Origin of the sequence: Corynebacterium sp. ACRPE (genome assembly GCF_022347435.1) — a bacterium.
Lineage (GTDB): Bacteria > Actinomycetota > Actinomycetes > Mycobacteriales > Mycobacteriaceae > Corynebacterium > Corynebacterium tuberculostearicum_D.
Map to the genome: position 1 here is coordinate 1 of NZ_JAKRNA010000007.1, position 113210 is coordinate 113210.

106 protein-coding genes are annotated in these 113210 nt (G+C 59.2%); 59 read left to right on the top strand and 47 right to left on the bottom strand.

The features are described 5' to 3' along the window. Positions 1-248 precede the first annotated feature (248 nt). The 4 genes from MHY13_RS04995 to MHY13_RS05010 form a co-directional block, all read right to left on the bottom strand. Complete coding sequence (locus MHY13_RS04995; RefSeq protein WP_239228366.1) at positions 249-647, bottom strand: hypothetical protein; 399 nt, start codon at positions 645-647, stop codon at positions 249-251. Between the two features lie 48 nt (positions 648-695). Then, positions 696-1082 (bottom strand): hypothetical protein, encoded by a 387-nt coding sequence (locus MHY13_RS05000; protein ID WP_204608559.1) that lies wholly within the window; start codon positions 1080-1082, stop codon positions 696-698. Positions 1083-1404: 322 nt separating this feature from the next. Then, entirely contained in the window at positions 1405-2802 is a 1398-nt protein-coding gene (gene mtr / locus MHY13_RS05005) for a mycothione reductase (RefSeq protein WP_239228365.1), read from the bottom strand. Between the two features lie 27 nt (positions 2803-2829). Continuing rightward, on the bottom strand, positions 2830-3858 hold the full coding sequence (locus MHY13_RS05010; RefSeq protein ID WP_239281695.1) for an alpha/beta hydrolase: 1029 nt from the start codon (positions 3856-3858) through the stop codon (positions 2830-2832). A gap of 264 nt (positions 3859-4122) precedes the next feature. Here MHY13_RS05010 and mqo point away from each other — a divergent pair, with 264 nt between their 5' ends. Next, positions 4123-5619 (top strand): malate dehydrogenase (quinone), encoded by a 1497-nt coding sequence (mqo, locus tag MHY13_RS05015; protein WP_005325195.1) that lies wholly within the window; start codon positions 4123-4125, stop codon positions 5617-5619. A gap of 83 nt (positions 5620-5702) precedes the next feature. Here the strand turns inward: mqo and MHY13_RS05020 are convergent, their stop codons facing one another. Then, positions 5703-7058, bottom strand: a complete 1356-nt coding sequence (locus MHY13_RS05020) for a YdiU family protein (RefSeq protein WP_239281698.1) — start codon at positions 7056-7058, stop codon at positions 5703-5705. Next, positions 7059-7880, bottom strand: coding sequence for a PhzF family phenazine biosynthesis protein (locus MHY13_RS05025; RefSeq protein WP_239194478.1), 822 nt, complete (start codon positions 7878-7880; stop codon positions 7059-7061). A 445-nt stretch (positions 7881-8325) separates the two neighbouring features. On the opposite strand from MHY13_RS05025, the gene MHY13_RS05030 reads away from it, so the two are divergent. The 5 genes from MHY13_RS05030 (at position 8326) to MHY13_RS05050 (ending at position 12959) form a co-directional block, all read left to right on the top strand. After that, complete coding sequence (locus tag MHY13_RS05030; RefSeq protein WP_239281701.1) at positions 8326-9132, top strand: histidine kinase; 807 nt, start codon at positions 8326-8328, stop codon at positions 9130-9132. After that, positions 9125-9868: a response regulator transcription factor gene (locus tag MHY13_RS05035; RefSeq protein WP_239281704.1), complete on the top strand. Its 744-nt coding sequence runs from the start codon at positions 9125-9127 to the stop codon at positions 9866-9868. Before MHY13_RS05030 ends, MHY13_RS05035 begins: the two co-directional genes overlap by 8 nt. Before the next feature lie 66 nt (positions 9869-9934). Next, entirely contained in the window at positions 9935-10834 is a 900-nt protein-coding gene (locus MHY13_RS05040) for an ABC transporter ATP-binding protein (protein WP_239281722.1), read from the top strand. Between the two features lie 31 nt (positions 10835-10865). Beyond that, a complete protein-coding gene (locus tag MHY13_RS05045) occupies positions 10866-11618 on the top strand; it encodes an ABC transporter permease (protein WP_239228360.1) in 753 nt (250 codons plus the stop codon). A 27-nt stretch (positions 11619-11645) separates the two neighbouring features. Beyond that, positions 11646-12959 (top strand): DUF4921 family protein, encoded by a 1314-nt coding sequence (locus MHY13_RS05050; protein WP_239228359.1) that lies wholly within the window; start codon positions 11646-11648, stop codon positions 12957-12959. Positions 12960-12989: 30 nt separating this feature from the next. On the opposite strand, the gene yaaA is transcribed toward MHY13_RS05050, so the two are convergent. Next, positions 12990-13712 (bottom strand): peroxide stress protein YaaA, encoded by a 723-nt coding sequence (gene yaaA, locus MHY13_RS05055; protein WP_239281735.1) that lies wholly within the window; start codon positions 13710-13712, stop codon positions 12990-12992. A gap of 31 nt (positions 13713-13743) precedes the next feature. On the opposite strand from yaaA, the gene MHY13_RS05060 reads away from it, so the two are divergent. Both MHY13_RS05060 and MHY13_RS05065 read left to right on the top strand, forming a co-directional pair. Further along, a complete protein-coding gene (locus MHY13_RS05060) occupies positions 13744-15513 on the top strand; it encodes a proline--tRNA ligase (protein WP_239234651.1) in 1770 nt (589 codons plus the stop codon). Between the two features lie 39 nt (positions 15514-15552). After that, positions 15553-15915, top strand: coding sequence for a hypothetical protein (locus tag MHY13_RS05065; RefSeq protein ID WP_204608594.1), 363 nt, complete (start codon positions 15553-15555; stop codon positions 15913-15915). 121 nt (positions 15916-16036) lie between these two features. Here MHY13_RS05065 and MHY13_RS05070 read toward each other — a convergent pair whose 3' ends face one another. Together MHY13_RS05070 and MHY13_RS05075 are read right to left on the bottom strand one after the other, a co-directional pair. After that, positions 16037-16366, bottom strand: a complete 330-nt coding sequence (locus MHY13_RS05070) for a transglycosylase family protein (protein WP_049377454.1) — start codon at positions 16364-16366, stop codon at positions 16037-16039. 182 nt (positions 16367-16548) lie between these two features. Continuing rightward, positions 16549-17400 (bottom strand): DUF4439 domain-containing protein, encoded by an 852-nt coding sequence (locus tag MHY13_RS05075; RefSeq protein ID WP_239234647.1) that lies wholly within the window; start codon positions 17398-17400, stop codon positions 16549-16551. 38 nt (positions 17401-17438) lie between these two features. Here MHY13_RS05075 and rimP point away from each other — a divergent pair, with 38 nt between their 5' ends. The 4 genes from rimP to infB all read left to right on the top strand — a co-directional run bounded on the left by rimP (position 17439) and on the right by infB (position 22391). Beyond that, positions 17439-17978, top strand: coding sequence for a ribosome maturation factor RimP (rimP, locus tag MHY13_RS05080; protein ID WP_005325182.1), 540 nt, complete (start codon positions 17439-17441; stop codon positions 17976-17978). A gap of 23 nt (positions 17979-18001) precedes the next feature. Beyond that, positions 18002-19018: a transcription termination factor NusA gene (gene nusA / locus MHY13_RS05085; RefSeq protein WP_239281745.1), complete on the top strand. Its 1017-nt coding sequence runs from the start codon at positions 18002-18004 to the stop codon at positions 19016-19018. 84 nt (positions 19019-19102) lie between these two features. Beyond that, a complete protein-coding gene (locus tag MHY13_RS05090; protein ID WP_204608600.1) occupies positions 19103-19450 on the top strand; it encodes a YlxR family protein in 348 nt (115 codons plus the stop codon). A 106-nt stretch (positions 19451-19556) separates the two neighbouring features. Beyond that, entirely contained in the window at positions 19557-22391 is a 2835-nt protein-coding gene (gene infB / locus MHY13_RS05095; protein ID WP_239281756.1) for a translation initiation factor IF-2, read from the top strand. A gap of 129 nt (positions 22392-22520) precedes the next feature. On the opposite strand, the gene MHY13_RS05100 is transcribed toward infB, so the two are convergent. Continuing rightward, positions 22521-22961 carry a hypothetical protein gene (locus MHY13_RS05100; protein ID WP_005325175.1) on the bottom strand — a complete coding sequence of 147 codons (441 nt, stop codon included), beginning with the start codon at positions 22959-22961 and terminating at the stop codon, positions 22521-22523. 925 nt (positions 22962-23886) lie between these two features. Here MHY13_RS05100 and rbfA point away from each other — a divergent pair. From rbfA to MHY13_RS05125, 5 genes are all read left to right on the top strand, one after another. Then, positions 23887-24330, top strand: a complete 444-nt coding sequence (gene rbfA, locus MHY13_RS05105) for a 30S ribosome-binding factor RbfA (RefSeq protein WP_150851478.1) — start codon at positions 23887-23889, stop codon at positions 24328-24330. Next, a complete protein-coding gene (locus MHY13_RS05110) occupies positions 24331-25293 on the top strand; it encodes a bifunctional oligoribonuclease/PAP phosphatase NrnA (RefSeq protein ID WP_239281758.1) in 963 nt (320 codons plus the stop codon). It begins immediately after the preceding gene. A gap of 20 nt (positions 25294-25313) precedes the next feature. Next, complete coding sequence (locus MHY13_RS05115) at positions 25314-26630, top strand: MATE family efflux transporter (protein WP_239281760.1); 1317 nt, start codon at positions 25314-25316, stop codon at positions 26628-26630. Between the two features lie 86 nt (positions 26631-26716). Beyond that, positions 26717-27529 (top strand): metallophosphoesterase, encoded by an 813-nt coding sequence (locus MHY13_RS05120; RefSeq protein ID WP_239281762.1) that lies wholly within the window; start codon positions 26717-26719, stop codon positions 27527-27529. Next, entirely contained in the window at positions 27526-28200 is a 675-nt protein-coding gene (locus MHY13_RS05125) for a 4'-phosphopantetheinyl transferase (protein WP_239281773.1), read from the top strand. The genes MHY13_RS05120 and MHY13_RS05125 overlap by 4 nt, the downstream gene beginning before the upstream one ends. Here MHY13_RS05125 and truB read toward each other — a convergent pair. Continuing rightward, on the bottom strand, positions 28197-29090 hold the full coding sequence (gene truB, locus MHY13_RS05130) for a tRNA pseudouridine(55) synthase TruB (protein ID WP_239228349.1): 894 nt from the start codon (positions 29088-29090) through the stop codon (positions 28197-28199). The genes MHY13_RS05125 and truB overlap by 4 nt on opposite strands. A 23-nt stretch (positions 29091-29113) precedes the next feature. On the opposite strand from truB, the gene MHY13_RS05135 reads away from it, so the two are divergent. The 4 genes from MHY13_RS05135 to MHY13_RS05150 all read left to right on the top strand — a co-directional run bounded on the left by MHY13_RS05135 (position 29114) and on the right by MHY13_RS05150 (position 33897). Further along, positions 29114-30136, top strand: coding sequence for a bifunctional riboflavin kinase/FAD synthetase (locus tag MHY13_RS05135; RefSeq protein ID WP_239228348.1), 1023 nt, complete (start codon positions 29114-29116; stop codon positions 30134-30136). Then, entirely contained in the window at positions 30137-31069 is a 933-nt protein-coding gene (locus MHY13_RS05140) for a nucleoside hydrolase (RefSeq protein WP_200435518.1), read from the top strand. It abuts the gene before it with no gap. 168 nt (positions 31070-31237) lie between these two features. After that, a complete protein-coding gene (gene rpsO, locus MHY13_RS05145; protein WP_005278802.1) occupies positions 31238-31507 on the top strand; it encodes a 30S ribosomal protein S15 in 270 nt (89 codons plus the stop codon). Between the two features lie 143 nt (positions 31508-31650). After that, positions 31651-33897, top strand: coding sequence for a polyribonucleotide nucleotidyltransferase (locus tag MHY13_RS05150; protein ID WP_239228346.1), 2247 nt, complete (start codon positions 31651-31653; stop codon positions 33895-33897). A 97-nt stretch (positions 33898-33994) separates the two neighbouring features. Here MHY13_RS05150 and MHY13_RS05155 read toward each other — a convergent pair whose 3' ends face one another. Continuing rightward, positions 33995-34699 (bottom strand): AMIN domain-containing protein, encoded by a 705-nt coding sequence (locus MHY13_RS05155; RefSeq protein WP_239282103.1) that lies wholly within the window; start codon positions 34697-34699, stop codon positions 33995-33997. Between the two features lie 107 nt (positions 34700-34806). After that, positions 34807-35196, bottom strand: coding sequence for a VOC family protein (locus tag MHY13_RS05160; RefSeq protein WP_239194439.1), 390 nt, complete (start codon positions 35194-35196; stop codon positions 34807-34809). Positions 35197-35340: 144 nt separating this feature from the next. Here MHY13_RS05160 and dapB point away from each other — a divergent pair, with 144 nt between their 5' ends. From dapB to MHY13_RS05195, 7 genes are all read left to right on the top strand, one after another. After that, positions 35341-36087 carry a 4-hydroxy-tetrahydrodipicolinate reductase gene (gene dapB, locus MHY13_RS05165; RefSeq protein WP_200435522.1) on the top strand — a complete coding sequence of 249 codons (747 nt, stop codon included), beginning with the start codon at positions 35341-35343 and terminating at the stop codon, positions 36085-36087. Between the two features lie 3 nt (positions 36088-36090). After that, positions 36091-36837, top strand: a complete 747-nt coding sequence (gene thyX / locus MHY13_RS05170; RefSeq protein ID WP_150851383.1) for an FAD-dependent thymidylate synthase — start codon at positions 36091-36093, stop codon at positions 36835-36837. 56 nt (positions 36838-36893) lie between these two features. Then, entirely contained in the window at positions 36894-37802 is a 909-nt protein-coding gene (gene dapA / locus MHY13_RS05175) for a 4-hydroxy-tetrahydrodipicolinate synthase (RefSeq protein ID WP_239281775.1), read from the top strand. A 2-nt stretch (positions 37803-37804) separates the two neighbouring features. Beyond that, positions 37805-39955 (top strand): ribonuclease J, encoded by a 2151-nt coding sequence (locus tag MHY13_RS05180; protein WP_239281777.1) that lies wholly within the window; start codon positions 37805-37807, stop codon positions 39953-39955. Between the two features lie 58 nt (positions 39956-40013). Next, complete coding sequence (locus MHY13_RS05185; protein WP_239281779.1) at positions 40014-40649, top strand: TIGR03085 family metal-binding protein; 636 nt, start codon at positions 40014-40016, stop codon at positions 40647-40649. A gap of 130 nt (positions 40650-40779) precedes the next feature. Next, entirely contained in the window at positions 40780-44193 is a 3414-nt protein-coding gene (locus MHY13_RS05190; RefSeq protein ID WP_239281788.1) for a DNA translocase FtsK, read from the top strand. A gap of 169 nt (positions 44194-44362) precedes the next feature. After that, positions 44363-45484 carry a TerC family protein gene (locus tag MHY13_RS05195; protein WP_204608649.1) on the top strand — a complete coding sequence of 374 codons (1122 nt, stop codon included), beginning with the start codon at positions 44363-44365 and terminating at the stop codon, positions 45482-45484. On the opposite strand, the gene MHY13_RS05200 is transcribed toward MHY13_RS05195, so the two are convergent. Further along, positions 45481-45768 carry a YciI family protein gene (locus MHY13_RS05200; RefSeq protein WP_204608652.1) on the bottom strand — a complete coding sequence of 96 codons (288 nt, stop codon included), beginning with the start codon at positions 45766-45768 and terminating at the stop codon, positions 45481-45483. The two genes, MHY13_RS05195 and MHY13_RS05200, sit on opposite strands and share 4 nt — an antisense overlap. A 59-nt stretch (positions 45769-45827) precedes the next feature. On the opposite strand from MHY13_RS05200, the gene pgsA reads away from it, so the two are divergent. The 4 genes from pgsA (at position 45828) to MHY13_RS05220 (ending at position 48351) form a co-directional block, all read left to right on the top strand. Next, a complete protein-coding gene (gene pgsA / locus MHY13_RS05205) occupies positions 45828-46412 on the top strand; it encodes a CDP-diacylglycerol--glycerol-3-phosphate 3-phosphatidyltransferase (RefSeq protein WP_239281790.1) in 585 nt (194 codons plus the stop codon). Positions 46413-46419: 7 nt separating this feature from the next. Further along, on the top strand, positions 46420-46917 hold the full coding sequence (locus MHY13_RS05210) for a CinA family protein (protein WP_204608661.1): 498 nt from the start codon (positions 46420-46422) through the stop codon (positions 46915-46917). Between the two features lie 26 nt (positions 46918-46943). Then, positions 46944-47306 carry a helix-turn-helix domain-containing protein gene (locus MHY13_RS05215; protein ID WP_204611423.1) on the top strand — a complete coding sequence of 121 codons (363 nt, stop codon included), beginning with the start codon at positions 46944-46946 and terminating at the stop codon, positions 47304-47306. 184 nt (positions 47307-47490) lie between these two features. Continuing rightward, positions 47491-48351, top strand: coding sequence for a PspA/IM30 family protein (locus tag MHY13_RS05220; protein WP_239281792.1), 861 nt, complete (start codon positions 47491-47493; stop codon positions 48349-48351). 79 nt (positions 48352-48430) lie between these two features. On the opposite strand, the gene MHY13_RS05225 is transcribed toward MHY13_RS05220, so the two are convergent. Genes MHY13_RS05225 through MHY13_RS05235 form a run of 3 tightly spaced genes read right to left on the bottom strand, consistent with a single transcriptional unit; the run spans position 48431 to position 50318 of the window. Then, the gene (locus tag MHY13_RS05225) at positions 48431-49051 is read right to left on the bottom strand and encodes an energy-coupling factor transporter transmembrane protein EcfT (RefSeq protein WP_239281794.1); all 621 of its coding nucleotides are present in this window, start codon (positions 49049-49051) and stop codon (positions 48431-48433) included. 11 nt (positions 49052-49062) lie between these two features. After that, positions 49063-49755 carry an ABC transporter ATP-binding protein gene (locus tag MHY13_RS05230; protein WP_239281804.1) on the bottom strand — a complete coding sequence of 231 codons (693 nt, stop codon included), beginning with the start codon at positions 49753-49755 and terminating at the stop codon, positions 49063-49065. Next, on the bottom strand, positions 49755-50318 hold the full coding sequence (locus MHY13_RS05235) for a biotin transporter BioY (protein WP_239281806.1): 564 nt from the start codon (positions 50316-50318) through the stop codon (positions 49755-49757). The genes MHY13_RS05230 and MHY13_RS05235 overlap by 1 nt, the downstream gene beginning before the upstream one ends. Positions 50319-50481: 163 nt before the next feature. Here MHY13_RS05235 and MHY13_RS05240 point away from each other — a divergent pair, with 163 nt between their 5' ends. The 5 genes from MHY13_RS05240 to MHY13_RS05260 all read left to right on the top strand — a co-directional run bounded on the left by MHY13_RS05240 (position 50482) and on the right by MHY13_RS05260 (position 54926). Then, entirely contained in the window at positions 50482-50697 is a 216-nt protein-coding gene (locus MHY13_RS05240) for a DUF3046 domain-containing protein (protein WP_005325117.1), read from the top strand. A 182-nt stretch (positions 50698-50879) separates the two neighbouring features. After that, a complete protein-coding gene (recA, locus tag MHY13_RS05245; RefSeq protein ID WP_005328639.1) occupies positions 50880-52016 on the top strand; it encodes a recombinase RecA in 1137 nt (378 codons plus the stop codon). Positions 52017-52066: 50 nt separating this feature from the next. Further along, on the top strand, positions 52067-52669 hold the full coding sequence (gene recX / locus MHY13_RS05250) for a recombination regulator RecX (protein ID WP_239281815.1): 603 nt from the start codon (positions 52067-52069) through the stop codon (positions 52667-52669). 45 nt (positions 52670-52714) lie between these two features. Next, complete coding sequence (gene miaB, locus MHY13_RS05255) at positions 52715-54277, top strand: tRNA (N6-isopentenyl adenosine(37)-C2)-methylthiotransferase MiaB (protein WP_239281817.1); 1563 nt, start codon at positions 52715-52717, stop codon at positions 54275-54277. 22 nt (positions 54278-54299) lie between these two features. Continuing rightward, the gene (locus MHY13_RS05260; protein WP_239228334.1) at positions 54300-54926 is read left to right on the top strand and encodes a hypothetical protein; all 627 of its coding nucleotides are present in this window, start codon (positions 54300-54302) and stop codon (positions 54924-54926) included. A gap of 14 nt (positions 54927-54940) precedes the next feature. Here the strand turns inward: MHY13_RS05260 and MHY13_RS05265 are convergent, their stop codons facing one another. After that, entirely contained in the window at positions 54941-56071 is a 1131-nt protein-coding gene (locus MHY13_RS05265; RefSeq protein ID WP_239281819.1) for a GNAT family acetyltransferase, read from the bottom strand. Further along, positions 56071-57375 (bottom strand): DUF349 domain-containing protein, encoded by a 1305-nt coding sequence (locus MHY13_RS05270; protein WP_239281830.1) that lies wholly within the window; start codon positions 57373-57375, stop codon positions 56071-56073. The genes MHY13_RS05265 and MHY13_RS05270 overlap by 1 nt, the downstream gene beginning before the upstream one ends. A gap of 136 nt (positions 57376-57511) precedes the next feature. Here MHY13_RS05270 and MHY13_RS05275 point away from each other — a divergent pair, with 136 nt between their 5' ends. From MHY13_RS05275 to dapF, 3 genes are read left to right on the top strand one after another with little or no spacing between them, the layout of a single operon-like run. Next, positions 57512-58111: a hypothetical protein gene (locus tag MHY13_RS05275; RefSeq protein WP_239228331.1), complete on the top strand. Its 600-nt coding sequence runs from the start codon at positions 57512-57514 to the stop codon at positions 58109-58111. Continuing rightward, on the top strand, positions 58099-59007 hold the full coding sequence (miaA, locus tag MHY13_RS05280) for a tRNA (adenosine(37)-N6)-dimethylallyltransferase MiaA (protein ID WP_239281832.1): 909 nt from the start codon (positions 58099-58101) through the stop codon (positions 59005-59007). The genes MHY13_RS05275 and miaA overlap by 13 nt, the downstream gene beginning before the upstream one ends. A gap of 5 nt (positions 59008-59012) precedes the next feature. After that, on the top strand, positions 59013-59873 hold the full coding sequence (gene dapF, locus MHY13_RS05285) for a diaminopimelate epimerase (RefSeq protein WP_239281866.1): 861 nt from the start codon (positions 59013-59015) through the stop codon (positions 59871-59873). 39 nt (positions 59874-59912) lie between these two features. Here the strand turns inward: dapF and MHY13_RS05290 are convergent, their stop codons facing one another. Then, on the bottom strand, positions 59913-60449 hold the full coding sequence (locus tag MHY13_RS05290) for a hypothetical protein (protein WP_239228328.1): 537 nt from the start codon (positions 60447-60449) through the stop codon (positions 59913-59915). Between the two features lie 111 nt (positions 60450-60560). Next, positions 60561-61358: a hypothetical protein gene (locus tag MHY13_RS05295; RefSeq protein WP_239281868.1), complete on the bottom strand. Its 798-nt coding sequence runs from the start codon at positions 61356-61358 to the stop codon at positions 60561-60563. Positions 61359-61433: 75 nt separating this feature from the next. Here MHY13_RS05295 and hflX point away from each other — a divergent pair, with 75 nt between their 5' ends. The 3 genes from hflX (at position 61434) to MHY13_RS05310 (ending at position 65360) form a co-directional block, all read left to right on the top strand. Further along, entirely contained in the window at positions 61434-62927 is a 1494-nt protein-coding gene (gene hflX, locus MHY13_RS05300; protein WP_239281896.1) for a GTPase HflX, read from the top strand. Between the two features lie 31 nt (positions 62928-62958). Then, a complete protein-coding gene (locus MHY13_RS05305; RefSeq protein ID WP_040425259.1) occupies positions 62959-64239 on the top strand; it encodes a uracil-xanthine permease family protein in 1281 nt (426 codons plus the stop codon). Between the two features lie 131 nt (positions 64240-64370). Continuing rightward, a complete protein-coding gene (locus MHY13_RS05310) occupies positions 64371-65360 on the top strand; it encodes an HNH endonuclease signature motif containing protein (RefSeq protein ID WP_239281898.1) in 990 nt (329 codons plus the stop codon). A 68-nt stretch (positions 65361-65428) separates the two neighbouring features. On the opposite strand, the gene MHY13_RS05315 is transcribed toward MHY13_RS05310, so the two are convergent. From MHY13_RS05315 to MHY13_RS05325, 3 genes are read right to left on the bottom strand one after another with little or no spacing between them, the layout of a single operon-like run. Beyond that, entirely contained in the window at positions 65429-65698 is a 270-nt protein-coding gene (locus MHY13_RS05315) for an HPr family phosphocarrier protein (protein ID WP_005325102.1), read from the bottom strand. A gap of 53 nt (positions 65699-65751) precedes the next feature. Beyond that, positions 65752-67878: a fructose-specific PTS transporter subunit EIIC gene (locus MHY13_RS05320; protein ID WP_239281916.1), complete on the bottom strand. Its 2127-nt coding sequence runs from the start codon at positions 67876-67878 to the stop codon at positions 65752-65754. Positions 67879-67891: 13 nt separating this feature from the next. Further along, on the bottom strand, positions 67892-68857 hold the full coding sequence (locus tag MHY13_RS05325; protein WP_239281918.1) for a 1-phosphofructokinase family hexose kinase: 966 nt from the start codon (positions 68855-68857) through the stop codon (positions 67892-67894). A 197-nt stretch (positions 68858-69054) separates the two neighbouring features. Between MHY13_RS05325 and ptsP the strand changes: the two genes are divergently transcribed. Beyond that, positions 69055-70743 carry a phosphoenolpyruvate--protein phosphotransferase gene (ptsP, locus tag MHY13_RS05330; protein WP_239281920.1) on the top strand — a complete coding sequence of 563 codons (1689 nt, stop codon included), beginning with the start codon at positions 69055-69057 and terminating at the stop codon, positions 70741-70743. Positions 70744-70764: 21 nt separating this feature from the next. Here the strand turns inward: ptsP and MHY13_RS05335 are convergent, their stop codons facing one another. Next, positions 70765-71547 carry a DeoR/GlpR family DNA-binding transcription regulator gene (locus MHY13_RS05335; protein WP_239281947.1) on the bottom strand — a complete coding sequence of 261 codons (783 nt, stop codon included), beginning with the start codon at positions 71545-71547 and terminating at the stop codon, positions 70765-70767. 360 nt (positions 71548-71907) lie between these two features. Further along, positions 71908-72612 carry a transcriptional repressor LexA gene (gene lexA / locus MHY13_RS05340; protein ID WP_239281949.1) on the bottom strand — a complete coding sequence of 235 codons (705 nt, stop codon included), beginning with the start codon at positions 72610-72612 and terminating at the stop codon, positions 71908-71910. Between the two features lie 726 nt (positions 72613-73338). Here lexA and nrdR point away from each other — a divergent pair. Beyond that, positions 73339-73797 (top strand): transcriptional regulator NrdR, encoded by a 459-nt coding sequence (gene nrdR / locus MHY13_RS05345; RefSeq protein WP_005328590.1) that lies wholly within the window; start codon positions 73339-73341, stop codon positions 73795-73797. On the opposite strand, the gene hrpA is transcribed toward nrdR, so the two are convergent. Continuing rightward, positions 73794-77681 (bottom strand): ATP-dependent RNA helicase HrpA, encoded by a 3888-nt coding sequence (gene hrpA / locus MHY13_RS05350; RefSeq protein ID WP_239281957.1) that lies wholly within the window; start codon positions 77679-77681, stop codon positions 73794-73796. The genes nrdR and hrpA overlap by 4 nt on opposite strands. A 106-nt stretch (positions 77682-77787) precedes the next feature. Between hrpA and MHY13_RS05355 the strand changes: the two genes are divergently transcribed. Then, positions 77788-78696 (top strand): hypothetical protein, encoded by a 909-nt coding sequence (locus MHY13_RS05355; RefSeq protein WP_204608705.1) that lies wholly within the window; start codon positions 77788-77790, stop codon positions 78694-78696. A gap of 89 nt (positions 78697-78785) precedes the next feature. Here the strand turns inward: MHY13_RS05355 and MHY13_RS05360 are convergent, their stop codons facing one another. Beyond that, on the bottom strand, positions 78786-79730 hold the full coding sequence (locus MHY13_RS05360) for a hydrogen peroxide-inducible genes activator (RefSeq protein WP_005328587.1): 945 nt from the start codon (positions 79728-79730) through the stop codon (positions 78786-78788). A 160-nt stretch (positions 79731-79890) separates the two neighbouring features. On the opposite strand from MHY13_RS05360, the gene MHY13_RS05365 reads away from it, so the two are divergent. Further along, positions 79891-80484: a peroxiredoxin gene (locus MHY13_RS05365; protein ID WP_005328586.1), complete on the top strand. Its 594-nt coding sequence runs from the start codon at positions 79891-79893 to the stop codon at positions 80482-80484. Positions 80485-80581: 97 nt separating this feature from the next. Beyond that, a complete protein-coding gene (locus MHY13_RS05370; RefSeq protein ID WP_204608707.1) occupies positions 80582-81106 on the top strand; it encodes a carboxymuconolactone decarboxylase family protein in 525 nt (174 codons plus the stop codon). An 89-nt stretch (positions 81107-81195) separates the two neighbouring features. On the opposite strand, the gene MHY13_RS05375 is transcribed toward MHY13_RS05370, so the two are convergent. Both MHY13_RS05375 and MHY13_RS05380 read right to left on the bottom strand, forming a co-directional pair. Then, positions 81196-83739 carry an RNA helicase gene (locus MHY13_RS05375; protein ID WP_239236656.1) on the bottom strand — a complete coding sequence of 848 codons (2544 nt, stop codon included), beginning with the start codon at positions 83737-83739 and terminating at the stop codon, positions 81196-81198. A 34-nt stretch (positions 83740-83773) separates the two neighbouring features. After that, positions 83774-84838: a PAC2 family protein gene (locus MHY13_RS05380; protein ID WP_239228315.1), complete on the bottom strand. Its 1065-nt coding sequence runs from the start codon at positions 84836-84838 to the stop codon at positions 83774-83776. Positions 84839-85080: 242 nt separating this feature from the next. Here MHY13_RS05380 and MHY13_RS05385 point away from each other — a divergent pair, with 242 nt between their 5' ends. Beyond that, positions 85081-86166, top strand: coding sequence for a DUF4192 domain-containing protein (locus MHY13_RS05385; RefSeq protein ID WP_239281959.1), 1086 nt, complete (start codon positions 85081-85083; stop codon positions 86164-86166). A gap of 12 nt (positions 86167-86178) precedes the next feature. Here MHY13_RS05385 and galE read toward each other — a convergent pair whose 3' ends face one another. The 9 genes from galE to MHY13_RS05430 all read right to left on the bottom strand — a co-directional run bounded on the left by galE (position 86179) and on the right by MHY13_RS05430 (position 95843). Then, positions 86179-87165 (bottom strand): UDP-glucose 4-epimerase GalE, encoded by a 987-nt coding sequence (galE, locus tag MHY13_RS05390; protein WP_239281961.1) that lies wholly within the window; start codon positions 87163-87165, stop codon positions 86179-86181. Then, positions 87162-87845: a metal-dependent transcriptional regulator gene (locus MHY13_RS05395; protein ID WP_150850347.1), complete on the bottom strand. Its 684-nt coding sequence runs from the start codon at positions 87843-87845 to the stop codon at positions 87162-87164. Before MHY13_RS05395 ends, galE begins: the two co-directional genes overlap by 4 nt. A gap of 222 nt (positions 87846-88067) precedes the next feature. Beyond that, positions 88068-89081 (bottom strand): sigma-70 family RNA polymerase sigma factor, encoded by a 1014-nt coding sequence (locus tag MHY13_RS05400; protein WP_005325073.1) that lies wholly within the window; start codon positions 89079-89081, stop codon positions 88068-88070. Between the two features lie 182 nt (positions 89082-89263). Next, on the bottom strand, positions 89264-90043 hold the full coding sequence (locus MHY13_RS05405) for a transcriptional regulator (RefSeq protein ID WP_239194030.1): 780 nt from the start codon (positions 90041-90043) through the stop codon (positions 89264-89266). 158 nt (positions 90044-90201) lie between these two features. After that, the gene (locus tag MHY13_RS05410; protein WP_204608726.1) at positions 90202-91575 is read right to left on the bottom strand and encodes an L-serine ammonia-lyase; all 1374 of its coding nucleotides are present in this window, start codon (positions 91573-91575) and stop codon (positions 90202-90204) included. 46 nt (positions 91576-91621) lie between these two features. Beyond that, positions 91622-93037 carry an HAAAP family serine/threonine permease gene (locus MHY13_RS05415; protein WP_239281970.1) on the bottom strand — a complete coding sequence of 472 codons (1416 nt, stop codon included), beginning with the start codon at positions 93035-93037 and terminating at the stop codon, positions 91622-91624. Positions 93038-93395: 358 nt separating this feature from the next. Continuing rightward, entirely contained in the window at positions 93396-93839 is a 444-nt protein-coding gene (gene dtd / locus MHY13_RS05420; protein WP_204608733.1) for a D-aminoacyl-tRNA deacylase, read from the bottom strand. A 42-nt stretch (positions 93840-93881) separates the two neighbouring features. Then, positions 93882-95453: a class I SAM-dependent methyltransferase gene (locus tag MHY13_RS05425; protein ID WP_239281980.1), complete on the bottom strand. Its 1572-nt coding sequence runs from the start codon at positions 95451-95453 to the stop codon at positions 93882-93884. Between the two features lie 15 nt (positions 95454-95468). Continuing rightward, the gene (locus MHY13_RS05430; RefSeq protein WP_239281982.1) at positions 95469-95843 is read right to left on the bottom strand and encodes a DUF3099 domain-containing protein; all 375 of its coding nucleotides are present in this window, start codon (positions 95841-95843) and stop codon (positions 95469-95471) included. A gap of 137 nt (positions 95844-95980) precedes the next feature. Here MHY13_RS05430 and MHY13_RS05435 point away from each other — a divergent pair, with 137 nt between their 5' ends. Both MHY13_RS05435 and MHY13_RS05440 read left to right on the top strand, forming a co-directional pair. Next, complete coding sequence (locus MHY13_RS05435; RefSeq protein WP_005325062.1) at positions 95981-96232, top strand: DUF3039 domain-containing protein; 252 nt, start codon at positions 95981-95983, stop codon at positions 96230-96232. Next, on the top strand, positions 96229-97995 hold the full coding sequence (locus MHY13_RS05440; protein ID WP_239228313.1) for a DEAD/DEAH box helicase: 1767 nt from the start codon (positions 96229-96231) through the stop codon (positions 97993-97995). Before MHY13_RS05435 ends, MHY13_RS05440 begins: the two co-directional genes overlap by 4 nt. A gap of 85 nt (positions 97996-98080) precedes the next feature. Here the strand turns inward: MHY13_RS05440 and MHY13_RS05445 are convergent, their stop codons facing one another. Further along, a complete protein-coding gene (locus MHY13_RS05445) occupies positions 98081-99553 on the bottom strand; it encodes an RNA polymerase sigma factor (protein ID WP_239281988.1) in 1473 nt (490 codons plus the stop codon). A 200-nt stretch (positions 99554-99753) separates the two neighbouring features. Continuing rightward, positions 99754-100512 carry a polyphosphate--glucose phosphotransferase gene (gene ppgK / locus MHY13_RS05450; protein ID WP_239281991.1) on the bottom strand — a complete coding sequence of 253 codons (759 nt, stop codon included), beginning with the start codon at positions 100510-100512 and terminating at the stop codon, positions 99754-99756. Here ppgK and MHY13_RS05455 point away from each other — a divergent pair. Both MHY13_RS05455 and MHY13_RS05460 read left to right on the top strand, forming a co-directional pair. Further along, on the top strand, positions 100511-101398 hold the full coding sequence (locus MHY13_RS05455) for an inositol monophosphatase family protein (protein WP_239281995.1): 888 nt from the start codon (positions 100511-100513) through the stop codon (positions 101396-101398). The two genes, ppgK and MHY13_RS05455, sit on opposite strands and share 2 nt — an antisense overlap. Positions 101399-101510: 112 nt before the next feature. Continuing rightward, positions 101511-101801: a DUF4193 domain-containing protein gene (locus MHY13_RS05460; RefSeq protein WP_005325023.1), complete on the top strand. Its 291-nt coding sequence runs from the start codon at positions 101511-101513 to the stop codon at positions 101799-101801. A gap of 111 nt (positions 101802-101912) precedes the next feature. On the opposite strand, the gene MHY13_RS05465 is transcribed toward MHY13_RS05460, so the two are convergent. Next, positions 101913-102371 (bottom strand): DUF3093 domain-containing protein, encoded by a 459-nt coding sequence (locus MHY13_RS05465; RefSeq protein WP_239235409.1) that lies wholly within the window; start codon positions 102369-102371, stop codon positions 101913-101915. Between the two features lie 142 nt (positions 102372-102513). Here MHY13_RS05465 and dut point away from each other — a divergent pair, with 142 nt between their 5' ends. The 5 genes from dut to dxs all read left to right on the top strand — a co-directional run bounded on the left by dut (position 102514) and on the right by dxs (position 108003). Next, positions 102514-102987 (top strand): dUTP diphosphatase, encoded by a 474-nt coding sequence (dut, locus tag MHY13_RS05470; protein WP_204608775.1) that lies wholly within the window; start codon positions 102514-102516, stop codon positions 102985-102987. A gap of 48 nt (positions 102988-103035) precedes the next feature. Then, a complete protein-coding gene (locus MHY13_RS05475; protein WP_204608777.1) occupies positions 103036-103983 on the top strand; it encodes a DUF3710 domain-containing protein in 948 nt (315 codons plus the stop codon). Between the two features lie 17 nt (positions 103984-104000). Beyond that, a complete protein-coding gene (locus tag MHY13_RS05480) occupies positions 104001-104723 on the top strand; it encodes a DUF3159 domain-containing protein (protein ID WP_239282002.1) in 723 nt (240 codons plus the stop codon). Then, on the top strand, positions 104716-105939 hold the full coding sequence (locus MHY13_RS05485; protein WP_239282014.1) for a class I SAM-dependent RNA methyltransferase: 1224 nt from the start codon (positions 104716-104718) through the stop codon (positions 105937-105939). Before MHY13_RS05480 ends, MHY13_RS05485 begins: the two co-directional genes overlap by 8 nt. A 138-nt stretch (positions 105940-106077) precedes the next feature. Further along, the gene (gene dxs / locus MHY13_RS05490) at positions 106078-108003 is read left to right on the top strand and encodes a 1-deoxy-D-xylulose-5-phosphate synthase (protein WP_239282023.1); all 1926 of its coding nucleotides are present in this window, start codon (positions 106078-106080) and stop codon (positions 108001-108003) included. Positions 108004-108024: 21 nt separating this feature from the next. Here the strand turns inward: dxs and MHY13_RS05495 are convergent, their stop codons facing one another. Both MHY13_RS05495 and MHY13_RS05500 read right to left on the bottom strand, forming a co-directional pair. Further along, positions 108025-109269, bottom strand: coding sequence for an HRDC domain-containing protein (locus MHY13_RS05495; protein ID WP_239282071.1), 1245 nt, complete (start codon positions 109267-109269; stop codon positions 108025-108027). Position 109270: 1 nt separating this feature from the next. Further along, complete coding sequence (locus tag MHY13_RS05500; RefSeq protein WP_239192201.1) at positions 109271-109864, bottom strand: DUF3000 domain-containing protein; 594 nt, start codon at positions 109862-109864, stop codon at positions 109271-109273. Positions 109865-110076: 212 nt separating this feature from the next. Here MHY13_RS05500 and hemQ point away from each other — a divergent pair, with 212 nt between their 5' ends. After that, a complete protein-coding gene (gene hemQ / locus MHY13_RS05505) occupies positions 110077-110778 on the top strand; it encodes a hydrogen peroxide-dependent heme synthase (RefSeq protein ID WP_204608795.1) in 702 nt (233 codons plus the stop codon). A gap of 113 nt (positions 110779-110891) precedes the next feature. Here the strand turns inward: hemQ and msrB are convergent, their stop codons facing one another. Genes msrB through MHY13_RS05520 form a run of 3 tightly spaced genes read right to left on the bottom strand, consistent with a single transcriptional unit; the run spans position 110892 to position 113180 of the window. After that, positions 110892-111314 (bottom strand): peptide-methionine (R)-S-oxide reductase MsrB, encoded by a 423-nt coding sequence (msrB, locus tag MHY13_RS05510; protein WP_005325013.1) that lies wholly within the window; start codon positions 111312-111314, stop codon positions 110892-110894. A gap of 9 nt (positions 111315-111323) precedes the next feature. After that, positions 111324-112475: a glycosyltransferase family 87 protein gene (locus tag MHY13_RS05515; protein ID WP_239282081.1), complete on the bottom strand. Its 1152-nt coding sequence runs from the start codon at positions 112473-112475 to the stop codon at positions 111324-111326. An 18-nt stretch (positions 112476-112493) separates the two neighbouring features. Further along, on the bottom strand, positions 112494-113180 hold the full coding sequence (locus tag MHY13_RS05520) for a pyrimidine reductase family protein (protein ID WP_239282091.1): 687 nt from the start codon (positions 113178-113180) through the stop codon (positions 112494-112496). Positions 113181-113210 lie beyond the last annotated feature (30 nt).

The window sequence follows — 113210 nt, forward strand, 5'->3', positions numbered from 1 at the left end:
CGACAACGCTATCCCAACCGAGTACGAACACTCGATAGGAATCAGAAAAGGCCCCATGAAGTAACTAACCGTGTACCCGCCCGCGACACGCCGAGCGGACACACATTCTGCTACTTAACCCCATACTTGCCTATGTCTCGCGGAGCAGTCGGCCGTATCGGAGCGACTATATATAGCAAAAAGGGCCTCGTTACAAGAACGAGGCCCGTGCAAGCCCTAGCTATCTAGAGCCAATCTGCTGCTGTTAATTAGCGGCGGAAGATTGGGTCCAGGATGTGCTGCGGGATGATGCCGTTGTGAACAGCGTAGTTGTAAGCGCCGATGATTGCGCCGATAACGGAGGTGATGCCCAGTGCGGTAGCACCCTTCTTCCAATCGGAAGCCCACTCCGGGATGTTTTCGGAGATTTCGGTGCCCCACATGTCCTCGCCGGTAACCTGGTTTTCAGGCTTAACGACAGGCTTGCCGTCCTCACCTTCGGACCATGCACCCTTCTTCTTGCCCAGCTGGGTGAAGGAGCTGGAGGAAGAGGAGGAGGTGGTGTTCTCGTTGGTGGAAGAGGACTCTGCAGAAGCAACGGCGGTGCCGCCGAAGGCTACGGTGACAGCGGTAGCAGCAGCAACGGCTGCGGTGCGGAAGTTACGCATTGTGAAAATTACCTTTCGGAAGTTTTGATTGAGCCGTGTGGCTGTTGCTTAGAAGGACGGGCCGTGAACGAAGAAGTTGTATACAGGGCCGATGATGCCGCCGAGCAGGGCGCCGATGCCTGCTACAACGGTTGCACCGTAGAAGACCTTTGCCCATGCCGGCTGGTCGGAGAAGTCCTTGGAAGAACCGAAGATGCCAACGCCGTTAGCTGCCTGGTCGCCCTCGAGCTTGTGGCCAAGCTCGGAGGACAGAGAGCCGCCGGACTTGCCGTTGTCATCGTCGCCGCCCTTTGCGGTGTTGGACGGGTTCTGCGGCTGTACCTCGATCTCGGTGCCGTTCTGGTTGACGGTCTCGTCAGCGGAAGCAACGGTGGTGCCGCCGAAGGCAACGGCGAGAGCGGTTGCGCCAGCGATAGCTGCATTGCGGATACGCATATCAAAATTCCTTAAAAGTCGTACTTGCAAGGCTTCCACATTGGGAAACCAAAGTGTTATTGAATGTACAGGGAACATCCAGAAACACGCGGTAGCCGTGTTCGTATCGGCTCTAGCCGGTGTCTCAACACAATTTAGTAAAACTGTTGTCCTTTTGCACGTCATGGGCCGAAATTCCGGCCATTAAATTTATTTGGGCCCCTTAAAGGAGTTGAATTCCCTGAAAATGCAAAGTAGGAATCCTTAGTCTGAAGTGGGAAGATATCTTATAGGCTGGGAAGATACTGGGCATGTGTGAGAAATATCACGTAACAATCTACTTTTACCACTCCAGTCCCAAAAGGGCATTTTCCACTACTTCTGGCAGCGCAGGGTGGATCCAATATTGGTTGCGAGTGAACTCCCGCATGTCCAATTTGTAGGCCATCGCGGTAATCAATTGCTGGATGAGGGTGGAGGCCTGCGGGCCCATGAGGTGCGAGCCGAGAAGCTGCCCTGTCGCGCGATCGGCAACTAGCTTGCAGATACCGGTGCTATCTTCCATAGCCCAGCCGTAGGCAACGTCGCCAAAGTTCTGGACCTTGACGGTGACGTCGAAGCCCTTCTGTCGTGCTTGCTTCTCAGTTAGGCCCACTGTGGCGATTTGTGGGTGGGTAAAGATGGCGGCGGGGACATTGTCGTGGGGCAGTGGGCGGAGATCTTCTGGGTGGAGCAGGTTGTGCTGCACGGCACGGGTCTCCGCATTGGCTACGTGCTTGAGCATATATGGAGAAGAGACATCGCCAAGCGCCCAAACGCCCTCGGCGGTGGTTCGGCCGAACTCGTCGGTGCTCACGCGGGCGTCGGCAAGCAGCTTAATGCCTGCCTTGTCCAGATCCATCTGATCGCCGTTTGGGGTGCGCCCGGTAGCAACGAGAATCGCTTCTGCTTCCACGGACTCACCATTGTCGAGCTCCAACCGCACTCCATTGTCGGTCTTTTCGAGCTTGGTGCCATTGGCTATGCGCACGTCGAAGCGATCACGGGCAATCTGGTTGAAGCGCCTGGAAATGTCATCATCGAGGTGGCGCAGCAAGGTCTCGGACCGGTTGACCACGGTCACCTTGGTGCCGAGGCCGTCGAAGACGTGGGCAAACTCCATCGCGATATAGCCGCCGCCCACCACGATTAAGCTCTCCGGCTGGTGGTCCATGCGCATAATGTCTTCATTGGTGTAGTACTTGATGCCGGAATCTGCATAGACCTCCGGAATGACCGGCCGGGAACCGGCGGCAATGACGATCTGATCGCCACTGATGACATGGTTGCCAGTTTGTATGGTCTTGGGGCCAACAAAGCGAGCGTGTTCGTCGTAGACGGTGATATTAGGGGTTTCCTCACCGCGGCGGTACTGCTCGCCGCCTTGGGCAATCTGGTCGATGCGGTTGTTAAAGACGCGGTCCACAATGGAGTTCCAGTCCACGCTGTTGACCTGAGCATCTAGGCCTAGCCGGCCGGCTTCGCGTGCAGCCAAGGCGATGTCGGCGGCATAGACATACATCTTGGTGGGAATGCAGCCTACGTTGAGGCAGGTGCCGCCGAAGGTGCCCTTTTCAATGATGGCGATTTTCTGGTCATCAAAATCCGGGCTAGGGATGGAGTTTCCCGAGCCAGTGCCGATGATGATGAGGTCAAAATGTTCCTCGGCAGCGGGCGTGTGGGACTGGTGTGAAGTAGTCACGTTTATTCCTTATATATAGGGGCTAAATTACTGAGTGGATTGTGGAGTATCGAGGACAGTGGGCAGCCACTCGTCGCAGGCGTCAAAAGCTTCTTGGAGTGGGTCCGGAAGCGATAGGAATACATCGTGCCTAGCGCCCTTGATGGGATGCAAGGTGTAGTGGGCACTAAGTTCCTTTGCCCAGCGCCGCGTTTGCGCAACGTCGATGATGACATCTGCGTGGTTCACGCTGTCGGAGTACGGCTGACCCAATAGGGTGCGAGTGGACTGCAGCGTTAAGATGGGTACGCCGGCATCAACGCGGCCGCTGTGGATAGCATCAAAGCCATGGAATACCGCGGCTATCCAGCCGACATATTTCTTATGGCCGGCCAGCGGTTTAAAGCGGAGGTCAAAATCCCATTCGCCGTAGAAATCCTTATGCACGGACTCGCCGTAAGCAGTGAGGTTGCCACCGGGCAGGGGAGTCATGGGGGCTATACGGCCCAATGTGTAGAGAAGCGGCTTGAGGGGAGTGAGGACCTGGCCGGGCACGCCCATCATGTCCAGCCACGGACTATTCAGGATGAGGCCCGACAGGCGCTGGTGGCGTTCTTGGTCGGTTCGGCGCAGATGATCCATCCACAGCGGGGCGATCAAGCCACCGGTGGAGTGGGCGATGACGAGGACCTCATCATTGGGGATCGCATCAAGTGCGGCGGTGAGGTCTGTAAAGTACAGCGCCAGGTCCGAAGCATAGTGCCACGACTGGCCCGAGCGGCGCGAGCGGCCGCACTTGCGCAGATCGACGGCATAAAAGTCATAACCCTCGGCGGCAAAGTGCTCGGCTACGTGGGTGTGGAAGAAATAATCGGTCATGCCGTGTAGCCACACCAGCGCCGGGCGTGACGGGGCGGCAGACTCACGTGCAGTATCGCCCGCGTGCTCCGGCGCGTAGTGCACCAGGGTGGTGACCACGTCGCCCTCGCCATCGGGATCTGTACCCAAGTCAATGGTGGCAGCTTCATAGTCAGGGCCAAGTTTGTCTGGGCCCCATTCCGGGGAGTGTGTAACCATGCCTCGATTCTAGGTGCAATGAAGAATTTATGGTGCTGCCGGTGGGGTGTAAATACTGGGGGCGGAAATTCCCACATTTTCGCCACTGGTCTGGGGGAGAAATCCCAAATTGGATGAGAAAAGCGTAGAGTAAGGCCTTAATGCGTGACGCACTGCCAGGTTGTCATAGTGCAGCGATGGTGGCGCGGGGCGCTAAGCGCTAAAAATCAAGGCGTAGACCGCGCCGATGGATATCTATTTTCAATTCGAAGAGGTAATAACACAGTGTCCTCCGCTAAGAAGACAGCACAGGTTGTAGACGAGGTAGATGTAGCACTAATCGGTGCTGGCATCATGAGCGCCACCTTGGGTGCAATGCTCCGCGAGTTGGAGCCCAGCTGGACCCAAATGGTCTTTGAGCGCCTCGATGGCCCCGCATTGGAGTCCTCCTCCCCGTGGAATAACGCCGGTACCGGCCACTCCGCACTGTGCGAGCTGAACTACACCCCGGAGAAGAATGGCCGCATTGATATCTCCAAGGCTCTGGGCATCAACGAGAAGTTCCAGAAGTCTCGCCAGTTCTGGTCCCACCAGCTCAACAACGGTATTCTCACCGACCCGAGCGAATTCATTAACCCGGTTCCGCACGTGTCCTTCGCACAGGGCGAAATCCAGGTGGATTACCTCAAGCGCCGCTATGATGTGCTGAGCGAGAAGCACATGTTCCCGGGCATGCAGTTCTCCGCAGACGATTCCGACTTTGCTGAGAAGCTGCCGCTGATGGCGAAGGGCCGTGACTTCTCCAATAAGGTGGCCATTTCCTGGACCGACGCTGGTACCGACGTCAACTTTGGCGCGCTGACCAAGCAGTTCCTGACCGCAGCAAAGGCCTCCGGCACCGAGATCCGCTACGGACATGAGGTCATCGACATCAAGCGTGATGGCTCCGCATGGAAGGTGTACTCCAAGAACAAGCACACCGGCGACATCACCGTAGTTAAGGCAAAGTTCGTCTTCGTGGGTGCCGGCGGTTACGCCTTGGACCTGCTGCGCAAGGCAAAGGTGAAGGAAGTTGCCGGTTACGCAGGCTTCCCAGTATCCGGTCTGTGGCTGCGTTCCAAGAACCCAGAGCTTATCGAGCAGCACCAGGCAAAGGTCTACGGCAAGGCTGCTGTGGGCGCCCCGCCAATGTCCGTGCCGCACCTGGATACCCGCGTTATCGACGGTGAGAAGGGCCTGCTCTTCGGACCTTACGGTGGCTGGAGCCCGAAGTTCCTGAAGAAGGGTACCTACCTGGACCTGTTCAAGTCCATCCGCCCAGACAACATCACCTCTTACCTTGGCGTTGCCGTGCAGGAGTTCGGCCTGACCAAGTACCTGGTGGATGAGGTGCGCAAGAGCTTCTCGGACCGCGTGGAAGCCCTGCGCGAGTACGTACCAGAAGCTAAGGAAAGCGACTGGGAGACCGTTATCGCTGGCCAGCGCGTCCAGGTGATTAAGCCTGCTGGTGCTCCGCAGTTCGGCTCCCTCGAGTTCGGCACCACCTTGGTGAATAACCAGGAGGGCAATATCGCCGGCCTGCTCGGCGCTTCCCCGGGTGCATCCATCGCCCCGGCCGTCATGCTGGAGCTGCTGGAGCGTTGCTTCGGCGAGCACATGATTGATTGGGCAGACAAGATCCGCGAGATGGTTCCGTCTTATGGCATCAAGCTGCGCAACGATGAGAAGCTGTACGACGAGATGTGGGAGTACACCCAGAAGACTCTGAAGCTGGACCGCTAAAGCCAGCTTCTGTCTCGTTAGCCCCTGCACCGCTGCCGTTGCGGTGCAGGGGTTTCGTGCGCTTTGGGAAAGGCGGGGAGGGATTAGGTACTGCAGTAGGTGAGGTAGCCCTCGAGACCATTAGGATCCGGTGATTCACATGGTGGGTTGGGCTCCCACGGGTGGGTGACCGCGTGGAGAAGCTCCTGATACGGGCCCAACTCCCCGCGTTCGGCAGCGCTCAATGCGGATTCTACGGCGAGGTTGCGCGGGATAACCCGCGGCATGGCGCTATCGACGCGGGAAGGATCGGGCGAGGAGGCAAGGTAGTCATCCAAGAAGTCTCCCTCGGCAAAGAGCTCGCGGGCGTGGGTGGGGTGGCCTGCGGCGGCGTCGGCAAGAGCGCGGTGAGCCAGCGTGATATCTGGGCCGTTGAGCTGCATGGCAGCCGCATAAGAGGAAGCGACTTCTAGAGAAGTATCCAAAGCCTGTGCTAAATCTGCTCTGCGCTGGTCCGCAAAGCGGTCGCTAAAGCCGTTGATGGATTCTTGGGCAAAGCTCATGGCCTTATTCATGTCCATATCAAAAAGCGGCAGGAGGGATTCCGCCAGGCGGGCCAGGTTCCATCCCAGAATGGAGGGCTGATTGCCAAAGGCATACCGGCCCTGCCTATCAATGCTGGAAAAGACCGTCGCGGGCGAATAGGCCTCCATAAAGGCACAGGGGCCATAGTCAATGGTCTCGCCAGAGATGGTGGTGTTATCCGTATTCATCACGCCGTGAATAAAGCCCAAGCGCATCCAGTGGGACACGGTGCGGATCTGTGCATCCATCACCTGGGTGAAAAATTCCTGGTAGCCCGCGCCAGGGTAGTGTCGCGCAATGGCATAGTCGGCCAACTGTCGGGTGTAATCCGTCTGCGCGGCTAGGTGAAAGGTGCCGACGCGGATGTGGCTAGCGGCCACGCGTACCACAATGCCGGCCGGTTGCACGTGCCCGCGCTGAATGGGCCGGCCGGTGGAAATAACCGCCAGCGCCCGGGTGGTGGGAACACCCAAGGCATGCATAGCCTCAGAGACTAGGTACTCGCGCAGCATGGAAGACAGCGTTCCGCGGCCATCGGACCCGAGGCGGGAAAAGGGAGTAAGCCCAGTTCCCTTGGCATGGAGATCCCATAGCCGGCCGTCCTTTTCCACCTCGCCCAAGAGCATGGCCCGGCCGTCTCCCATCTGCGGGTTAAACGCACCGAATTGGAAGCCGGAATAGGCCATGGCGTGGCCGCCCGCGCGGCCGGTAAGGAAATCCATGCCCTCGGAGGAGCGCAGCCAGTCCGGGTCAAAGCCCAACTGCCTGGCCAGTTCCTCGTTGAGGATGACCATCTCTGGGTTCGGCTGCTCCTCCCCCTCGGTGGGGCGAACCAGGTGGGGAAGCTTCTGGGCAAAATCGTGGTGTAGCTGCATCTAAACCTCCAGTGTTCCGCGCACGCGAATCTGGGCGCGACCGCCTACCCAAATATCCGTGCCGTCATCGTTGATAAATACTTCGCCCGCCCGGCCAATCTGGCTGCCTTGTGTTGCGGTATAACGCGTTGGCACCAGGTTGCGCGAGCGCATAAACTGCGCGGCGCCGCCATTGAAAGAACCGGTGACCGGGTCTTCAAATTGCGTGGTAAAGGCCCGAACCTCATAGGCCGGCTCGCCCTCCGCGGCGTTAGGCTTAAGGCCCACAACGCCGACCTTGGGGCGCTCGCCTTGGGGCTTAACCGCACGCACCGCCTCGGCATCGCGTAATTGGAGCAGGCGCCAGCCCGGGCCATTGTCCACCCAGCCATGGTCGACAATATCCGCGCTATCTAGCCCCAGCCCACCGCAGGCCTCCTTCAGATCCGCCGGGCTTAGCGGTTCTTCGCGGCGCAGCGGCGGGGTAGCAAAGGACAAGACTTCGCCCTCTTGGCGGACAGTTACCAAGCCCACGCCGCATTCTTGGACGATGGCTCCCTCTGTCTGCGGGTTATTGCCTAGCGCCCGCCACGCGGCAGCGCTGCCCAAGGTGGGGTGGCCGGCAAAATCAAACTCTTCGTACGGGGTGAAAATGCGCACGCGGTAGTCCGCGCGGGCGTCGTGAGGTTCGAGCAAGAAGGTAGTCTCAGAAAAGTTGGTCCAGTTCGCGATTGCCTGCATCTGCTCGGTACTTAGGCCATCGGCGCCCGCAATCACCGCCAAGGCATTGCCATTAAAGGCACCCGTGGCAAAAACATCAACCTCAAAGAACTCGTGGTGCATGCCAGCCAGTCTAGTCAGCCCCAGGGATGAGGACTATGGCCTAGAGCCTGCGCTAGCCTAGAAAGCCATGAAGAAGCTATGGCCCGATGCACTTCGCGCGTGGGTAGGCCCACCGTGGAGAATTATCATTCCACTGTTTTTATGGGTTTCTTCTGCTTCTTATGCTGCTGATGTATTGGACGGGGATTCCCTCTTTCACAAGGGCGTTTTAGTTCTTTATTGCGTTGTCCTCCCATTGGCGTTGTGGCTGCAACCTAAGTTGAAGGAAAAGGCGATAGGCGCAATCGCCATTGTTTTTACCCTGTGTCTTTTTACCCCTTTGGCCGCGTTGAGTAACGTCCATGCTTTTCCCTTGGCGTATTGCGTTTTTCTCATTGGGGCGCATTCCCCGAAACGCATGCGCCGTGTATGGATTGTCTGGATAGGCGTAGGCACCCTTTTCTCTGTGTGGGCACAGCACTTTGGCAACCTTATCTTTAGGCATATTGATTTTGGGCTCGAGGGGGCACAGATTGATCCCCTAGTGTCCTTAGCCTCCGTTATTCTCATCGCGTGGCCGGTCATGGGATTTTTCTTCTTGCTTGGCACCAATGACCGCAAAAAGCGCGAGGACCAGCAGCTTCTGATTGAACGTGCGGAGATGGCTGGCGCGGTGGAGCGCAACCGCATCGCCCGAGAGATGCATGACATTGTGGCGCATAATTTAGCAGGCGTTATCGCTCTTGCCGACGGCGCCCGGTTCGCCGCTGCCAAAAATTCCGCAGCGGCCACAGAAGCCCTGGAAACCATTGCCTCTACCTCTCGCGATTCCCTCAAGCAGATGCGCGGATTGCTCTCCGTGCTGCGAGATGGCGATTCCCGCGCCGATACCAAGGCGCCCGGCGCGAGCGATATTGCCGGCCTTATCTCGGAAGCCCGCCGCAGCGGCTTCGATATCACCGTGCACGGGCTGGAGGACCTGCCGACCGAAAGCGACGAGCTCTACCAATTCACCGTCTACCGCGTGGTGCAAGAAATTTTGACTAATATGCTCAAGCATTCCCGCGATAAAAGGGGAGTGCTGCGCTTCCGCTCTACTGGAAACGGCCTAGTATTGAGCGCCGATAACCCGGCCGCACGCACGCCAGACAATCACAAGCCCGGTTACGGGCTCATTGGAATGAGCGAGCGCGTTAAGGCCTATGGCGGCAGCGTTGCTACCCGCACAGAGGACGGACACTTCTTTATCACTGTGGAGGTACCCAATGACTAACCCTGAGCAGCCAATAGGTGCGCCCGCTGGCCCCATCCGTATCGGCCTAGTCGATGACCAGCCCCTCGTACGCGCCGGGTTCGCCATGCTCCTTGGCTCCCAAGAGGATTTGGACGTTGCCTGGCAGGCATCCGATGGCGATGAAGTCCTCGACCTCGCCCGCGCGCAGCCTGCCGATATCGTGCTCATGGATGTTCAGATGGCCCGCGTCAACGGCATCGCCGCCACCGAAAGGCTGCTGCCGGAATTCCCGAACACCCAGGTCATCATGCTAACTACCTTCGATGACCAGAACTTTGTCCACGGCGCCATTTCCGCCGGGGCTTCCGGATTCCTGCTCAAAGACGTCGAACCGGAGGAACTCCTCGCCGCCATTCGCACCGTACATTCCGGCGAGGCCGTCCTTTCACCGCGCATTACCGCGCAGGTGCTGCAGCAACTGCGCAGCGAGCAGTCTGCAGCACAGCCCGATTCACCTGCCACCCCTGTTGCTGCAGCAGCTACCGCCCCTCCGGCAGAAGATCTCACGCCACGCGAGCTGGACGTCCTCAAGCTGATGGCACTGGGGTATTCGAATACCGAAATCTCCGAGTGCGAGTTCGTTTCCATGGCCACGGTCAAGACCCACGTACGCCATATCTTGACGAAAACCGGCTCGCGCGACCGCGTGCATGCCGTGCTCTACGCCCTTACTCATGGCGTGGTTTCGGTGGAGGAGCTGCTGTCTCATCCCTAGGTATGACCTGCTAAATCACTCCCAAGGATGGTTACTTCGTGCCGGTCAGGCGGCACGATGGGAACCATGCTCAAAGTTTCACACCTTTCCAAGAATTTCCGTTCCTTTAAAGCAGTAGATGACCTCTCTTTTGAGGTTCCGGACGGTCAAGTCACGGGCTTCCTCGGCCCAAATGGTTCTGGCAAGTCCACCACGATGCGCATGTGCGTGGGGTTGGAGAATCCGACTTCCGGCACCGCGACTTTTGATGGCACGCCCTTCCGTGAACTGTCCAATCCCGCTACCACGGTGGGCACCTTGCTGGATGCCAATTGGTTCCACCCCGGCCGCAGCGCCCGTGCCCACTTGGGCTACATGGCCGCGTTGCAGGGCGTGTCCATGAACCACGTGGATGACACCCTGGACCGCGTCGGCCTTACCCAGGTCGCCACCAAGCGCGTGGGCGGCTATTCGCTAGGTATGAAGCAGCGCCTGGGCCTTGCTTGTGCGCTCATCGGCGAGCCGAAACATTTGCTTCTCGACGAACCCGTCAACGGTCTCGACCCCGAAGGTGTGCACTGGATGCGTGCCCGGATCCGCGAATTCGCCGAGGCCGGCTGCTCCGTGCTGGTTTCCTCCCACCTGCTTTCGGAAATGCAGCTCACCGCAGACCGCCTCGTGGTCATCGGCAAGGGCAAGCTGCTGGGCGAGGGCACCGTGGAGGAGTTCGTCAACGGCACGGGAGGCGCAAGCCTCGAAGTGATTGTGGACCAGCCCGATGAACTCCTGCGGCTGTTGCACGGCACCGATGCGGAGACCTCCTTTGACGGTGAGGTCCTGCGCGTGCGCGGTCTCGAAGGCTCCGACATCGGCCGCATCTGTCTGGATAACCGCATTCTCATCTCCAGCTTGGAACGCAAGCAGCCCTCCCTGGAAGAGGCCTACCTCGGCGCGACAGCCGACCACGTGGCCTACCGCTCCGTCTAAACGCACAACCCAACCTTAAGGACAGATTTCTATGAATACTGTGGTGTCAGAATCTCGCAAACTCTTTTCCCTGCGCTCTACCTGGGTCTACCTCGCCATCGTGGCACTCGGCATGGCCGCCGGCGGCGTGCTCATGGCCTGGGGCTATGACTTTAACGGCAGCGTGGATGGCAAATTCCAATCTAGCGATATAGCTATTGCTAGTGAACTCGCTGTTGTAGTCATGATTTTCGCATCCGCGATGATGGTCGGCGGTGACTTAGGAAAAGGAACCGTTGCATGGTCTTATCTTTCATCCAACCGCCGCGTTGGTATAGTGCTCAACCAATTTGCAGTCATCCTGGTAGCACTCTTGCTCGCAGCAACATTTGGCATGGCCGTGGGTGCCCTGCTGATTGCGGCATTCGGCGGCGATATTAACTTTGCTAGCTTCACCCAATGGCCGGATTGCAACCAGATTGTGCTGGCTTATGTGGAATGGACCGGTTTCACCTCACTTGCTATGGGGCTGGCATATTTGCTGCGCAGTGGCACCTTCGCTGCGATGATCTTAGTAGTGGAATTTTTCGTGGTAGAAACGGCACTTATAGCCTTCAATACCTCGTGGGCCCAATCCATCTTGAATGTCATGCCATTTGCCAATATGCAAACCTTGGTCCTTGGCAGCGAGTTAGGCGGCTTGGACCATTCCCGCGGTGTGTGTGCATTGATTCTCGGCGTGATGCTCGCGATCTGCGTCGGGGGTGCATGCGTGGTATCCCGCCGCCGTTCTGTCGCCAAATAGTGCCCAGAAATAACTACGCTGGTGGGCATGAGTGATGCACTTTTTGCCCGCATAGAACCCATCCAGACCATGCGGGATGGCACGGTCAAGCAGGTCAACCCGTTCTCCGGGACCGAGGTGTGGACCGTGCCGGGTCGGGGCAACCGCCCCTTGTCCACACCGGTGGCTAACCCGCAGCCCTTGCACGAAGAAGACTTCACCCACCGCTGCGCCTTTTGCTCAGGTCGCATGACTGATACTCCGCCGGAAAAGGCCCGCATCCTGCCTTCCGGCGGGATTGTGCGTGGATTGCCCTTGACTGAATACGGCCACACCGTCCCGGCCTTTCGCCGCATTCCAAATCTTTTTGAAATCGTCTCCTATGACTACTGGCGCGCTAACTACGGCTTCGATATGGACGCCGAGACCCGCCAACGTATGCACAACTACCTTGCCGATCCTGCCGGCCGAGAACATGTGCTCAAGATCGTGCGCACGAAGCGAAAGGCAGCGCACCTGCCTGAGGCCAGCGAAGAGGAACTTATAGAACAGGCGGCGGGCTTCTTCGCAGGAGGCCACGACGTCATCGTGGCCGGCCGCCATTTTGAGCGCGGTGCACAGGATGATTCGCACGTGGTATCTTCCGGCACCCTAAGCGCCGAAGAGCACCTGCTTTTTATGCAGCTGACTATCGATGCCATGCGGGACCTCTACGAGCGCAACCGCTACGCACCCTATGTGGTGGCCTTCCAAAACTGGCTGCAGCCAGCCGGCGCCTCCTTTGAGCACTTGCACAAGCAACTCGTCGCCATCGATGACCGAGGAATGGCCTCCCACCGGGAGGTACAGATGCTGCGCAGCAATATGAACATGTACAACGAGTGGGCCGTGGACTATGCCGCTAGCCGCAACCTCATCGTTGCAGAAAATGACCATGCCGTTCTCTTCGCCGGCTTTGGGCACCGCTATCCCACCTTGGAGGTCTACTCCAAGTCCGCTACCTGTGAGCCGTGGCGGCAGTCAGAAGAGGAAATCCGCGCCATGAGCGACCTTGTTCACGCCGCCCACGCCGCAGTAGGCCGCGAGGTGCCCTGCAATGAGGAGTGGCACCACAAGCCTGCCGACGTCGACGTCGCTCAGCCATGGCGCATTCTCATCAAGCTCCGCATTTCTACCCTTGCCGGATTCGAAGGCGGCACCAAGATTTACCTCAACACCATCTCGCCCTGGGATCTGCGCGATAGGGTAGTAAGCCAGCTTTATCCCCTGCGCGAGTCCGGGCATGTTGCCCGCTCGGTCCGCGTGGCTACTGAATGCTCGGTACAGCGCAATAGCCTGCTGTATAACCCACAGCTGCGCTAGGCAAGCTGTGCTGAGTAGTTCGCGGTGGGCTTAGCACTTGACGACGAGCGTAAGCTCTCTCGACCCAGGCCCCGGCTCCTCAACGGTCATACCCGCGGCGCGCGCGATGGCGGCAACGTCAGCGGCGCTATAGGCGTCAGCAGGCGAGAGCGTTAACTCGCGGGCTAAAAGGCCCTTGTAGTGCTTATTGAAGTGGCTGACCACCTTGCGCGATCCATCGTCCTGCACGCTTTCCACCCGTACCGTTACCGCATCCTTTACCCGGCCCAATTGCTGGTACGTACCCGAGCGCAGATCCACAATAAGCTCGTCTACCCCCTCGAGCGCCTGCGTAATCTGCTTGCCCCAGCGCGACTTCATGGTGCGGCCGCCAAGCTTCGAGCCACCCGAAAGCCGGTAATGCGGAATCGGGTCGCTGGCGCGGAGGACGCCAAAGAGGGCGTCGCCAATAGCAAGGCGATCCCATGTGGGTAGGGAAGAGGCATCCAAGGCATCAAAAAGCACGCCGGTATAACGCAACACGGCCGGCATGGTGGGGGTGGTAAAAAGCCCCTGGTTGGATTCTGCCTCACCACGCAGCTTTTCCGAAAGCTTGAGTACCTCCATGGCCTCGTCTACCGGAAGAGACTGCAGCTCAGCGGCAATTTCTTGCCGGGTGGCATGCAATTGCGGAAAGGACAGCTGGCTGAAGTCAAGGGGCTGTCCCGTACCGCCATGGGCCTTAGTTTCTGAAGGAGGGAGGATAATGAGCATATATACAGGGTAGCGGGGTATATTTTTGTGCATGATTACCCGCCTTTCTGAACTATTTCTCCGAACCCTTCGTGAGGACCCCGCCGATGCCGAGGTCCCTAGCCATAAGCTGCTCGTACGCGCCGGTTATGTACGCCGCGTCGCGCCGGGCGTATATACCTGGCTGCCGTTGGGTCTGCGCACCCTGCGCAAGATTGAAGATGTAGTCCGTCAGGAAATGGACGCCATCGGCGGCCAGGAGATGCTCTTTCCTGCCCTGCTGCCGCGCGAGCCTTATGAAAAGACCAACCGCTGGGTGGAATACGGCGATAACCTCTTCCGCCTCAAGGACCGCAAGAACGCAGATATGCTGCTTGGCCCTACCCACGAGGAAATGTTTGCCAGCGCGGTGAAGGATATGTACTCCTCCTATAAGGATTTCCCGGTCACGCTCTATCAGATTCAGACCAAGTACCGCGATGAGGAGCGCCCCCGCGCTGGTGTGCTTCGCGGCCGCGAATTCACGATGAAGGATTCTTACTCCTTCGACATGACCGATGAGGGCTTGGATGAGTCCTACGGCCGCCACCGCAAGGCGTATCAGAATATCTTCAACCGCCTGGAGATCGATTACGCCATCTGTAAGGCCACCTCTGGTGCCATGGGCGGCTCCGCGTCCGAGGAATTCCTCGCCGTCTCTGAGGTGGGCGAGGATACCTTTGTGCGCTCCACCGAGGGCGACTACGCAGCCAACGTCGAGGCCGTGGTGACCCCAGCACCGGCGGAAAAGGATATCGAGGGCCAGCCAGAGGCACAGGAGCATGACACCCCGGGAGCAGAGACCATTGAGAAGCTGGTCGAATGGGCCCAGGGCGCAGGCATTACTGTCGACGGCCGCGAGGCCACCGCTGCAGACACCCTCAAGTGCATGATGGTCAAGCTCTACCACCCGGCCGTGGAGAGCGAAGAGCGCGAGTCCGAGTTGGCTGCCGTTCTCATCCCTGGCGATCGCGAGTTGGATGAAAAGCGTCTCGAGGCCGCACTCGAGCCGGTGGAGTTTGAGTTGGCAGGGGATAAGGACTTTGCTGACAATGACTTCTTGGTCAAGGGCTATGTTGGCCCGCGCGCTTTGAACGCCAATGGCATCAAGATCCTGGCCGATCCGCGTGTGGTCAAGGGCACGGCGTGGATTACCGGCGCCGATGCGAGCGAGCGCCACGTGGTGGGCTGCGTGGCCGGCCGCGATTTCACCGTGGATGAGTTCATTGAGGCCGCAGAGGTTAAAGAAGGCGACCTGGCTCCTGATAACCAGGGCACCTTGACCCTGGAGCGCGGCATTGAGCTCGGCCATATCTTCCAGCTGGGCCGCAAATACACCGAGGCCTTTGACGTGCAAATCTTGGATGAAAACGGCAAGCGTGCGGTTCCTACCATGGGTTCTTATGGCATTGGTATTACCCGCATGCTGGCCGTCTTGGCCGAGCAGCGCCATGACGACAAAGGCCTCAACTGGCCGGTTGCCGTCGCTCCTTACCAGGTACACGTAGCCGTGGCCAATAAGGACGCCGCCGCCATGGAGGCCGGCGACAAGCTGGTAGAGGAGCTATCTGCCAAGGGGCTCGAGGTGCTCTTCGATGACCGCCCAAAGGTCTCCCCGGGCGTGAAGTTCAAGGATGCGGAGCTCCTTGGCATGCCATTCGTGGCCATCTTGGGCCGTGCCTTCAAGGAAGGGAAAATTGAGCTGCGCATCCGCGGGGGAGAGACCCTCGAGGTTCCGGCCGAGGACATCGTGGACAAGATCCTCGAGCTCGTGCATGGCTAGAAAAGACCCAACTCTGCGCGGCGGGGTACCGTGGAAGGTATGAACTTTCAAAAGAATGGGCTTTCCACGGTGCTTTCAGCAATGGGCGTATTGCACTTTGTGAAGCCGAAGACTTTCGAATCCATTGTTCCGCCGCAGCTGCCAGGCCCTGCGCGCTTTTATAACTTTGCTTCGGGCCTGTGGGAGATTGCCACCGGTGCTTTGCTTCGCCGCCGCGCCACCCGCGGCTTCGGCGGTGCTTCCGCACTCGCGCTCTTTGCTGCGGTGTGGCCGGCCAATATGTACCACGCCTGGATTGAGCGCAAGGCAGGGTGGGCAAAGAAGCTCTACCACATCATCCGCCAGCCGCTGCAGGTGTTGTTGATGATGTATGCCTGGAATATCGCCAAGCATGAGGCATAAAGCCGCCTTGGCTGCATGCTAGCCAGTTAGGTCAAGCACAAAACCGGCCTGCTCCCTTACTCCGCGGGGTTTCGCGGGATGGGGAGGAGGCCGGTTTCGTGTTAAATGCCGAGGCTATAAACTAGCCGGCGACGGGGCCGCCGCAGTTAGGCCAAGCGCCAGCACCCTGGGTGGCTAGGACGCTTTCGGCCACGGCAATTTGCTGCTCGCGGGTTGCCTGGTCAGCGGTCGGGGCGTACTGAGTGCCGCCATTGGCAGCCCAGGTCTGCGGGTTGAACTGCAGGCCGCCCTGGTAACCGTTTCCGGTATTGATGTGCCAGTCACCGCCGGACTCGCAAGCAGCTACCTGATCCCAGGCGCTAGCCGGTGCGGCGGTAGCAGCAGGCGCGGCCAAGCCAGCAAGGCCGAGTGCTGCGGCGGATACGGTCAACATGGTCTTCTTAGAACGCATTGAGAGGAAACTCCTTCTCTTTGTGTCTGTTTAGCTTGCGGAATCTCCTGCAAGCTCATGGTGAACCAACCTACGCACGCTAGAGGAGCCGAAGCAATGCATAGGGCCGTAGAGGTTGCTGCCATTTCGCTGGCCCGTTGTCAGGGGATGGACAGGTGGGGGCTGGCCGGGGTGGTAGTGGTCTAGCGCATGCCGTGGGACTCTGCCGCGATGCCAATGAGCCACGTAACCCATTCCTGATCCGGGGATTCTTCCTGCGCTGCACCCGTTGCGGCAGCGGACCACTTGCGGCCGTCGTGTTCGGCAAGGCCATCGATAAAGGCCAGGGCGGAAGCAGAATCGTGGGGCAGTTCTTGCTCTCCGGAGGTATAGGCCGACTCCGGCTGCGGAATGTTGCCGTAACGGGCAAGTGCGTCCTGGAGGGCGTCGATGCGGCGATGATGAACAGCGAGGCGATGATCCACCTTATCCTCGTGCTCGGGGCCAACGTAGGCGCGGGCGAAATCTAGACCGTATACCTGCTCATACTCCCAGCTCAGAAGATCGGCAGCGCTTTTTTGCTCCGGTTGGGAAAGCTCGGGAATATCGGGGGCATCGCCGGGCAGCCAGGCATTGAGCGCGATGGCCTGCTCGGTAACTAGGGTGCGCGATTCAACGGTGACCTCATCGGCGGCCTCGGTGGTAGCGGAGGCGGCATTTTCCATAATTTCACCAGAGTCTGCGGCGTGATTGGCCTCGGTAGGGCGCTCTACCTCGCAGGAGCGTGGGGGATTGCCGGCATCATCCGTGCCGCATAGCCGCGTAATTTCGGCATAAAGGGCATCCGCCTGGGAGCTGCGCAGCCCCGCGGCATGGTCATCGACGCCGCTGAGGGACAAGGCGTCGGTGGCGGCGGCGTCGGCAAGCGCCAGCAGCCTGCTCTCTGGCCGCGGGCCAAAATAGTCGACGACGGAATCAACCGCTTGGCACCCAGCCAAGGCGGGCAGGGTGGCGGTTGTGGCTACGAGGGTCAAAGCTATACGTCGGCGGTTCACGCAAAAGACTGTACCCCGTAGCACGTAGGCTAGTGGGCATGGCTTTCCCAGATGCACAACAATTGACCGATCTCCTGCAACCCAAACTAGCTGAGCGGGGATTGGACGTAGAAGACATTAAAACCACCAAAGCGGGAAAGAAATCCCAAGTCATTATCCGTATTGATGGTGATAAACGCCCTAGCTCCGATGTGCTGGAGGAAGTATCCAACGAGATTTCTGCCTTCTTTGATGACAAGGAAGCGCAAGGAGAGCTGAACTTCGGCGCCGGCTATACCTTGGAGGTCTCCACCCCCGGCGTGGACTTGCCGCTCACCGCCCCGCGCCACTGGCGCCGCAATCGGGGGCGCAAGGTCTCCTTTGACCTTGGCGATGGCAAGACTCAATCGGCGCGCATTGGCGCGCTTAACGACGCCGCCGATGCCGTAATCCTCATCACGGCAAGCAAAAAGGACGTGCAGGCGCGCGCCGAACGATTGGAAAACATTGCCCGGGCAGTGGTAGAAATTGAGTTTGCACAGCCGTCCGAACAGGAACTTGAGGCAGTGCGAAAGACGTTTGAAGAAGCCGAGAACTAACCGGCAACCGAGAGGAATGACAAGTGAATATTGATCTACAGGCACTTCGTACCATCGAGTCCGAGCGCAACGTCCCCGTAAAGGACTTGCTGGAAGCGATTGCGGGTGCCTTGTTGTATTCCTACCTGGATTACCGCGAGTCTAATGCTGGCGGCAAGGTAGAAGGCGCCAAGTCCCGCGTCGATATCGACGCCACCACCGGTGCGGTCAGCGTCATTGTCTCGGAGCGCGACCCAGAAACTGGGGAAGTAACCACTGAATACGATGACACCCCGGAAAACTTTGGACGCGTGGGCGCGCAGGCCGTGCGCGAGGCCATCCTGCGCAAGTTGCGCGAGGCTGAGGCAGAGCGCACCTATGATTCCTACTCGGAGCTTACGGGCCGCGTTGTCAGCGGCATCGTCCAGCGCGATGCGCGCGCTAATGCCCGCGGCATCGTCGTGGTCCAGCTGGGCTCTGAGCTGGAGTCCCAGGATGGCATCTTGCTGCCGGCCGAGCAGATTCCGGGTGAAAAGCTCGAGCATGGTGACCGCATTAAGGCCTATGTCGTAGGCGTTAACCGCAACGGCGCCCAGGTACAGATCAATCTCTCCCGCACCCACCCGGAGCTGGTGCGTGGCCTTTTCGAGCTCGAAGTTCCAGAAGTTGCTGATGGCACCGTAGAAATGATTGCCATCGCCCGCGAGGCAGGACACCGTTCCAAGGCGGCTGTTGTGGGTCATGCCAAGGGCCTGAACGCTAAGGGAGCGTGCATCGGCCCGCGCGGTCAGCGCGTCAATAACATCATGCGCCAGCTTGGCGGTGAAAAGATTGACATTATCGACTTCAGCGAGGATCCAACGGTCTACGTAGGCAACGCATTGGCTCCCTCGAAGGTGGTCAAGGTCACCGTTGTAGACAACGAGGCGCAAATCGCGCGCGTGGTGGTGCCGGATTACCAGCTGTCTCTGGCTATTGGTAAAGAGGGGCAGAATGCCCGTCTTGCTGCCCGTTTGACCGGTTGGAAGATCGATATTCACTCGGACGCTGACGCTAATTAAGGATCTGCGCTTTTGTAGCGTAGGCTAGTAAACGGCCCAGTTGCAGATTGGGGCATATTGGCGACGCGAAAAGTAAGGAGTTGAATGTCTGAGAGAGTAAGACTCCGGACCTGCATCGCTACTCGCCGCCGCCTGCCAGATACGGACTTGCTACGGGTGGTCATCGACCACGATGATCCGCACGGCCGCCGTCTGGTAGCAGATCCACACCGCCGGCTTCCCGGCCGTGGGGCGTGGATTAGCCCCACTCTTTCTGCACTCGAGCTAGCGGAGCGCAAACGCGCCTTCAAGCGCGCGCTTCGCACGTCCGCACCCGTGGACACAGGTCAGGTACGGCAGTACTTGGAAGCGCATAGCGGACAGGTACCTAGCGTGGAAAACGCCGCGTTGGATTCGTACGAACCAGAGTTACAAAGGAAGACCGAACACTGATGAGCGCACAACGATGAAGCATCAGCGATGAAAGTCCTACACACCTAACTAGGGGTCAGGCCAGTTTCCGCGGCCTTGACTCCTAGTCGATACCAAGAGGAGACAAGTGCCCGGAAAGCTACGTGTTCACGAGCTCGCAAAGCAGCTCGGAGTAACCAGCAAGGAACTGCTCGCCACCCTGAAAGAACAGGGTGAGTTTGTAAAGACTGCTTCTTCCACCATCGAACCGCCGGTGATTAAGAAGATGCGAGCTCATTATGAAGCACAGTCGGGCGGCGATGACGCCGCCGAGAAGAAGCAAGACAATAAGCCTGCCAAGGGTGCCGCTAAGAGCACTACAAAGGAGGGCGCTCCTAAGCCAGGTGCGAAGGCCGCTGCACCCAAGCCGGGCGCAGAGGCGCCAAAGCCAGGCGCGAAGGCCGCTGGACCGAAGCCTGGCCAGGGCGCACCGAAGCCGGGACAGGGTGCTGCTGCTAAGCCGGGCGCAAAGCCAGCTGCCCCGAAGCCTGGTGCTAAGCCTGCTGCACCGAAGCCTGGCCAGGGCGCACCGAAGCCTGGCCAGGGCGCACCGAAGCCAGGACAGGCTGGCGGCAAGAAGTCGGGCGAGCGCCCGACCCCAGGCAATTCCATGCCTCGTCCAATGCCGAAGCCAGGCGGTTCCCGTCGCGTAGCCAATAACCCGTTCTCCACGGGTGGCGGCGACAACCGTCCGGGCCCCCGCCCAGGCGGCTCCAAGGGGCAGCGTGGCGGCAATAAGCCAGGCGATAACCGCGGTAAGCGCGGTGGCCAGAACGAGGGCGGAAATAACCGCCAGGGTGGCAATAACCAGGGTGGCGGCGGTCGTCGTCCATCCCCGGCCATGATGCCGTCCCACCCGAACCCTGCGTCGATGCCGTCTAAGGCACCGAGCGGCGGTGGACGTGGTGGTCGCGGTCGAGGCGGTCGCGGCGGTCCGAGTCACGGTGGCCCAGGTGGTGGCCGTCCAGGCGGTTTCCGCGGAGGCGGACGCGGCGGACGTCGCGGCGGCACCGCGGGTGCATTCGGCCGCCCAGGTGGCGCTCCACGTAAGGGCAAGAAGTCCAAGCGTCAGAAGCGCCATGAGTACGAGGAGCAGCAAAAGCATGTCGTAGGCGGCGTGCGCTTGCCAGACGGCAAGGGCCAGACCGTCCGCCTGCGTCGTGGCGCATCCCTGTCTGACTTCGCCGAGAAGATCGGCGCGGATCCAGCAGCACTGGTGCAGGCACTGTTCAACCTCGGTGAAATGGTGACGGCAACCGCTTCCGTATCGGAAGATACGCTGCAGCTGCTTGGCTCCGAGATCAACTACAACGTCGAGGTCGTCTCCCCTGAGGACGAGGACCGCGAGCTGCTCGAGTCCTTCGACCTGAAGTTCGGCGAGGACGAAGGCGACGAGGAAGCACTGGAGAATCGTCCTCCAGTCGTCTCCGTTATGGGTCACGTTGACCACGGTAAGACCCGCCTGTTGGACGCCATCCGTAAGACCAACGAGGGCGCCCGCGAGGAAGGCGGCATCACCCAGGGCATTGGTGCCTACCAAACCACGGTGGACGTGGACGGCGAGCGCACCATCACCTTCTTGGATACCCCGGGCCACGAGGCCTTTACCGCCATGCGTGCCCGTGGTGCTAAGTCCACCGACTTGGCCATCCTCGTGGTTGCCGCCGATGACGGCGTCATGCCACAGACCGTGGAGGCCATCAACCACGCCAAGGCTGCCGATATTCCGGTCGTCGTGGCTGTGAACAAGGTGGATAAGCCGGAAGCTCAGCCGGATAAGATCCGTGGCCAGCTCACCGAGTACGGCCTGGTTCCGGAAGAGTACGGCGGTGACACCATGTTCGTGGATATCTCCGCGAAGCAGGGCAAGAACATTGACCAGTTGCTTGAGTCGGTCATCTTGACCGCGGATGCCGCCTTGGAGCTGACCGCTAACCCGGACATGGACGCACAGGGCGTGGCCATTGAGTCGCACCTGGATCGCGGCCGTGGTCCGGTGGCAACGGTCATCATTCAGCGCGGTACCTTGCACGTGGGTGACTCAATCGTCGTCGGTGATGCGCACGGTCGTGTCCGCCGCATGCTCGATGAGTTCGGCGAAGACGTCAAAGAGGCTGGCCCATCCCGTCCGGTGCAGGTCCAGGGCCTGTCCGGCGTGCCGGGTGCAGGCGATAACCTGCTCGTGGTGGAAGATGACCGCGTTGCCCGCCAGATTGCTAACCAGCGTGATGCGCGCAAGCGCTCTGCCCTGCAGGCCAAGCAGCGAAAGCGCGTCTCCCTGGAGGATCTGGACAAGGTATTGCAGGAGACTTCGACCCTCAACCTCATCCTCAAGGGCGACAACGCCGGTTCCGTCGAGGCACTGGAAGATGCCCTGCTGGATATCAAGACCGAGGACGAAGTCGAGCTCAACATCATCGACCGTGGTGTCGGTGCTGTGACCGAGACCAACGTATCTCTTGCAGCGGCTTCCGACGCCGTCATTATTGCCTTCAACACCCGTGCGGAGGGCAAGGCGACGGAGATGGCCACCCAAGAGGGCGTGGATATTCGCTACTACACGATTATCTACAAGGCCATCGAAGAGGTCGAGGCTGCGCTCAAGGGCATGCTCAAGCCGATTTACGAGGAACGCGACACCGGTGCTGCCGAAATCCGCGCCCTGTTCAAGTCCTCCGCGGTGGGTACCATCGCCGGCTGCATGGTTACCGAGGGCAAGGTTGTCCGCAACGGCAAGGTTCGCCTGCTGCGCGATAACAACGTCATCACTGCCGACGCCAAGATTGAATCCTTGCGCCATGAAAAAGATGACGCAACCGAAATCAAGGCCGGCTACGAGTGCGGTATGGTGCTCTCTTACCCGGATATTCAGGTAGGCGACATCATCCAGGCCTACGAAGAGGTCGAGGTTCCGCGTACCTAGTCCGCAAGCGGCGTAAATAAAATCGCCAGGTGTTTCCCCGATTGGGGAAGCCCTGGCGATTTTATTTGCAGCTTCTGCTGAACTTTAGTATTTAAACTATCTAGACAGGTTTACGACAAGTTGGGTTTGCTAATGCGTGCCTTGTTTAGCAGAGAAGTTGAGGAATGCAAGAAATTTTTCGGCCTTGATTTGGGGCTCACCAAGCAGGTCGAATACCCAGTCCTCAAGTGGGAGCATTTCCTTGTTGCCATCGTTGAACCGAAGGCCGATACTATTTTCCGTAGCCTCGCCGTGGGCCAAGTCCGACCACGTTCCAGTGCGTTTCGAAAGTAGCCATTGGCCCAAAACGTAGGTGATTCCTATTCTTCCTTCTTCGGCTTTTGTGCTGGAAGTGAGCAACCTGTGCAGTACCACTTCACTAATCTGTTCTTGATCGTTTAGCCACTCTTGCGTGAGTTTAGCCCTTTCGAGGCAGCTTGCTGCTTTGTTCGGAGCATCGGCGTGAAACTCATTTAAAGGCTGGGGCGTGACGCTCGCTGTTTCTGGCTTAGATTGGTTTTGGTCTTGCAAATCCTAGGTCCTTAGATGCCATACTCCGTTTCCCCAGTTGCTTTCGTAATTGCAACTTGCTCTTCTCGCCCAATTAGCTGTCGCTGGGTCTTTACGTAACTCCTTCAGCGATCTTTCACACTGATCTTTTGTGTCATAAAGGAAGTTTCCGATGTCGGCGGTGGCAATATTTGAGGAAAGAAGGAGGGAAAATGCTGATACAATCGCGATGATTAGGGTCCTCATTCTGCTGCGTGTATCTAGCATTCTTGAATACCGTCCATTCGCTTTGTCGGAGACCATTCAAAGTTCCTCCGCGAATGTGCTTTTACCAACAGGCATTGTGTGTCGAAATCAAATGCAACGATTACTTTGACGTTCATATCAAAATCGCAATCGTTATAGACTTGAATTGCGCCCTTTTCCTTCTCAGAATGAATGCAAGCAGGAACAGGATCTCCCGGGCTTCTTTCCCCTGTGGAATATGGTTGCAGGCTTGGGGCGCCGTCAGAATCTACATTGAGAATGACGAATTGAGGGGATCGTTAAGCGTTTCATTTGTGGCAGAGGCTGGAGGGACTGCAAAGCCGCCGAGGATACAAGCGGCGGTAGTGATCGATGCGGCTATTTTATAAGGTTTCACGTTTCTCCATTCAGGCTCGTGGTGGGGTGAAACACTTTTGACCATAGTTTCGGAAACGTTTTAATTCAAGGGGTCCATAAGATATATATATATATGGTTTTATTGCATGTTCGAGATCCTCAGAATTGCCTTCATGTGCAGTTAATTTTCTGCCACAGGACATGCATGCGGAGTAGTGTAAGATGGACACAATTTTATAGATCTTGGTAGAGATTTATAGATCTTGGTAGAGATTTATAGATCTTGGTAGAGATTTATAGATCTTGGTAGAGATCGATAGTTCGACGGAGAGGGAGTTGCACCATGGTTGACCACGCGCGTGCTGCACGAATGGCCAAGCGTATTAAGGAAATCGTGGCGAGTGCCATAGAACGCGAGATCAAGGATCGCCGCCTCGAGTTGGTGACCATCACAGATACTCGAGTGACGGGCGACCTGCACGATGCCACCGTTTTTTATACCGTGCGCGGAAAAGACATTGACTCCGAGCCAGACTTCGCACAAGCAGAAGAAGCCCTCAAGCGCGCTAAAGGTCAGCTGCGCAAGATTGTGGGCGATCAACTCTCGGTGCGGTTTACCCCGACGCTAACCTTCGAGGTCGATACCGTTCCGGAGGCCTCTGCTCATATGGAAGAACTTCTGGCCCGTGCTCGCGCCCGCGATGAAGAACTGGCAAAGCTGAAGGAAAACGCCCAGCCGGCAGGGGATGCGAACCCGTATAAGACCTCCGATGAAGACGAGGCTTAAGTGACCAAGAAGCAATATGAGCCGGCAGTTGCCGCTTTGCACGATGCTCATAGCATCTGCATTGTGACGCACCTGCGGCCGGATGCCGATGCCATCGGCTCTGCTGCGGCGTTGCTGCTCGCGCTGCGCCAACGGGGCAAAGACGTGTGTGCCGTTGTGGGCCAGGAGCGGGAAATTTCCCGTAACCTTTACACCATTCCTGCCGCCGACGACGTCACCACTAGCCTTAAGCTGCCGGAAAGCTATGACCTCTACGTCACCGTTGATTGTGGTTCTTTGGACCGAACGGGGTTCTTTGCGGATCGGATTGATCAGCTAGCCAAGCAGGGCCGGGTTCTGTGCATTGACCATCATTCTTCTAACCCAGGGTTTGGTGCCATCAATGTGGTGGACACTGAATGTGAATCCACCACCGTGGTGTTGCTGAGAATCCTGGATTCACTGGAGATTCAGATTGACCGGCATATTGCGCACTGCTTATATGCCGGCTTGATGACCGATACTGGCAGTTTCCGCTGGGGTAGGCCGGCTATGCACGATATTGCCACCCGCCTCATGCACTACGATCTCGATACCAAGCAGATCGCAGCTGACCTTTTAGATTCCACCACACCGGACGATCTTCAGATGATCGGTAGGGTACTGGCCGGTTTGCGCCTCGAAGAAGCAGGGGAGCACACCCTAGGCATTCTCGTCGCGCGTCTGGAAGATATCCAGGGACACTCCGATTCGGCTGTCGAATCACTAGTGGAGTTCGTTCGCGCGCTAGAAGGAACCACCGTCGGCGTGGTGTTTAAGGAACAAGCTCCGGAGGTGTGGGCAGTTTCCTTGCGTTCTTCTCGCATCGATTGTTCTTCGGTGGCGCTAACCTTCGGCGGTGGCGGACATGTACCGGCCGCGGGCTATACCGCTCACGGGGCTCCGGAAAAAATTATTAAGGAATTGGTGGCCGCTATCCAATGAGAAATAGGCAGACGGATGGAATGAACGCTCAGGATCGCTCCACCGCTGGCACGGTAACCGCACGCGAGGTCTTTGGCCTCGCGTTTCCCGCGCTTGGCGTACTTGCGGCCATGCCGCTCTACCTTTTGCTAGATACCGCGGTTGTTGGTCGTCTAGGTGCCCAAGAGCTCGCCTCACTTGCTGCAGCCACCACAATTCACTCCGTGGTGACGACGCAGTTGACTTTCTTGTCCTACGGCACGACCGCTCGTTCTGCTCGGCTCTTTGGCTCCGGCAAGCGCGAAGCGGCGGTTGCAGAAGGCGTGCAGGCCACCTATGTGGCTCTAGGAGTAGGCGGGTTGCTCGCGGTAATCATGTGGATTTTCGGCGGAGTATTTGCCCGCGCCTTAACCGGTGATCCCACCACGGCCGCCGGGACGGCCTTGTGGCTGCGCATCGCAGCTCTGGCTATTCCCGTTACTTTGGTGGAGATGGCCGGAAATGGCTGGATGCGCGGTGTCCAAGATACGAAGAAGCCACTGTACTTTACTTTGTCTGGCATGATTCCCGGCGCTATTGCGGTGCCCATTTTCGTCCATTTCTGGGGGCTGGCAGGCTCGGCTATTGCCACGGTATTAGGCATGAGCATTATTGCTGCGCTATTCGTCCGCGAATTGCATAAGGAACATACCGGCTCCTGGCAATTTCAGTGGCATGTGGTACGCGAACAGCTCATCTTAGGCCGCGATCTCATCCTGCGTTCGGCTAGTTTCCAGGTGGCCTTTCTTACCGCCACGGCTGTGGTTTCCCGCGTTGGTACCGCTTCTTTGGCCGGTCACCAGATCATGATGCAGCTGTGGAACTTCATGTCCCTCATCTTGGATTCGTTGGCCATTGCCGCGCAATCATTGACTGGTGCTGCACTAGGTGCTGGCTCTGCGCGGCACGCACGAAGTGTGGGCAGCAAGGTGGCGTTGTACTCTACGATTTTCTCTGGTCTCTTGGCTGTCGTATTTGCTGCTGGTGCAGGGATTATTCCGCGCATCTTCACCTCCGCTCCGGAAGTGCTCGATGCCATCTCCCAGCCGTGGTGGATCCTGGTAGCCATGGTTATCGGCGGTGGCGTGGTCTTCGCCTTCGATGGTGTCTTGCTGGGCGCGGGCGATGCTGCGTTCCTGCGCACGCTGACCATTTCTTCGGTCCTGGTGGGATTTTTGCCGGGCGTTATCTTGGCGCACTTCATGGGTACGGGCTTAACCGGCGTGTGGTGTGGCCTCGCCGCTTTCATTGCTTTCCGCATGGTGGGTGTGGTCTACCGGTTCCGTTCGATGAAATGGGCCGTAGTACAGAAGCGCTAGCTGCGCTAAAGTGGGCGTGTTCATACTCTCGCGCGGTGCTCGGCTCCGTGCAGCGCGCAGACTCTAGGAAGGCGGGTGAGAAACCTATGCCAACAGTGTGGGCGGTTTCTGACCTGCATGGAGCGGTCAAAACCAATAGCGAGCGCATTGATCAGCTCACCCCGCCCGATCCCGCAGATTGGCTCATTGTGGCCGGGGACGTTGCAGAACGCACCGATCTCATCGTTCGCATTTTGCGCCAGCTCAATGATCGCTATGCCAGGGTCATCTGGGTGCCGGGCAACCATGAGTTATTCTCTCGCTCCCAGGATCGGTATCAAGGTCGAGATAAGTATGCGCACCTGGTGGAAAGGTGCAGGGAAATTGGAGTTATTACTCCAGAAGACCCGTATCCGGTATTTCACGGGACTACCATCGTTCCGCTATTTACTTTGTATGATTACAGTTTCCGTCCGCATGGCCTTAGCGTGGACGAAGCCATTGACGCGGCGCGCGCAAAACAACTGATGATGACCGATGAGTTCGCCATCGCCCCCTTCGTAGACGTGCGGGCGTGGTGTTGGGACAGGTTGGCCTATTCCATCAAGCGCCTTTCCCGAGTACATGGTCCTACCGTGCTGGTTAACCATTGGCCGTTGGTCCAAGAACCAACCATGCTGTTGCGCTTTCCGGAAATTGCCTTGTGGTGCGGAACCAGGCATACGCGGTCGTGGCCGCGGCGCTATAACGCGGAGTCGGTCATCTATGGGCACCTGCATATGCCGTCTCGCATGAATGTGGATGGCGTTGACCACATCGAGACGTCATTGGGGTATCCACGCGAATGGCAGGGGCGCGACAGCGCCCAGGCGTGGCCGTATCCGGTACTGCGTTCTTTTGAAGGGGAGGAGGCACGATGATGTATCCAGAGCTATTTCCTGAAAGTGCGCGCTATTGCTATGTACGCACGGATTCGGGTTACGCGGATTTGGCTAATTTTGAAGGCCTCGCGGCCGAAGAAAAGTCTTTGGTTTCCCAGGCCGTTGATGTACGCAAGGCCGAGTTCGGAGATGCTCGGTGGTGTGCGCACCGAGCCTTGCAGGAATTGGGGGCCAGCCCGGCGACGCCGATTTTGCGCGGTGAGCGCGGCATGCCGCTGTGGCCAGAAGGCTTTGTCGGCTCGATGACGCATACCGAGGGGATGCGGGCTGCGGTGGTTGCCCCTACCTCAGCCTTAAAATCCGTAGGCCTGGATGCAGAACCCGCCGAACCGCTGCCGGATCATGTGCTCACCATGATCGCCCGAGCGGGGGAGATGCCGCAGCTTTTACGGCTTCGTGAGGCGGGGATTACCTGCCCGGATCGTTTGCTCTTCTGCGCCAAAGAGGCCACGTATAAGTCGTGGTTTCCCATGACTTTTCGCTGGCTGGACTTTGACCAGGCAGAAATCGACCTGCGCGAGGATGGCACGTTAATTTCCTATATTTTGGCTAGGCCCACACCGGTGCCTTTTATTACCGGGCGCTGGGTAATTCGAGACGGCTACGTTATCGTCTCCACCTCGGTTCCGGCTTTAGACTTTAGCCACTAAAGGGTAGAAGGCCGTGCCACAAACACGGTGGCCAGGCGCTTGCCTTTTTCTTTAATGAGCGCCACGGCTTGGCCATTAGGGGCCACAGCAGCGTGGACGCCCTTGAGTCCGCGGGGCTCAAGCCATTTGCCCATGGCGAGGGCGGCTGCCTCCTCCTCTGTGACGGAAAGGACGGGGAAGCAGCGAGCCAGGGCCTCATCCAAGCTGAGGGAAAGGCGCGGGGATTCGGCAAGGGCGTCGAGCGAGAGGGCGTCGGCAAGTGCAAAAGGGCCCACCTCAGTGCGGCGCAGGGCTGTCAGGTGCCCGCCCACCTGCAGCGCCTCGCCCAAATCGCGGGCCAGGGAGCGAATATAGGTACCGGAAGAACAATCCACCGTGACGTCTAGATCGATGTAGTCGCCCTCGCAGCGCTCTGCCAGAACGTCAAACTTATCAACCGTTACTGGGCGGGCGGGAATGTCTACCTCCTGGCCCTCCCGCACCAGCTCATGGGCGCGGCGGCCGTTAATTTTAATAGCGGATACGGCCGCGGGCTTTTGCATAATATCGCCGGTGAGCTTGGCAATCTCTGCCTCGATTGCGGCGCGGTCAATGGCCGCAGCGCTAGCACCCCAGGAGTATTCTCCCTCGGCGTCATCGGTTGTGGTGGTGGCGCCGAGGCGAATGGTAGCGTCATAGGACTTAGTGGAGGCAACCATGTGGGCCAAGAACTTGGTGCCACGCTCCACACCAAGAACCAGCACGCCGGTGGCCATGGGGTCGAGGGTGCCGGCGTGGCCTACCTTCTTGGTGTGAAAGTACCTGCGTAGGCGGCCGACGACATCGTGGGAGGTCATGCCGGCGGGTTTGTCTACGATGACGAGTCCGGAGTTTGCGAGCGCATCAGTCATAGCCTCTAAGTCTATGCTCTACGATGGTCTGCGTGGATATTTGGTACGGAATCGATGACATCCCCGCGGAAGTGGGCCCAACGTCAGTAACCATCGGCGTCTTTGACGGCCTGCACCGCGGCCATCAGCAGCTCATCTCCGCCTGCGTGGAGCACGCACGCGCTCATGGTGAGCGCCCTGTCATGGTGACCTTTGACCCGCACCCGGTGTCGGTATTCCTCCCAGAGCGTGCGCCCCTGTCGGTGTTGAGTTTTGAACGCCGACTGGAATTGGCCGAAGAGATGGGCATTGCTGCCGTGCTCGTTATTGACTTCACCCGCGACCTTGCTGGGGTGGAGCCACGGCCCTACGTAGAAGATTTATTGGTAGGAAAGCTCGCAGCCCAGCACATCGTGGTAGGAGAGAACTTCACTTTTGGCGCCGGCGCGACCGGAACCGCCCAGGCTATGCAGGACTTTGGTGCCGAGTTTGGCTTTAGCGTGGACATCGTTCCGCTGCTGGATGATAAGGGCGTGCGCATTTGCTCGACCCACATCCGTGAGTGCCTTGCACACGGGGACATCGAATCCGCTAATTGGGCGCTTGGTCGCCATTTCACCGTGACCGGACCCGTAGTGCGCGGCGCAGGCCGTGGTGGCAAGGAACTCGGATTCCCCACGGCCAATCAGTATTTCCCGGATACGGTGGCCATCCCGGCCGATGGTGTGTACGCGGGCTGGTTCATCGTCCACTCTGATTCCTCTATCGAGGGGGATATGCGGCCTGGCGTGGCCTATGCGGCCGCTATTTCCGTAGGCACCAACCCCACCTTTGGCGACGAGGAGCGCTCTATCGAGTCCTTCGTGCTCGACCGCGACGCTGACCTGTACGGCTACGAGGCTACGGTGCATTTCGTAGGCCACATTCGCGATATGGTGAAGTTCAATTCCGTAGACGAGCTGCTAGAAGCGATGGCCAATGACGTAGCCAAGGCCCGCCAGGTGCTCGCTGCCGATGCGAAGGCGCAGGGCTGGACCGCGAAAGATTACTTCCTGCGGGAGAAATAAATGAAGGCGATTCTCGATCTTGATACCGGCATTGATGATGCCCTAGCGCTGGCGTATGCCATCGCCCATCCGGACCTGGACCTAATAGGCGTGACCTGTACGTACGGCAACGTGACCGTGCCTTTGGCCGTGCGCAACACCCTGGCTCTTCTAGAGCTGCTGGGCCAAGACGATATTCCAGTGTTTGCCGGGCCTAGCCCGGATGGGTTTCGGCCAAGTGAGATTTCTTCCTTTATCCACGGCCACAACGGCGTGGGGGAGGTCCTGCTTCCGCCGGCAACCACCCAGGCGCAGTCCCAACCAGCGGCCGAGTTCCTCATCGAGGCCGTGCACGAACACGGAGATGATCTAGTAATCATTCCCACCGGCCCGTCCACCACGATTGCTGACGCCATGCAGCAAGACCCTTCCTTTGCCACATCCGCACACCTAGTGATGATGGGTGGGGCTCTTACCGTTCCTGGCAACGTCACGCCATGGTCTGAGGCCAATATCTCCCAGGATCCGGAAGCTACCGATTACCTCTTCCGCCACACGAGCGATACCACCATGGTGGGCTTGGATGTCACCTTGCGCACCCTTTTGACCACAGCGGAGTCCGCTCGTTGGCGCGCTACCGGCACCCACGCCGGCCGGATTTTTGCGGACATGGTGGACTATTACATCCGCGCCTACGCCACCACATCGCCGCACTTGGGCGGGTGCGGCCTGCACGATCCATTGGCCGTTGCGGTGGCAGCAGATGCCACGCTTGTCGACGTCCTATCTATAAACCTCAAGACTGACACCACCGGCCCTACCCGTGGACGGACAATCGCGGATGAAAAGCGATTGGACGCGCCGCCCACCGCCCGAGTGGCTGTGGGCGTGGATAGTGAGCGTTTTGTGCGAGAGTTTGTCGAACGTCTTGAGACGCTCTTCAGCGAGCTCTAAAAGCACAGCCTAGAAGCCGTGTGTTTTGATTTTCTCTGCCTGGGCGCTGTAAGGTGTTTGTTTGGCTTAGCGACTGCGGTTCACAGCAGTTGCGGCACGCACAAGTCACGCGCGCAGCGCAGGCTTAAGCGTCACGATAATGTGGACTGAAATAAAGGAGAAATACTCATGGCATTGACCACTGAGAAGAAGGCCGAAATCCTCAAGGAGTACGGCCTGCACGAAACCGATACCGGTTCCCCTGAGGCACAGGTTGCCCTGCTGACCTCCCGCATCAATACTTTGACCGAGCACCTGAAGTTCCACAAGCACGATCACCACTCCCGTCGTGGTCTGCTGCTGATGGTTGGTCGCCGTCGTGGCCTGCTGAAGTACTTGGCTGAGAACAACGTCGATCGCTACCGTGATCTGATCTCTCGCCTGGGTCTGCGCCGTTAATTTCGGCCCAGCTTCGGCCACCTCGCCCCGCCCTTTGGCGGGGCTTTTGTGGTTTTTCTGTTAGAATTTGACACCGTTGTCATAGACAAAATCGACCAGGCGGCATCGACGATCGCCTAAACCACTCAAGGAGACATTTTTTAATGAGCGTTCAGAACTCCGTCGAGTTCAATATTGACGAGGACTTTGGCATTACCGAGGCCATTGCCACGCTAGACAATGGTGACTTTGGCACCCGCACCCTGCGCTTTGAAACCGGCCAGCTGGCCCGGCAGGCAGACGGCTCCGTGACCACCTACTTGGACGATGACACCATGTTGTTGGCCACGACCACTGCGTCCAACCAGCCGCGCGAAGGATTTGATTTCTTTCCGCTGACTGTGGATGTAGAAGAGCGCATGTACGCGGCCGGCAAGATTCCAGGCTCCTTTTTCCGCCGTGAGGGCCGTCCGTCTTCTGAAGCCATCCTGGCATGCCGCCTTATCGACCGCCCGCTGCGCCCAACCTTTGTCAAGGGCCTGCGCAACGAGGTTCAGGTCGTTGTCACCGTGATGTCCCAGGATCCGGAAGAGTACTACGACGTCGTTGCTATCAACGGCGCTTCCGCCGCCACCCAGCTGTCCGGCTTGCCCGTTTCCGGCGCTGTCGGCGGTGTCCGCATGGCACTGATCGCTGATGATAAGCACCCCGAGGGCCAGTGGGTGGCTTTCCCGAACCACGAGCAGCACGAGCGCGCTCTCTTTGAGATGGTCGTTGCCGGCCGCATTGTCAAAAAGGGCCGCAAGGACGACGTAGCCATCATGATGGTCGAGGCCGGTGCCGGCACCAACGTTGCTGAGCGCATTGCCGACGGCGCCCCTGCACCGCAGGAAGCAACCGTTGCTGAAGGCTTGGAAGCAGCAAAGCCATTCATTAAGACCTTGTGCGAAGCCCAGAACGGTCTGGCGGAGCGTGCCGCCAAGGAAACCCAGGAGTTCCCACTCTTCCCGGCATACGGCGATGATGTCTTCGCGGCAGTGGAAAAGGCTGCTACCAAGAAGCTAGAGAAGCTGCTGACCATTCCGGGCAAGCAGGAACGTGACGACGCCACCAATGAATACATGGAGCAGGTCGAAGAAAAGCTCTTGGACCAGTTCGAGGACTTGGAAGAGTCCGATGCGTCTAAGCAGATTCGCGGCGCTTATAACGCTTTGATGAAACAGATCGTACGCCAGAAGATCCTCTCCGAGGGCTTCCGTATCGATGGCCGCGGCGTTACCGATATCCGTGACCTATCCGTTGAGGTGGACCTGGTTCCGCGTGCTCACGGTTCCTCCCTGTTCGAGCGCGGTGAGACCCAGATTCTGGGTGTTACCACCCTGGACATGCTCAAGATGGAGCAGCAGATTGATTCCCTGACCCCGGTGGAATCCAAGCGCTACATGCACCACTACAACTTCCCGCCATTCTCCACTGGTGAGACTGGCCGCGTGGGCTCCCCGAAGCGCCGCGAGATCGGCCACGGTGCATTGGCCGAGCGCGCTCTGCTTCCGGTCATCCCATCCCGTGAGGACTTCCCATACGCCATCCGCCAGGTCTCCGAAGCCTTGGGCTCCAATGGCTCTACCTCCATGGGCTCTGTATGTGCCTCTACCTTGTCCCTCTACAATGCCGGTGTTCCGCTGAAGGCTCCGGTAGCTGGCATCGCTATGGGCCTGGTTTCTGGCGAGGTAAATGGCAAGGAGAAGTTTGTCGCCCTGACCGATATTCTCGGCGCCGAGGATGCCTTTGGCGATATGGACTTCAAGGTCGCCGGTACCTCTGAGTACATCACCGCCCTGCAACTGGACACCAAGTTGGATGGCATCCCGTCCAAGGTCCTGGCCCAGGCACTGGAGCAGGCTCGCGATGCCCGCTCTACCATCCTGGAGACCATGGCTGAGGTCATCGATACCCCGGACGAGATGTCTGGCCTTGCACCGAAGATCACCTCCGTGAAGATCCCGGTTAATAAGATCGGCGAGCTCATCGGACCAAAGGGCAAGACCATCAACCAGATCACCGAGGAAACTGGCGCCGATGTCTCCATCGAGGATGACGGAACCGTCTACGTTTCCGCTGCCACCGGTGAGGCTGCGGATGCTGCCATCGATAAGGTGAACTCCATTGCTAACCCGCAGCTGCCGAAGGTAGGAGAGCGCTTCCTGGGCACCGTGGTAAAGACCGTGCCGTTCGGCGCATTCGTTTCCCTAACTCCGGGCCGCGACGGCTTGATCCACATTTCCAACCTGGGCGGCGACGAGCGCATCGAGAGGGTAGAAGACGTCATCAACGTTGGCGATAAGGTTCAGGTAGAAATCGCGGATATCGATAACCGCGGCAAGATTTCCCTGGTTCCGGTTGAGGACTAATCCCTAAACCCAAAGAAAGGCTCTGCCTTCCAGTTCACTCGCTGGAAGGCAGAGCCTTTCTTCGTAGGTGTGCAACATTTAGAGGCGCCGCTATACCTTAGTTCTGGAAGTCGATGACAACGCGCGATGGGTCCTTCAGATACGTCACGGAGTAGGCGGTCTTCTTCTCTAGACCGATAATGAGCTGGGTTTGCGCCTCAAAGGTGGTGGTGTAGTTGACTGCACTGACCACCCCGGCACCAGGGGTAGTGCCTGGTTGCATGTACTTTTCTTTTAGCTCTGGGGTAGAAGGCCACGGTGTTCCCTCAATGCCGAGGTTGAGGAAAGTATTTCCTTGGACCTCGACTGATTTTCCGGATGCCTGTTGGGCGGGGCTATCGGTATAGGTCGTAAACCAGCCCGGTTCACCTTCGCCCTCTAGGTCGATGACGACTCGGGTGAAGCCATCGTGTGCTCCCACTCGCACACCCGTGGGGATGAGGTTTCCGAGACTCTCTGGCATATGCTGTTGGTCCTCGAGCGAGGCCGTGCCCATACCGGCGAATGCCAGTGGGGCTGAGTCCTGGGGGAGCTTCTGCTTTTCTGCATCCGCTGCAGAGGTACTGCGCGGGGCAGAAGTAGCGGCGGGGGTAGCGGAGGAGGTCTGAACTTCAGCGGTGTCGGTAGCTGACTGAACCTCACTGAAAGTTGGTGCGCCTGCCTGCGTAGTTTCTTCATCGGAACAAGCGGCAAGTGCTAACGCGCATCCTGCACTGATGGCCACGGCGAGAGGGCGAGAGAAAATTGAGGGAGACAAATTCATCACTTCCTTGGTGCTTACCGTGTCGTTACACCCATTCTACTGGGGCAGATGGGACAAGCATTAGGAAGTGATGCAATTGTTAACCCATGTGAGAGGGGAGGGTGCGGCTACTTCTTTAGTTCAACCAGCTGAATAAGGTTGCCCACGGTGTCATCGAATACAGCGATGATGGACGGGCCAACATCGGTGGGCTCCATGGTGAACTTCACGCCCTTGTCACTGAGCTCTTTGTATTCTTTTTCCACATCGGCGGACAGGAACTGCGTGACCGGAATACCGTCAGCTTTGAGTGCTGCGGCGTAGTTTTTGGCGGCGGGGTGGCCCTTCGGTTCCAGAAGCAGCTCGGTATTTCCCTCATCTTCAGCATTGGTGACGGTGAGCCACCGAAAATCGCCGTGAGTTACATCATCCTTAACTCGGAAGCCAAGGGTATTGACGTAAAAATCGTGAGCGCGGGCAACGTCGTCTACAGGAACGGAAGCGATATATATCTGCATGCCCGCCATCCTAGTGAGAGTGAGGGGGGGCATCGTCGGAGAGCGCAAGTCCGTTCCAAGGAAGGCGAGGAATTGTGCAACCCCCATGCGCGTTAGGATGGGGAGAAAAGTACTACCGATGTGGCTGAAGAAGGAGAACACACCATGGCTATCAAGGTTGGCGTACTAGGCGCTCACGGACGCGTAGGCCAGGCAATCGTTGAAGGCGTCAACGCGGAAGATGACCTAGAGCTGGTGGCAGAAATTGGCCGCGATGATGATTTGCAGCAGCTTATCGACGCCCACGCAGAGGTCATCGTGGACTTTACCCAGCCAGATTCCGTAATGGGAAACCTGGAATTCTGCATCGCCCACGGAATCCACTGCGTGGTGGGAACCACCGGCTTTGATAAGGAGCGCTTGGCTCAAGTAGAGGAGTGGACCAAGCAGGACGGTGCCGGCAATGTCCTCATTGCGCCGAACTTTGCCATTTCTGCGGTGCTCACGATGGTGCTAGCTAAGCAGGCTGCGAAGTTCTTCGAAACGGCAGAGGTTATTGAGTTCCACCACCCAACCAAGTTGGATGCACCGTCCGGTACTGCGATCCATACCGCTGAGGGAATTGCCGCCGCCCGCAAGGAGGCTGGTCTGGGAGACATGCCGGATGCTACGGAAAAGCAACTCGATGGTGCTCGCGGCGCCACTGTCGATGGCATTCCGGTACACGCGGTTCGCACCCGTGGCATGGTGGCACACGAGGAGGTCATCTTTGGTGCGCAAGGTCAGTCGTTGACCATCCGCCAGGATTCTTATGACCGCGCGTCCTTTACTCCGGGCGTGCTGGTGGGCGTGCGCCAGATTGCAGATCACCCGGGCCTAGTCGTAGGCCTCGATAAGTACCTGGGGCTTTAAGCCATGGCTAAAGCAAGTGAGCTAGATATTCAGCTCATTGCCGCAACACAGTTCCACGCCCCGCAGGGCGTGGAGTGGCACGCGGATGACTCGGCCTCTGATGGGGAAGCACTTGTCGAGTTCGCTGGACGGGCGTGCTACGAGTCTTTTGATAAGCCAAACCCCCGGACAGCAACCAATGAAGCCTACCTGCACCACATCATGGAGGTAGGCCATACTGCGTTGCTTGAGCATGCCACGGCCACCATGTACATCACGGGGCTGTCGCGGTCGGCGAGCCATGAGCTCGTGCGGCACCGGCACTTTTCTTTCTCGCAGCTCTCCCAGCGCTTCGTTCACCCGGAGGAGACCGAGGTGGTTCTACCAAAACTGGTAGCCGAAGACGAGCAACTAAGTCGATTGGTAATGCAAGCGGTAGATGAGACTCGCTTTGTTTACGATGAACTGCTTAGCGCACTGGAAGAGAAGCTGGATGAGCCCAACGCTCTCCTGCGCAAAAAGCAGGCCCGTCAGGCGGCGCGTGCTGTGTTGCCAAACGCCACAGAAACGCGCATCGTTGTCACTGGCAACTATCGTGCGTGGCGGCATTTTATTGGTGCACGGGCCGCCGAGCAGGCGGACGAGGAACTCCGCCACGTTGCGGTGGAGTGCCTGAAACTGCTGCAAAGCAAGGCTCCAGTGCTCTTTGATGATTTCAATATCACCACTCTTGCTGATGGGACCCAGATGGCGGCAAGCCCCTACGCCTAACACGCGCGTGACCCCGATGCGGCTAATTGCAAGCCAAAAGGGTAATCTTGACGGCTATGAGCACAGGTATGACAGCAAAGACTGGCGTCGACACCTTTGGACGCATCGGCATCGCCATGGTCACCCCGTTTGACCGTGACGGTGCGCTGGACGTTGCAGCAGGTCGTCGCCTAGCAGCTCATCTCGTTGACAATGGCGTTGATTCGCTCATCCTTGGTGGAACCACCGGCGAATCACCGACCACTTCAGTTGAAGAGAAGCTGGAGCTGCTCAAAGCCGTAAAGGAAGAAGTAGGAGACCGCGCAAAGCTTTGTGCCGGTGCCGGAACGAATGACACCGCAACCTCCATTAAGTTGGCTCAGGCCACCGCTGACGCGGGGGCAGACAGCCTGCTGGTGGTAACTCCGTACTACTCCAAGCCTTCTCAAAAGGGCGTTTACGAGCACTTTGCCGCAGTCGCGCAAGCCACGGATCTACCGATCTGTGTCTATGACATCCCTGGCCGCTCGGGCATCCCAGTGGCGCCGGATACCCTCCGCCGCCTTGCGGATTTGCCGACCATCCAAGCCGTAAAGGACGCCAAGGGCGACCTTCCTGCGGCCGCAGAACTCATCCAAGAAACCGGTTTGGCTTGGTATTCCGGTGATGATCCGATCAACCTGCCGTGGCTTTCCCTCGGCGCATCTGGTTTCATCTCCGTTATCGGCCATGTTGCACCGCGTGCCTTGGTAGAACTTTATGAAGCTTTCGACGCGGGCGATATGGCCCGCGCCCGAGAAATCAATGTCACTACGCTCCTTCCGCTAACCCATGCACAAGCTCGGTTGGGCGGAGCGACGTTTGCAAAGGAAGCCCTGCGCCTGCAGGGCATCGAAGTTGGCGATACCCGTCTTCCTATCACCGCTGCGAGCGGGGAGGAACGCGAGGAACTTCGCCGTGATCTGGAACAATCTGGAGTCCTCTAAGAATGAATGAACCCCGTAACCGTTCCCGCAAGGTGACCCGCAAGGCGGGCCCACCGGCGGAAAACGAAACCGCCTCCAACGATGCGGCTTCGCCAGTTTTCCAAGCCCCAGCAACTGACGCGGGCAATTCCGCGCAGGATAATTCCGCTAAGGGCGACAAGGATAATTCTGGCAAGAAGAATTCTTCCGATAACCACAACGAAGGTGGCGGCAACAACCGTCGCTCCCGTTCCCGTGGCAGCCGCGGCCGTGGCCGTGGTGGCAACGGCAATGGCAATGGCAATAACCACGGTGGAAACAATAACCACGGCGGCAAGAACGGCAATGGAAACGGAAAGAACGGCAACGGTAAGGGCCGCGGCCGCAACAACCCTGGCCGCCGCAACGTGCCCAAGTCTATGCAGGGCGCGGATCTGACCAAGCGCCTGCCGGAGCCACCGAAGCAGCCAAAGGATGCCCTGCGTATTTACGCTCTGGGCGGTATCTCGGAGATCGGCCGCAATATGACCGTCTTCGAGTACGGCGATGACCTCATCATCATTGACTGTGGTGTGCTCTTCCCATCCTCTGGTGAGCCAGGCGTGGACCTCATCCTGCCTGACTTCGGCCCTATCGAGAAGAAGATCCACAAGGTCAAGGCCCTCGTCGTTACTCACGCGCACGAGGACCACATCGGCGCTATCCCGTGGCTGCTCAAGCTGCGTCCGGATATCCCCATCGTTGCTTCCCGCTTCACCATCGCGCTTATTGCTGCAAAGTGTAAGGAGCACCGCCAGAAGCCGAAGTTCGTCGAGGTTAATGAAAAGTCCGACGTAACCTACGGTCCGTTCCGCGTGCGCTTCTGGGCCGTCAATCACTCCGTGCCGGATGCCCTGGGCATCATGCTGGGCACCCCAGCCGGCAATATCATCCACACCGGTGACATCAAGCTGGACCAAACCCCGCTGGATAATCGTCCAACGGATCTCCCCGCTCTGTCCCGCTATGGTGATGAGGGCGTTGACCTCATGCTGTGCGATTCCACCAACGCTACGGTCCCTGGTGTATCGGCATCTGAGGGCGATATTCCTGCCAACTTCAAGCGGCTCGTCGCCGGCGCTAAGCAGCGCGTAATCTTGGCGTCCTTCGCCTCCAACGTTTACCGTGTCCAGGCAGCTATCGACGCCGCTGTGGCAAACGGCCGCAAGGTGGCCTTCAATGGCCGTTCGATGATGCGCAACATGGAAATCGCAGAGAAGATGGGCTTCTTGAAGGTTCCACGCGGCACCATCATCCCCATCGATGAGGCTGCCAAGATGGCTCCGCATAAGACCATGCTGATTACCACCGGTACGCAGGGTGAGCCAATGGCAGCTCTGTCGCGTATGGCCCGCCGCGAGCACCGCCAGATTACCGTCCGCGATGGCGATACCATCATCTTCTCTTCCTCGCTCATTCCGGGCAACGAAGAGGCCGTCTACGGCGTCATCAACATGCTGTCCCAGATCGGTGCCAACGTTATTACCAACCAGGATGTAAAGGTGCACGCCTCCGGTCACGGTTACGCTGGCGAACTGCTCTTCCTGTACAACGCAGCGCGCCCGCGCAACGCTATGCCGGTACACGGCGAGTGGCGCCACCTGCGCGCCAATAAGGAACTGGCTATCTCCACCGGTGTGGATCGCGACCGTACGGTGCTGGCACAAAACGGCGTCGTCGTGGACCTGCGCAAGGGTCGCGCCGAGGTCGTAGGCCAGATGCAGGTGGGCAACCTGTACGTCGACGGCGTGTCTATGGGTGACGTGGACGCTGACACCTTGGCTGATCGCACCAACCTGGGTACCGGCGGCGTGGTTTCTATCACCTGTGTGATTGATAACCGCACCTCGCGCCTGCTGGAGCACCCAACGGTATCTACCACAGGCTTCTCCGATGATGACCGCGGCATCGTGCCGGAGGTTGCGGAGATGGTGGAAAACACCATGAACGATCTCGCCGCTGAAGGCGAGAATGATACTTACCGCATGGTGCAGAAGCTGCGCCGTAAGGTATCCAAGCTCATGGATTCCAAGTACAAGCGCGAGCCGGTCATTCTGCCGACCATCGTGCCGACGAATTCCGGTCCTTTGGTTACCGATGAAGAAGACGTTGACGCTTCTCGCGAGTCCCTGTAAATAGCACGGGTACCTCGCGCTAAGCGAAAGCAAGCCCCAGCATGCCAGCTAGCTCGGTATGCTGGGGCTTATGTCGTTTTCTTCTGCTGAGCGCGCCAAAATGGTAGCGCTATTTCATAAGCTTGGTCCCGATGCCCCTACCTTGTGCGAGGGCTGGACAACCCGGGACTTGGCCGTACATTTGTGGGTGCGGGAAAACCGCCCCGATGCCGCCGCCGGCATCTTCGTCAACGCGCTGTCCGGCCGGCTGGAAAAGGAATCACGTAAGGTGGCCGACCGCGACTTTGATGAGTTGGTTGATGACTGGGGGAGGGGACCAGCTGCCTATAACCCCGTCCGGTTCGTGGATGCACAGCAAAACTTTGTGGAGCACTTTGTTCACCACGAGGATATTCGCCGGGCTAATGGCATGGGCCCGCGCGACTTTTCGGCTCGCATCAAGCAGCAGATGCATAGCTATCTAAAGCTCTTGGCTAAGGTGGCCCTGCGCAAATCTGAACGTCCGGTGATTCTGCAGCCGGAAGGATTGCCGCGAATCGTTGCCGCAGATACCCATGGCGTGGCGGATAAGGGCGATGCCGTGGTCCGCGTTTCGGGCGAGGTAGGCGAGCTCATCCTCTGGTCCTTCGGGCGTGATGCTGCTGAAGTCAAGGTTGAAGGTGATGCCGAAGCCATCGTAAAGTCAATTCTCTAATCTTGATTTAATCGCAGTTTCTTAGCTTTGGGGTGCGTGGGAAGCGTTCACCGTGAGATTGTGGGTCCAGGTATTAGGGAAACGCGTGTGGCTAATGTGATTTATGGGGTGGCGCGGTTAAGGTAGAGGCATGTCTGTCAAAAATGCCTCTTCGCGCGGAACGCGCCGAAAGTCGAATCGTTCACGGCCGTCGGGCCGCAGCCGGTCCGGTGCTGGCATGCCGGAAAACCTGGCTATGACGTCTTCGCATCGGCGCGCGGCGGCGACCTCGCAGGAGCGTACGGGCAGTGCGTTCCGGGCCGTCGGCAAGGGCTTGGGCGTTGCCTTTGGTGCCACAGCCCGCGGCATGGGAAATATGGCGCGGGGCGTAAGCCATGGCGTGGCCGGGCTCAAGCCCAGCGAAGACTTATATGACACCGAGGAGTACGAGACGACGAGGGAGCCGGAAGAAATTTCTGCACGCGGGGAGAAAAAGAAGAAGAGCAAGGTTACTCGGGCGCGCGATGTAGCCGCAGAAGAAGAGCTTTCTGCCATGGAAGTAAGCGAGGAAGAATCGCGCGGTATTCAGGTGAAAAATCCTGATGCGGTGGCGCTCGTTTTGATCGGCATTGCCATCGTGCTTGCGGCTACCGTCTGGTTTGGCGTTGCCGGCCAAGTAGGCGCCTGGGTGGGCAATATCGTCCGCTATGTCATTGGTGCAGGCGCCTGGGTGCTGCCGGTTGCGCTAGTGGCCTTGGCCATTGCCTTGATGATGGACATCTCTGGTCCAGCGGGGCACTTTAAGCCGCGCATTGTGGGCGGTATTAGCATTATCGTCCTTGCCATGCTCAGTTTGATCCACATCTTTGCTGGTACCCCTGAGCTCGGCTTTACCCCGGACAGCGCCGGTGGTGCCGGCGGTGTAATCGGCTACGCCATTGGCGGCCTTCTGGAGACGGCCTTCACCTCTTTCGTCGCTGTGCCGTTGCTTTTCCTCGTCATTATCTACGGCGCCCTATTGGTCACCGGCATTACTATCCGCGAGGCCTATGAGTTGGTGGCTGATGCCATTGCTGCGGCCTTTTCCCGCTTTGGCGGCGCGGACGAGGACTATTACGACGAAGAGGGCGATGACCTCTACGGCCACGTCACCGGCGATATTGATGACATCGCAGAAGGCCGTGAGCGCAGCGAGCGCCCAGCACGACCTGCAGCCAAGCGCCGTTCCTCTGAGCGTGGTGGAAGCCTGCGCGCTTTCCGACGCCCCACTGAAGACCCCGCCCCGCGTGGTTCTTCTTATCCGGTGGATTCTCCTGCTGCAGCAGAGGAGGAACATGCCACCCGCGCCTTTAGCACACCAACGCGAGGCGGGTTCCAGTCCGTGTCTAACGCGGCTGAGAAGCCGGTCTCTCGTGACATCGGGGATACCGATGAGATCCCGGTGGTAGACGACGCCGCTGCGTCGTCGCCGGAACAACCGGCTTCCGGGGATCCGGAACCGACCCGAGTGCTGGGCACTACTCGTCAACGCCCCACTTCCCCTTCTACCCGCTCGGCTACGGCAGCAGGTGCTGATGCTGGCACTGCCGCCGGTAACGCAATTGGCTCGGCCGCTGGTGCGGCTGCGGGCGCTGCCGGTGCTGCGGGAGCAGCAAGTGGCGCAGCAAAGACTGCTGCTGCGGGTGCTGCCGGTGCCGCTGGCGCTGCGGCAGCCGGTGCAGCTGCAGGCGCTGCTGGATCGGCAGTGGAAGGAGGCGCTGATGCGGTCTCGTCCGCGCACGAGAAGGCTCGCCAACTCTTCCGCGAGCGCTCCGGACGCGACGCTACGACCGGCGCACAGGTGGACGCCACCGAGCCTGCGGCCGAGGCCGCAGGGGAAACGGGTACCTCTGCTGCACCTGCACCGACCGCACAGTTTGGCAACGAGAATTACGCGGTTCCCACCACGGACCTGCTGACCCCGGGCACTCCAGCCAAGGAGCGCACTGAGATTAATGACCGCATCATCGAGGCCATCACCGATGTCTTCGACGAGTTCAAGGTCGATGCCCAGGTAACCGGCTTTAGCCGTGGCCCAACAGTGACCCGTTATGAAATCGAGCTGGGACCAGGCGTCAAGGTATCGAAGATTACGAACCTGCAGTCCAATCTGGCCTACGCCGTGGCCACGGATAATCTACGTTTGCTCACGCCCATCCCCGGCAAGTCGGCCGTCGGCATTGAGGTTCCAAACCCAGACCGCGAGATGGTGCACCTGCGCGAGGTGCTTGATGCGCCCAGCATGACCAGCTCACCGGATCCCATGCTCATCGGTTTGGGCAAGGACATCGAAGGCGAATACACCTCGTTCTCGGTGCAAAAGATGCCGCACTTGCTGGTTGCCGGTGCTACCGGTTCCGGTAAGTCCGCTTTTGTGAACTCGATGTTGGTCTCGCTGCTAACCCGAGCCACCCCTGAGCAGGTTCGCCTCATCCTGGTAGACCCGAAGATGGTGGAACTTACCCCGTACGAGGGCATTCCGCACTTGATCACGCCCATCATTACCCAGCCGAAGAAGGCCGCAGCAGCCCTGCAGTGGCTGGTGGAGGAGATGGAGCAGCGCTACATGGATATGAAGGCTGCTCGCGTACGCAAGATCGAGGACTATAACCGCAAGGTTGTCTCCGGCGAATACCAGGCGCCGGCAGGCTCCGAGCGCGAGGTACGCCCGTACCCGTACATCGTCTGTGTCGTCGACGAGCTGGCGGACCTGATGATGACCGCGCCAAAGGAGATTGAGGACTCGATCGTCCGCATCACCCAGAAGGCGCGTGCCGCCGGTATTCACCTCGTCCTTGCAACCCAGCGCCCGTCCGTTGACGTGGTGACCGGTCTGATTAAGACCAACGTGCCTTCACGCTTGGCCTTTGCGACGTCTTCACTGACGGACTCTCGCGTTATCTTGGACCAGGGCGGCGCGGAAAAGCTCATTGGTATGGGCGATGGCCTCTTCATTCCGCAGGGCAAGCGTCCCGTGCGTATGCAGGGCGCATTCGTCTCGGATGATGAAGTCATGGCGGTTGTCGATGCCGCCAAGTCGCAGGCCGCGCCGAACTACACCGAGGGCGTGACTGAAGAGAAGCAATCCGAGGCCAAGCAGGAAATCGATGAGGAAATTGGCAAGGACATGGACGACCTCCTCGAGGCCGTCGAGCTGGTGGTCACCGCCCAGTTGGGCTCGACTTCTATGTTGCAGCGCAAGCTGCGCATCGGGTTTGCCAAGGCCGGCCGCCTCATGGACCTGATGGAATCTCGTGGCGTGGTCGGACCGTCCGAAGGCTCCAAGGCCCGCGAGGTTCTGGTGAAACCGGAAGAGCTCGATACCATCATCTGGATGATCAAGGGCGCCGACCCTGCCGAAGCCCCGAAGGAGATTCAGGATGAGATGCAGCAGCAAGAGCAGGAGGAAGCTGCCGCTACTTCCGACGCCGATTCTTCCGCAGGCGCCGATTCCTCCCCGCAGGGCGATGCCGGCGACACCCGTACCGTCCAGACAACGTATAACCCTTCGGCAGGCGCCTTCTAAGATCGTGTAAAGTTGAACGAGTCTTGGAGGGGAGTACCCCATCTTTCGGCATCGATCGTCAGCACGGTAGCGTTACGCTCCCGGTCGTGCCGGCCCGGCGGAAATTGGTTCGCCGGGCGGGGGAGACCTCCGGTCATTTTGTTGTATCTTCGACCGGAGGGATGTACCAATGCATGTGCCATTGTGGATCTGGGCGATTTCCATCATCGTCATTCTTGGATTCTTTGTTTTTGATTTCTACTCCCACGTGCGCACCCCGCACGAGCCGACGCTGAAGGAATCCGGGTTCTGGACCCTGTTCTATGTCGGTATCGCTTTACTTTTTGGTGCCGGCGTGTGGGCCATATGGGATCACGAGCACGGCATCCAATACCTCACGGGTTACGTGACAGAGAAGGCGCTATCCGTAGATAACCTCTTTGTTTTTGCGCTTATCATGGGCGCCTTCAAGATCCCGCGGAAGTACCAGCAAAAGGTATTGCTCATCGGTATCGTCATCGCCTTGGCATGCCGCTTGGTATTTATCCTTTTGGGTGCTGCGGTCATCGCGGCATGGTCCGATATCTTCTACCTGTTCGCGATATTCCTCCTCTACACAGCGATCAAGCTCATCGTCGATGAGATTCGGGACGCCCCCGAAACCGATCCCAATGACATGGGCATCATCAAGCTGATCCGCAAGGTAGTCCATGTGACCCCGCGCTACCACGGCGATAAGCTCACGCACCGCGTGGAAGATTCTTCGGGCAAGCGTAAATTCGCGTTCACCCCGCTATTTATCGCGTTGGTGTCCATTGGTCTTATCGACGTGATGTTTGCCTTTGACTCCATCCCAGCCATCTACGGCATTACCTCAGAAGCGTTCTTGGTCTTTACCACCAATGCCTTCTCCCTCATGGGCTTGCGCCAGATGTACTTCCTGCTGGATGGCCTGTTGGATCGCTTGGTGTACCTGCCCTATGGTTTGGGCATCATCTTGGGCTTCATCGGTGTGAAGCTCATGTTCCATGCGCTGCATGAGAATAACTTGCCGTTTGTAAACGGCGGCGAGAACGTGGAGTCCATCCCAGAATTTTCCACCATTACCTCACTTATCGTGATCGTGGGCGTCCTGGTTATTACGGTTATCGCCTCGATTATTAAAAACAAGCGCGATGAGAACCAAGGCGGAGTACCGGTATCGCACAATCACTTCGACTGGGACGAGGAAGGCAATAAGATCGTCCGCAACAAGAAGGGTGAATTCTTGGGCAAGGCCGAAGACCTGCCCAAGGAAGAGCTACCGCACTAGAAGCGGGCGTTGACGGGATTCCATTCGCGGAAGCTGCGGCCGGTAATGCAGCCGGCCTGGTAGAAGGGGTCTTTGTCCATGAGGGCAATGGCGTCGGCGACCACGGCGTCGTCGGCAAGCCCCACGATGATGAGCGCGCCGCCCTTGGAATCCGTCAACGGGCCGGTGGCAATGATGGTGCCCTCCTCAAAAAGCTGCGCGGTAAACTCGCGGTGCGCGGGGCGGGCCTTAGCAATCTCAGGATTATTGGGGTTGTAGTCGTAGCTAACAGCAAAATACTTCATGCTTCGCATTTTAAAATGCAGGGGCATCCAAGCGCAGGTGCTTGGTGCTAACAGGTAGTATGTATAACGTGAATCAACCCGGAACACAGTCAGCGCAATCCTCGGATGTGAATCCACAGGTATCCAATTGGAACCTGCCAAATATTCTCACCAGCCTGCGCATTCTTTTTATTCCGGTTTTCGCATGGCTGGTTGTTGCTGGCCATGAATGGTGGGCTTTTGGCCTATTTGCGGCCCTAATGCTGACAGATAAGCTCGACGGGGACATCGCACGTGCCCGTGGCCTTATCACCAATTTTGGCAAGATTGCTGATCCCATCGCGGATAAAGCGCTTATGACTACCGCACTGGTATGCCTCAACATCATTGGGGTACTGCCAGTGTGGATTACCGTGGTCATTCTCATTCGAGAGTTTGGAATCACCATCTGGCGTATGGTTTTGTTGCGCCGCGGCAAGGTCGTTCCTGCTTCGAAGGGCGGCAAGCTGAAGACTGTATTGCAATCCCTAGCAGTGGGGCTGTACCTGTGGCCCTTGCCGGAGTGGATGGACGTACCTACCTTCCTAGTGATGCTTTTGGCCGCAGTGGTGACCGTGGTTACCGGCGTTCAGTACCTCATCGACGGCAAGAAGCAGAATAGCTAGGTAGTTCATGAGCTCCATGGCGGCCCGCCTCGTATCTGAACTCACCGAGCGCGGCGAAACTTTGTCCTTTTGTGAGTCACTTACTGCTGGGTTGGCCAGTGCCACGGTGGCTTCTGTCCCTGGAGCTTCGGCTGTGTTGCGCGGAGGGCTTGTAACATATGCCACCGAGGTGAAGTCCCACTTTTTGCACCAGCCGGTAGCCGATATCGAAGCGGTCGGTGTGGTTTCTGGGCAGACCGCCCTTGCAATGGCCCGCGCGGCGGTGGCAGAAACCGGTGCGGACTGGGGGATAGGCCTTACCGGAGTGGCAGGACCAGACCTACAAGAAGGCAAGGCGGCCGGCACGGTCTATATCGGAATTTATTCTCCTAGCGGAGTCAGTTTTTCGCAGCAGCTTTCCGGGTTGGGGAAAGAGCGAAACGAAGTCAGAGAGGCCACGGTCGAAGCCGCCTTGCGTCTACTGCGCGCAACTTTGGAAGAAAATCCGGCACTGCGGGAACAATAACGAGACAAGGAGCGTTGACTATAGTGATGAACACTTCTACTGCAGTCCTCGAACACCCGGTAAACGGCGCTGTTGCACCAGCGGCGCCCGCCACTGCTCGTACCCCTGAGCCGCTATTGCGTGAGGCTCTTGGGTTGACGCTGCGCGCCTTCCGCGCGGACAAGGGAGTGACCCTGCGCGAATTGGCCGGGGTGGCCCGCGTGTCGCCGGGTTACCTTTCGGAGCTTGAACGCGGCCGCAAGGAGGTCTCCTCTGAGCTTCTTGCGTCGGTGTGCCACGCGTTGGATTGCTCGGTCTCTGATGTACTGATTGAAGCCGCCGGTTACATGACTCTGCCCTCCATGGATGAGGAGCTTGCTCATACGGCACCTGCCGCATCAGAGCTTTAGCCCACAGCGGTCTATGTCAACAGCCGGCCTACTCTCTTGCGAGGAAGGTCGGCTGTGGTGGTTAAGGGGGGCGTCGGCAAGCGCCCGCGACCGCGGGGAGTACAAGCGGCGGAAACAGCGCTTCGCTAGTATAAACAGCAGAACATTACGCACATTTTTTAACCTAGAAAGGTTGAAGCACACCATGGCGAACCCATTTGTTAAGGGCTGGAAGTACCTGATGGCACTCTTCGATAATAAGATCGAGGAAAACGCCGATCCGAAGGTGCAGATCGAGCAGGCTATTGAAGATGCTCAGCGCCAGCACCAGGAGCTGTCTCAGCAGGCGGCCGCCGTGATTGGTAACCAGCGTCAGCTGGAGATGCAGCTTAACCGCCGTTTGGCAGAGGTAGAAAAGCTGCAGGGCAATGCTCGCCAGGCTCTGGAATTGGCTGATCAGGCCCGTGCCAAGGGCGATGAAAATAAGGCCGTGGAGTACGAGAACGCGGCAGAGGCCTTCGCTGCCCAGCTGGTTACGGCTGAGGAGTCCGTGGAGGATACCAAGAAGCTGCACGACCAGGCACTGCAGCAGGCAGAAAAGGCCAAGAATGCGGTTCAGCGTAATAACACCGCGCTGCGCGAAAAGGTCAATGAGCGCTCCAAGCTGCTTTCCCAGCTGGAGCAGGCAAAGATGCAGGAAAAGGTCTCTGAGTCTTTGAACTCCATGAACGAGTTGAGCGCCAATGGCAATACGCCGTCCCTGGATGCTGTACGCGATAAGATTGAGCGCCGTTACTCCAAGGCACTGGGCCAGGCTGAGCTTGCTGAGAACTCCGTAGAAAACCGCATGGCCGAGGTTCAGCAGGCTGGCGTGCAGATGGCCGGTCATTCCCGCTTGGAGCAGATTCGCAGTGAAATGAACTCTTCTAAGTCCGTGGAAGGTAATAAGGCTCAGGCCATTGAGGGCAATAAAGCGTCCGGCTCTGCTGCCGACAACGCTGCTCAGCCAGGCAGTGCCAATAACGATGCTGTGCAGGCCCGGCTGCGTGAGCTGCGTGGGGAGTAAACCCCCGACAGTCTTTTAAATAATTATCTCCTCCCTCGGCCATCATTTGGTGGTGCGTGGGAGGCGATAACTATTGCTGCTAGTCGCCGACGCCGCGGGCCTGCAAAGCCTCACCCATGGCGCGCGCTCGCCGGATGGAGCGAATGATAACCGGGGTGCCAAATGCGAGCGGGGACATCCCGGCACCGCGCGCTTTGCGGGCATCTAGGACTTCATAGACGGTTTTAAACATCAACGGGATGAGACGAATAGTCAGTGACATAGCCAAGCTGATGTTTTCTACCGGTATTCCCAGTCGCTTTAGCGGCTGCAGCGATTCTTCCAGCGACTCCATGATTTCATCTACCGTGGAGGTCAGCGTGAGCAAGAAGGCACCCATCATTGCGGCGAAGACATTGAGGAACATCACTGCCGCATAGTCGAAGTCCTTGGCCCACCATTGAAAGCCTGCCAAGGGAACCAGGAAAAAGAGTGGCGGCCAGATCTGACTCCACGCAATGCGCAGTGGAATCCGGGCGCAAGCATAGAGAAAGACGACAAAAATGACGCCGCCTGCTGCCCACGGAATAGACTTGAAAAAGATGCTGGTGACCAGGATAAAGACTAAGAGGAATGCGATCTTCCAACTAGGCTTGATGCGGTGAACAAAGCTGGTGCCATCAACATAGACGGAAAGTGGGAGATTCGTGCGTCGTTGCATGACAATTCTCCCTACAGCGGCCGCTGGGCCATGAGGTCTTGGTAAAAATCTATGACCTCCGCCGGCCGGCCATCCGCGGCGATGCGGTGGTTATCGATGCAAATGACCCGATCAAAATCGCGCAGAAATTCCAGATCGTGCGTGACCACAATCAGCTGCTGTTCCAGTCGCGCGAATTCTCTTTTGATCCGATCGCGGTTGCGCAGATCCAGAAGGGTAGTGGGCTCATCAGCGATGATGAGAATCGGGTCAATGACCATGACCGCTGCTAGCGCGAGGAGCTGCTTTTGTCCGCCGGAGAGCGTATGTGGCGAGCGCTCAGCAAATTCGGCGAGACCGAAGCGCTCGAGGGCAGCATCCGCGCGGGCAAGGCGCTCGTGTTTGGACAGCTTAAAGCGGCGGAGCGAAAAGGCGACGTCATCGCGCACATTGGGCATGACAATCTGGTTTTCAGCATCTGAAAAGACAAACCCCACCTTTTCGCGCACCTTTTTGCCCTGCTTGGCGACGTCCATCTGGTCCACCGTCACCGCACCTTCACTAGGCTCGCCTAAACCATTAATGAGCCTAGTCAAGGTGGATTTCCCGCCACCATTCTGGCCGATAATGCCAATGCGCTGCTCGGTGAGGGTGAGGTTGATGTCCTCGAGCACCACGGTGTCATCAAAAGCCACCGAGACCGAGGAAAATTCGATCGTGGGCACTAGGCAGCCTTTCGTCCCATCAGATCGGGGAAGGCCGCGTGAACACCGAGAGCGATGATGACGGCAACGACAAGCTTTCCGGCATCGACAGGGATGAAGGGCAATTGAGCTGCGAAGGCTGGACCAATTTCCAAGCCAGAGCGGATCATGAGACCAAAGGCGCCGCAGATGTACTGGACGGCAAGGCCGGCAATGGCCGCGATGGCAAGTATGACCGCCATGCCGCCCTTGTTCTTAGGGGAGCGGTAGGCAATTGCACCTGCGATCGCTGGCGAGAGAACATAGCCGATGATGTAGCCTGCGGTCGGGCCTGCCAGTGCACGTAGCGTGGTACCGCCACCCGCCAGAACTGGGAGGGCAAGGCCCAGGAACAAAAAGAGGAGTCCCACGTAACCGCCGCGCTTGCTGCCCAAAATAAGGCCGGCGAGGATGAGCGCTGCGTTTTGCAGCACGATGGGTACGCCGGCCGAACCGATGGGGATGGACACGAAGGCAAGGACGATGACGAGGGCGGTAAACACGGCAACATAGGCAATGGTGGTTGCCAGAGAGTTCTTTTTCATGTTCAAGAGACTAGCACTGCATGAAAACTGCAGACAATTGAGGGTTTTGAACGGTGTTCATCCGAGGATGATAATTGCGAGCCGGAGCTACTGCGGCGGGCTCCCAATCGACGCTTTCTGGACCGCTGGCGCCCGTGCTTAAGTGCTGAGTAGGATAGCGCGCATGCGATTGACCGAGTATCACCAGCTCATTGTGGACGAATTTGGCGAGTCTAAGGGAAAGTGGATTAGCCACTCCCATGTCTTGCCTGACCTCGGGGCAACGCCCGATGAGCTTATCGAACGCGGCGTCGATCCGCGTCGCGTCTGGCTGAGCCTGTGCGATGACTTTGATGTACCGAAGGAGCGCAGGTTGGGAGTCGATTACCCAACTTTATAGCGCGGTCGAATTCGGCGGACTGGCGTGTTCACTTTCAAAATTCGAACAGATGTATGTAAGATGGCGGAAGTGTCGATGCAGTCGTCTACAGTGGGATGGCGTTGACGGAGGGAACCGTTTGAGTTCCACGGCAGTCTAATAATGCGTTAGTACATCGTCGTTAAAGATAAGGATGAAAGTTAATGGCAACCAAAAAGAAGTCTTCTTCTGCCGCCTCTAAGGGAGATGACCGCCAAAAGGCCCTCGATGCCGCAATGGCCATGATTGAGAAGGATTACGGCAAAGGCGCTGTGATGCGCCTGGGCGATGACAACCGCCCACCGATTAAGGCCATTTCTTCCGGTAATACCGCAATCGATGTCGCTCTGGGTATTGGCGGTTTCCCGCGCGGGCGCATCGTAGAGATTTATGGCCCGGAGTCTTCTGGTAAGACCACTGTTGCGCTGCACGCTATTGCATCCGCGCAAAAGGATGGCGGCATTGCCGCGTTTATTGACGCCGAGCACGCGCTCGACCCGCAGTATGCTCGCCTGCTTGGCGTGGATACCGATAACCTCTTGGTTTCCCAGCCAGATACCGGCGAACAGGCCTTGGAGATTGCCGATATGCTGGTACGCTCCGGCGCAATTGACATCATCGTCGTTGACTCCGTAGCCGCCCTTACCCCGAAGGCGGAAATTGAAGGTGAGATGGGCGATAGCCACGTCGGCCTCCAGGCCCGCCTGATGTCCCAGGCGCTGCGCAAGATGACCGGTGCCCTGTACAACTCCGGTACCACCGCTATCTTCATTAACCAGCTGCGCGAAAAGATTGGCGTGATGTTCGGCTCGCCAGAGACCACCACCGGTGGTAAGGCGCTCAAGTTCTACTCTTCCGTGCGCTGCGATATCCGCCGCATTCAGACCTTGAAAGACGGCCAAGATGCCATCGGTAACCGCACCAAGCTCAAGGTAGTAAAGAACAAGGTCTCGCCACCATTTAAGATTGCCGAGTTCGACATCATGTATGGCGAAGGCATCTCTCGCGAGTCCTCCATCATTGACCTTGGCGTCGAAAACGGCTTCATCCGCAAGTCCGGCTCCTGGTTTACCTACGAAGGCGACCAGTTGGGCCAGGGTAAGGAGAAGGCGCGTAATTTCCTGAAGGATAACCCGGATCTGGCCAATGAAATCGAGCAGAAGATTTTCCAGAAGCTCGGTATCGGCGAGGCCGCGGCCGAAGGCGAGGAGGGTGCCGCGATGGACGTTCCTGGTGCCGATGACCCATTGACCGATGAGTCCGTTGATCTCGTTCCAAACGTCGATTTTGATGACGACTAAAATCGTCTAGCCCGTCCCCACACGCTCCACGTACCATTTGAATCTGCATCATGAATCAGCCCGCCCCCGAAAAGCTCGCCCAACTCCGTCAGGCCCTCGAGGCCTATGAGAATGGAGCAGCTGGGGGTGGGCTTTTTGATCGAGAGGCAGAAGAAGCCAAGGCCAAGGTCCGCTCTCGGGCGCTGGGTCTTTTGGATCAGCGTTCTAGGTCCCGGAAAGAGCTCTATGACCGTCTAGTAAAGGCCGAGTTTGAGCCAGATGTCCTTGAGGACGTGCTGGATGATTTGGCCCACGCGGGGCTGGTGAACGACGCCGCTTTTGCGCATGAATGGGTGCGCCAACGACATAAGCGGCGCGGCAAGTCCAGCTCGGTTCTCAACAGGGAATTGCGGGAAAAGGGCGTGAGCGAGGCCGATCGTGCTGAGGCCCTCGAGCAAATTGACCCTGCCGATGAACAAGCCATGGCACAGGCCCTTGCGGAAAGGAAGGCTCGCTCCATTAAGACCGTTCCCCCGGATCGCAAGGAGCGCGACAAGGCCCTACGCCGCATCGTGGGTGTGCTGGCACGCCGCGGCTTCAATGAAGGGATGTCGCTACAGATCGCAATCGCAGCCCTTGACGCGCGGTGCGCGGAACTGCGCGCAGAGGACTGATACGGCCAAGGCAGGGTAGCGCCGGAATGGCTAAGTCCGGCAGTTATGAGATGCCTAGCTTCATGGCTAAACTATGCCGACGTGGAGCAGACAATCGCAGATAACCGTACTTATGAAGTCCGAACTTTCGGCTGCCAGATGAATGTGCACGATTCAGAGCGCATCTCTGGCCTCTTGGAGGAAGCCGGCTACGCGGCCGCCGGCGAAGGCGTGGAGCCAGATCTCATCGTCTTTAATACCTGCGCCGTGCGCGAAAATGCCGATAAGCGGCTCTACGGCACCTTGGGTGCCTTGAAGAAGACAAAGGAAAATCATCCCGGCATGCAAATTGCCGTGGGTGGTTGCCTGGCGCAGAAAGACAAGGACACCGTCCTAGATAATGCCCCGTGGGTTGATGCTGTCTTTGGCACTCACAATATGGCGGCCCTGCCGACGCTGCTGGAGCGCGCCCGACACAACGATGAAGCCCAAGTGGAAATCCTTGATTCCCTCGAGGCTTTTCCGTCGGTCCTGCCAGCCAAGCGTGAGTCTGCCTATGCCGGCTGGGTTTCTGTTTCTGTAGGCTGCAATAACACCTGCACCTTCTGTATTGTTCCTTCCTTGCGCGGCAAGGAAGAGGACCGTCGGCCCGGCGATATCTTGGCCGAGGTTAAAGCCTTGGTGGACCAGGGCGTATCCGAGGTCACCCTGCTGGGGCAAAACGTCAATGCTTATGGCGTCAATTTCGCCGATCCCGATATGCCACGCGACCGTTTCGCCTTTTCTAAGCTGCTGCGCGAGGTCGGCAAGATCGAAGGCCTTGAACGCCTGCGCTTTACCTCCCCGCACCCGGCGGAGTTTACTTCCGACGTCATCGATGCCATGGCCGAGACCCCGGCCGTGTGCCCGCAGTTGCATATGCCGCTGCAGTCTGGCTCCGACAAGGTCCTTAAGGATATGCGCCGTTCCTACCGTACTAAGAAGTTCCTGCGGATTTTGGACGAGGTACGGGACAAGATTCCGCACGCCGCAATCACGACCGATATCATCGTGGGCTTCCCAGGCGAGACCGAGGAAGACTTCCAAGACACCATGGAGCTTGTGCGCCGCGCTCGCTTTGCCTCGGCCTTTACCTTCCAGTATTCGCCGCGTCCGGGAACCCCGGCTGCGGAAATGGAGGACCAGATTCCCAAGGAGATCGTCCAGGATCGTTTCGAGCGTCTCGTTGCCCTGCAAGATAGCATCCAGGCCGAGGAAAACAAGAAGCTCATCGGCACGGATGTGGAGCTTTTGGTGCAGGCCGAAGGCGGCCGCAAGAACGATGAAACCCACCGCATGACCGGCCGCGCCCGCGATGGCCGCCTAGTGCATTTCACCCCGGTTGACTCTGACGGCACGGATATTTCGGCGGAGATTCGCCCGGGCGATGTGGTGCATACCCAGGTCACCGGTGCGGGCTCCTTCTTCTTGCTTGCCGACGCCGCCGTGACCTCCCACACCCGCACCAAGGCCGGCGACATGTCCGCTGCCGGGGAAACGCCTACCACCGCACCCATCGGCGTCGGTCTGGGATTGCCGTCGATTGGCAAGCCCGCGGCCGCCGATTCCGGCGATTCCTGCGGTTGCTAGCAGGGGAGTAGGCTAGGGAGCCATGACTGAGGAGCATTCGACCACCGCAGCCCACAATGCAGCTAACGCTGAGCGGAGAGCAGCTCAAACAATGGACCTCGGCGGTCACAAGGTCACGCTGTGCATTGCAGTGGTGGCGTATATCCTCTACCTGATTTTGCCCTACGCCGGTCCGGCCCATGGTTGGGAGGCATTGACCTTTGGCACCACGTCAAGTGGCGTGAGGATTTCCATCATGGAAACCGTCTCCGCGTGGCTCGCGCTCATTGGGTTGGGCATTCTTACTCCGGTGACGCTGTTCACCCGCCGCGCCACTCCTGGGCTGATTGCATGGATGCTGGTGACGGTGTCCTTCTTTGCCAACCTATGGGGCTTCTGGTTTCGTGGCTCTACCGCCGACGGGGCGTCGCTGGGAATGTGGGTAGGAATGCTAGCTACCTTCCTAGCATTTCTGGCCTATAGCACGGTGGCGCTGCGCCGCAGCCCAGAGCAGAAGGCCGCCGAAGCCCGCGTGCGCGCCACCGCCGGACAGCTCGATGAGGTGGGCGAATTTCAATCCAGGATTGACGCGGCACCGCAGCGGGAGCCACTGGCGGACAATCGCCGCAAGCAAGCCGCCGAACGCCACCGCGCCCAACGCGGCGAGTAGTAGGCCTACCGCCGCTAATCCTGCAGCCGCAACTCCCACGCGGAAGAGCGGGAAAGTTCCCGGGCACCCAGGCTGCGGTAAATGGCATTCATTGCAGCGTCCTTGGCGGCAACGGAACAATAGCAGCGCCGTACCCGCGGCCAATAGTGCGCCACCTCATGCAGCGCTGTGAGCTTGGCTAGCTGCGCAAGTCCGCGGTGGCGGTGCGGGCGATCGGTCACTGTCAGAGTCCACTCGCATACTTCAGGATTCGCGTCCTCGTGCCGAGCCATTTCTGTCAGTGCGAGTATGCTTCCGTCCTCGGCGGTGAGTGCGATAAGAAGCGTGTGCCCGCGGCGAGAGCGCAGGCGGCTGTGCGCTTCGCGCAATCGAGCACGCGTCCACACGATGGGCTCCACCGTCAGATCACCGGTTTCCGCGTCTGTGGACGCTAGGCTAAGCAGCCGCATGACCTCGTCGAGGTAGTCCTCAGGGATGTCGTAATCCGGCCAGATTCGGGCGGTTATCCCCGCCGGGAGCAGTGCTGCGACAGGGCTTTCGGGGATGTCCATCACCAGCTGGTGTTCCGCATGCCGTTGCGTAAAACCAAGCTCGCGGTAGATGCTGCCCATAGCGTCGTAGTCTGGGTCCGCGCCCGGCGGGTGCAATAGCCCCACGTGCGCTACGGTGCGGCCGAGTTTACGGGCCAGCTCCAGCGCCTTCGCACCCATCCACTCGGCTACTTTTCGCCCCTCCTCATCGAGCTGTTCGCCAGGAAGGGGCAAATCGCATAGCACGCATTCAATCTCTGCTGCCTCGCGCTCTTCCAACAGCGGCAGGCTGATGTGGATGAACCCGAGGTAGTCCAGCTCCGGGCTCGGCTCCACCGAGGGGATGAGCGGCAGTCCCAGCTCAGAAACCTCACCAAGGGTGGAGTCGCCGTCCACTACGGCAAAGAGATGGGTCTGTGATTCGCTAGAACCCTGCAGACGCTGGACCACGCGGCCCGGCGACGTCGATGCCGCGGCGTCGCCGCTGGCCTCTTGGGCCGCCAAGTTGGCCCAAAAGACGAAGCTGCGAATGCAGTCCGCAGGTTCGGCGGGCCGGGCGTCAGTGCTAGGCGAGTGCGGCGGCCGCGGTGGCCGCGCAATGCGGACGAGGTGCACTACTTATCGTTAACGGCGTTAGCGGCGGCGTCGGCAAAAGCCTGCCACTGCTCGGCCTGGGCGCGCAGATCAGCGGCCTTTTTCTCATTGCCCTTGGCCTCAGCTGCCTCGGCCTGGGAGTTAAACTCATCGACCTTAGCCTGGAACTGCGCCACGCGTGCTTGCGCTTCTGGGTCGGTACGGCGCCACTCGGACTTTTCCGCGTCGGCGACGCGCTGCTCCAGCGCCTCAATCTTGGACTCGTACTCGCGCACCTGCTTGCGGGGAACGAAGCCAATCTCTTCCCACTTTTCCTGCAGCTCGCGCAGCTTAGCCTTCGCACCCTCGATTCCCTTGGACGGGTCGATCTGGCCGTCGTATTCTGCAATCAAGGCGTCCTTGGCCTTGGCATTTTCTGCAAACTCGCGGTCGCGCTCGTCATTGACGGCATTGCGGGCATTGAAGAACTTGTCCTGGGCGGCGCGGAAGCGGGCCCACAGCTTATCGTCTACGTCGCGCGGGGCGCGGCCGGCGGCCTTCCATTCGGTCATCAAATCGCGGTAGGCGCGGGCGGTGGGTCCCCACTCGGTGGAATCCTGGATGGCCTCGGCACGCTCGACGAGTTCTTCCTTCTTCTTGCGGGCAACCGCACGGGCGCGGTCCAGCTCGGCAAAATGGGAGCCGCGACGGCGGTTGAAGGAATCGCGGGCGCGGGAGTAGCGCTTCCATAGGGCATCGTCGGTCTTGCGATCAATGCCCTTAATTTGCTTCCACTCTTCTAGGATGGCGCGGATGCGGTCGCCGGCGGCCTTCCATTCGGTGGAGTTTTCGGCAATTTCTTCTGCCTCAGCTGCCAGCTTTTCCTTGGCAGCAATAGCTTCCTCGCGGCGGCGCTCCTTATCAGCCTGCGCCTGCTCGCCGGCTTCTACCGAGTGCTCAATGACGGCAACAAGGCGGCGGTCAAGGGCCGCGATATCACCGATCACCGCAGCGGTAGGCAGGGTGTCGCGCAGTTGCGCTGCGGTCTTCTTGATGCCAGCGGCCTCGCTGGGGTTGGCGCGCAGGCGAGCCTCGAGCAGTTCAATTTCGGTGGAGAGATCGTCGTAGCGCGCGCCGTAGTGCTGTAGGCCCTCCTCGGGGGTGCCGGCCTGCCATTCGCCAATCTTGCGTTCGCCCTCCGGAGCGGAAACGAAGACGGAACCATCCGCGTCGACCCGGCCCCACTTGGCCGGGTCATTCTTGCTGGGTGCCTGGACGGGAACAGGCTTTGCGGTGGGACGAGGGCCCTTCTTGGGCATGGAACCTGGGGTAGGGATGGGAGACATGACAAGCCCTCCTATGCATAGATCGCCGCGCGTCACGGCTGCCGAATAAAATCACTGGATACATTACCGCGAATATTCCGCGCGTGCCCAGATTCTATTTAATTACCTCCACTTGGGTAGATAGTATGGAGGAATAATGTTCAATCTCATGGTAATGCCAGCCTCACCCGCGCTGGCCGTGGAGCTTTCCTCCAATGACGCCGCCTCCCGCGCACTGCTTGCCGCTGCCCGCACCCTTGCGGTGGAAGCTGCGGCCGCCGGCATAACGCAGGTAGATATCGTCGGCAGCCAGGACAAGCGCTGGTACACCGCCCACACCGGCAGCTTAAAGGCGTGGGGTGCGGCCACGAACCTAGGCGGCGGCAATTATCTACCCGAGATTATGGCCCGTTACGTGCTGCACAGCGTGCCGCAGCTTAACGCCCGCGCTAGCCGGGAGCACATTGGCCAGCCGGATCCGGCGGCGCTGACCATCGTCGTGGCAGATGGCAGCGCGGGCCTGACCGAACGCGCCCCCTTAGCGCTCGTTCCCGGTGCCCAGGAAGCGCACGAGTGGTGCGAGGAGGTGCTGATGGGGGCGTCGGCAAGCAAGGCAGGCGAGTGGCTTTCCCAGCGCGGTGTGGTAGAGCCCGCACTGTGGGAGGAGTTAGCAGGACTACAGCCAAAGAAGGCGCAATTGCTGGCCACCGACGCCACCTTGGGCGTCGGCCGCTACGTTGCAGGATGGGAGGTCTAATGCGCCCCATTGCAGTGTTTGGACCCACCGCCTCCGGCAAATCTGCGCTGGGGTTGGCGCTGGCGCAGGAGCTATACGGCGAGGTGGTCAACGTCGATTCCATGCAGCTCTACCGCGGCATGGACATTGGCACCGCCAAGCTCACCCCTGCCGAGCGCGAAGGAATCCCGCACCACCAGCTCGATGTGTGGGACGTGGCCGAAACCGCCTCTGTGGCGCGCTACCAGCGCGATGCCATCGCGGACGTGGAAGGCATCATGGCCCGCGGCAAGACGCCAATCTTGGTCGGCGGCTCCATGCTTTATGCCCAAGCGCTTGTCGACGACTGGCAGTTCCCACCCACCGACCCCGCCGTCCGCGCCAAGTATGAGGCCCGGCGCGTAGAAATCGGGACCGATGCCCTACACGAGGAGCTGGCGCAGGTGGATCCGGCCGCGGCCGCCATCATTGAAGATAAGGACCCACGGCGCACCGTGCGCGCCTTGGAAGTCATCGAATTGACCGGCAAGCCCTATAAAGCCAGCCAACCGCCGAAGGACGCCCCGCCGCGGTGGGGCACCCGTTTGCTCGGCCTGCGCACTACCGCAGACTGGCTTAATCCGCGCATCGAGCTGCGTACCCGCCAGATGTTTGAGCGCGGGCTCATCGAGGAAGTCGAGCGCCTCCAAGCCCAGGGCTTGGTGGCCGATTCCACGGCCGGGCGTGCCATAGGCTATGCGCAGGTATTCCAAGCCCAGCGCGGCGAACTTACGTGGAATGAGGCCGTCGAGCGCACAATTACCGGGACACGGCGCTACGTGCGCCGCCAACGTTCCTGGTTCAACCGCGATAAGCGGATCGTGTGGCTGGATGCCGCGGGCGATACGACCGCCCAGGCGCTGCGCGCGCTAGGGTAGGGAGCATGAAATTTGCCAAGGGTCATGGAACTGAGAACGACTTTGTCATCGTCGAAGACCACGCGGCCGCCACGCCGCTTGCCCCCGAGCGCGTAGCGGCGCTGTGCGATCGCCGCGCCGGTATCGGCGGCGATGGTGTGCTGCGCGTCGTGCGCGCCGAGGCGTTGCTCGCGGCCGGGGAAATCGAGGCGCTGGCCGAGGGCATCGCGCCCCATGACTGGTTCATGGACTATCGCAACGCCGACGGCTCCGTGGCCGAAATGTGCGGCAACGGCACCCGAGTTTTCGCCCACTGGCTGCGCTCGCGCGGCCTCGTCGAAGAAGACGAGTTCACCATCGGCACCCGCGCCGGCGCCAAGCGCGTGACGGTGCACTCGTGCGATGAGCACGCGGCCGAGATCACCGTGGAGATGGGACCGGCCGAAGTAACGGGTGTATCCACCGCGTCTATGGCTGGGGAGAGCTACGCCGGTTTAGGCGTCGACATGGGCAACCCGCACCTCGCGGCCGTGGTGCCGGGGCTGGACGCCGAGGGACTTGCGGCCAAGACTTTCGAGCAGCCAGTCATCGATGAAGCCTTCTTCCCGGACGGCGTGAATGTTGAGGTCGTGACCCCGCTGCGCGATGGCCACGTGCACATGCGCGTCTTTGAGCGCGGGGTAGGAGAGACCCGCTCTTGCGGCACCGGCACCGTGGCGGCCGCGACCGCCGCGCTTGCCGACGCCGCCGTTGACCACACCACCACCCCTCACGGCACCGTGCACGTACACGTCCCCGGCGGCGAAGTGACAGTGGACATCTACGAGGGTGGCTCGCGCCTGACCGGCCCGTCCGCCATCGTCGCCACCGGCGAGACCTCCCTTTAGACCGCGTCGGGCCCGACGCGCGCGGTGCGCGGTGAGCGCTTAGGCGCTGCGCCCTTCGCCTTCCTCTTCCTCGAACGCTTGCTCTTCGAGGGCTTGGCGGCGCAAGGCGCGATTTTTTACTTCGTTCTTTTCATACTTCGGCCCGAGCGCAAAGGCGGCGCGGCGGGCCGATAGCCAGGTTTCCTTGAGCTCGCGGGCTCGTTCATCGGTCACCTTGAGCAAGGACTCCAGCTCGTTGGTGCTGACCTCTTCCGCGTTGACGCGCAGGTTCAACCGGCGCAGGAATCGCCGAGCGCCCGAGATCTCATAATGGAATGCTTCGATGGTGGGGTCGGAGCAATCCAGATCTAAAAGCGCCGGCCGGTAGAGCGTGCGGTCCGCGATCTTCTCGGCCGCCTCGGAGGACCGGAAGTCTTCGTACTCCGCCAAGACGTCCTCAATATCTTCGGCCGAGAGCCGAATAGAGCTGCGCAGCGCCGCCTGCTCCGAGGCGTCCGGCCGGGTGTGGAGCATAAGCAGCGCCGCCGCGATAAGTAGTGCCGCGATGAAAACCCCGGGAAGTTTTAGGGTTGCCACAACCGCCACTGATCCCACCAGGATCAGCGCGAGAACCAGCACGCGCCGGTTTCTCGCATTTTCCGGGAAGGGCATCCACACAGCTATTTCACCAGACCTTTGCGTCAGTTCTTAGTGGCCTCCGCAGCCGCAGCCACCAGAGCCGCAACCGCAGCCAGCGCCGTCGCCGCAGCCACCGCTGGGCATTTCAATAGAAGCCGTCAGCAGGGCGGTGCCGGCCACGATAGAGTCCTTAGCAGGCAGCTCGTCGCTACCCGCAGGCAGGCAGAGATCGAAGGGGAAGAGGCCATCCATGACGAGGTGGGCGAATTTCTCGCCGGTTAGCTCATTGGTACGCCACTCGGATTCCATGACGCGGGCCGCGAAGGTAGCGGCTGGGGTAGGAACCTCCGCGCCAGAGCCGGAGGAAATAACCTTCGCGCCTGCGGACTCAAAGAGCGCCGGGAACTCGCCCTCGGCCGCCTCATAGGCAGCGGCAGACTCGTAGGTGCGGACATCAAGGCCCATGGCGGTGAGGGAGATTTGCTGCCATTGCTGCAAGGGTTCGTCGGCAAGCAAAGGCCCCTGCGCCAAGTTCGCGGTGGCCTGGGCGATGGTGGTTCCGAAAGGATCGATAATTTCCAGCAGCGCGAGAACATCGTTGACCATCTCCACGTGGGCGAACCCCTGCGTCACGGCATTGAAGCCAATGAAAGTAGCAAAAGGCTCTACCGCGAGAATATTGAGCTGCGCGCCCGATGGATCGGTGAACTGAATCAGCTGACCACCGCGTACCTCACCGGTAACGGCTAGGCGGTCGCTAGCGATGGCGGCCTCGACGGCATCCTGCCAACGCTCGAAATTGAGGCCAATGGCCTGCATCTCGGTATTCTGCTTCACCCCAGTGTCCTTAACGTTCATGCCCGCCATTGTATCGCCTAGTAAGCCCAGCCCAGAATCCGCAATTCCCGCTTTCGGCCGCAACGTGCCAAAATAAAAGGTAGTATGACCGAATTTTCCCAGCACAATAACGACGATCTCCTCGCCCGCGCGTTCCGCGATAACGACGCCCCGGCCGCACCAGAGGCAACGCCCACCACCGGTGACCTTGACCTGGCAGAGCGTAACGCCTTCCGCCGCGTTACCCGTGAGACCACCATCCGCGCCGAAGACACCACCGATGGCTATGAGGTGGAGTACCGTAAGCTGCGCCTCGAGCGCGTCATTCTGGTTGGCGTGTGGACCGAAGGCACCGTGGCCGAAGTCGAAGCCACCATGGACGAGCTCGCGGCGCTGACCGAGACCGCCGGCGCCGAAGTAGTGGAGATGATCTATCAAAAGCGCGATAAGCCAGACTCCGGCACCTTCATTGGCTCCGGCAAGGTCAAGGAATTGCGCGACATCGTCGAGGCCACCGGTGCGGATACCGTGGTGTGCGATGGCGAGCTCAACCCCGGCCAGCTCACCGCTCTCGAGCGCGCGCTTAACACCAAGGTCATTGACCGCACGATGCTCATCCTTGACATCTTTGCCCAGCACGCCAAGTCCAAAGAGGGCAAGGCGCAGGTTTCCTTGGCGCAGCTGGAATACCTCTACACCCATACCCGTGGTTGGGGCGGCAACCTTTCGCGCCAGGCGGGCGGCCGCGCTGGTTCCAACGGCGGCGTCGGCCTGCGTGGCCCCGGTGAGACCAAGATTGAGACCGACCGTCGGCGCATCCGCACGGAGATGGCCCGCCTGCGCAGGGAGCTGCGCGCTATGAAGACCGCCCGTGAGGTTAAGCGTTCCAAGCGCCAGCGCTCAACCATCGCGCAGATAGCCATTGCCGGCTACACCAATGCCGGAAAGTCCTCGCTCATTAACGCCATGACCGGCGCCGGCGTGCTGGTGGAGGACGCACTCTTTGCCACGTTGGACCCCACGACTCGCCGTGCCACGCTTGCCGACGGCCGCCAGGTCGTCTTCACCGATACCGTCGGCTTTGTCCGCCACTTGCCCACGCAGCTAGTCGAGGCCTTCAAATCCACCCTGGAAGAGGTGCTGGCCGCCGATATTATGTTGCACGTGGTCGATGGTTCTGACCCCTTCCCGCTCAAGCAGATTGAGGCCGTCAACCAGGTCATCTATGACATTGTCGCGGAAACCGGGGAACAGGCACCGCCCGAGATTATTGTGATTAATAAGATCGACCAGGCCGACCCGCTAGTGCTCGCCGAGCTGCGCCACGTACTCGACCATGAGGATGTTGTCTACGTATCCGCGCGCACGGGCGAGGGAATCGACGAGCTGACCGCGCGCGTGGAGCTTTTCCTCAACTCCCGCGATAGCCACGTCAAGCTGCAGGTTCCCTTCACCCGCGGCGATGTGGTCGCCCGCGTTCACGCCGAGGGCACGGTGCGCCACGAGGAGTACACGGCCGAAGGCACGCTTGTCGACGTCCGCCTTCCCGCACCCACCGCCCGCGAACTCGCCGAATTCATCGTGGAGGAAGTTTCCTAAAACCACCCCGGGTGATCCATAATTAAGGCTCGTGAGCTTAAAAGGTTGGACCGTCCACGGAGACGGTAAAAGGATTGCACCGGGCGCGGTCGTGGCGCCGGAAGAACGACTCAGCTGGGGCCGAACCATCGGCATCGGAATGCAGCACGTGGTGGCCATGTTCGGCGCCACGCTTTTGGTTCCCACCCTGACCGGATTCCCCGTCAATACGACGCTGCTCTTTTCCGGTCTCGGAACCATTTTGTTCCTGCTTATCACGCGCAACCGGCTGCCGTCTTACCTCGGTTCCTCGTTCGCGTTCATTGCGCCACTTTCGGCGTCGCAGCAGTACGGCATCGCCGCGCAGGCCGGCTCCATTTTGGTCACCGGCCTCGTCTTGGCCGCGGTGGGTGTGGCAGTCAAGATCGCCGGCCGCCGCGTCCTAGACGCCGTCATGCCGCCGGCCGTCACCGGTGCCATCGTGGCACTTATCGGCCTGAACCTAGCACCCAATGCGGCCGAGAACTTCGCCTCCCAGCCGCTCGTGGCCGCCGTGACGCTGCTCGTCATCCTGCTGGCCACCGTCGCCGGCCGCGGCATGGTCTCGCGCCTATCCATTCTGCTCGGCGTGGTCGTCGGCTGGGTCTTCGCTGCGCTGACCGGCAACCTCGGCGATGACGCCGTCGCGGCCATCGATGCCGCCCCGTGGGTGGGCCTGCCGGAATTCCACGCGCCTTCTTTCAACGTCTCCGCCATTGCCGTGGCGCTTCCCGTGCTGGTGGTGCTTATCGCGGAAAACGTCGGCCACGTCAAAGCCGTCTCTGAGATGACCAAGCGCGATCTCGATGACCTGGCCGGTGACGCGCTGATCGCCGATGGCCTCGCGTCCACCCTTGCCGGTGGCTTTGGCGGCTCCGGTACCACGACCTACGCCGAAAATATCGGCGTGATGGCCGCAACCCGTGTATATTCCACCGCCGCCTATTGGGTAGCAGCCTTTACCGCCATCCTTTTGGCCTTCGTGCCGAAGTTTGGTGCGCTGATTTTCACCATCCCGACCGGCGTTCTGGGCGGCGCCTGCATCGTGCTGTATGGACTCATCGGCATGCTGGGTGTGCGCATCTGGATGGATAATAAGGTTAATTTCAATAACCCGGTCAACCTGACTGCGGCCGCAGTGGCGCTTATCGCGGGCATCGGCAACCTGACCCTCACCGTGGGCGGGGTCTCTCTCGAGGGCATCGCGTGGGGCTCGGTAGGCATCATTGTGGCCTATCCGATAATGAAGAAGCTCTACGATTCCGTCGGCGAGGGGCACGGCGCCAAGTATTAATTTTCCACCTGTGGATAACTGCCCGTCGCGCGACCGCGGCGGGCAGTGTTGTTGACGGGCCAACGCGGGTTATCCACAGCGAGCCGATATGCGGCTCGCGAAGGCGTGCGGGGGCTATTTTACTTAGCGGCATGACCGCATTGAACGCATACTTAAACGCAGTGAACGCCGGCATGGACGTTGTCGCCGCCGTTCAAGAGCTGAGCGATCGCGAGCTCATCGCGCGGGGCGCCTCCGACATCGCCGCGCGCGACCTGTTGCGTCTATGCGATACCTATTTCGGCCGGTGCGGCTTTGCTGCCAAACAGCGAGCGGCGCGGCAGACTAGGCATTCCCTCGACGTGCTACTTCTGATTGAAAAATACGCCTTGCGCTTGTCGACGCAGCGCGATGCCTGGACCCTACGCACCGAACTGTGTGCCTTTCGCGGCAGCGCCACCGCCTTGGAAAAGCGTGCCCGCGCTTTGGTACGCGAGCTGCGACCGCGCCGCGCGCCCGAAAAGGGAGTGCGCATCACCCGCCGCTCCGGCGGCCCATGGTCACTGACCATTACCGGGGATTCGGCCGATGTGGCGGATATGCACGCTGCATTGGATGCCAATAAGCCCCTGGAATCTGCCAAAGACCTCTTCTTTGGCAAGGCGGATGCGACGCGGGCGACGGTGACGACGCAGGTGGTTCTCACACTCGACGAGCTCGACCGCGTAGTAGACGGAGAGGGCGAGGAAATCACCCTCCAACTCACCAATGGCGCTCGAATCACCGGAGCGGAGCTTGTCGCGCGGACACTGAGCGACCACGGCTATGTCACGCTCGTCCATCCCCACGAGGGGCCGGTCAACCTCTACCGGACCTCGCGCGTGGCCAACGACAAGCAGCGGCTCATGGCGGCTGCGGTCAACCCGGTATGCCCATGGGAGAGCTGTAACTATCCTGCCGACAAGTGCCAGATTCACCACCTCAAAGCCTGGAAGCATGGCGGCGAGACCAACGCTGCGAACCTTGCGACCTGCTGTCCCTATCACAACGGCGTTAATGATGATGACCCCAACGCCCCGCCGCGACGAGGCCGGCTAGCCCGGGTGCGTGGGCAGGTGACGTGGGTGCCACCGTGGGGATAGGTGGCGTCGGCAAGCGAAAGGCTCCCCACCGCAAGGGTGGGGAGCCTAGAGCCGAACCGTTTTAGGACTTAGGAAGCGTCTAGGTCCTTCTCGATGAGAGCAGCAATCTTTTCCACTGCTTCTTCGTTTTCGGAGGTGACGGTAACCTCATCGCCCTGTTCTGCGCCAAGAGCCATGATCATCAGGGAAGAGGCCGCATCGGTCTCATCCTCATCATCATCGCCGACCAGGTTGAGGAAGATATCCTCATCGAACTCGCCGGCAGCGTCCGCGATAATAGATGCAGGACGTGCGTGCAGGCCTACAGAGGAGCCAACCTTTACAGTCTTGGAAGCCATGAAAATATCCTTTCTTACGGGGATTTTTAGAATCCAGTGTACGAGTGTTTGGTTTATGCTGCCACGTTCTGGGCGGCTTCTTCGGCGGCCCTGTTAGGCCAGAACTGCTTCATCGCCAGCACCGCCGCAGTGGAGACAACCACGCCGGCCGCGATGGCCACGAGGTAGCCCCAGAACGGGTCGATGGCGAAGAAGACGAAGACGCCGCCGTGCGGGGCACGGGAACCGACCGACAAGGCCATCGAAATCGCGCCCGTCACCGCGCCGCCGGCCATCATCGAAGGGATGACGCGGAACGGGTCGGCCGCCGCAAACGGGATGGCGCCCTCCGAGACGAAGGACAGACCCAGCAGCCAGGCAGACTTGCCGTTCTCCTGCTCGGCCGGGGTAAACAGCGACTTGCGGATAAACGTAGCCAGCGACAGCGCAATTGGTGCGACCATGCCGGACGCCATGACGGCGGCCATGATCTGCATGGAGGATTCGTCGCCGGTAGACAGCCCGGCCGTCGCGAAAAGGTAGGCCGCCTTATTGACTGGGCCGCCCAAGTCGAAGCACATCATCAGGCCAAGAATGATGCCCAGCAATACAGCCGAAGAACCGGACATGGACGACAGCCAATTTTGCAGGCCCTCCATGAGGTTTGCCAGCGGTACGCCGAGTGCCAGGTACATGGCAAGACCGACAACCAACGAGGTCAGCAGCGGGATAATGACAACCGGCATGAGGGAGCCTAGCCAGCGCGGTACCTTCCAGTTGCCAATCCACATCGCGATGAAGCCTGCCAGCAGACCGGTAACCAGACCACCGATGAAGCCAGCGCCCAAGGTGACCGCGATCGCGCCGCCCGCGAAGCCTGGGGCGATGCCCGGACGGCCGGCGAGCGCGTAGGCGATGTAGCCCGACAGCGCGGCGACGATAAAGCCCATTGCTGCTTGGCCTATAGCGAAGAGAACTGCGCCAAGGTAGAGCAGCAGGCCGGAGCGCTCGAAGTGCATGAGTTCGCCGTCAATGGTCACGTCGTGGCCGGGGAGGTTGCCGAGCGAAAAGTCCGTCGATAGTGCCTGCCAGCCGTTGGCCATATCGGCACCGCCGAAAAGGAAGCCGAGGGCAAGCAGCAGGCCGCCGGCCGCGACGAACGGGACCATATAGGACACGCCGGTCATAATTGCCTGTTGGATGCGCTTGCCCCAACCGAGCGACTGACCTTCTTCTTCCGCATCGGCGCGGGTAGCAGTGCCAGAGACCTTGTGGGCGTGCGGGTTGTGAGCGGCAGCGACGGCCTTGTCGAGCATGGTGCCGGGCTCATTGATGGCGCGTTTGACGCCGGATTCGATTACCGGCTTGCCGGCGAAGCGTTCGCGGTCGCGCACGCCGACGTCCGTGGCGAAGATGACCGCATCGGCCGCGTCGATCGTGGATTGGGAGACAGACTCATTATTAGACGAGCCCTGCGTCTCAACGGTCAGAGATACGTCATCGCGCTCGGCCGCGGTTTGGGTGAGGGCGTCGGCCGCCATGTAGGTGTGGGCGATGCCGGTGGGGCAGGCGGTGATGGCCACGATGCGGGTGACATCGGCCGAAGGTTCTGCGTTGGTAGGGGTTGCGGCCGAGGACGCGGTGGCGGAGGAGCCGGCGGTGCCGGCGGCAGCGGCACCGGTTGCGGCAGTGCTGGCAGCAGCGCCCTGGGCGGCCGATTCCTCGGCTGGCTTCTTCTTCGGCTTTTCGGCGTTGACTACGTCCAGCACAAGCCGGACGATTTCTTCCTTGGTGGGGGCGTTGCGCAGGGACTCGAGGAAGTCCTTGCGTACTAGAGCGCGGGCCAACTTGGACAAAATCTTCAAGTGGGCTTTGCCACCGCCGGCCGGAGCAGCGATGAGGAAGACTAGCTGGGCGTCGCCGTCGGGGCCGGAGAAATCCACGCCGCGGCTCAGGCGGGCGAATGCGAGGGTGGGTTCGGTCACTGCCTCGGAGCGGCAGTGCGGGATGGCGACTCCGCCAGGGACGCCGGTACCGGCCTTGGCCTCGCGGTCGATGGCGGGATGTGCCAAACCGGCGATGTCGGTGGCTCGGCCGGTGTCATGGACCAGCGTGGCCAGGTTGGTGATGACGGAGTCAACGCTGTCGCCGAAGTCGGCGTCGAGCGCGACTAGGTCGGTAGTGATAAGGTCGGAAGCCATGTTTAGGCACTCCTTAGGCTAGCGAGTTTACGGGGGTATGTGCGATATCGAGTTCTTCTGGGCGGGGGAATTGGGTGCCTTGTTTGGATGCAGCCGCAGTTCCGTAGGCCACCGACTGCGCGAGGCTATCGGCCGGCGACTTACCGGCGGTGCGGCCAAGAAGGTATCCGGCGAGCGCGGCGTCACCGGCGCCTACGGTGGATTTCACCGTTGCTGGCGGGGGAGTTGCAGCCCAAGCGCCGTCCGCGGTAACCAGCACCGCGCCGGCACCGCCAAGAGTGACGAGTACCTCTGCGATGCCCTGCTTGACGACGTCCCGGGCCGCCCGAACAACCTCCGAGTACTCGCCGCGTGCGGCCTGGTCTTCCAGTTCGCGGCCGTCGGTTCCGGTGAGCTGGCCGAGCTCTAATCCATTGGGCTTAATGAGATCCGGCGCAGCAGAATTGAGGCTTTCGCCAATGGCCTGCATTGGGGCATCAGACGTATCGACGGCAATGCGAGCCTGTGGTGCGGCCGCGCGGACTGCGGAGATGAGGTCGCAATACCAATCGGTGTTAACGCCACGCGGCAGGGAGCCGGCTAGAACCACCCACTCGGAGGCAAGGGCGCGGGCGGTGAGCTCGGAGGTAATGGCGTGGGAGTCGGCGTCGGAAAGCACAGGGCCTGGACCGTTGACCTTGGTGGTAGTGCCATCAGGCTCTGTGATGGTGGTATTGACTCGAACTGTGCCGTCCATGGGGATTGCAGAGGAAGGCAGCCCGGCCGAGTGGATGAGATTCAGGAAAGAATCGGAGTCGTGGGCCGGGAAAAGAGCCAAGGATTGCTCGCCGGCCAAGTGCACGGCATGGGTGACGTTTACACCCTTGCCGCCAGCAACCTGTGTGACCTCGCTGGCGCGGTGGACATCACCGGAGGTCAAAGGCTCGCTGAGGACAAGGGTGGCGTCGATACTGGGATTGGGGGTCAGCGTGAGAATCAAGTGGTCCCTTTCGCAGGTTGTATATTGGGGGCCGAACGCCGCTGGAGAGAAACTTAGGGCATGGCCCGCCCTTAATGTTGATTCTTGTCCGATTGTGTCCGAAAGTCAACAGAATTCCTGTGGTATACATTGCTTTTCTATCCGGTTTGTGGTGTTCTGGAAGTTAATAGACCGCTATCTTCGAAGGAAGTACGCTCATGGAAAACGCGTCTGAGTCCACAATTAAAGGCACCGGAGTCGTTGCTGGAGTCGCCTACGCCGAAGCCGTGTGGGTCCGCCCTCGCCCAGCCTTGCCTACCGAAGGAAGCATCGACCCAGAGCAAGCGAGCGAATCTGAATACGACCGCTTCCTTGCGGCCGTAGATACCGTCGCTGGCCGCTTGGAGCAGCGAGCTGCTGCCGCAGAAGGCCAGGCTGCGGAAGTTCTGACCGCAACGGCCGGCATGGTCAAGGACCGTGGTTGGCATAAGGCGGTGCGCAAGAATATCCGCACCGGCCGGGATGCGGAATTCGCTACTGTCGGCGCCACCGATAAGTTTGTCACCATGTTCGAAGCCGCCGGCGGAGTGATGGCCGAGCGCACTACTGACTTGAAGGACGTGCGAGACCGCGTTATTGCAGAGCTGCGCGGCGAGGACGAGCCGGGCCTGCCACTCGTCGACGGCGAGGCCGTTTTGTTCGCGGATGACTTGGCCCCGGCCGATACCGCGACGCTGGATACCAAGCACATCAAAGCCCTTGTTACCGAACTTGGTGGACCTACCAGCCATACGGCCATCATCGCCCGTCAGTTGGATATTCCATGCATCGTTGCTGTGGGCGCCGCGCTGAGCGATATTGAAAGCGGCACGCTGGTATTCGTCGATGGTGCAGTGGGCGCCGTCACCCTTGGGGCCGACGAAGAGGCTTCCACAAAGGCCGTGGCTGAGTATCGCGAGCGTGCGGCACGCGTTGCCCAGTGGCGCGGCCCGGCTGAAACCAAGGACGGCCACCGCGTGCAGTTGCTTGCCAATGTCGCTGATGGCAACGCCGCCCGCATTGCTTCGGATTCACAGGCAGAGGGTATTGGCCTGTACCGCACGGAACTATCGTTCCTCTCGGCCAGTGAAGAGCCCAGCGTTGACGAGCAGGCAAAGATTTACGGCAAGGTCTTTAATGCCTTTCCTGAATCAAAGGTTGTCGTGCGTACGCTGGATGCGGGATCCGATAAGCCTATTTCTTATGCCACGCTAAGCTCCGAGGAAAACCCAGCATTGGGTGTTCGTGGCCTGCGTATTGCACGCGATAATGAGGCTTTGCTGACCCGCCAGCTGGATGCGATTGCGCAGGCGGCTGCGGCTCGCGATGACAAAGCATCTACCTGGGTGATGGCTCCTATGGTTGCCACCTCTACCGAGGCCCAGTGGTTTGCTAGCCTGTGCCGCGAGCGCGGCCTGACTGCCGGCGCCATGATTGAGGTTCCGGCCGCAGCGCTTATGGCGGATAAAATCATGCCGCACCTTGATTTCGTGTCTATCGGCACTAATGACCTGACTCAGTACACTATGGCTGCGGACCGCCTGTCGCCACAGCTGGCCTACCTGACCGACCCGTGGCAGCCGGCTGTGCTGCGGCTCATTCAGCACACCTGCATCGTGGGCCAGGCCAATAACGTTGCGGTAGGCGTGTGCGGTGAGGCGGCAGCCGACCCGATGTTGGCCTGCGTGCTTACCGGCTTGGGCGTAAATTCGCTATCCGCAGCGTCGACCGCAGTTGCGGGCGTCGGCGCGCAGCTGGCAGAGGTTACCCTGGAACAGTGCCAGCAGCTTTCCGAGGTGGCGCTGGATGCGGAAAGCCCTGACGCTGCCCGTACCGCAGTGGTCGAGCGCATGGAGTCCTTCGCCTAAAGTTGGCGAAGGATCGGGGGACTATTCGCTGGCGAGCACGACCTCAATCTCGCGTTCGCGCAGCGCCTCCACGAAGGAATCGGGGGCAGCGGCGTCAGTGATGACGACGTCGATATCGGCGGCAGAGGCGAAACTTACCAAGTAATCATTGCCCAGCTTGCTGGAGTCACACATGACCACAACCTTGTGGGCATTGGTGACGAAAGCGGATTTGATGGCTGCCTCTTGGGAGTCGGCCGTCGACAAGCCATGATCCAGGGTTAGGGCATTGGTACCGATAAATGCGACGTCGGCACGCATCAGCGCTAGGGTGCGCAGTGCGGTATCGCCAACGACGGCCTGGGTAATCGCGCGAACCGTACCGCCAAGTAGCTGGACGTCTGGAACGCCATTGCCCGCTAGCGACAAAGCAATGGGCAAGCTATTGGAGACAATATTGAACTGCGCCTGCGGGTATTGCTGTCCAATGAGCTCCGCGAACGCGTTAATAGTGGTGCCTGCGTCCAAGAATATGCTGCCGCCGCCGTGGGGGAGAAAGTCAAGGGCCGCGCGGGCGATGGCCGCTTTCGCGCCGGAGGCTGACCGCTGGCGGGTATCCAGTGTGAGCTCCGCGGTCTGGAAAGATTGAGAGGCTACTGCGCCGCCGTGCACGCGATGAACAACGCCCTCACGGTCAAGCACCGCAAGGTCGCGGCGAATGGTTTCGGCCGTGACTTCGAAGCGCTCTGAGAGCTCAGTGACGTTGACGCGGCCTTCAACGGCGGTGAGAGAAGCAATTTGGCGACGCCGCTCTTCTGCGTACATGATTCCTCCTTGAATCTAGAGACATCGCATCATGGGGTGGGGGTAAACATTGCCACGTTCTGCGGAAGTAAAAATCCGGCGATGTTGTTTTGCTTAGTCCATTGTCTCAAAAATCGGGAATAAACGGACTGAAGCAAAAATTTGCACAGCTGCGTCCGATATCAAGCACCCTGAAATACCTGGTTATCGGCCAAAGTGGGAAAGTGGGATTTTCGTCTCTATAGGTGTCCGGGTCCGAAATAGAGCGAAAATGGGGGTGGCTGGGACGCAGGCCGCGTCAAAGAGGCGTGCACATAGATAGACCCCGCAAGGGCCAATCGAGGACCTCGCGGGGCTATAGAATCAGTGTTAGGCAGGTGACTAAAGCTTACGGAATACCGATACAACCTTGCCCATGATCTTCGCATCATCGCCGTTGATGGGAGCGTAGGCATCATTGTGGGGGAGCAGCCATACGCCAGAGGAATCGCGGTGGAATTCCTTAACGGTAGCTTCAGCACCATCGAGCAGCGCTGCAACGAACTCGCCTTCTTCTGCAACTGACTGGGAGCGAATGATTACCCAGTCGCCATCAAGAATGCCGGCATCCTGCATCGAGTCGCCGACCACTTGCAGCATATAAAGGTCGCCGCCACCGACTACCTCATCGGGCATCGGAAAGTAAGTGTCTACGTTTTCTTCCGCGGTAATGGGCGCACCCGCTGCGATTCGGCCAACCACAGGAATGTAGGAAACCGCACCTGCCTCTGCGGGAACCTGCTGTTCGGGCTTAGCCGGTTTGCGGCCCGGCTTCTTGGCGCCATCGTCGGTATTTAGGTGTCGAACATCTACGGCTCGTGGCTTATTTGGGTCACGACGCAAGAAGCCCTTTTCTTCCAATTGCTTTAGCTGGTAGGCAACAGAGGAGGTGGACTGCAGGCCTGCTGCGTCACCAATTTCGCGGATGCTTGGTGGGTAACCACGCAGCATGACGGCGTCACTAATGACGTTGAGAATTCGTCTCTGGCGATCAGACAGGGAAGCGTAGTCGGTCTTCTCGGCGGTCTTCTTTGGCTTGCGGCCCATTGCTGGCTCCTAGGGGATTGGGTGGATCTATCGGTGGTCTATTAGCTGGCGGCGTTGAAAAAGGCCTCACGTCATTTGTAGCACGAAAAGTACAGATGTTCGAGATTTGGACGTCGGGGTGGACAAGCATTCGAAGCGATGCTATAAATCGAACGTACCAACTAAATCGAACATTGTGGCGACTGGTTGCCAGTGCGTGTCGTTCGGGGCGCCTACGGTGTGTTCAGTCGTCGAAAGGAAATTCATGTCTCTGCTGATCAATTCTCGCAATAACCTGGTAACTCGCAACGCTGCCGAACCTGTAGTGGTGCCTTCTGCGTCCGTGTGGGATGTGGAGCGTGGCTACGGTTCTGCGGCCCGCGGTACTACAAACTCTCGGTATGTTCGAACTCTACGTGTGGAAGATCGCACGACCTATCGTTCGAACCGTGCGTCGGTCGGAGGCTCTGGGAACAGATCGAATAGGGTCCGAAACAGTGTGGGTGAGTCGAACACAGGTAACTACGCATTGGGCGCAGTGTTTGGTGTCGCGGTCTTTGTGGGCACATTGCTAGGGGGACTAGCGGGTGCTGAAGGAGATAGTGCCCCTCAACCCCCGGCTTCTGGCGTGCAGCAAGTTGAGGCTGCAGTAGCGCACTAGGGGATACAGCGGGGTGAAGCCCGGTGGCCGCACGGAATTGAAGATGAGTAAACTACTGGCGTACCAACGTCAGTGAAAGGACCACTGTGTATTGCCCCTTTTGTCATAATGAGCAATCCCGCGTCATTGACTCGCGTGTGGTCGATGCTGGAGCGTCGATTCGTCGCCGGCGCGAGTGCGCTTCGTGCAAGGGGCGCTTTACCACGGTTGAAAAGGCCGTGCTGCTTGTCGTGAAGAGAAACGGTCTGGCCGAGCCCTTCAGTAGAGATAAATTGATCCGCGGTGTCCGGCGTGCCTGCCAGGGGCGAGACGTAAGCGACGATGCCCTGAAGAAGCTGGCGCAAGAAGTTGAGGAGACGGTGCGCAGTCATGGCTCCTCGCAGGTCAACGCGAACGAGATTGGTTTGGCCATCCTAGAGCCACTGCGTGACCTTGATGAAGTGGCTTATCTGCGCTTCGCCTCCGTGTATAAATCCTTTGAAAGCGCAGATGACTTTGAATCCGAGATTCGGCTGATGCGAAGGCGCGATCGCGAGGACTTTTAGCGCAGTTTGTCCACCGCCTTTTGGATACGGCGGAGTGAAACGGCATGGGCTGTGCCAAGGCGCTGAGCAAAAAGGGAAACTCGAAGTTCCTCTATCATCCAGCGTACGTCCTTGACCTCGCGGGTCTTTTCGCGGCCGGCTGGGAGGCTGCGCAGGCGATTGGATAGGTAGGCCTTGGCGTTATCTACCTCGGCTTGGCGGTCTGCATCGCGGTCCGGGTCAAGGTTCATGTCCTCTAGACGAATGCGCATGGCTTGGATATATCGCGGTAGATGACGCAGATGGGACATTCCTTGGACAGTGATGGCGTTTCGGGGAAGGAGGAAATCCAGTTGTGCGCGCATGTCATCGATTGCTGGACCGTCCCAATGAGCGAGTTCCGCTCGCAAGTTGGAGTACTCGGCGAGTCCTGGGGCAATAGCTACCACTGCCTGGCGTACGCGTCCTGGGACCTGAGGTTTGACGGTGTCTTTAAGCTTCTGGAACGCCGCAGGGGTGCGGACGGGCCCGCCGGCTTCGAGCATCAGGTCGCGGATCGCGGCGACGCGGGCGTCATTGACAAGGCCGTCGGCGCCGCCGTGCGGATAGGAATCGACGGCGACGCGTTGTTGCAGCGGCAGGCCCTTGACCATTTGTGGAGCATTGACGGATATCTCACGCATGAGGAGCGTAAGTGTGGTCGTGACCATGGCGGCATCTGCGGCAGCCTTGGTGGGATGCACCTTGAGCTCAACGCCGTCCTTTGTGGCGACTAGGGCGGGGTAGGCGGTGACTTCGTGGCCGTCGACGGTGGTCTTGACCGTGTCATCGATCTTGCCAAGGGTATCGTCGGTCCACTCGCTGACGGCGGTGGATTCTGAAGTGCGCGAGACGCGAGATACGGAGGACTTGATGTGTCCGGCCTGACGCCGCACGAGCGCCGCGAGGTCGCGGTCAGAGTCGACGACTTTGCCGCGCTTATCGATGGCCCCGTAGTTCATCCGCAGGTGGGCGGGTAGCTTGCTGGCCTGGAAGTCGGTGGCGTTGATGCCTTGGCCGCCGAGTTCGCGGAGGACGTCGGCAAGCTGCTGGGTGATGGTGCCTTCATAAGGGATGAGGCGGTCGATGGCGCGCTCGGCAAATTCGGGCGCGGGTACGACGGTGCGGCGCAGGGCCTTAGGCAGGCTGCGGATGAGCTCGGTGACGAGCTCGAGGCGTAGACCCGGAACGAGCCAATCGAAGCCTTCGGTATCCAAGCCGGCGAGCATAGGAATGGGAACCATTACGGTGACGCCGTCGAGAGGATCGCCGGGCTCGAACTTGTAGGTCAGTTCGTAATCGATAGAGCCCTTACGCCAGTGGTCGGGGAAGGATTCCTCGGTGACCTCGTGGGAGTCATCGATGAGCTTAGCGGGATCGAAATCCAGCAGATCCGGGGTGCGGCGGCGCTCCTTTTTCCACCACGAGTCAAAGTGGCGGCCGGTGGTTACCTTTGCCGGAATGCGCTGGTCATAGAAATCGAAGAGCGTGTCTTCGTCCACAATGAGTCCGCGGCGGCGGGCCTTTTCTTCGTATGCGGCGGCGTCGTCAAGCGCTTGGGCGTTGGCCTTGAAGAAGGCGTGGTGGGTGTTCCAGTCGCCGGCGATAAGGGCGTTGCGGATGAACATATCGCGGGCAGCGGCGGGATCGACGTGGTGGTAGGGCACGGTGCGGTCGGCCACGATGGGCACGCCGTAGAGCGTGGATTTTTGGTGCGCGATGGCGGCGGCGCGCTTGCGAGACCAGGTGGGCTCGGAGTAGTTGTGCTTGAGCAGGTCCCCACCGAGCTTTTCCACCCAGGCGGGATCGATGGCCGCGACATCGCGCGCCCAAAGGCGGGAAGTTTCCACCAGCTCGGCAGCCATGAGGAACTCGGGAGGCTTTTTAGCCAGGGCAGAGCCGGGGAATACCAGGAAGCGGGTGTTGCGCGCGCCCTGGAACTCCTTGGAATTGCCGTCGCGGGCGCCGATATTGGATAGCAGGCCCGAAAGGAGGGACATGTGGATGTCATCGGAGCGGCGCTCTGTCCCTTCCTGGTAGGTCCAGCCCAGCTGCTTGGCGACGTCCTTGAGCTGGCGCACCAAGTCAAACCACTCGCGGATGCGTATGTAGTGGAGGAATTCCTGCTTCATGCGCTTGCGGAACCTATTGCCGGATTGCTCGTTGCGGGTTTGCTTGATGTAATCCCACAGCTTGAGCATGGACAAGAAATCCGAGGTCTTGTCCTTGAAGCGGGCGTGGGCTTGGTCGGCCTGGGCTTGGAAGTCGAGGGGACGCTCGCGCACATCTTGGATGGTCATGGCGGCAACGATGACCATGACATCATCGAGGCATCCGTTGGCATTGGCTTCAATGAGCATGCGAGCCATGCGCGGATCCAGTGGGATGCGGGCAAGATCGCGGCCGATGGTGGTGAGCGAGGGCTTGTCCTGCTTGTCGTGGAGGGCACCGAGCTCGTGCAGGAGGGTGAGACCATCGCGAATGGCCTTGTGCTCGGGCGGTTGGATGAAGGGGAATTGTTCGATATCACCGAGCTTGAGCGAAACCATTTGCAGGATGACACTCGCGAGGTTGGTGCGCAGGATTTCCGGGTCGGTGAACTCGGGACGGCTTTCAAAATCCTGTTCGCTGTAGAGGCGGATGGCGATGCCGTCGGCAACGCGGCCGCAACGGCCGGAGCGCTGGTTGGCGGAGGCCTGCGAGATAGGCTCGATAGGCAGGCGCTGGACTTTGGTGCGCGTGGAATATCGCGAGATACGGGCGGTGCCGGTATCAACCACATAGCGGATGCCGGGCACAGTAAGCGAGGTTTCTGCAATATTCGTGGCCAGCACGATGCGGCGGCCACGGTGTTCGCTGAAAACGCGATGCTGTTCTTGATTAGATAAGCGGCCAAAGAGGGGAGTGACCTCGACGTTTTTCCACTTCTTGCCTTCGATGGCCTCCATGGCATCGCGGATATCTCGCTCACCAGGGAAGAAGCAGAGGATATCGCCGTCGCCTTCACGCATGAGCTCTTCGATGGACTCGGTCAAGCCGTCGAGCGGATCTTGGTCCACTACTTTTCCGCCGGCCTCGAACTCGAGTGGCCGGTAGCGGATTTCTACGGGGTAAGTGCGTCCGGAGACCTCGATAATGGGGGCGGGGTTGCCGTCGGCGTCGGCAAAGTGGGCGGCGAAGCTTTCTGGGTCGATGGTTGCGGAGGTGATGATCACCTTGAGGTCTGGGCGCTTGGGCAATAGGCGCTTCAAGTAGCCCAAGAGGAAGTCGATATTGAGCGAGCGTTCGTGGGCCTCATCGATGATGATGGTGTCGTACTTATTGAGGAAGCGGTCGCGCTGCATCTCGGCGAGAAGGATGCCGTCGGTCATCAGCTTGACGGCCGTGGTCTCAGAGACGCGGTCATCGAAGCGAATGGCGTAGCCGACGGACTCGCCGATTTTCTGGTCCAATTCCGCGGCGATGCGCTCTGCAACGGTGCGCGCTGCAATACGGCGCGGCTGGGTATGGCCGATGAACCCGCGCCGGCCGCGGCCCAGCTCGAGGCAGATTTTCGGGATCTGGGTGGTCTTACCAGAACCGGTCTCACCAGCGATGATAACGACCTGATTGTCCCGAATTGCCTCGGCGATATCGTCCTTGCGGGCGGTGACGGGGAGGGCGTCGGGGTAGGAGATGGTGGGAACGGCGGCGTCGGTAAGCGCGACGCGCTCGGCCGCGGCATGGATTTCAGCGCCGATTTCTTGCAGCGCTTTAGGGGCGCGAGCCTTCTTGAGACGGCGGCGGAAGGAGCGGGCCTCGGCCAAAGTGACATTTTCGAGTGCGGCGAAGAGCTCGTCGCGAGAAGGGGATTCGTTCTTAGTCATGACTAGGCAACGAGTTTACCCGTCCACCTGAAATGAGGAAAAAGTTGTTAAAGTGAAAATACTCATCCATTTTTCTATGTGCATTCCTGAAGGAGGAGCACCGCCTATGACGAACCCGTATTCGGGTGGAAATGACGATTTTCCTCGCTATGAGCCGACCAACCATCCCGAGGATCGGCCGGACTACGGTCAGCTTCCATCGTATGGTGGCAGCCACGAGGGCAATGCCCAAGGCTACGCCGGCTACCAGGCGGGCGAGCCTCAGCACACCGGAAAGGTTTCGGCCATAGATGCCGTTTCTTGGGCTTTTCGGACTGTCTTTGGCAATTGGAAGCTGTGGATTCTAGGAGCACTAGCGCTTTTTGTTCTAAGTATCGTTTTTGTAGCCATTGCTGGCGGCATTAATGCCGCGAGCTACTCCGGCTCGGGTGAGCCAACCGCGGGTTCTTGGGTTTCTCAGCTCATTTCGACTGTCCTAAGCCTTGTATTGTCGCTGGTAATTATGCGCCTAGCGCTTTTCCAGATCGATGACGCCCGCACCGGTTGGGGTTACCTTTTTAAGAACGTGCGTTGGTGGCAGCCGCTGGTCATCATGCTTGTCATCGGGGCGGTGGCGAGCCTCATTGCATTCGCTGCAGTAGGTGGAACTGTCTATGGGTTGCTTAACGACGCCGAGAATATGACGGAGGACGAAGCAGTTGCGGCAGTATTAAGCGTCATGGGCATCATCGGCGTGATTTCGCTGATTAGCTTCTTTATCCAACCATTCTTCTCGCTGATGCAATGGTTCGCGGCCGATGGCGATAGCGTTGGGGATGCCGTGAAGAAGGGCTTTCAGGCAGGTAAGAACAACTACGGCCAAATGTTGCTACTGGCAATTTTGAACTTTTTCATCATCGTGGCCGGTTTCTTGCTTTTGGGCATCGGCCTCATCGTGGCGTATCCGGTTACTCTCTTGGCACAGGCGCATATGTTCCGCCAGTGCGCGGGCCGCAACACCTTCCCACAGGTCTAGCGCACCATAGTTAAAGGCCACCGCTCCAATTAGGGGCGGTGGCCTTTGGCGTGCTTGGCGACGCCCCCGTGTGGGGCCGCCGGGTGAGACTACTGCCGGGAGCGCTCAATCGCCTTGTTATAGGCGGAGGTGATGAGTGTGCCGAATTCGCGGAATTCCTCGGCGCGGGCGGCGGAGGAACGGAACACGAGGCCCACCTCGCGTTCGGCGGTGACATCGGAGGCAAAGTGGGCGATGGCGACGTCCTTGCCGTGGCATTCGGTGGCTAGGGCGGACTCGGGGACGAGGGTGCAGCCCAGTCCGCCCATGACCAGCTGCATGATGGTGGTCAGGGAGGAGGCGCGGGTGACGGAATTGGTGGCCTCGGCTGGGTTGATATTGGCATGGCGACAGAGGTCGACTACTTGGTCGCGCAAGCAGTGGCCGTCGTCAAGCAGCAGCAAATCCAGGTCCTTGAGTTCCGCAAGCTCGACATCCTCGCGGCCGGCGATGGGGTGATCCGGCGGGCAGACAATGGAGAATTTCTCCGTGTACAGAGGGCTATCGACCATGCCGGTGGCCTCGGATGGAAGGGCCATGATGGCAAGATCCAAGTTGCCATTGCGCAGGCGAGTGATGAGGTGCTGGGTTTGCTCCTCGACGAAGCGTGGCTCGAGGTCCGGGTAGGCCTCTGCAAGCATGGAGAGCAGATCGGGAAGGATGTAGGGGGCAATGGTGGGGATAACGCCGATGGTCAGTGGGCCGGCAAGGGTGCCGTTGGCGCCGCGGGCATGGGCGAGGAAGGTATCGGCGGCCTCAAGAGTGGCCTTGGCATAGGGGAGGAGGGTCTCACCGGCCGAGGTGACGATGACCTTGCGGGTAGAGCGCTCGATGAGCTGCAAACCCAAGCCCTGTTCGAGAGCAACGAGGCCCTGGGAGAGGGAGGGCTGGGAAATTTCGAGTTTGGCGGCTGCGGTACCAAAGTGCTTGTTTTCCGCCACGGTGACAAAGGTACGCAGCTGAGCAAGTGTAGGGCGATACTCTTTATTATGCATGCCTATCACTCTAACACTTACCTATAGGATTTGCTATTGACGCGAGCGGAAAAGATGGTATAACTGATCGTGTTGGGCCGGACACGGTCCGGCCCCGCTGCTTGTACACAAAGCGGCAGGAAACTTAGAGGAAAAGCCTTTGCTAAAGGAGTTGAAGACTATGCCTATTTTGACCGTCGGCGAAAAGTTCCCAGAGTTCAACCTCACCGCCCTGACCGGTGGCGACCTGCACGATGTCAACGCTAACCAGCCGGAGGACTACTTCGAGCAGGTATCCCTGGACAAGTACGAGGGCAAGTGGAAGGTCGTCTTCTTCTACCCGAAGGACTTCACCTTCGTTTGCCCGACTGAGATCGCTGCCTTTGGCAAGCTGGACGAGGAATTCCAGGACCGCGATACCCAGATCCTCGGTGGCTCCACCGATAACGAGTTCGCTCACTTCAACTGGCGCGCAACCCACCCGGATCTGAAGGAAGTTCCTTTCCCGATGTTCTCCGACGTGCGCCACGACCTCATTCGTGCGCTGGGCGTAGAAAACGCCGATGGCGTTGCTGACCGCGCCACCTTCATCATCGACCCGGATGGCGTTATCCAGTTCGTATCCGTCACCCCGGATGCTGTCGGCCGTAACGTAGACGAGGTTCTGCGCGTGCTCGACGCCCTGCAGTCCGAAGAGGTCTGCGCTTGCAACTGGGAGAAGAACGACCCAACCAAGAACATCAACAAGATGGACGTCGTTCAGTCCGCACTCTAAATCTCACTGAGATGCAGGTTTACCCCGCTTTCGTGGCGGGGTTTCCTTTTAAATCCAGCACAGCAAATTCCTATCAAAACCTCAAAGGAGAAAAGCTATGTCTATTGATAATCTGAAGTCTTCCCTGCCGGAGTACGCCAAGGACCAGAAGCTCAACCTGGGCACCCTGACCCGTTCCAAGGACCTGGACGAGGAGCAGCTCTGGGGCTGCCTGCTGGCATCGGCCGCCGCAACCCGCAATGACACCGTGCTGTCTGAGATTGCGGAGGAAGCAAAGGAGCACCTGTCTGAGGAAGCTATCGAGGCAGCCTACGGCGCAGCCACCGTGATGGCTATGAACAATGTTGCCTACCGCGCCAAGGGCTGGTTGGGCGATGACTACGCACAGGTGAAGTTCGGCCTGCGCATGAACATCATCTCCAAGCCAGGCGTAGACAAGGCCAACTTCGAGCTGTGGAATACCGCAGTCTCCGCCATCAATGGCTGCGAGCACTGCCTGGGTGCCCACGCTCACGAGCTCAACGAGGCTGGCCTGAGCAAGGAGCAGGTCTGGGAGGCCGTCAAGGTTGCGGCCGTTGTCCAGGCTGTGGCACAGGCTGTCCAGATCGAGGCCGCACGCTAAAATAGCCGGCCTTTAGCCGCCCTCGCGCTTGCCGACGCCCTCCTTATTCCGGGGCGCGGCAACCAGGGCGGCTTTGTCGTTTTCGCTGGCTAGTACTCCACGCGCAGGTCCGACAGTCGGACTTCGCCGGCTTCATCGGAGGCATCGAGATCCACCGTAGCGACGAACTGGTAGGCGTGGTCGCCGACTGGGTCCTTAATGATCTGACGCACGGACCACAAACGCGAGTCAGTATCGCCCAGGCGGAAGTACTCGGGACCGCGGGCCTCGGGGCCGGAATCGATATCGTCATATTCATCGAAATAGTCATCCAAGATAGCGCCGAAGTCCGGTACCTCGTCTAGATAATCAAGTAGCTCCGCCAGGCGGTCTTCTTTTTCTAGCGCGAAAAGCTGCACCAGACGGAACATGTAATTGCGCACCATAATGGTAAAGGCGCGGCGATTGGCCGTGAGCGCGGTGGGGTCCTCCACGCCAAAGGCCAGCTCGCGATCCACCGTGTCTTGGTCGATGGGGGAGTCTTCGCCGGCCATTTGCGCCCATTCGTCGACAAGCGAGGAATCTACCTGGCGGATAAGCTCACCTAGCCAGATAACGATGTCTTCGAGTTCTGGCGTGTTGTACTCGTCCGGAATGGACTGCTTGAGGGTGCGCCAGGCGTCGGTCAGGTAGCGCAAAATCACGCCCTCGGAGCGGGCCAAGCCGTACGTTGCGACCAAATCCGAGAAGGTCATCGCGTTCTCGAGCATGTCGCGCACCACGGACTTAGGCCGCAGCTCAAACTCCCTAACCCACGCATTGGTCTCAGCAAAAGTATCGTAGGCCTGCTCCAGTAGCTCCTCGAGCGGCTTCGGCCAGGTGATGTCTTCTACGATATTCATGCGGTCGGTGTAGTCCACCCCGTCCGCCTTTAGCGCGGCGATCTCTTCGCCGCGGCGCTGCTTCTGCTGGGCAATGAGCACCTGGCGCGGGTCATCTAGGATGGCCTCGAACACGGAAATGACGTCCAGGTTATAGGTCTCTGCCTCCGGATCCAGCAGCGAGAGCGCCGCCAGCGCGAATGGGCCCAGCGGTTGATTGAGCGCAAAGTCACGCGGCAGCTCTCGCACCAAATGGTAGGGGCGACCGTAGATATCCAATCCCTTGGTGGATTTTTGTACCACGCCAGAATCCACTAGCCCGCGGAAGAGATCAAGTGCCGTGAGGATGTCTTTATTCTGCTTGCTGCGATTATCGTGGTTGTCTCGCAGCAGGTGGCGCATGTGGTCATAGCCATTGCCGTGGCGTGCCAAGACGTTGAGCAGCATGGAATTAGAAACGCGGAACTGAGAGGTAAGCTGTTCCGGTTCAGCCTCTGTAAGGCGCGCGAAGGTCTTCTCGGACCAGGACACTTCGCCTTCGCGGGCGGATTTCTTCTTCAGCTTCTTCAAGCGCTTGGGGTCGTCGCCGATGCGGCGGCGTTCCTTGGCATTTTCGATTTCGTGCTCGGGGGCCTCGACCACCACAGTGCCCTCGGTGTCATAGCCGGCTCGGCCGGCGCGGCCGGCAATCTGGTGGAATTCGCGCGATTTGAGGATGCGTTGGCGCTGGCCGTCGAACTTGGCAAGGCCAGTCATCAGCACGGTGCGGATGGGCACGTTAATGCCCACACCCAGGGTATCGGTGCCGCAAATGACCTTAAGCAGGCCCTTTTGCGCCAGGCGCTCTACTAAACGGCGGTATTTGGGCAGCATTCCCGCGTGGTGGATGCCGATGCCCTTGCGCAAGAGCTTGGACAGATCTTTGCCAAAGGCAGTGGTGAAGCGGAACCCACCTATTTCTTGAGCAATCGCTTCCTTTTCTTCCTTGGTAATGATCCCCGAAAGTGAGGTGAGCGCCTGGGCGCGCTCGGCCGCTTCACGCTGCGAGAAGTGCACCACGTAGATGGGTGCCTTCTTATCGGCCAAGAGCTCCTCGATGGTCTCGTGCACCGCGCTAAAGACATAGGAGAAATCCAGCGGGACAGGCCGCGTGGTGCCGGCGACGAGGTTGGTGGCGCGGCCAGTGCGGCGGGTGAGATCATCTTCTAGCCACTGAGTATCGCCCAAAGTGGCGGACATGAGCAGGAACTGCGCCTTGGACAACTCCAGCAGCGGCACCTGCCAGGCCCAACCGCGATCCGGCTCGGAGTAGTAGTGGAACTCGTCCATCACTACTTGGTCGATATTGGCCTCGGCGCCATCGCGCAGCGCAATATTGGCCACAATCTCGGCGGTGGCGGCGATGATGGGGGCACTGCCATTAACGGTGGCGTCGCCAGTCATCATGCCCACATTTTCGGCGCCGAAGATATCGCACAGGGCAAAGAACTTCTCGCTCACAAGGGCCTTAATCGGCGCAGTATAGAAGCTGCGCTGGCCACGAGCTAGGGCGATGAAGTGTGCAGCATTAGCCACCATGGACTTTCCCGAGCCTGTAGGGGTAGCGAGGATAACATTATCGCCGGCCAAAATACCGAGCGAGGCTTCTTCTTGCGCTGGGTACAAATTGATACCCCGGCCGGTGGTCCACGAGGTAAAGGTATCCCAAATTGCCTCGTCTACGAGGGACTCGGGTACTTCCGTTAAATCTGGCAGCAGCTGAGATAAGTTCACCCCCACCACCTTAGCGGCGATGGGGGCGGGTTAGTTAGATATCGTCACCTAAGTCGCCCTCGCCCGAAGCAGAATCAGTGCCATCCTTGCCATCATCGGACTGCGGGCCTTCCTCTTCGGCGGAATCTTCGCGGTCATCGATCTCGGTATTGATGATCTGCTGGCTTTCTTCTTCATCCAAGGAAGCCAAAAATGCCTGGAACTCCTCGCTGATTTCCTCACCGGTAGGCATGGGCTCCTCGCCGGGCATGATTGCCTGCGGATGCTCCTTGCGGTAGCGCTCCATATAAGCGTCATACTGCTGCTCGAGTTGTTGGACTACGCCTTCGATCTCATCCGAGCCACCAACTTGCTCCTCCAGCTGGTTTTCCACGCGAGAAATATCGGCCTCAATGCTGCCTAAAGGAATATTGAGGCGCGCCGCCCGCGCCACCGAATCCAGCAACTGGAACGTGGCCTGCGGATAAGGCGAAGCTGCCAGATAATGCGGCACGTGGACGGTATATCCAGCCACGGTGCGGTGCTTATCCGCCAGAGCCTTTTCCAGATACAGTGCGGCGGAGCCCGGCACCATCATGGTGGAATCCATCGAGAGCATGTGCTCGGTCAAGCGGGAGGAGGTGCCATGGGCCGTAACCACCGTGGGGCGGGTATGCGGCACCGGCATCGGCGCGGCATAGAGCATGATGGTGTCTTCGATATTGAACTTTTCCACCAGCTTCACCACGGCGGTAGTAAACGCCTCCCAGCGCATGTCTGGTTCAGGGCCAGACAGCAGTAGGAAGGTCTTGCCGGAATTATCGCGCAGGACCTTAATACCAAGATCCATGGACTCGATTTCCAGCGCCCGATCCTTATCAATCGTTATGGCCGGGCGGCGCGAGCGGTAATCAATCAGCTCATCAGAGTTAAACGACGCCAGCTGGCGGCCTTCCAATGCGGCCTTCAAATGGTCAGCACTTGCCTCAATAGCCTGACCAGCGTCAGCATAGCCGTGCATGGCAACAATCATGGTGGGGCCTTGTCCGTCACCGGAATCATCCCTAATCACCGGAGCCGGATATTCCAGCTCATACATGCGGCGATCTTCTTCGTGCATGTTGTGTTACCTCCTTGCATTCTTACCTACCCCAACGCCGCGCGCGTGCTTACTATTCCCGCGCGCACTGCGAGGTTAAATAAACAATTGTGCCCCAAACCGCTGCGCATTGCCAGCGCAATCCCGGGCGGGGTGTGGAAAGCCGCTTGCCGACGCCCCCTTCACCCCACCTATCCACAGATCCCCACCACCTAGCCCCTGGTGGCCTATGCAGAGTTGCGCGCGAGGTTGAAGCTGGGGTCATGGACATCACAACACCAACTCAGCCCATCCGTACACCCGGCGATATCCTCGCCAATATTCCAGGAATCCTCGGATTCTTTCCCACTGAATCAGTCATCCTCATCTCCATCCAACCCAGCCAACGCGGACACAGCATCGGACCAGTAGCCCGCCTCGATCTGCACGATGTGCCTGGTGCCCTGCACGAGGTGATGGAAGCGTTTCACTGCGGAAACCCCGAAATCATTTTCTGCTTCGTGCTCTCCCAGCGCAAGGAAGGAGAGCTCTGGGATATTCTGCAGTCTCTTTACCGTTTCCAAGACCGGACAGGTATGGGCATCGATGCCTGCTGGCTGGCCGAAGAATTATCCACCGATACCGCCTATGACCTCATCTTTGGCCACGCCACAGAAAGCGGCGAGGGCCCGCTGCAGAACTGGATGGAAGGAACCATACCCGCCATCTCGACGAGCCACACGATGCGCGCTTGCGTGAATAACGGCATGCTGCCGGAACTTAGCCGCCATGACATGGTGCAGCGCTTTAAGGACCCGAACCCATACTTTGGGGATGAAGAGATTAGGGCCATGGAGCGATGCGCCGAAGAGATTGCCCGCCAATTGCGCGCCGGGCACGGGTACGGCACCACAGATCCAGTGCAGGTGGTCAAACACCTCATCGCCGATGTGCGCTATGTGCTCAGCGAGGTCGAATCGCTGGAGGAAACCCTAGAAAATGAAGAATTGTTGTGTGTGGCAGCCATGTGGATGTCTACCACCTGGACCCGCGACCTAGTCATTACGGAGCTTGTCTCCGCGCCGCAGGAAGCAGGTGACCTGTTATTGGCGGTAGCCCGTACATTCCAGGGGTCTATTCGCTACAACGCCCTAGCTTTGTATGCTGCTAGCCAGGTGTCTCACGAATTCGGAATTTATGCCGGTCCGGCGCTGGCAGTAGTAGTAGAAGAGGCGCCCCATCACAATTTGGGGCGCCTCATAGCGCAGGGGTATCGCAGCGGTATGGGAAAGCGGTTGGTCTCCAGCCTATGCCATGGTTGCGAGCTAGCCCGCGAAGCGGCGGGGCTCCGCGTTGACAGCCCCGCCTAACACGCGCGGCGTCTAGGACCGCTTTGCGGAATGTGCTTTATCGCCGAGCTGTCGGGTGAAGTTCCACGCGTCGGTGACGATGGTTTCCAGGTCCGTACGGGTGGGATTCCACCCGAGTTCCCGCTGAATCTTCTCAGAGGAAGCGATGAGCGTAGCTGGGTCGCCCGCGCGGCGCGGGGCCACCTCAGCCGGAATGTCGTGGCCGGTGACCTTGCGGCACATCTCGATGACCTGCTTGACGGAGTACCCATCGCCAGAACCCAGGTTGTAAATGCGGTGCTTGCCAGATTCATTGGACTCAAGGGCAAGCACGTGGGCGTCGGCTAGATCGCGGATATGGATGTAGTCACGCACTGGGGTGCCGTCTGCGGTATCCCAGTCATCACCGAACATGAAAATCTTATCCCGGTGGCCCAAAGCAACTTGCAACACGATGGGGATGAGGTGGGTTTCTACCTCGCGGTTCTCGCCAATATTTCCGTAGGCGCCAGCCACGTTGAAATAGCGCAGTGAGGTAGCGCCCAGGCCGTAGGCGTGGGCAAAGGACGTGATCATGTAGTCGATGGCCAGCTTTGTCGCACCATACGGATTGGTGGGCTGGGTTGGCATGTCTTCCGTAATCGGGACCTGGTCGGGCTCACCGTAAGTTGCAGCGGTGGAGGAAAAGACGAGGTTTGTGACGTCGTTATCCCGCATGGCCTCAAGCAGCATCAGGGTAGTAACTACGTTGTGCTGCCAGTACTCATCTGGTTTTTCGACGGATTCGCCCACCAAGGAGCGCGCAGCGAAGTGAATGACGCCTTCGAAGCCACCTTCGCCTAGGACATCGGCAGCCTTGTCCGCGACGTCGCCCTCGATGACGCGGGCGGCTTCCGGAACGGCCTCACGGTTGCCAGTGGAGAAATTATCGATGATGGTTACGTCATGGCCTTGTTCGACCAATACTGCGGCGCAGACACTGCCCACATAGCCGGCGCCACCGGTGACAAGAAGCTTCATGGTTGTACCTCCACGCGCACTGCGTGCGCCAAATCGTCGGAAAGCACGACGCTGCCACCTTCCGGTGTCGACAGTGTGATCGTGCCGCTGTTATTGACCACAGATACCTTGGCGCCCACACGAATGCCGGCATCGGTGAGCTCCTGGAAGGTGCCATCATCAACCTGCAGGATTTCATTGACCTGGATGACGGTCGCGGAGACCTGCTCGCCATTGGGGAGATCGACCGCCCGGGTGCCCTGGTCCGGCTGCGGAACATCGAAGCCAAGTGCAGACAGTGCCGGAATAGGATTGCCAAAGGGGGACCGCGTCGGGTCATCGAGAACGGCGACCATGCGCTTTTCCACCTCTTCACTCATGACGTGCTCCCACCGGCAGGCCTCGTCGTGGACCTTGGCAATGTCGAGCCCCAGGACGTCGGTAAGCAAACGCTCTGCCAAACGGTGCTTGCGCATGACTGCGGTTGCTAGGTCGCGGCCCTTGTCCGTGAGATCCAAACTGCGGTCGGTGCGCACGTGCAAAAGGCCATCGCGCTCCATGCGGGCCACAGTCTGAGAAACCGTAGGTCCGGACTGCTCCAAACGCTCCGCAATGCGGGCGCGCAGGGGAGTAATGCCTTCTTCCTCTAGCTCGTAGATGGTCCGCAGATACATCTCCGTTGTATCAACTAGGTCCCTCACGTGGGCATACCTTTCTGTGTGAATACAGTTACGCGGCTATAGTCCCGTCCAAGAACGGGAAAGCGCTTTCTAGACTCTGCAGTCCAGATTAGCCTACCCAAGGCTTGGCTCGCCGCTAGGAACCAAGCCGATGCCTTATCCACGCCAAACCCCGAGCCCATGGCGGTACGTTGCCAAATGGGCCCGGGGATAGGATGTGCTGCCGAATGCAGTAGGCGTGGATTACAAAGCGTACTCGCGCAGGCGATCGGCGCGGTTTCCATCGCGCAGCTTTGCCATGACTTCGCGCTCAATCTGGCGTACACGCTCGCGTGAAAGGCCGAAGCGGCGGCCTATCTGATCCAAGGTGCGCGGAACACCATCATCGAGGCCATAACGCAGGCGGATGACGTCCTGCTCGCGCTTCTCTAAGGTGTCAATCACACCGCGGATATCGGAGTGGCGCATAGATGCGACGACCGCAGTTTCAGCATCGGTAGCTTCTGCATCTTCAATGAAGTCGCCCAAAGGAGCTTCTTCATCGGTACCTACCGGCATATCGAGAGAGACCGGATCGCGTGACTGGCGCAGCAGCATTTCAATCTTGTTCTCATCAATACCGGATTCTTCCGAAAGCTCCTCGTTGGTAGCTTCGCGGCCCAATGATTGATACATCTCGCGCTTAATACGAGAAAGCTTGTTAACCTGCTCAACCAAGTGGACTGGGAGGCGAATGGTGCGGGACTGGTCAGCCATGCCGCGGGTAATCGCCTGACGAATCCACCAAGTGGCGTAAGTGGAGAACTTGAATCCCTTGGCGTAATCGAACTTCTCCATTGCGCGGATAAGGCCTAGGTTGCCCTCCTGGATGAGATCCAGCAGTGGCATACCGCGGCCGGTGTAGCGCTTGGCCAGCGAGACAACTAGGCGCAGGTTGGCTTCGAGCAGGTGGGAGCGTGCCTTCTTGCCTTCGCGGGCGAGGATCTTTAGGTCGCGCTTTTCGGCACGGGTGAGCTTTTCTGCGTTATTGAGCTTGTACTCCGCGTACAGTCCAACCTCGATGGCCTGAGCGAGTTCTACCTCATCTTCCGCGCTGAGCAGTGCGGTCTTGCCGATGCCGTTGAGATAGACGCGGACGAGGTCGGCAGAAGGATTATCGTTGGTTTGGTTGCGGCGAGATCCGCGGTCTACTTCCTGTTCTTCATCAGTAGTGGCACTTGAAGTGCCCTTGGCGGTGGTGGCAGATGTCTTCGTCATAGTGAAGCCTCCTGAAATTGTCGCCGGTTTCACACAGTACAACGGAGTCTTTAGCGATTTAGTTCCCAGTGCAGAGAGAATTAGTAAAAACAGTTGGTCCCCGTGGTACAACTCCACCTTTTCGGGGGAGAGGTACCACGGGGAACGGTTACGAGCTGCGAATAGCTTGGTATGTGGAACTACTATCCGCGCACCTGGACGAGGTAGCGGTAGATAGTCGGTTCAGATACGCCTAGGCGCGTCGCTGCCGCGGCAATTCCGCCTTTAAGAAGGAAGAATCCTGCATCCTCAAGGTCAGAGACCACTTCGAGTCGCTCCTCGCGCTGCATGCGAGGTACTGGCGTGCTCTGGTTAGAAATTGCGGAATTCAACATGGAATCTAGAAGGTTCTCTACGTTGGAACGCAAAGACTCGCTGACTTCTTCCTTCTCTGGCTCCTCTTCCGCAGCCTCGTCTTCTGGAGCCGGGTCTGGTACCGCGACGGGTCGCTGCGGCTGCTCTTCCGTGCCGGGATAGCCGCCGAAGGCCTTCGACTTATCAAATGCGGGATCATCGGCGTTGCCGATAAGTGCGGCGGCAGTATCGCGAATGTGTACCAACTCGGAGACGTCAACATTGATGCACAGCATGCCGCGCATATGGCCAGAGTCGTCTCGGATGAAATAACTAGAAGAGCGGCAAATTTTGCCTTCCGCATTGACGGCGCGGTAGCCGGTCATCATGGGGATTGCTGCGGCATCGCCTTGTTTCATAAACCACAGAGCGAAGTCGGTCACGGGCCCGCCTAGCTGCCGGCCAGAGATGTGGCCGTTGGCGATGGCCATGATGGATTTATCGGGGACGTCGAGATCGTGCAGCACGATTTCGGTGTTGGGGCCCATTGCCTTACCGAGGAATTCGACGAGGGGAATGTACTGCTCGAGGAAGTTTTCTTCGGAGGCACTGCCGCTAGGGAAATTCATTAGCTGAAGCATGTTCTTTAATTCCTGTCAGGTTATAGAGAAGATATCACACGGAAGCGAGTAGGCGGAGGGGGGGAACTAGCGCCAAGAAGGCCGGGTGAACACAAGCGGCTTAGCGCTGTGCTCACCCGGCTCATCGCTTCTCTACAGGGTGGTCTCTATCCACACACCGGAACTGGTGGGTGAACTGCTAGGGCCAGGCCACCTTGTGAGGTCTCCCTGTACTTGGCGTTCATATCCTTACCAGTCTTATACATGGTCCAGATGACTTCGTCCAAAGAAACGCATGGCTTGCTCTCGCGCTCCAGCGCCATGCGGGCGCTGGTGATGGAGTCAACGGCAGCGACAGCGTTGCGCTCAATGCAGGGGACCTGAACCTGTCCAAGGACTGGGTCACAGGTCAGGCCTAGCTTGTGCTCCATGCCAATCTCGGCTGCAATGCAAACCTGCTCTGGGGTAGCGCCCATGAGCTGGGCGAGACCGCCAGCAGCCATGGAGCACGCTACACCAACCTCACCCTGGCAGCCGACCTCAGCGCCAGAGATGGAAGCGTTCATCTTGTACAGGGAAGCAATCTGGTTGCAGGCGAAGATGTAATCAGCAAACATCTCGGTGGTGACGGGCTCAACGAACTTGTCGTAGTAGGCCAGTACCGCCGGGACAACGCCGCAGGCACCGTTCGTGGGAGCGGTAACAACGCGGCCACAGGATGCATTCTCTTCAGAGATAGCCAGTGCGAACATGTTGACCCAGCTGAGGATGTTCAGACCATCGTGCGGTTCGGACTGCTCTAAGCGGCGCCTCAGGGCAGCGGCGCGGCGGGGGACAAGCAGGGAACCTGGAAGCGGACCGTCGGTAGCGGAGCCGCGCTCGATGCCGGTGTACATGACATCGCGGACCTTGCGCAGGTGCTCGTTGACTTCGTCTTCCGAGCGCAGGGCCAACTCGTTGGCCAAGCCAAGCTCCGGGAGGGTCATGTTGTTCTTCTCGCACAGCTCGAGCATCTCTGCGGCGCTAGCGTACGGGAAGGGGATATCAACCTTGGCGTCCGTGCGCTTGGCAAAGTCTTCCTGTTTGACGATGAAACCGCCGCCGACCGAGTAGTAGGTCTTGTGCAGGATGTCTTCCTCGCCGGCGAAGGCGATAAGACACATGCCGTTCTCGTGCATTGGGAGGTACTCATCGTGGAAGTAGAAGCCGCCGTCCTTGGGGAATTCCACCTCGTGGGAGCCGCCCAGCATGAGCTTCTCGCTGCTGCGGACGTTCTTCATGAATTCGGAGATGCCGTCGATATCAACTGTCTCTGGCTCTTCACCGGCGAGGCCGAGGAGGATGGCCTTGTCTGTGGAGTGGCCGATGCCCGTGAGGGAGAGGGAGCCGTAGACATTTGCCTGAACTCGAGTGACCTTGTCAAGGAGGTCCTTTTCCTTGAGTTCGTCCACGAAAGCCTTGCCGGCTTTCATTGGGCCTAGGGTGTGTGAGCTTGAGGGGCCGATGCCAATCTTGAACATATCGAAGATGCTGATGAACATTGTTCTTTCCTTGAATCCTCTGCGATTTTCTCGTCTGCGGCGGTACTTAGAAGGCCTGGACGATGGAGTAGATGATGGTTGCTAGGGCGACGAGGCCCATGAAGAAGACGAAGTAGTTGGAAGCCATGCCCTTGTAGCGCTTCAGCGCTGGGACCTTGTGGATGGCGACCATTGGGATGATGAAGAGCATGATGGCAATCGTCGGGCCACACAGGGTTTCAATCATGCCCAGGATGGATGGGTCAGCCCAGGCGACGAGCCAAGCGGTGACCAGCATGAAGATGAGGGTGATGGTATCGAGCTTGTGAGCGGACTCTGCGTCGTCCTTGCTTGCGTTCTTGCTGCCCTTGATGACGAGGCCTTCGAAGCCTTCGGCTGCGCCGAGGTAGTGGCCGAGGAAGGACTTAGCAACTGCAATCATGGCGATGACTGGGGCAATCCACTGGATAAGTGGGTTATCGAAGTGGTTGGCCAAGTAGGACAGGATGGTGATGTTTTGTGCCTTAGCGTCCGCCATGTCAGCCGGGGAGAGGCTTAGAGCGGTGGAGAAGACGAAGAACATAACCACGACGACCATGAGGATTTCTGCGCGGAGCAAGGTCTTGCGGGACTTGGCCTCAGCGAACTTGCCGTAGGTCTGGCGGCGGTCAACGGCGAAGGAGGAAATCATCGGGGAGTGGTTGAAGGAGAAGACCATAACCGGAACCAGCAGCATCAGGGTAACGCCCATGCTGTGGCCAGAAGCCTCGCGAGCGACGTTGAGGTCGAAGGAATCGAAGAGCGCGGTATTCCACTTCGGGATGAGGTAGAGGGAAAGCAGAACCAAGATGCCGATGAATGGGTATACCAAATAGGACATGACGTGAACTACGACGTCCTTGCCCATGCGGACGATTAGGATGAGGCCGCCTACCAGCAGGAGGGAGGTAAGCCAGCGGTACGGAGGAGTAATTCCGAGCTGGTGCTCCAGGAAGGAGTTGACCGTGTTGGTGATGGTGACCGAGTAGACCAGCAGGATGGGGTAGACCGACAGGAAGTACAGGATGTTCATGAGCACACCAGCCTTCTTGCCAAAGTGCTCTTCCACGACGTCCGTGAGGTCACCGTCTGGCTTGGAACTGGACAGTACCAAGCGGGTCATTCCGCGGTGAGCCCAGTAGGTCATAGGCAGTGCTAAGACCGTCATGATGATAAGCGGGATGATGCCACCGATGCCGGCGTTAATGGGAAGGAAGAGGACACCAGCGCCGATTGCGGTGCCGAACAGGGAGAGCATCCATACGGTGTCTTCCTTATTCCACTTCGGTGCACCCTTCTGGCCATCGAACGGGGTGTCAATGCCAGGGGCGGGTGCGGATTCCTTGGATGAGGGAGCTGCCTTGGAGGCCTTGAGATCCTCAGGCATCTCAGCCTGGTTTTCTGGGTGCTGGGCCTTGTTGCGCCGCGTGATTGAGTGGGACATTTTCTTTCCTACATCTAGTTGGTCGGCCGAAGCGTTTGGGCTTCTGCAACCATGAGTGAGAAAAATTTTCTCACTCAATTTTGCGTTTGTAGGATTTTGAGAAACTATCTCGCATCCTGCATGTCCAGCCCTTTTGCTTCGCTGTGCCTTCAGTATAGAACAAAATCTTGCAGAATGATAATAAATTATTGCACTGCGAGTAGGGCATTTATCACTCTCTGAGAATTTGCATTCCCTTGCGCTTTATGGCTTGCTTTACACAAAATCCGGAAAAGTGGTTTACGTCACGGAATCGTTTGTAAAAGGTCCTGCTTAACACGATTTTCAGATCTCGTGGGGCGGAAATTGAGGGTGCGGGCTAGGTCTCTACCAAGACGGTGAAAGGTCCTTCACTCACAGAGGAAACGCGCATTTTAGCCCCGAATTGGCCTGTTTCTACTGACACGCCGTGTTCCCTGAGGTTCGCAATAATCGCCGCGATGACCGGTTCGGCCTCGGGTCCTGGAGCGGCATCCGCCCACGAAGGGCGTCGCCCTTTGGCAGTGCGGCCGTACAAAGTAAATTGGCTCACCACAAGCACGGGCGCTCCGGCATCAATGACTGACACTTCGCCATCAAGAATGCGCAGTTCTGCAATCTTGCGTGCCATCTTCTCAGCGCGGGGCTGCCAACCATCCATATCCTCGCGTGAGACCCCAATTAGAGCGAGAAGGCCACCGGTTTCGGGACTAGTAATGGCCCCTACGGTCTCTCCATCGACGGTCACTGTGGCCTCTGATACCCGAGTCAAAACTGCGCGCATGGTTTACTTCTCCTTATATAACGAGTGGGGGACAGTGTGGATCTAGCTGAGGTCCGGCGAATCGGTATCCAAGAGGAGATCAGCTGGGATAAGCAGGCCATGTCGGACCATATCGATCACGGCGGGTAGGGCAGCAGTAGTAAGTTCTGCTTCGTCGAATCCGTGCGCCGCCGCATACAGGCCAATGGTTTCTTCCAGGTTCAAGCCCTGTGGGTTGAGTCCGGCGACAATGGCAGCGATGTGTTCATCTACTTCGTGGCTCCAGCGCGGACCGTCGGTGCGAGTAAGGCGTAGAGCGGCCCGTGTAAATCCCTGGCCCAAATCCCCATCTGGGGTGCTGATATCTTCGCGTGCCAGCCCCGGGCGTACCTGGAAGTGCTTTCCCTGTAGCTCGCCGGGTACTAGGTCGCGCAACCACGCCACACGGGCAAAGTATTCTTCTACTTCAGGTCCAAGTGGGTCGCTAAAGGCCTGCGGCATTTCTTCGGCCAAGATATCGGCAGGTTCATCGTCGCCGATGCGTTGGATAGCGACAAATCCAAAGCCAATGCCATTGACCTCATGTTGCTGGAAATGTTCCAGCCAGGCGCGAGAGCGCTGTTGTCCTTCAGGGGAGCGTACATCCAGGGATTCATCCTCGAGCCAGGTGGACACATAGAGTGCGGGATCGGCTACGTCGCGCTGGATGATCCAGGCAGCAATTCCCTTGTCTGGCAGCCAGGAGGCAACGCGTTGCTGCCAGGTCTCGCCGCTGGTGTGTACCCAAGCTGCCAGAAGGTGAGCCGTGCCGCCAGGGGTTAGGTGATCGGTGGCCCGAGAGACAACCAGCTCGCTGGCACCGTCCAGATTTAACCCGGAATCGCGGTAGACGTGGCCAACTTCGGGAAGGCCAACAACAAAAGGTGGGTTAGCTACGAGGCGGTCAAAGCGGCGGCCGGCTACGGGGGCGAACCACGAACCTTGCAGCAATTCCACTTTCTCGCTATCGCCAGTAGCGGCAATGGTAGCCTCGGCCAACTCCAATGCACGCTCATGCACGTCGGTGGCGGTAATCTTGTCAGCGCAATCGAGTTGCCCCAGCAATTGGACGCCCGAGCCAGTGCCTAGATCTAAGACGCTGCCCACTGGGCTTACTGGTGTGGATTGCAGTAGGGAGAGGCTTGCCGCGCCAACGCCAAGCACATGGTCTGGGCCAGGCACGTGGTCGACCAAGGAGGCGTCGACGTCGGAGAAGATGAGACGGTTGGCGCCAACGATGGTGTGGGGGCGGATATCGAGGGCAATGTAGGCCTTGCCATGGGCGTCGGCAACCGCAACATTGGCATCCAGCAACTGGGTAGCCAGGCGCGCGCCTACCGCCTCGCCCAAAAGCGTGGCCGGCAGGTGTTGATGAAGAAGGAAGAAGCGGATCAAAAGATCCAATTGAGATTCGCTGTGCGCGGCGAGCGCAACTGGTGCGGGTTCGCCGCGGAAGAGGGCCTCGGTAACTTCCGGACCTAGGTGCCCGGCTACGCCATCGGTAGTAAAACCGGCGGCGGTAAAGACGTCGGAAAGCTCTGCGGCCAGCTTGGCTAACGCGTGGGCATCAAAGTCGGGGCCAAAAGCGGTCGTCATGTAGGCAGGAATCCTTTACTCTTCTTCGTGATCGATGATGTCGTGGTGTGCCTCAATAGGCCGAGCGGTGCCGCCGGATACCTGTGGGGCGTGGGCCTGGCTATAAAGCTGCCGGTTCATGGCTGGCTTGTACACGTTTTTCTCGCGCTTATCCTTCTTTTCTCCCCGGCCGTTGCCAATCACCACGGCTATCCAGGGGAGGGGAAATGTCACGCCCACAATGATGGCGGCTAGGAGCCACCAATGCATATAAAGGAAATAGCCTGCGATGAGCAGGGAAGGAACGCGCAAAAATTGGAAGATTCCGTACCGAATTTCGCGGCGCTTGCGGTCCTGGCCAGGCGTGAGCTTGGCATCCGTGATGAGATAGCGCTCTTTTTTGCCAAACAACCTAGACTCGGCTCCCCTCGTGCGCGTCGGAGTTCCCTCGATAAGGGGAGTGGGGCGCAGTGGCCGGCGTGCATGACGTGTACATGTTCTCCAAGGGTAGCCGCCTGACTCGCAAAGTTCGATGCCGATGCGGCAAAATGGAGTGCGTGACTACGACTACGAAGACAATTGAACGGCCAGATATTCGTGAAGACACTTCGACGACGGATAATGACACGCCGAAGTTCTTCCACTACGTCAAAAAGGATCACATCCTCGATTCCGCGGTGAACGGCAAGTACGTCGTTGCGCTATGCGGCGAAACTTTCCCGGTGACCAAGCAGGCAAAGCCGGGTTCTCCGGTGTGCCCCGATTGTGAGCGTGTGTATAAGGGTCTGCGCCGCAAGTGAGGACTTTTAAAAAGACTAACCTTCGCGCTTGGCAGCAATCTGCCCTCGATAAATTCCTCGCCACTAAGCCGCAGGACTTCATGGCGGTGGCGACCCCGGGCGCCGGAAAGACTACCTTCGCACTGCGCATTGCCACCGAGCTCATGGAAGACCGCACGGTCGAGCGCGTCATCGTGGTGGTGCCTACCGAGCACCTTAAGACCCAGTGGTCTAGCGCTGCCGCGCGCGTAGGTCTAGCTCTAGATCCCGCGTTTAGCAATTCCTCCGCCGTTAATCCCTCGATGGACGGCATTGTGGTGACTTATGCGCAGGTGGGTATGCATCCCTTTAAGCACCGTGCAGTGGCGTCTGCTCGGCGCACTTTGGTAATTCTTGATGAGATTCACCATGCAGGCGACGCTAAGAGCTGGGGCGATGGCGTCAAGGAAGCCTATGACGATGTCAACCACCGGCTGGCTTTGACCGGTACGCCTTTCCGCTCCGATGACTCGCCGATTCCATTCGTTCAGTACGTAGACGATGGGGAGGGGCACAAGGTATCCCGTTCGGACCATACCTATGGCTATGGCGATGCGCTTGCCGATGGCGTCGTGCGCCCCGTTGTCTTTCTTTCTTACTCTGGCGAGGCCCGCTGGCGCGATTCGGCCGGTGAGGAGCATGCAGCCCGTTTGGGTGATATTATGAATGCGGAGCAAACCGCCCGAGCGTGGCGCACCGCCTTGGATCCCAAGGGCGAGTGGATCCCTGCGGTGCTGCAGGCGGCGCATACCCGCCTGATGCAAATGCGACGCAATATGCCGGATGCCGGCGGCCTGGTGCTGGCTTCGGATACAACGACCGCACGCGCCTACGCCAAGATCCTCAAGCAGCTTTCCAATACACCGGTGTCGGTGATTTTGTCTGATGATCCCGGCTCCTCGGACCGTATTCAGGAGTTTTCTGAGTCCACCGATGAGTGGATGGTGGCGGTCCGCATGGTGTCCGAGGGCGTCGACGTCCCGCGCCTTGCAGTGGGCGTTTATGCTACCTCGGCGTCGACTCCTCTCTTTTTCGCCCAGGCCATCGGCCGCTTCGTGCGCTCGCGCATGCCGGGCGAGACGGCATCGGTTTTCCTTCCATCGGTTCCTGTGCTGCTGGGCTTGGCGGAAAATATGGAAAAGTCCCGCGACCACGTCTTGGGTGAAGAAAAGCCCGACAAGGAAGGCTGGGACGACGAACTGCTAGAGCAGGCGAATCAGAAAAAGACCGAACCAGACATGCTGGAGAAGTCTTATGAGTCGCTTGGTGCCGAAGCAGAGTTTTCGGGACTGCTCTACAACGGTTCTCAGTTCAATACCGGGGATATGACCACCGATGAGGAAGCGGACTTCCTTGGCATTCCCGGGCTACTGGATGCGGACCAAGTAAAAGACTTGCTGCGCAAGAAGCAATCCGAAGAAATGGACCGCCGCGAAGCGGAGGAAAAGGCGCGGCGCGCTGCTGAGGCGGAGGAAGCTCACCGCCGCAAGCTCTACGGCATGGACTATGCGCCGGCCTCGCGGAAGAAGTCTATGGAGTCTGAGTCCAGCGACACCGGAGTCGTCGATGAGCTAGGCCAGCTGCGCAAAGAGCTCAATACGGTCGTATCCATCGCTGCCCAGCGCTCGGGCCGCCCGCATGGTGCTATCCATACTGAGGTGCGCAAGGCCTGTGGCGGCCCGCCCACCGCGCTGTGCAATGCCGAGCAGCTGCGCGAGCGCATCGACTATCTGCGCAAGTGGTAGAGCGGCCGTTGGAGGCCTAGGAATAACTACGAAAAAGCCCGCACCGAAATTGGTGCGGGCTTTAATTCGCGTGCAGCTGCAGCGACTAGTCGAGGTAGTCGCGCAGAACCTGCGAACGAGATGGGTGGCGCAGCTTCGACATCGTCTTGGACTCGATCTGGCGAATGCGCTCGCGGGTAACTCCGTAGACCTGGCCAATCTCGTCTAAAGTGCGCGGCATACCGTCGGTCAAGCCAAAGCGAAGGCGAACCACGCCGGCTTCACGCTCGGACAGCGTAGTCAGCACGTCTTGGAGCTGATCCTGCAGCAAGGTGAAGGATACGGCGTCGACCGCAATGACGGCCTCGGAGTCCTCGATGAAGTCACCCAACTGGGAATCGCCTTCGTCACCGATGGTCTGATCCAAGGAAATAGGCTCGCGGGCATATTGCTGGATTTCGAGCACCTTTTCCTCGGTGATATCCATCTCCTTCGCCAGCTCCTGCGGGGTAGGCTCGCGGCCCAAGTCCTGCAAGAGCTCGCGCTGGATGCGGCCCAGCTTGTTGATGACCTCCACCATGTGCACTGGGATGCGGATGGTACGCGCCTGGTCAGCCATGGCGCGGGTAATGGCCTGGCGGATCCACCACGTGGCGTAAGTGGAGAACTTATAGCCCTTGGTGTAATCGAACTTCTCCACCGCGCGGATTAGACCCAAGTTGCCTTCCTGAATGAGGTCCAAGAAAGCCATGCCGCGGCCGGTGTAACGCTTGGCCAAGGAAACCACCAGACGCAGGTTGGCTTCCAGCAGGTGGTTCTTGGCCTTGCGGCCATCGCGGGCGATGCTGCGCAGGTCGCGCTTTTCCATGGGGGAGAGCTTGGCGGCCTTATCGCCTTCGGCGCGGGCCTTTTCCATCTCATCCATGCGGTGCTGTGCGTACAGGCCAGCCTCGATGCGCTTGGCCAGGGAAACCTCTTGCTCGGCGTTGAGCAGGGCGACCTTACCAATCTGCTTGAGGTAGGCGCGGACGGAGTCGGCAGAGGCGGTTAGCTGCGCATCCTTGCGTGCCTGACGCAGCGCAGCGGACTCTTCCTCGTCCCAGACGGAAGAGGAGTCTTCCTCTTCTTCCTCATCGTCGTCGTCCAAATCCTCTTCGAGATCATCGTCCTCGAGGTCTTCGCCGGCGTCGAAGTCATCATCGTCTTCGATGTCCGCATTCGTGGGATCGAAGTCGACGTCTTCGTCGTGCTCGTCCTCCTCGAGCTCCTCTTCTGCTTCCGGCTGTGCCTGCTTTTCGGACTCGGCTGGGGATTCCTGCTTCTTTGCCGCGGATTTGCGGACCGTCTTCTTAGTGGCCTTTTTGGCAGACTTCTTAGTGGCCTTTTTGGCCGACTTTTTGGCGGTCTTCTTCGCAGTCTTCTTGGCTGTTTTCTTAGCGGTCTTTTTGGCCGTCTTCTTAGCCGTCTTTTTCGCGGTTTTCTTTGCCGTCTTCTTGGCGGTCTTCTTTGCAGGAGTAGATGCCTCAGCGGCGTTTTCGCCCTCGCCGAGTGCCTGGTCTGAAGATTCAGTGGCTGCCACGTACGCCCTTTCGACTAACTTCTTGATTGAAACAGCTCAGTGCGCCCTGGTGGGGCGCTCGTGCATCAGTGTGATGTTAACGCGTTGTGGCCTTATGCAGGCCAGACACGCCCTAGAGCTATTTAACTTAGGATCGACCGCCCAGTATAGAGGATCTTTCCAATCTGCCGGTGGATAGGGTCACCTGCAGTGCGTAAATACTACGGTTTCAAACCGTCTACCGCCGCCATCGCAGCTCCGACAATTCCCGCGCGATTGCGCAGTTGTGCAGGCATGACGGGGGTTTCAATATCAAGATGTGGGCCCCACTTTTCAAACTTGCGGGAAATCCCACCCCCGATGAGGAAGGCCTGCGGGTTAAAGAGCTTTTCATATTCCGCGAGGACCTTGTTGAGTCGCTTCGTCCACTGCTTGTACTTGAGTCCCTCGCGGTCCTTTACGGCCGAGGACGCAATTTTCTCAGCCTCGTCATCGCCCACCGTGAGGTGCCCCAGTTCGGTATTAGGAAACAACTGGCCGTCTAGGAAGAAGGCCGAACCGATACCGGTGCCCAAGGTTAGGAAGATTACGGAGCCCTGCTTGGCGATGTCCTCTCCGTAGGCAACCTCGGCTAGTCCCGCCGCGTCGGCGTCGTTAAGCACGGCAAAATCCGCATCCAGGTAGTCCGCAAAGAGTTCTGTGGCGTTGACCCCAATCCAGTCCTTGGAAATATTTGCCGCAGTCTCGACTTCCTGGTTGCGAACCACGGAAGGCAGGGTGATGCCAACGGGGCCGTCCCACTGCTTTTCCTGCACGATTTGGGCTACTACCTTGGCAACATCATGCGGCGTAGACGGCTGTGGGGTGGCGATCTTCATGCGTTCACCCACGAATTCGCCGGTGGCAAGGTCCACCTCAGCGCCTTTAATGCCGGAGCCTCCGATATCGATGCCAAAGGAATGGCCAGAAAGAGTAGTCATGCCCGACAGTCTAGAAGAAGGCACAATAGTTGGCATGACTGAGCAGATCGATTTTCTCCAATTGCGGGATTTTGCCGTTTCTACCGCCACGCGGGCTGCGGAATTAATTACTGCGCGGCGTGCAGAACTAGTCGCAGGTGACGGCATCGCGGCGCATACCCACACCAAGTCCAGCGACGTGGATCCCGTAACGGAGGTCGATACCGCGACAGAGGAGTTCATTGCCACCACCATCCGCACCCAGCGCCCCGGTGACGGAATCTTTGGCGAAGAAGGCGCCAATGTGGAATCAACCAGTGGTGTTACCTGGATTGTCGATCCGATTGACGGCACCGTGAATTTCCTCTACGGGGTGCCGGACTACGCCGTATCCATTGGTGCGGAATACCAAGGGCACCTCGTTGCTGGTGCGGTGGTCAACGTGGCGCGCGGGCGTACCTATGCTGCCGCAGCCGGCCAGGGCGCCACGGTCACCGGCCCAGACGGAATTGAGCACGCACTGCGGTGTGGCCAGACACAAGATCCTGCGTTGGCCTTGGTAGCCACCGGCTTTGGTTACGAAGCCGACCGGCGAGCAGCCCAAGCCGAGCTCCTCACCAAGCTCCTACCTAATGTGCGTGATATTCGACGCATCGGCGCTGCAGCGCTCGACCTGTGCCGTGTGGCAGAGGGAACCGTTGATGCCTACTTTGAGCACGGCATCAATGCCTGGGACTTCGCTGCCGGGGCAATCGTTGCTCGCGAAGCAGGTGCAGTGGTGCGCCATCCAGGCTTTGATAAAGGCTCTGCTGACGGTGAACTTACCTGGGCCACGGGGGCAGATTTGGCCCCCGCATTCGAAAAGCTTTTAGCAGCGCACGGGGCCACGGACGCGCTGCGGGGGTAATAGTTTTCCACGCCGGCGAGCGGTGAGATGACATCTAGCCATTTGTGCTTTACTATGCGCGATCGATAAATACCCATTCCTTAAAGCAACTTGACCATTAGGGGCGTGCATTATGGCCACCGATTATGACGCACCGCGCCGGCGCGCGGAAGATGAACTCGAAACTGACTCCCTAGAAGGACTCAAAGCCGCTGAGAGCGATAACAACGGCATGGACGATGACGGAGAAATTGTCGAAGCCTTCCAGCCGCCATCAGTAGACCTCACGGGCGAGGAGCTTAATGTTGAGGTAGTTCCACGTCAGGAAAATGAGTTTACCTGCGGTTCGTGTTTCCTAGTGCAGTCAAATAAGCGTTACTCCCACGAAGAGGACGGCCAGCCAATCTGCAAGGATTGCGCCTAAAGGAATACTCAGCAGAAACGAAACCCCGCACTCGGCAACTTTTCACCTGCCGAGTGCGGGGTTTGTTGTAGCAGCCACCACATTTTCTGTGGTGTGCGAAGTCAATAAAGATTAGTGCTGTTCCGGAACGAAAGCGTGGAGCAAAGCCTCCGGATCCTTCGAGGCGATGAGCCAATAAGGAGTATCATCTTCTGGATCATCGAGCACCATCATGGCGTGCTCATCCACCCAAGCGTGGGAGACCAAAAACGCTGCGGGATCGAATTGTGGACCCAGCGCATTGCGCCGCGCAGATTTGGGAACGGTGATAGACCGCGACACGACGTCGTTGGGCAACTGGGCATCTTTGACCGTGAGCCAACGCGTTCCATCCGGGTCACGCTCTACCTTGATGACCGTATTGGACCAGGTAATAAGTACCCACACTGCGATAGCGCCAAGGAGGATCGCGGGAATAATGGTCCACCACATGGAGCGGTTAAGGCCGGCAGTAGCGGAAGTAAGTGCCACGATGGCGGCGGCGAATAGCCAAAAGTACCAAGGGACCCATTGGCGTTCGCGGTAGAGCACTTGAGAGTCCACCGTGCCCTGTGCCGAAGCGGCGCTTGACGGTGCCGGAGTTGCGGAAGTAGCAGATGTATCAGACACGTTTAGTCAGTCTAGTCCACACGCGCCGCAGAATGAACCTCCCAAGGCAGGTAGGATTGGCCAGGTGACTGACTCGATTCCGCATTCTCAATCAGAAAGCCCCTTTGGGGACATTAAAGTCAAGCGCCTGGATAAGGAGCTTCCACTGCCGCACCGCGCCCACCGTGGTGACGCCGGTGCGGACCTCTATGCAGCAGAATCTCTTACCCTGCAACCCGGCGAGCGCGCCCTCGTCGGCACCGGGATTGCCATTGCGCTGCCACTAGGAACGGTTGGTTTAATTCACCCGCGCTCCGGACTAGCCGCCAAGCAAGGGCTTTCCGTTGTCAATACCCCGGGCACGGTGGATGCCGATTACCGCGGGGAGATCAAGGTCTGCCTCATCAACCATGACCGGCACGCTCCCATTGAGATCGAACGCGGAATGCGCATCGCTCAGCTCGTGGTCCAGCGCGTAGAGCTGGTGGGGTTTGCTGAGGTTGAAGAGTTGGATGACACCGTCCGCGGAGCCGGCGGCTATGGCTCTACCGGTGTGTAGTTAAAGCAGTAGAGACTCAACGAGACTTTTAGAAAGGACGTAGCACCCATGGGAATCTGGCCCTTTGGCAAGAAGAAAGACGAAGAAGAGAAGGCTCAGGAAAAGCCTGCAGCACAAAGCGAAAAGCCGGCGGACCCCACGTCCGCGGATGCAGAGGCGCAGGAGACCTATGCTCCAGTAGGCGACACCGCAGCAGATGCCGCGGCGGCTTCTGGCAATGAACCCCGCGAATTTGCACATGATGCCATCAATGGCCAGACCGGCCCCTTTGATGGAGACTCTGTCGATATCGAGACCTTTGATTTCAGCGACTTTTCCATTGGCGTATTAGATCTGGGGTCCCTGCGCATCCCACTGCCAAAGGAATCCCAGGTACAGGTGGAAATGGGCGAACAAGGCCCTCGAATGCTGCACATAGTGACCAAGGTAGGCCGAATTACTCCCGTAGCCTTTGCCGCCCCACGTAAGCCAGGCCAGTGGGCAGAATCTGTGGAGGAAATCAAGGAGGGCATGAGCCGCGACGGTCTTACCGTTACTACCGAGCCAGGCCCTTGGGGTGCTGAGGTCGTGGGCAAGAACGACAACGGTCAGATTCGCGTCATCGGTGCAGACGGTCCGCGCTGGATGCTGCGCATGACCTTGGCCGCGCCGGCCGGTATGGAAGCAGACCTCGCAGACATGGCCCGCGAGGTTGCTGCCCGTACCTTCGTCTACCGCGGGGAAGACCCCATACTGGCGGGAAATGCCTTGCCGGTCATCATGCCTGAGCAGCTGGTAGAGCAGGTCAAGCAGGCCATGGACCAGCGCCAGCAAGAACAGCAGGCAGCCGCTAATGCTCAAGACCACCCAGAAAACGGCGTGGGCGGCCCCGACCCTGCGGCAGAAGCAGAGGCGGAGCAACACCTGCGCGATTTGGGCGGTACCCCACAACAGGGTGAGAATGGATCGTCCCCGCAGAATCCCGATGAGGGCTCTGCACCTAATTCCAAGAACTAGGCAAAGCAGTAAACCACGTGACACATTCTTCCTCGCCGCACCCTTCCCCGGACGCTAAGAACCTGGACTCTGAGGAGTCTGCTGCCGAACCCACGCTGCTGGAGCAGATGGGAGGCTTATCAGGGCTCGTGTCGGCCACCTTGCCGGTCCTTGTGCTGATTCCTGTCAATAATTTCTTTGGGCTGGGGCCAGCCTTGGCGGCGGCGCTCGGCGTGGCCGTTGTTATTGCACTCTGGAGGGTTGTCCGTAAAGAGACCCTGCAGCCGGCCATATCGGGTTTGCTGGGAGTGGCTCTTTGCGCTGCCATCGCCTGGTTTACCGGTGACGCCAAAGGGTATTTCTTGTACGGCATCTGGATGTCGTTGGCACTGTGCATTGCCGCGGTACTATCAATCCTCTTCCGGTGGCCCGCTGTGGGCGTCATCTGGAAGGGGATTAATGGCGAGGAAATGCAGTGGCAAAAGGTTACCGAGGCGCGCCGGGCTTATGCCATCGCTACCGGCGGGTGGGCGGTCATCTTCCTGGCCCGCTTTGTTGTTCAGCGCGCCATTTATGATGCGGATGCAACCACTGCCTTAGGGGTGACCCGAATCCTGATGGGGTGGCCATTGACGCTTCTAGTTACGGCGCTGACCGTGTGGATGGTGCGCCGCGCGGATGCAGCCGTTGACGCAGCGGCGGGCACAGGTGAGCACACTAACGCAGAACGAGAACAAAAGTCTGAGGCAGAAAATGACTGAATTAACGATGAGCCGTGGCGATAGTCTTGAGGTCACCATTGACCGCATGGCGCACGGCGGGGAAGGAATTGGCCAGGCGCCGGATGGGCGAGTGGTATTCGTTCCTCGCGCTTTTCCCGGCGACGTCGTAAAGGCTACGGCCGGCCGTGTAAAGAAGTCGTTCATTAAGGCAGAGCTGGAAAGCGTACTAAGCCCTGGGGCGTTGCGCGTGCCATCGTCTTGTCCTGCGGCCGCGCAAGGAGCTGGCTGCTGTGATTTCGCCGAGCTGGATCCCGCGGCCGAAACCGGAATCAAGGCAGACATCTTGTCGGAGCAGCTGCGCCGCACCGGCGTTGTCACCGGCGAGGAACTAAACATTGAGCAGCACACCCTAGAGCCGGTTCGGGGATGGCGCACGCGGGTGAGGTGGGGCGTCGACAAGCAAGGGCGCGCCGGAACCCGTCAGCGTCGGTCCAATGAGCTTGTTACGGGCGCTGCTTGTACGCAGCTGGCTCCGGGATTGGCAGAGGGGCTCGTTGGAGAGGGCGCGCGCCGGTTTACCCCAGGCGCTGAGGTCATCGCCGTTCTCGATGGCGATGGCAACCGCCACGTGGTAGAAACCCGCAAGGCCCCGCGCGGGCGCCGCGTGGAGACCATCCGTGAGGTGGTAGAAGGCAGCGGCAAGGTGCACGAGCATGTCGACGGGCGGACGTTTAGCTTTCCTGCTACCGCCTTCTGGCAGGCCCACAGCCACGCACCGGCCGCGTATACCGATCTGATAGCGGAGTGGCTCGGGGGCCGCGAGTACCAAGAGCACACCGCCTGGGATCTCTACGGCGGCGTAGGCCTATTCGTTCCCTCACTGGCCCATGCCGTGCAGGGCAAGGTTATCTCCGTGGACTATTCACCGGCGGCTACGGCCGGGGAACAGGCCGCCCTTTCGGACTGCGATGTGGAAGTAAAGTCCGCGAAGGTGGAGCAGGTCGCCGCCCAGCTTCCCAAGCCTGGCGCTGTAGTCCTTGATCCGCCGCGCACCGGAGCAGGGGAGGACGTGATTCGTTCCGTGGCGGCCGCTGCACCCCAGGCGGTCGTTCACGTGGGATGTGACCCCGCCACCTTCGCACGCGACTTGGGATACTGGAACCAGCACGGATACGGAATAGAAAAGATGGCACTCATTAACGCGTTCCCCGGAACGCACCACTTTGAAACGATTGCTCTCATTACCCCCGCCTAATGAGCCTTTATGGCTTCGAGGCGGGGTGCGGCACGTTGCCGCGCCGTTCTCGGAACATTGACCGATATAATATTCACCGCCCGCCGCGGGTACGGTAGAAAAGAAGAACTAAGCACAGAAGGAGTTGAAGGCCGCTCCATGACTATCTTGGATACCATTAACTCGCCGCAGGACCTCAAGGCACTGTCTGCAGACAAGCTTGAGGAGCTAGCGGCAGAGATTCGGCAGCGCCTCATTGACAAGGTCTCCGTCACGGGCGGACATCTGGGGCCTAACTTGGGCGTGGTGGAATTGACCATTGCGTTGCACCGCGTATTTGATTCTCCGCGCGAGCCCATCATTTTTGACACTTCGCACCAGTCCTATGTGCATAAGATGCTGACTGGGCGCACGGATCAATTCGATACCTTGCGGCAAAAGGACGGCCTTTCGGGGTATACGGACCGCGGCGAGTCCGAGCATGACTGGACCGAGTCCTCCCACGCTTCGGCGTCGCTGTCTACGGTTGATGGCTTGTCTAAGGCCTTCAAGATTCGCGGCGACGGTCACCGCAATGTCATCGGTGTCGTCGGCGATGGTGCCCTCACCGGCGGCATGTGCTGGGAGGCGTTAAACAATATCTCTGAGGACAAAGACCGCAATGCGGTCATCGTGGTCAATGACAATGGTCGTAGCTATTCGCCCACCATCGGTGGCATTTCCGAAAACCTCGGCCGCATCCGCTCCCAGCACGGTTATGACGAGCTCATGGAGCAGGGCAAGCGCCGCCTGAAGCAAATGGGATGGGTAGGCGAGCGTGCCTTTGATGCTTTGCACGCCATGAAGGAAGGCGTTAAGTCCACCGTCTTGCCTACCGAGATGTTTCCAGAACTGGGCATGAAGTACATCGGCCCCATCAACGGGCACAATATCGATAGCTTGGTGCATGCCCTGACTTATGCCCGCGATTATGACGGGCCCATCATCGTGCACGTGGTTACCGAAAAGGGCCACGGTTTTGCCCCGGCCGTCAATGAGCCGAAGGACCAGATGCACTCCACCGGTGCTATCGATCCGGTCACCGGTGTGGCAAAGGGCACCAAGCAGCCTGGCTGGACGGCCGCCTTTTCAGAGGAGCTGGTAGCCGCTGCCGAAAAGCGCGATGACATCGTTGCCATTACGGCTGCTATGGCCGGACCAACTGGGCTCGCTCCCTTCCAAGAGCGCTTCCCAGAGCGGTTCTTTGATGTGGGAATTGCCGAGCAGCACGCAATGACCTCTGCCTCTGGTTTGGCGCTCGGCGGGATGCACCCCGTCGTGGCGGTATATTCCACCTTCTTAAACCGGGCTGTGGACCAGGTCATTATGGATATTGCGCTGCTAAAGCTGCCGGTAACCATCGTGCTTGACCGCTCCGGGGTTACCGGTTCCGATGGCGCTTCGCATAATGGCGTGTGGGATATGGCGCTCATGAGCATTGTGCCGGGAATGCATATTGCTGCCCCGCGCGATGGCGCGCGTCTGCGGGAGCTCTTCCGTGAGTCGCTAGAGATTGAATCTGGCCCGTCCGTGGTCCGCTTCCCTAAGGGCAACCTGCTGCCGGATATGGAAGCGGTGGATACGTTGGGCGATGGCGTAGACATCCTGCACTATGGCGAAGCCGATGCCGGCGAGGACACCCCTGAGGTACTCATCGTGTCCATCGGTGCCATGTCCGCGCGCAGCATCGAGGCTGCGAAGCTGCTGGGCGAGCAGGGCGTGAACGTTACCGTTGTTGACCCGCGTTGGGTAGCGCCGGTGGCAAGCTCTGTGGTGGCTCTCGCCGCTGACCACGACTTGGTGGTTACGGCAGAAGACGGCCTTGTTCGCGGCGGTATTGGCTCCATGATTTCGGAAGCCCTCAGCGCAGCCGAGGTCGATACTCCTGTGCGCCGACTCGGCGTTCCGGGTTACTTCCCTAAGCACGGCTCTCGCGGCGAGGTTTTGGAAGAGTTCGGGTTGACGCCGGAGCTTATGGCGGCGTCGATAAGCGAGTGGCTAGAAAACCTCACCGCTGATGCCAACGCGCGAGGAGAAGAGAGCTAAACCTAGCCTGCTAAATAGAGCCTAGAATAGACCGTCCACGATAATCGGGGCGGTCATTTCTATTTGCCATTCGCGCGCGCCCTCCGCGCGGAGGAAGGCAGCGACGTCGCCTGGCTGCCGGATGGCGCCGGCGACAGAATCAGGTCCGCGGTGGCGCTTATTGGCGCGCACACCTACCTTCGCCCATACCGCTGCACGCACAGTGGCAGGGCGGATAAGAAGCTCGGATGGCATGCCGAGTTCAGTAGCGAGATCGGCGATGTCCGCGCGGATAGTTTGGTATATCTCCCATAGGTCCGGGTAGTCCTTGGCCCAGATGGTTTTGGAAGGAACCGGTTGTGGGGCGCGATGGACGCGAGGCCGCTGCTGCGGGGGAACGGTGCGCGCTTGGTTAAGCACGGCCATCCACCGGGCGGTCGCGCCCTTGCGCCGGCGGGGAAATCCCTTGACACGGGCAAGCTCGCCGGCGGAGGTGGGAAGGGTGCGCGCAATTTCTACCAGCGTCTTATTTGCTAATACCCGCCCGGGTGCAGTGTCCGTGCGCCGAGCGATAGCGTCGCGCTTAAACCACAACTCTCGAGCAGCAGCGAGCTGACTGCCGCTGCGCAAACTGGAGATGCCCTTCAGATCGCGCCACGTGTGCGGCTGGGGAGCGAAGTCTCCGGAATGTTCCTGGACTATGGCGGAAAATTCCTCTAAAGCCCAGTCCATCTTGTCTTGTTCGGCCAAAATATCGCGCAGGGCGTCGGCTAGCTCGAGGAGCAGTTCCACATCGAGCGCGGCGTATGCCTTGAGCTCCTCGCTGAGCTGCGGGGTGGACCAGTCGGCGTCGCCGTAGCCCTTTTCCAATTCGACGTCAAAAAGCTCTGCGACCATAGTGCCCAGATTGGGCCGTTCAAATCCCGCGAGCCGTGCCGCCAGTTCCGTGTCAAAGATGGAGCCAGGAAAAAGACCGAGCCACCCGAGACAAGGCAAATCCGAATGAGCGGCGTGAATAATCCATTCCGCGCCGTTGAGCACTGGAGCAAGGGCGGCCGTGAGCTCCTCGCGGTGGCCCTCAGGGGCAAAAAGCATCGTTCCCGCGCCGCGGCGGCGAATTTGCACTACGAAGGCGCGATCATCGTAGCGATAGCCGGAAGCGCGCTCGGTATCGATGGCAAAGGGGCCCGTACCCGCGGCGAGGCGGGCTGCGGCAGCGGTGAATTCCTCCGGGGTGGCAAGAACCGGCGGGATGCCCTCGAGCGGCCGGCTGCGCAATTTCGGCATATTAGCGGCCGAGCTCGGTGACGCCCTCAGGGGGTAGCCCGGCAACGTTGGCCAATACCTGGGCAAAGGCCTGCACGTGGGGTGCGAGATCGAGACCTTCGGCAGTCCACGAAGCGCGCATTTCGATCTGGTAGGCGCGCGGTGGGCCACCAATCTCGCCAAAACGCACGGACGCGGTGGAAGTGACGGTGCCGCCCAAATTGGTGTGGTCGGCTCCTTCCTTTTCCAGGCCTTCATTGAGCCATTGCCACGCCACATCAGGCAAGAGCGGGTCGCCTGCTACGGCATCGTCCATATCCGCCTGGATATAGGCCACAAGGCGCATGGCGCCCTCCCAAGCTTCCTCAGCGCCCGGATCGTGGAGCAGGATGAGGCGGCCAAAGGCGTCGCCCTCTGCATCGGTGGGCACGATATCTGGGTCGTCTTCGTTTCCCACTTCGAGGCCGATTGCGTGGCTAAACGGCGCAAGGCGTTGCGGTGGGCGAATGGAGCCTAGGGTGATCTCAGGGCGCAGGTCGGCCGCGTGCATGGACTCCACTGCTTGGGTGAAAGCGGCGGGGGTAGCTGGCTCGTGGCTTTCCGCCTGCCCGTGCAAAGGGGTGGGGGCGGAGGCCTCGGCGCTGCGTGGGGTGGTCGATTCGGAATTGCTCACGACGTTCAAGCTATAGTTTCGCGTCCTCTAGCTGGGGGAGGCGCGCCGATGCGGAGGCGTGTCGTCCTCCTTATGGTCGAGAAGTGACAAGGTTTCATATCCAACTTATGATGGATGTGTTCGTTAACCCAAAGGCTTCTGCAAAGGAGAACGCAATGGCGAAGCTTGATTACAAGGAACTCAACGCGGTTCAGCAATATTCCCAGCACGCAGTTTTTAAGGTGATTCCGGGCGCGCTCGGCACCGAGCGAGCGGAGATCATCGCCCAAGCGCAGGAGTTCTTTGCCGGCGTGGAAAAAGCCGGAAAGGTAACCGTGCGCGGCATTTACGACCTCACGGCTATGCGCGATTCCGCCGACTTCATGATCTGGTGGCACGCCGAGGAATTCTCTGACCTGCAAAAGGTCTTCGGGGACTTCCGCCGCGAGACCACCCTGGGCCAGGTAAGCGAAGTGACCTGGGTGGGCAATGCCTTGCACCGTCCAGCAGAGTTCAATAAGTCCCACCTGCCCTCCTTCATCATGGGTGAGGAGCCCAAGGAGTGGATCTCGGTGTACCCCTTCGTGCGCTCTTATGACTGGTACACCATGGATGATGAAAAGCGCCGCCGCATCCTTATGGAGCACGGCATGCAGGCGCGCGACTACCCCGATGTGCGCGCAAATACCGTCCCAGCCTTTGCCCTGGGTGACTACGAGTGGATTTTGGCCTTCGAGGCGGATGAGCTCCACCGCATCGTCGACCTGATGTACTTGATGCGCTACACCGAGGCCCGCCACCACGTGCGCGAGGAGATTCCTTTCCACACCGGCCGCCGCGTCAAGGACGTAGCAGAGCTCATCGCAGTTCTGCCCTAAAAGTAACGCCGCCCAGCAGTAGCCCTGCTTGGCGACGTCCCCCCTTAGCCGCGCCCCGTCACTAGCCTGCACGTTAGGCTGCTGACGGGGCGCGCTTTCTTGTGCATGCCCCCTTAGGCGGTGCCATCTTCTACCGGCTTTTCCTCCAAGTCCAGGCAGATGGAGTTGATGCAATAGCGCAAGTCGGTGGGGGTATCGTAGCCCTCGCCCTCAAAGACGTGCCCCAGGTGAGATTCGCAGTTGGCGCACAGTACCTCTACGCGACGCATGCCTAGCGAATTGTCTTCGCGCTCAATGATTTTGTCCCCTGCGAGTGGGGAGAAGAAGGAAGGCCAGCCGCAGTGGGACTCAAACTTTTCCGTAGAGCGGAAAAGCTCGGTTCCACACGCGCGGCAAGAATAGACCCCCTCGGTGGTGGTATTGGTGTACTCGCCTACGTGGGGCGGCTCGGTGCCGGCTTCGCGCAGGACGTAGTATTCCTCGGGGCTTAAGCGCTGGCGCCATTCGGTATCGGCAATGAGCTTGAAATCGGTCATGGGCCGAGTCTAAACCGTGCTGCGCGCGGTACGCAACCAGCGGGCGACCGTAGCGAAAATTGCGACGATAAGCAGCGCCCATCCCGCCGTGGCCGTGAAAAAATTCATCCACCGACCAGCATCCGGGTGCGCTGTAGACGCCCAGGAAACGGGAGCCAAATAGAAAAAGGCCGCAAACCACGCACCCGCAGAATGGAAAACCGATCGCTTGAGCACAACGGTAAACATCAATGGGAATAGCCACATGGAGTAATACTGCTGGCCAAGGGAAGACAGGAAGAAGATACCCACCATGATCGCCCCGCTCGTCGTCAGTGCCCACAAGGTCGGGTCGGAGTTGCGCCAGCGCAAAAGCCCGAGAATCGCTGCGGCCGAAAGCGCGGCAAAAATCAACCACACGGTCCAATACAGTCCCGCGCCAAAGTCAACGTAGGCGTGGAAGCCTGCCCAGGAGGAATTGGCATAGTCACGGGTTTCTGAGAGGTAGGGCAGGAGGTTATCCACAAAGCCGCTAGCGCCCGGCACGAGCGGCCACGCTAGGAGGTTGAGAATTACCGGTACGCCAATGCCGGTAGCAAGACTGCGCCATTGCAGCTTGACCAAGGGCAGGAAGAGCAATGGCGCAAATTGCGGCTTAATGACGATGGCCAAGCCAATGACCACGCCTGCCACCCAGCCCAGCCATGGGGTGCGCTCGGCGCGCACGAAAGCCCACAAGAACACGGCCATGCATAGCAAGAGAATGCCGTTGATATTAGTAAAAGCGAGCGTATTGGTCACCGATTCCGTGACAAAGGCCAAAGCGATAGATACTGGCCACACTGCCGAAGTAAGTTTACGGCCCACCGTAAGGGTGAGCACCGCTAGCGCTGCCACGATTGCAGCAGCGTTGGCGACGATGAATAGTCCCCGTGCTAGCGAAAAATCAATATGAGCTAGCGGCGCGAGCAGCAGCGTCGCCCCCGGGGTATACAGGTACAGCGGGTCAACGTGGTTATAAGCCTGCTCATAAACCGGCTGGCCAGTGGACATGCGTGCCACAGCGTTATACACGGTGGTGAAATCATCCGTCGGCGTGCCATTGCGCGCGACGATGAACACGCGATGCACAACAAGCAGGATGGCCACGGGCCAGGCAGCGGCATTGATACGGGAATTCACGGCCCCTTAGTCTACGGCCTAGCGGGCGCGGGAATACCGCAGAAACACCGTGCCATCCTGATCGGTCGCGACATTTTCTAACTGCATGCGGCGATGGGAATGCTCGCCCTTAAACGTCGCCATGGGAGTTTCCACGCCGGTAGATAGATGTGGGTCCAGGGTCAAATACATTTGGTCGATGGCATCGACATCTACCAACTGCCCAATCATTCCTGGCCCGCCCTCACACAGCACGCGCTTAAACCCGCGGTCCTTTAAGACAGATATGTAGTCCTGCACGGTTCCTTCGCCAGCATCGCAGACTTCCGCGCCTGTGGATTCGATGGTCGCGATGCGCTTTGCGAGCTCTTGATCGTCCCGGCTGCTATGGGGGACTAGGAGGATGGGCGGGGTAGTAAAATCCGTGAAGAAGTCCGAGGTGATATCGAAATCAAGGCTGCGGGAAGGTACGGCAATAGGAGCCGGCCGCGAACCAACCCCGTTAGGTTTTACTCCGGAGTAGTCCTCTGCGCGCACCGTTTGCGCACCCACCAACACGACGTCTGCCCAGTTACGTAGAGCAGTAAAAAGCTGCCCGTCAGTGTCGTTTCCCATGTCCTCGGAAACGTGGTTCATGGTTGCCGAGCCGGTTAACGTGCTAACCATATTCGTGCGGACGGTGAATACATCACCGGAATCAGGGCCCAATAGCGAAGAGATATCCATGCCTTCCCAGCCTAGCCAAGGCACCAGATA

Excerpts from the sequence above, each read along its gene's own strand:
- MHY13_RS04995 (WP_239228366.1), bottom strand. The coding sequence starts at position 647 with ATGCGTAACTTCCGCACCGCAGCCGTTGCTGCTGCTACCGCTGTCACC.
- MHY13_RS05000 (WP_204608559.1), bottom strand. The coding sequence starts at position 1,082 with ATGCGTATCCGCAATGCAGCTATCGCTGGCGCAACCGCTCTCGCCGTT.
- MHY13_RS05010 (WP_239281695.1), bottom strand. The coding sequence starts at position 3,858 with ATGGTTACACACTCCCCGGAATGGGGCCCAGACAAACTTGGCCCTGAC.
- MHY13_RS05020 (WP_239281698.1), bottom strand. The coding sequence starts at position 7,058 with ATGCAGCTACACCACGATTTTGCCCAGAAGCTTCCCCACCTGGTTCGC.
- MHY13_RS05025 (WP_239194478.1), bottom strand. The coding sequence starts at position 7,880 with ATGCACCACGAGTTCTTTGAGGTTGATGTTTTTGCCACGGGTGCCTTT.
- MHY13_RS05035 (WP_239281704.1), top strand. The coding sequence starts at position 9,125 with ATGACTAACCCTGAGCAGCCAATAGGTGCGCCCGCTGGCCCCATCCGT.
- MHY13_RS05040 (WP_239281722.1), top strand. The coding sequence starts at position 9,935 with ATGCTCAAAGTTTCACACCTTTCCAAGAATTTCCGTTCCTTTAAAGCA.
- MHY13_RS05045 (WP_239228360.1), top strand. The coding sequence starts at position 10,866 with ATGAATACTGTGGTGTCAGAATCTCGCAAACTCTTTTCCCTGCGCTCT.
- MHY13_RS05050 (WP_239228359.1), top strand. The coding sequence starts at position 11,646 with ATGAGTGATGCACTTTTTGCCCGCATAGAACCCATCCAGACCATGCGG.
- yaaA (WP_239281735.1), bottom strand. The coding sequence starts at position 13,712 with ATGCTCATTATCCTCCCTCCTTCAGAAACTAAGGCCCATGGCGGTACG.
- MHY13_RS05060 (WP_239234651.1), top strand. The coding sequence starts at position 13,744 with ATGATTACCCGCCTTTCTGAACTATTTCTCCGAACCCTTCGTGAGGAC.
- MHY13_RS05065 (WP_204608594.1), top strand. The coding sequence starts at position 15,553 with ATGAACTTTCAAAAGAATGGGCTTTCCACGGTGCTTTCAGCAATGGGC.
- MHY13_RS05070 (WP_049377454.1), bottom strand. The coding sequence starts at position 16,366 with ATGCGTTCTAAGAAGACCATGTTGACCGTATCCGCCGCAGCACTCGGC.
- rimP (WP_005325182.1), top strand. The coding sequence starts at position 17,439 with ATGGCTTTCCCAGATGCACAACAATTGACCGATCTCCTGCAACCCAAA.
- MHY13_RS05090 (WP_204608600.1), top strand. The coding sequence starts at position 19,103 with ATGTCTGAGAGAGTAAGACTCCGGACCTGCATCGCTACTCGCCGCCGC.
- rbfA (WP_150851478.1), top strand. The coding sequence starts at position 23,887 with ATGGTTGACCACGCGCGTGCTGCACGAATGGCCAAGCGTATTAAGGAA.
- MHY13_RS05115 (WP_239281760.1), top strand. The coding sequence starts at position 25,314 with ATGAACGCTCAGGATCGCTCCACCGCTGGCACGGTAACCGCACGCGAG.
- MHY13_RS05120 (WP_239281762.1), top strand. The coding sequence starts at position 26,717 with ATGCCAACAGTGTGGGCGGTTTCTGACCTGCATGGAGCGGTCAAAACC.
- MHY13_RS05125 (WP_239281773.1), top strand. The coding sequence starts at position 27,526 with ATGATGTATCCAGAGCTATTTCCTGAAAGTGCGCGCTATTGCTATGTA.
- truB (WP_239228349.1), bottom strand. The coding sequence starts at position 29,090 with ATGACTGATGCGCTCGCAAACTCCGGACTCGTCATCGTAGACAAACCC.
- MHY13_RS05135 (WP_239228348.1), top strand. The coding sequence starts at position 29,114 with ATGGTCTGCGTGGATATTTGGTACGGAATCGATGACATCCCCGCGGAA.
- MHY13_RS05140 (WP_200435518.1), top strand. The coding sequence starts at position 30,137 with ATGAAGGCGATTCTCGATCTTGATACCGGCATTGATGATGCCCTAGCG.
- rpsO (WP_005278802.1), top strand. The coding sequence starts at position 31,238 with ATGGCATTGACCACTGAGAAGAAGGCCGAAATCCTCAAGGAGTACGGC.
- MHY13_RS05150 (WP_239228346.1), top strand. The coding sequence starts at position 31,651 with ATGAGCGTTCAGAACTCCGTCGAGTTCAATATTGACGAGGACTTTGGC.
- MHY13_RS05155 (WP_239282103.1), bottom strand. The coding sequence starts at position 34,699 with ATGAATTTGTCTCCCTCAATTTTCTCTCGCCCTCTCGCCGTGGCCATC.
- MHY13_RS05160 (WP_239194439.1), bottom strand. The coding sequence starts at position 35,196 with ATGCAGATATATATCGCTTCCGTTCCTGTAGACGACGTTGCCCGCGCT.
- dapB (WP_200435522.1), top strand. The coding sequence starts at position 35,341 with ATGGCTATCAAGGTTGGCGTACTAGGCGCTCACGGACGCGTAGGCCAG.
- thyX (WP_150851383.1), top strand. The coding sequence starts at position 36,091 with ATGGCTAAAGCAAGTGAGCTAGATATTCAGCTCATTGCCGCAACACAG.
- dapA (WP_239281775.1), top strand. The coding sequence starts at position 36,894 with ATGAGCACAGGTATGACAGCAAAGACTGGCGTCGACACCTTTGGACGC.
- MHY13_RS05180 (WP_239281777.1), top strand. The coding sequence starts at position 37,805 with ATGAATGAACCCCGTAACCGTTCCCGCAAGGTGACCCGCAAGGCGGGC.
- MHY13_RS05185 (WP_239281779.1), top strand. The coding sequence starts at position 40,014 with ATGCTGGGGCTTATGTCGTTTTCTTCTGCTGAGCGCGCCAAAATGGTA.
- MHY13_RS05190 (WP_239281788.1), top strand. The coding sequence starts at position 40,780 with ATGTCTGTCAAAAATGCCTCTTCGCGCGGAACGCGCCGAAAGTCGAAT.
- MHY13_RS05195 (WP_204608649.1), top strand. The coding sequence starts at position 44,363 with ATGCATGTGCCATTGTGGATCTGGGCGATTTCCATCATCGTCATTCTT.
- MHY13_RS05200 (WP_204608652.1), bottom strand. The coding sequence starts at position 45,768 with ATGAAGTATTTTGCTGTTAGCTACGACTACAACCCCAATAATCCTGAG.
- pgsA (WP_239281790.1), top strand. The coding sequence starts at position 45,828 with ATGTATAACGTGAATCAACCCGGAACACAGTCAGCGCAATCCTCGGAT.
- MHY13_RS05210 (WP_204608661.1), top strand. The coding sequence starts at position 46,420 with ATGAGCTCCATGGCGGCCCGCCTCGTATCTGAACTCACCGAGCGCGGC.
- MHY13_RS05215 (WP_204611423.1), top strand. The coding sequence starts at position 46,944 with ATGAACACTTCTACTGCAGTCCTCGAACACCCGGTAAACGGCGCTGTT.
- MHY13_RS05220 (WP_239281792.1), top strand. The coding sequence starts at position 47,491 with ATGGCGAACCCATTTGTTAAGGGCTGGAAGTACCTGATGGCACTCTTC.
- MHY13_RS05225 (WP_239281794.1), bottom strand. The coding sequence starts at position 49,051 with ATGCAACGACGCACGAATCTCCCACTTTCCGTCTATGTTGATGGCACC.
- MHY13_RS05235 (WP_239281806.1), bottom strand. The coding sequence starts at position 50,318 with ATGAAAAAGAACTCTCTGGCAACCACCATTGCCTATGTTGCCGTGTTT.
- MHY13_RS05240 (WP_005325117.1), top strand. The coding sequence starts at position 50,482 with ATGCGATTGACCGAGTATCACCAGCTCATTGTGGACGAATTTGGCGAG.
- recA (WP_005328639.1), top strand. The coding sequence starts at position 50,880 with ATGGCAACCAAAAAGAAGTCTTCTTCTGCCGCCTCTAAGGGAGATGAC.
- recX (WP_239281815.1), top strand. The coding sequence starts at position 52,067 with ATGAATCAGCCCGCCCCCGAAAAGCTCGCCCAACTCCGTCAGGCCCTC.
- miaB (WP_239281817.1), top strand. The coding sequence starts at position 52,715 with ATGAGATGCCTAGCTTCATGGCTAAACTATGCCGACGTGGAGCAGACA.
- MHY13_RS05260 (WP_239228334.1), top strand. The coding sequence starts at position 54,300 with ATGACTGAGGAGCATTCGACCACCGCAGCCCACAATGCAGCTAACGCT.
- MHY13_RS05270 (WP_239281830.1), bottom strand. The coding sequence starts at position 57,375 with ATGTCTCCCATCCCTACCCCAGGTTCCATGCCCAAGAAGGGCCCTCGT.
- MHY13_RS05275 (WP_239228331.1), top strand. The coding sequence starts at position 57,512 with ATGTTCAATCTCATGGTAATGCCAGCCTCACCCGCGCTGGCCGTGGAG.
- miaA (WP_239281832.1), top strand. The coding sequence starts at position 58,099 with ATGGGAGGTCTAATGCGCCCCATTGCAGTGTTTGGACCCACCGCCTCC.
- dapF (WP_239281866.1), top strand. The coding sequence starts at position 59,013 with ATGAAATTTGCCAAGGGTCATGGAACTGAGAACGACTTTGTCATCGTC.
- MHY13_RS05295 (WP_239281868.1), bottom strand. The coding sequence starts at position 61,358 with ATGGCGGGCATGAACGTTAAGGACACTGGGGTGAAGCAGAATACCGAG.
- hflX (WP_239281896.1), top strand. The coding sequence starts at position 61,434 with ATGACCGAATTTTCCCAGCACAATAACGACGATCTCCTCGCCCGCGCG.
- MHY13_RS05310 (WP_239281898.1), top strand. The coding sequence starts at position 64,371 with ATGACCGCATTGAACGCATACTTAAACGCAGTGAACGCCGGCATGGAC.
- MHY13_RS05315 (WP_005325102.1), bottom strand. The coding sequence starts at position 65,698 with ATGGCTTCCAAGACTGTAAAGGTTGGCTCCTCTGTAGGCCTGCACGCA.
- MHY13_RS05320 (WP_239281916.1), bottom strand. The coding sequence starts at position 67,878 with ATGGCTTCCGACCTTATCACTACCGACCTAGTCGCGCTCGACGCCGAC.
- ptsP (WP_239281920.1), top strand. The coding sequence starts at position 69,055 with ATGGAAAACGCGTCTGAGTCCACAATTAAAGGCACCGGAGTCGTTGCT.
- MHY13_RS05335 (WP_239281947.1), bottom strand. The coding sequence starts at position 71,547 with ATGTACGCAGAAGAGCGGCGTCGCCAAATTGCTTCTCTCACCGCCGTT.
- lexA (WP_239281949.1), bottom strand. The coding sequence starts at position 72,612 with ATGGGCCGCAAGCCAAAGAAGACCGCCGAGAAGACCGACTACGCTTCC.
- hrpA (WP_239281957.1), bottom strand. The coding sequence starts at position 77,681 with ATGACTAAGAACGAATCCCCTTCTCGCGACGAGCTCTTCGCCGCACTC.
- MHY13_RS05355 (WP_204608705.1), top strand. The coding sequence starts at position 77,788 with ATGACGAACCCGTATTCGGGTGGAAATGACGATTTTCCTCGCTATGAG.
- MHY13_RS05360 (WP_005328587.1), bottom strand. The coding sequence starts at position 79,730 with ATGCATAATAAAGAGTATCGCCCTACACTTGCTCAGCTGCGTACCTTT.
- MHY13_RS05365 (WP_005328586.1), top strand. The coding sequence starts at position 79,891 with ATGCCTATTTTGACCGTCGGCGAAAAGTTCCCAGAGTTCAACCTCACC.
- MHY13_RS05370 (WP_204608707.1), top strand. The coding sequence starts at position 80,582 with ATGTCTATTGATAATCTGAAGTCTTCCCTGCCGGAGTACGCCAAGGAC.
- MHY13_RS05380 (WP_239228315.1), bottom strand. The coding sequence starts at position 84,838 with ATGCACGAAGAAGATCGCCGCATGTATGAGCTGGAATATCCGGCTCCG.
- MHY13_RS05385 (WP_239281959.1), top strand. The coding sequence starts at position 85,081 with ATGGACATCACAACACCAACTCAGCCCATCCGTACACCCGGCGATATC.
- galE (WP_239281961.1), bottom strand. The coding sequence starts at position 87,165 with ATGAAGCTTCTTGTCACCGGTGGCGCCGGCTATGTGGGCAGTGTCTGC.
- MHY13_RS05400 (WP_005325073.1), bottom strand. The coding sequence starts at position 89,081 with ATGACGAAGACATCTGCCACCACCGCCAAGGGCACTTCAAGTGCCACT.
- MHY13_RS05405 (WP_239194030.1), bottom strand. The coding sequence starts at position 90,043 with ATGAATTTCCCTAGCGGCAGTGCCTCCGAAGAAAACTTCCTCGAGCAG.
- MHY13_RS05410 (WP_204608726.1), bottom strand. The coding sequence starts at position 91,575 with ATGTTCATCAGCATCTTCGATATGTTCAAGATTGGCATCGGCCCCTCA.
- MHY13_RS05415 (WP_239281970.1), bottom strand. The coding sequence starts at position 93,037 with ATGTCCCACTCAATCACGCGGCGCAACAAGGCCCAGCACCCAGAAAAC.
- dtd (WP_204608733.1), bottom strand. The coding sequence starts at position 93,839 with ATGCGCGCAGTTTTGACTCGGGTATCAGAGGCCACAGTGACCGTCGAT.
- MHY13_RS05425 (WP_239281980.1), bottom strand. The coding sequence starts at position 95,453 with ATGACGACCGCTTTTGGCCCCGACTTTGATGCCCACGCGTTAGCCAAG.
- MHY13_RS05435 (WP_005325062.1), top strand. The coding sequence starts at position 95,981 with ATGGAGTGCGTGACTACGACTACGAAGACAATTGAACGGCCAGATATT.
- MHY13_RS05455 (WP_239281995.1), top strand. The coding sequence starts at position 100,511 with ATGCCCGACAGTCTAGAAGAAGGCACAATAGTTGGCATGACTGAGCAG.
- ppgK (WP_239281991.1), bottom strand. The coding sequence starts at position 100,512 with ATGACTACTCTTTCTGGCCATTCCTTTGGCATCGATATCGGAGGCTCC.
- MHY13_RS05460 (WP_005325023.1), top strand. The coding sequence starts at position 101,511 with ATGGCCACCGATTATGACGCACCGCGCCGGCGCGCGGAAGATGAACTC.
- MHY13_RS05475 (WP_204608777.1), top strand. The coding sequence starts at position 103,036 with ATGGGAATCTGGCCCTTTGGCAAGAAGAAAGACGAAGAAGAGAAGGCT.
- MHY13_RS05485 (WP_239282014.1), top strand. The coding sequence starts at position 104,716 with ATGACTGAATTAACGATGAGCCGTGGCGATAGTCTTGAGGTCACCATT.
- dxs (WP_239282023.1), top strand. The coding sequence starts at position 106,078 with ATGACTATCTTGGATACCATTAACTCGCCGCAGGACCTCAAGGCACTG.
- MHY13_RS05495 (WP_239282071.1), bottom strand. The coding sequence starts at position 109,269 with ATGCCGAAATTGCGCAGCCGGCCGCTCGAGGGCATCCCGCCGGTTCTT.
- hemQ (WP_204608795.1), top strand. The coding sequence starts at position 110,077 with ATGGCGAAGCTTGATTACAAGGAACTCAACGCGGTTCAGCAATATTCC.
- msrB (WP_005325013.1), bottom strand. The coding sequence starts at position 111,314 with ATGACCGATTTCAAGCTCATTGCCGATACCGAATGGCGCCAGCGCTTA.
- MHY13_RS05520 (WP_239282091.1), bottom strand. The coding sequence starts at position 113,180 with ATGGATATCTCTTCGCTATTGGGCCCTGATTCCGGTGATGTATTCACC.